Raw genomic sequence first — 114987 nt, 5'->3', positions numbered from 1 at the left:
AACGCCGTTCAACCCGGTATCAAAAAACCCACAGGCGCAGGCGACATTTTCAAGCCGACACGGCGACCAATACTGGAGGCCGAAAGGGCAGGGGAGACATCCGATCACTCTGTTTCGACACGGTTTGCTATTTCATGCGCGATCGGTCCACAGTTTCGCGAACGCTCACCCGGCTCGGGGTCGCCTCTTTGCATGTGTCCCCGAAGCCGTTTCGCGCAGATGGATCAACTTCGCATCCGTTCGAAACCGGGGTCATAGGGCGCGGCATCGATGACCTGTGCGGCGATACGGACCCCGCAAAGATCCAGTGTCATTGCCGTTCCGGGATGCGCGGACTCTGGTGCGACGAAAGCGTAGGCGAGGTTCATGCCAACGCGGTGCCCGTACTCTCCGGACGTGACCGTACCGACGACTTTTTCGTCCTGCATCAGCGACGCGCCAGGATGGGCCGGTGCATGTGGCGCATCTATTTTCAAAGTGACCAACCGGGCTGTTGGCCCGTGTGCCTGCCTGTCGCGCAGCGCGGCTTTGCCGACGAACTCCCCCTTGGCCATCTTTACAAAGCGCGTAAGGCCCGTCTCGAACGGATCGAATTCAGTGATCAAATCCGCCTTCCAATGCAAAAAACCCATCTCCATACGCATGGATTCGACCGCCCGCGCTCCGAAAAGCCTGAGCCCGTAGGCATCGCCTGCGGCGCGCAGCGCAAGATAGGCCGCATAGAGCGCGGCATTTGGAACGTGGATTTCATAGGCCAGTTCGCCAGAGAAACTGACACCCAATACTGTCGCTGGTGCAAAACCGATACAGCATTCGCGCACCGACAACCACGGAAACGCCGTCGCGGACCAATCCCCGCGCGCGCAGGCGGACAGAACCTTACGCGCGTTCGGTCCCGCCAGAACCAGAATGGTCTGGTCGTTGGTCAGGCTGCGCAGGCTGACGTCTTCGTCCGGCCTGATATGCGCGGCGAGCCAATCCATGTCGTGGTATTCCGATGCTGCGGCCGAGCCATACCAGACCCGTTCGGGGCCGCGGTCCGTGGCAGGCAGGTTGGCAACCGTTGCCTCGGCCTTCACGCACCCCTGATCGTTCAGCAAGTACCCCAACCCGACCCGACCGGACCGCTTTGTCACGGTCCCGCACATCAGGCGATCGAGGAAAGCATGCCGGTCCTCGCCGGTGATCTCGATCCGGTTAAAGCCGTTGACCTCTGTGAGGCCCACATTGGTGGCGACGTTGCTCACCTCTGCCGCCACCACATCGAACGCTTCGTCGAAATTGAAACTCAGAGAGGGGTGAAAATCGGGCGAGGGCTTGATGTAGTCGACACGTTCCCATCCGTTGACCACGGTGAACGCCGCCCCTTCTGCGGCCAGAACAGGGGTAAGTGGCGTCGTCTTGGCAGGACGTCCTGCCGGACGATGCTCGTTCGGGAAATGGAACCGGAACTCGTTCTGGTAATCCTCGATTGCCTTGCGCGCGGTCAGCTCCACTGTCGCGTGGCCGGTGAACCGGCGCGGATCGATCACCCATGTGTCATAGCAGGCCTCGCCGTGCACAATCTGCTGCGCGAGCAGCCAGCCGTGACCGCCCCCTTCGCCCAGCCCGGCCCGCAGCCCGATGATGCAATATGCGTTGCGTTTGTGGGGGATCGGACCCACCAGGGGGGCACCGTCCATCGTGTAGGTGATCGGCCCGTTGACCACGCGCTTGATACCGACCTCCGCCAGGGCGGGCATCCGTTCGAACGCGCCTTCCAGGACATCCATCACACGGTCTAGATCATCGGGGCACAGATCGTTGGAAAAGGAGGGGCTGATCCCGTCCATCCCCCATGTCTTGCATTCCTGTTCATAGAACCCGACCAGCAGACCACCCTTTTCCTGACGCGCATAATAATCCGAGATCGGACAGCGCAGCAGGGGCATCCGGTGCCCGGCCTCGGCGATTCCCGGAATGTCTTCGGTGATGAAATACTGGTGCTCCATTGACGCGACCGGATGCTGAACCCCCATCATCGCGCCGATCTCGTTCACCCGGTAGCCGCCCGCGTTCACCACGACATCGCAATCAATGTCACCGTGTTCGGTGTGGACGGTCCATGTGTCATCCTTATGCTGCGTCAGGGCTGTTACCGGGGTGTTGCGGTACACCTCGGCCCCGGCTTTGCGGGCGTGAAAGGCGAGCGCCTGACACAGCTGCGCGGGATCGATGTCTCCATCCTCTGCGTCCCACAGCCCACCCAGCAGATTGTCGGTCGAGATCAGCGGATGCCGGCGGGCGCACTCCTGCGCGTCGATAATTTCGTATTCCACGCCCATACCACGCGCCATCGACGCGAAATGGCGATAGCCCTGCATCTGCGCCTCGGTATTCGCCAACCGGATACCACCGTCCCCGTGATGGTATCCTACAGGATATTCAGGATCGTCGCGTAATTTCTTGTAGAGCGCGATCGAGTGGGATTTGAGCCCCACCATGGTCTGCGTCATTCCGAAATTCGTGACCTGCGCGGCGGAGTGCCAGGTGGTGCCGGAGGTCAGTTCGTCCCGTTCGACCAGAACCACATCGGACCAGCCTTCCTGCGTCAGATGATAGAGGGTCGAGCAGCCCGCGATGCCGCCGCCGATGACGACGGCTCTGGTTCTGGATTTCATTGCTGGCTCCCTTGCTGCGGCGAAAGAAAGACTTGCAAATATCATATCCTTTGGAAAACACTTTTAAGTGAGATTATATATCTGAAATTCCGAGGTTGCGGCATGGCCCTTACCCTTCGCGCGATGCGCTACGTTCAGGCCGCGCTGCGCTACAAGAGCATCACAGGGGCCGCCGCCGCCATGAACGTCGCCCCGTCCGCCATTGCCGCGGCACTGGACCAAGCCGAGGCGACTTTCGGAATGGCGCTTGTTACCCGCGCGCGGGCAAAGGGGGTTTTTCCCACTCTTGCGGGCCGGGATGCTGGACGCCGCATCGACGATCTTCTTGAAAGATACGATGCCCTGCTAACCGGCGTGTCTGATCTGCAATCGACACTCTCGGGGAATTTGGCCATCGGTTACAACGCGCCCGTCGCGCCGGGGTTTCTCCCGGCGATTGCCGCACAGATGCGCAAGGCACATCCCGACGTCACCTTTACCCTGACCGAAGGCGATAACATCTCAGTTCAGAAGGGGCTGCTGGACGGAAAGTTCGATGTGATCATCTTTGTCGAAGAGCTGCCAAATCCGCGGATCGAAACACGCTCTCTTGTCTTTGCGCCGACCTACTGTCTTTTCCCGGCGGATCATCCGCTTGCAAGGTTGGACAGTGTGACCGTTTCGCAAATCACAGGCGAGCCATTGGTCCTGTTGGACCGTCCGGCCGCGCGGGGATACTATCTCGAAGTTCTCGAACGAGGGGGCGAGGATCTTCGTATTGTGGCAACCACAAATTCGACCGAAATGGTCCGCTCGCTCGTGGCCTCCGGGATCGGGATATCGCTATTGAACATGAAGCCGCCAGGAGTCCAGACCTACGCGGGGGGCAGTGTGCGGTGCGTGCCGATCGCAGACAGCACCAGCGGCGTGATCCTGTCGCTCGGCTTTGCTCCGGGGGCAAAACGTCGCGCGGTGCAGATGTTCATCGAAAGCTGCGCCGCATTCTTTGAAGGACCCTCAGGCTCACTTCTGGTCGTACGCGATACGTAGGATTATCAAACCGAAGATACGGTGCCCTCGCTACGCGTGCCCGAAACCAATGTCGAGACCGACATGCATTGGGGCGCCGGGAACGGACAGGTACCCAAAGCCATCCCGGCTGGACGAGGACGCGCTGAAAAAGATGCGAGGCGCAGTCGATCCTGCATAGAAAACCAGTGATTAGCCGCCCGTTGTCTGGTCTCCCAGCTCACTCTCGCAGGACAACTTTGAAATAGGGGAATCTCAGCGCGGCACGTCTGCCCCAGACGATAGGAATTTCAAGTAAATGGCCCGGCCAGTATTCCGACTAATTTAGTCAGGTTGACAATTCCGACTAAATCAATCAGATAAGAGCCCAGTCAAGCCACCCCGAGTCGATCAAGGGGAAGCCCGACATGCTTGAAATGTAAGGACTTCCATATGTTGTTTTCGCCCGAAGCGCCCCGCGAAGCTGACCGTCAACCACACCACTTCCGCAGGGACAGACTTGAGGAGTTGCTAAGCACTCCCGAGCCTCCAGAAGTTGTCTGTGTAGAGTGGATGTTGGACTATGTCCGATCAAACGATTGTGCGCGCCCATGAGCTTTCACACCCCTCCGCCCGAAAAACTGCAAGCGTCCAGCTTGCCTACATACGCCGCCAGTGATCTCACGGACGGAGGTGATCTAGCACAGATCGCACTGGGCGGTCAGATTTATACGCTTCGCATAACGCGGGCCAACAAACTGATCCTCACGAAATGAGCGCGCCTCTCAACAAAAGGGGTGCCACTCCTGTCGGGTTCATTACCGAGTTGGACAGGATAGAGGCGGCCAGTGTCATTTATCTACGCCTGTGGTCAGACGGCACAGATGCACAGGCGCAAGTGCGCAACGACTTTGTCACGGCACTCGGGCATCATCGCGGTGCGCGAGCCATTCAATCGTTCGAACAGATATGCAGCCTCTGCTCCGCCCATGGCCGCCGCCCACTGATGCGCCATTCGGTGCAGTGCAAATGCCTTGGGGCCGACGAGTCCTGCTTCGCCAATTTCATCGCAACGGCGTCTGAGGGCGCGCAGGAAGACGCGATGCTGATCGCGACTTTGCTTGTGCGCGCAGACGTGGCTCCGCTGCTTGCGTCCTGCGCCTTTGATTTCGGCCTTGCCCTCAAACGGATGCGTCTTGGGGCGCCCCGCGATTACGCCGCTGTGCGTCCCCAGTCCACAATTATTCACTGAAGGAAACCTCCATGAAACGTACCACTCTTTTGGTAACAGTCGCTGCGGCCTCTTTTGCACTACCGGCCTTTGCGGTCGAAAAGACCGACGTGCTGGCGACCTACGCCAATATCGCAGCTGCGACATACGGCGATAGCCTGATCACGGCGCAGCGTTTGCAGGCGGCAGTGAATGCATTGGTTGCCGATCCTTCAGCACAGAACCTGACCGCAGCGCGGCACGCCTGGATAGCGGCCCGCGTGCCTTATCAACAGACCGAGGTGTATCGCTTTGGAAATGCGATCGTCGATGACTGGGAAGGCAAAGTGAATGCATGGCCTTTGGATGAAGGTCTGATCGATTATGTCGATGCGTCTTATGGTGGTCCGTCCGATGAGAACGACTTTGCAGCGTTGAATGTCGTGGCCAACCCGACGTTCAGCTTATCCGGCACGAACATTGATGCCTCCGCGATCACGCCCGAATTCCTGTCCGAGACGTTGCATGAAGCAGACGGGGTGGAGGCAAATGTTGCCACGGGCTACCACGCGATCGAGTTTTTGCTTTGGGGTCAGGACCTCAACGGTCATGGCGCAGGTGCGGGAAGCCGCCCGTGGACGGATTATGCGATGGCTGCCGACTGCACCAACGGAAACTGTGACCGTCGGGGCGAATACCTGATTGCCGCGACTGACCTGCTGGTGTCCGATCTCGAATGGATGACGGCGCAATGGGCCGAAGGCGGCGCTGCGCGCACTGAGCTGACGACTGATGCGGATACAGGCCTTGCGGCGATTCTTACGGGCATGGGCTCACTGTCTTACGGCGAACAGGCAGGCGAGAGGATGCGCCTTGGTCTGATGCTCAATGATCCCGAAGAAGAGCATGACTGCTTTTCGGACAACACGCACAACAGCCACTATTACGACGGGCTTGGCATACAGAATGTTTATTTGGGAGAGTATGTCCGCGTCGACGGCACGTTGGTTTCCGGTGCGTCCCTTTCGGACATGGTAGCCGCGACAGACACAGATCTAGATGCCGAAATGCAGGACAAACTCAGCACAACGATGATGGCACTGGGACGGATCAAGAAGACGGCCGAGGCTGGCTTTGCCTATGACCAGATGCTGGAGCGCGGCAATGCCGGCGGAGAGGCTTTGATCATGGGTGGTGTGAACGGGCTGATCGACCAGACCCGGTCCATCGAGCGTATAGTGACCACACTTGGTCTGGACGGCATCGCGTTTGAAGGCTCCGACAGCCTCGATGATCCGAACGCCGTATTTCAGTAAACATCTTACCCAGCCAGTAATACGCCAGCCACATGGGTCCACCACATTCGGAACAGAACATGAAGACAACAACACTCACGACCGGACTTTTCGGTCTCGCTTTGGCTGGCGGCACCTCTCTGGCCGCGCAGGAAGCTGCATTCATATGGGAAGGCAACGTCGAAATCGGTGTGGACAGCACCGTGCGTGCCGATGATCCAGATGCCGAACTGACCGACGCATACATTTCTGCCGAGGTTGCCTTCGAGGCGGCCATCACAGATCGCATCACAGCGTTCGGTGGCCTGACGCTGGAATCAGTGACGGATGCACAGGACGACCGCGCATTCGAAGACATGGGCCTCTATGTCAGCGAGCTTGGACTACGCTTTGCTTTCGCCGAAACGCTCGTGTCCGTCGGTAAGATCAGCCCGGTCTTTGCCGCTGCATGGAATGAGGCGCCGGGGCTTTACGGCACCTCGCTGGCTGAGGACTATGAACTGAGCGAGATGATCGGTGTCAATGTCGATACACCGGTGGGCACATCGGGCGGTACCCTGTCGTTTGCTGCGTTTTATGCAGACGATACCGCGCTCAGCGACAGTATCGGTAACAAGCGCGGTCGCAACTCCGTCGGGGCAGGCGGTGTGGGAAACACAGGAAAGCTGAATAACATAGCCGTGCAATACACCCAGGAGTTTTCCGACACGACCGCATGGATCGGTGCGCGGTATCTGTCCGCAGGTGTCGGCGACAAGTCCGACGAGACAGGCATCGTCGCAGGTGCGTCGCACGATTTCGGCAACGGGTTCAACATGATCGGTGAAGTGGCGCATTTCGACGACGCGGGTGGCGCGCAAGGCAATGCGACCTATGCCACACTGGGCGGCGCGTACGCGCTGGACGATTGGACGGTTTCGGCCTCTGCAACACTGGTCGACACGCCGGAGAATACCGACAGCATGATCGCGCTGGGCATCGACCGCGCCGTGACCGAGATCATCGAAGTCAATTTCGGCGTCGCGCGGTTTGACGTAGGGGGTGAGAAATCTACCGCTGTCGGTCTTGCCGCTGTCGTTTCATTCTAAGGGGATCAGGATAATTGTCTGTCACTGCCAAGACATTTCTGATGAAGGTATCTGCTCGGCAGTCAATTGGATGCCTGCGGCATATGCCCAGACAATCATCACCCACCGGAAAACCCGAATGAATAGCGACAAGAAAGTGGTCGATAACCGCGATAATCTTCTGCGCAGCGACTTATCCGCAGTCAGCCGGCATCGGCTGCGCGACCCCTCGCATGAAGATTGCCGCCGTGGTCGTATGACCGTGAAAATCCGAGAGGAATGCGCTGACGAAATAGACAATACGAAAAAAATCATCGCACGCACCCCTTTCACTGGCCGTCATCCTTACCAGAAACAGCCTGAGCCACTGCGCACCACTCCAACACCGATAGAAACGCGGGAATGTGATCTGGCGTCCGAACCCGGTCCGCGAGATCTTCTGCGGTGATCCGCATCCACGACAAAGAAGCCGACGATTTTGACACTTAAAACACCTTTGAGGAATTGCTGACCGACGAAGAAGATCATATCGGATTTCTGGAAACCTGGTGAGGAACAATATGCACTTCTCAACGGATCAAGACTGGCTGAAGCGGAGTAGTCTCCTTGTGCTGGCGGCGGTTCTTGCAACCACTGCCATGGCGCAGGATGCTGTTCCCGCCATGGACGATCCACATCTGAAAGTGATCCCGCGCACTGCCTCTGAGGCGGCGCGGATCGCTGCGGTGACCGCACCGACAACTGATTTTACCACCGCGCAGAAATTCGAGGAAAATTCGGCCGGGGCGGCGACCGTTCGTGCGCGCAGCGATGCCGATGCTTTCTCGCAACCCTCCGGAAACATCACCTTCGAGGACGAGCTTGATTTCAAGGTCGGCAACGGGCTGTTCCGCAAGCTCTGGGTGTCCTCGCCGTCCTCCACGCTTGCCTCTGACGGTCTGGGGCCGCTCTATAATGCCCGCTCGTGCCAGCGATGCCACATCAAGGACGGTCGCGGCCATCCGCCTGAGAACGCGGACGACAATTCTATCTCGATGTTCCTGCGCGTCTCGATTCCAGGCACTGACGCTGATGCTATAGAGCAGATCGAGGGATATATCGCGACGCGCGCTGAACCGAACTACGGCACACAGTTGCAGGATTTCGCCGTACAGGGCCATCTATCGGAATACCGTCTGGGGATCGAATACGCCGATGAAGTGGTTGCCCTTGCTGACGGGACCACGGTTTCGCTCAGGCATCCCACTTACACCGCATCCGATCTTGGCTATGGTCCATTGCACCAGAACGCCATGTTAAGCCCGCGTGTCGCACCGCAGATGATCGGGTTGGGTCTGTTGGAGGCCATATCGGCCACAGATATCCTTGCGAACGCGGATCCGGATGATGCGGACTCGGACGGCATTTCTGGCCGCCCGAATATCGTATGGTCGCATGTACACGACCGCCCCATGCTTGGGCGTTTCGGTCTAAAGGCTGGCAATCCAACTATTCTGGAGCAGTCGGCCTCGGCATTCGTCGGCGACATCGGCATATCGAACCCGATCTTTCAGGCCGGCGAAGGGGATTGCACCGATCTGCAGGCGGACTGTCGGGCTGCCATTCACGGTGACGGCGACGATCGCGTCTTCGAGATTGATCAGACGGGGCTTGATCTTGTGACCTTCTATAGCCGCAATCTTGGCGTACCGGCACGGCGCAACGTCGATGCCCCGCAAGTTCTGCGGGGCAAGCAGGTCTTTTATGAAACAGGATGCACATCGTGCCACACGCCGTCCTTCGTTACCCAGCGGCTCGAAGACCGGCCCGAGCAAAGTTTTGAACTGATCTGGCCCTACACAGATATGCTATTGCACGATATGGGTCCGGCCCTGGCTGACAACCGACCCGAGGCGCGCGCAACGGGGCGCGAGTGGCGCACACCGCCGCTCTGGGGGATCGGTTTGACAACGCAGGTCAGCGGGCACAGCTATTTCCTGCACGATGGCCGGGCGCGATCTTTGTTGGAAGCGGTCTTGTGGCACGGTGGTGAAGCGGCTGCGCAACGTGATACTGTCATTGAATTGCCGATATCCGAGCGTGAAGCCCTGATCGCCTATCTGGAGAGCTTATGAGACGTCTAGTATTAAGTGCCGCATTTATTCTCGTGGCGGGTGTGTCCCATGCGCAAAGCCCGAAAGAGATCATCGCAAACGTCGTGACAGATCACGCCCTGTCGGGTTTCGACACCCTTGCCACCCAGTCCGCGAAATTTGCGCAAACGGCGCAATCCGACTGTGATCCTGTTTCTGAAGCGTTGCGCAGCAGTTATGCCGAAGCCTTTGATGCATGGCTCGCGGTAAGTCACCTGCGCTTTGGTCCGACAGAAGTGGGCGACCGTGCCTTTGCACTGGCATTCTGGCCTGACAGTCGGGGCGCTACGCCGCGTGCGCTGGCCTCGCTGATCTCCGAGCAAGACCCCGTTGCAAAAAATCCCGACACCTATGCGCAGGTCTCAATTGCCGCGCGCGGGTTCTACGCGATGGAGTTCTTGCTGTTTGACGAGACGGTGTTTTCAGGCGCTGATCCTGAATACCTTTGCACGCTTGTGCAGACGGTGGCTGCGGATATCGCCAAAAACAGCGCCGCAATAGCGCAGGACTGGCGCTCGGACTATGCAGCTGTGCTGCTCGATCCAACAGCACAGGGTCCTTACCGTACGGACGAGGAAGTCCTGCAAGAGCTGTTCAAAGCCCTGACAACAGGTCTGCAGTTTACCTCGGAAACGCGGCTGGGCCGTCCCCTTGGCACATATGACCGCCCTCGGCCGACCCGCGCTGAAGCGTGGCGTGCTGGCCGCTCGGCGCGGAATGCCGCACTGAGCCTCGATGCTCTTCGCGACCTTGCACGCCACCTGTCAGCACATGACGCAGACCTGAGCGCACGGATTGATGATCGTTTCGAAAAAGCGTTGATGCAGTTGGACGATTTGGACGATCCGGTCTTTGCAGGCGTGGCCGAGCCTCAAACCCGCCTGAAGATTGAAGTTGTGCAACAGTCCGTTGATGCGATCCGTGCAGTGGTGACTGAAGAGCTCGGCCCCACACTGGGGGTCGCTGCGGGGTTCAATTCGCTCGATGGTGATTGAGATGAAGATGCAGAAACCTGATAGGCGTGGGTTCATGGCTGGCCTGCTGGCGATTGGTGTTGTGCCGGTCCCGACATGGGCCGATGCTGGCACGCCTGCCTACCTCTCGGCGGCTGCAACCTCCGACGGCTCATATATTCTGTGCGGTCTGAGTGGCACTCTGGATATCTTGTTTCGTATTCCGCTCCCTGCACGGGGTCACGCTGCTGCCGCTCATCCAATCCGTCCCGAAGCCGTCGCTTTTGCCCGCCGGCCCGGCACCTTCGCCATCGTGATCGACTGTGTTTCGGGCAAGGAAAAAGCGCGACTGAATGCCCCGCAGGGCCGCCATTTCTATGGCCACGGTGCATTTTCCTTGCGCGGGAACTGGCTCTTTACGACCGAGAACGACTATGAGGCGGGGCGCGGTCGTGTGGGCGTCTGGGACGTTGTCGCAGGCTACAGGCGTGTGGCCGAGTTCGACAGTGGCGGTATCGGGCCGCACGATATCAAACGTCTGCCGAATTCGGAAACCCTCGTCATCGCAAACGGCGGAATTGATACCCACCCCGATACCGGCCGGACCAAGCTGAACCTTGCGACGATGCAATCGAACCTGACCTATATCGAGGATGGCACTTGCATGGAGACGGCTGTCTTGACCGCTGACCATCAGAAGAACTCCATGCGTCACTTGGCGGTGAACACGGCAGGCGATGTGGCTATCGGAATGCAGTGGCAAGGTGATGGCTCCGCGCCCGCGCTTGTGGCGTGCCATAGGCGTGGAGGCGATATTGTCCATGCCACCATTCCGGATGACATGCTGCGGGCGCTTGATGGCTACATCGGTAGCATTGCCTACGCGCAAGACGGTGCATCAATCGGTGTGACCTCACCACGGGGAAATATAGTTGATCGGTATCATGCCGACGACATGTCGCTAACTGCAAGGTCAACCATTACCGATGTATGCGGTATCGCGGCAAGTGCGAAGAGCTTTGCAATAACGACAGGCTGGGGTGCACTTGGGTTTTGCAACAACAGCCATCCATCTATGGGAAAGGCAACGGATTTGGCTTGGGATAACCACCTGATCGTCGTGTAGCGCGCCGGCCATCGGTTCGTCCTGTAACACCTACTCGACGTTTCAACTTATTCGCCTGAGTTCGATGATCCAGTTCAACGCGACCCACATGGGGGGTACGGTCGCCGTGAGCGTCCGTATCCGGCTTATTTTGTCGAAGAACTTTTGTTGATTTGAGCGCCAGTCACAGGACCACCTGCTGCGCTCCATCGACCGTTTTGTTGATTTGACCGAAATCCTCACCTACCTTGCTGAGTTCTACAGCCACACGGGGGGTCAGGCCGCTTTAACAATGACGTACCGACCCATCAGCAAGAACGACGCTGTGCATCGGAATATCCCACGGCATCGGAAATACTGTCGGCATGACACAATCGGGAAACCCGACGCCGATCACCTTCGGCAAAGGATCCAACCGCGCCAGTGTCCGGTCATAGTATCCACCACCGTTGCCGAGCCGAAAGCAGGCTTCATCCACGCCCAACAGGGGCGAAATCACCACGTCTGGCTGCGTTTCTCGGCCGTCAACCGGCACTGGTATGTTCCAGAGGCCACGCGCCATTTCACAGTCGGGTGACCAGACACGAAAGATCAAAGGCGCATTCTTTTCGACGACAACGGGTAATAGAACGGTCGCCCCGGCGCTGTGCGCACGCGCCATCCAGCCCCGCAGATCAGGTTCGCCGCGAATGGGCCAATAGACGGCGACCCGCATGTTCTCTCTCGGCGCGACAAGGGTATCAAGCGTTGCTGTCAGTTTGGCAGTCATCGCTGCGCGCTCCGGCGTTGATAATCGCCGCCGCAGTTCCATCAGGCGGGCACGCTCGGACACGCGAAAGCGGCTGACATCCTTCATGGTTTGCGGATCAACAGGTTGCCCGTCAATAAGAAGATGCGCCATGCAAGGGTCCGAACCACCGGTTTCATCATGTTCCATTCGCGATCTTCCACTGTGGTTGAATTGGTCAAATTCTACTGGACGGCTGTATTGAGACTGCTCCTAGCGAGGGCGCTGATCAAGTCCGTGCGTGTCACGATCCCTATAATACGACCATCATCCAATATTGGAACGGCATCGACGTTTCCATCCGCCATCAAGGGAAGTAGAGCGGCAACCGGCGTTAAGGGTGTTGCACAGGGGCCTTCAGAGGTCATGATGTCGATAGCATGTAGTGCCGCGCGCGTCTTCCCGACCATAAGGTGCCGCATAGCCGACTGGAACGTGCTGTGCGTTTGGTTGGCAACTTGGGCCACGCATTCGATCAGATGCAACTGAAAGATTACCCCAAGAAAACGGTCGCCTGTCCCGATCACCGGCAAACAGGTAAATCTATGGTAACGGAACATATCCGCAATTTCGGTGGCAGGCGCATCCTCGCGGATTGTGATGAGATTGCGTGACATAATGTCAGCTGCGACCATCGGGTCCGTCTTATGAGCGGCGGCCTGTATCTCAGCGGCCCCGATCAGCCGTGCCAGATCTTCTACACCCAGGTTGAACGACTGCCGATACCTATCAAGAATATCAACCAATTCCACCTCCGACAGTCCAAGACGTTCCATCGGTTCCGGGTCCGTGGTGCCATGCGAATTGGGGTCATCGAATTGCCGGAATGGATAATGCCGCCCCGTCAACCGACCGTAGGCCATCGCAACCAGGACCAGCAGAACGGTCCCGACAGCGATTGGCGTCAGCGCGAACATGAACCCCAGTTCTTCAACTGCGTCGGGGCTCAGTGCTGCGGTCATCGCCACGGCGCCGGCAGGGGGGTGCAACGCACGGCACAGGATCGTAGCGGCAACGGCAAACCCAACGGACAGGGCAATGCGCAGTAAAGGGTCCGACACCGCCAAACAGACCGCGACAGCGACGATGGCCGCAACGGTGTTGCCGACAATCGCGGACCAAGGTTGTGCCAGTGGGCTGTTGGGCACCGCAAAAAGCAAAACCGAACTCGCACCGAAGGGTGCCACGAGATACAGACCAAACCTAAGGTCAATGGAGGATGAAAGGACGAACAATCCAGCGAGCGCGAGGCCGACAAACGCGCCGATACCAGCCCGTGCAGCCTCAATCGGAGAAACTCTCGCAACCGCAGGGCCAAAAGAACCAAGTTTTGACAGAGTCGCGCCCCCCTAGAACAACGCGGCAAAGAAGGACCATCCGCGAATGCCAAAGAATACCAGTTTCGCTTGCCCGGATATTTCTGTAAGAGAGATGAATGTAAAGATCGAAGTCAAATTGCCACAACGCTGACGTAGATCACGTCTGTATCCTTGTTGCGTATGGGAATAGTGGCTTCTCGATAGCGCGGTCTAGCATCACGACCTCGGTTTTTTACAGTGCGTTCGCCCGGTTGCCGATCCTACGCGGCGTTTGCGAGCCGCAGAAATTGCGATATCGCGGGTTACGAAGACGGCACTTGATGCAGGACGACCAACGCCGCGCGCAGAAAACCACAGCATTGCAGTGTTTTGTATCACCTGCGAAAAATCTCCGCGAGTTTCCGTTTCTTCCATTTCCTTGCCATAGAGAGTTTCGAAAACGTTTTTGCGAAGCTGAAGCTTTGGCCACCGACGGACTTGCGGATCTGCACACGATATGCGTGTCCTTCTACTTCGCCTGAGATCTCTTTAATATTTGGCTCGATACTGTGAGATTTGCTACCTTTCTTGCGGTGGCCATCTGACGTGCCACGAGTTTCGCTGTGCGAGGATTGATTATTTAGGCCATTGGTGGTTTTAGGGACTTGATCGGGCACCTTAGGGGCCACAGGCTTTGAATCTACAGTGTTGGCGGATCGCGGGAAATTTATGATATTGTTGGACATGTGCAGGGTTCCTTCATGAATGTTATCCGGAAAATTGGATCGAACGCCGATGCGCGGAAATCGCGGCTTCGCGACCACTTCGGTGGTCCCCTGTTCCGTGCGAGAGGTTCACGGCGTGAATTGCTACCCCGTAACAACTCCGGTCGCAGAACCTGGCAAAACCCGGCAGAACCCGGCAAAATCGGATGATTTTGTTGGGGGTGGGTAGAGCGATAAAAGATGAATAATGATGATAAATCAGATATTTGCAGGGCGTCACGGCTTTCCGTGGCACCCATGATGGACTGGACCGACAGTTCGAAAAGTCTGTGAAATTTCAATTTTTTACGGTCATGTTGTAGCCCGTGTTGTAAATCATGTTGTAAGTCCGTCCCGGTCGTGCGCACAAAAAGTAGGCAGAAAATCTGATAGGCCATCGTCGAGCGGCCCCGTTTGTGAATTTAATTTCAAAGGGTTGTGGCCGGGCTGGAAAGGTTTTGCCCAGTTTTTCACCGGCGAAGCTTTAGCCAGCTGGATTGGACGGATCGATGCGGTGACAAAACCCCTCGCCAGATCACTTCCAGCGGGTATTTTGGGCCACAGGACGAGCCTCCTCTGAGGCGCCGAAGGTCACTACTTGAAGGCGTCCCGTTCATACAGCGCGACCTCGCGACGCTTGTCGAGATAGGTGGCGAGATCCGAGAGGTGGACGCCCTTCGCGCTCTTCTGGCTGCGCTCCGATCGCACCAGCGGCAGATCGATTTCACCGGAACTGACCTTCCTGAGGAACTTCGGCAAGGTCAGATGGGAAAAGTAGTCTTTGCAGACCGCATCGACCGGCACGACCGCACGGCCATCATACTGAGCCATAAGAAGGAAAAGCGTGTTCATCGATCAGTCTCGGTGGTTTTTCTGCTCAGCATCCTGACCTCAGCCGCGTTGTCCATCAATGCGAGCGGGCGGCGGCGTTTGGCGGCATCAGGAACTTTGATCGTAAAAAGGGCGGCAATCGGAGGCGAAAGGTGGCGAACAAATAGGACAGAATGTGATCAAAACGGCAGACGTCCTGCGGACGTTCACCGGGTTTCAGAGGGTCAGAGGCGGGCAGGGAGGGCCGTGACGGGTTGAGGGCTGGAGGAGAGGCCTCCGGCGCCCGTCGCGGGAGAAAACCCATGAATACCGAAATTACCGATGCCGGGCGTGATATCAGCGGCGGCTACAAGGTGGATGTGTCGCGCGGAACGAATGTGGACCGCGTGTCGTCCGAATGGTTCTCGCGGCCGGATGACGAGCGGTATCTGTCCCTCAACGATCTCTTTTCATCCGTAAAAGGCCGGGCGGAGCGGAGCCGGACGCGCACGGTGGAAAGTGCTGCGATCCGGGTCGAGGCGCATCGCGACAACCCGGAGAAGTTGGGGCTGGTCCTGCCGGGCACGGATGAGCCCATCGCGCCGACGCATTGGTCCTTCGGCCAGATCTCGAGTCTCGTCGGCGCGCCCGCGGCATATCTTCGGCAACTTCCCGCGCCGCTGGCGGGCATTAACCTGCAGTACGGGCTGACCAACCACCGGGCTGAGCAGATCAAGACGATGGAAGTTGCGGATGGCCGTACGGAACTCCGTGCCGTGACCGGCCCCGACTATGGCCGCATTTACGACCACGAACTGGTCTCTGCGGTGCAGCGCATCGCGGGCAACGGCACGGGCGACACGCGCTGGAAGGTGCCGGGCGTGCTGGACTGGTCCACCGGCATCTACAATCCGCGCGTGGACGTGACGAAGGAGACGACAACGCTCTACGCCTCGGACCGCGACGTGTTCCTGTTCCTCGTCGATGACCTCAACCCGATCGAGGCGGGGCTGCTGCCCGACGGCTCGCCCGACCTCTATTTCCGGGGGTTCTATTGCTGGAACTCGGAGGTGGGGGCCAAGACGCTCGGCATCGCCAGCTTCTACCTGCGGGCGGTCTGCCAGAACCGCAACCTCTGGGGCGTCGAGGACTTCCAGGAGATCACGATCCGGCACTCGAAGTACGCCGCCTCGCGCTTCGCTCACGAGGCCGCCCCGGCGCTGAGCCGCTTCGCCGAGTCCTCGCCCGCGCCCTTCATCGACGGCATCCGCGCGGCGCGGGAGAAGATCGTCGCGCGGTCGGACGAGGACCGTCAGGACTTCCTGCGCAAGCGCGGGTTCTCGAAGGCGGAGACGGGGCGGATTGTCGAGACGGTTCTGGCCGAGGAAGGCCGCCCGCCCGAGAGCGTCTTCGACTTCGTGCAGGGCATCACGGCGGTCGCCCGGTCGAAGCCGCAGCAGGATGCGCGTTTGGTGATGGAGGGGAAGGCGAAGGCGTTGCTGGAGAAGGCCGGTTGAGAATCTTTCGGCGACGGCTTGCTGCTAAGCCGTCGCCATGCATTGAAAATTGCAAAGGGGTACGGACCACGGGGCCTTGACTGGAGCGCCACCCGTGCTTTCGACTGCGCTTAAGCGTTGCCGGCTCGGAGGACACCGGCCTTTCCAGGATACTGTGCTTTTGGATTTTGGCGCCAGACGAACTCCACAGTAACGGGAATGCGATGCTTATTGGCAAGTCGATCGACCTCTTTCCATGCATCCGCGGCTGACTGACCCTGAATCGAGATCCCAAGCTCCGGATAGTACCGGTAGCCCTCTTCCTCATAGCTGGAAGCCTTTGCCGGAATACCCAGTTCCCGAACCAGCTTCTCACCTTCGAACCCTTTGGACTTCAATCCTGCAATCATCGAGTTCAGGATTGAGGCCCATTTCGGATTCTGGATCAGCTCTCCGTCGATGGATGCTTTCATCGGCTTCGTGAATGTAAGGCTTGGTGCAATGTCAAATGTCAGTACGCCATCATCCGAAGTCTCGGATGTTTCCAGCACTTCATAATCACGTTCCATACCAAGCTGTTCCATCGCCTCTTGGACGATGCGATCGATCGTTTCACTTGGCGACTTGGTTCCGAACCAGACTTTGAGCGTGCTGATATCGGCAAACGTTGCGTCATTGATCCTAACTACGGGCATCATGGCCATCTCCTTTGGCTCCGGTATAGGGAATATGTAACATTGATTCTGCCGCGCATTCAAGAGAATATGTTACATATTGCTAGAAGGGGCGATTGAGAGTGAGAGAGGTGCCGGGTTTTCCATGACGGGTTTGGAGGTCGGGAGAGAGGCTCCCGGCTGGCCCGTCCGGAGATATCCCGATGACCAAGCAACAGAAAATCACCCTCAGCGCCTCGCGCGACATTCCCTTCAACAAGCTGATGCTCAGCCAGTCGAACGTGCGCCACGTCAAGGCGGGCGTGTCGATCGAGGAGCTAGCCGAGGACATCGCGCGGCGGACGCTGCTCAGTTCCATCACCGTGCGGCCCGTGCTGGACGACAGCGGCGCCGAGACCGGCATGTACACGATCCCCGCCGGTGGGCGGCGTTTCCGGGCGCTCGAACTGCTCGTGAAGCAAAAGCGCATGAACAAGACAGCACTTGTGCCCTGCATCGTGCGCACCGATGGCCTCGCCGAGGAGGACAGCCTCGCCGAGAACGTCCAGCGCGCGCCGCTGCATCCGCTCGACCAGTTCCGTGCCTTCCAGGCGATGCGCGAGAAGGGCCGCACCGAGGAGGAGATCGCCGCGGCCTTCTTCGTCTCGGCCAGCGTGGTCAAGCAGCGGCTGAAGCTCGCCGCCGTCGCGCCCTCGCTTCACGATGCCTATGCCGAGGAGGAAATGACGCTCGACCAGCTCATGGCCTTCACGGTCAACCCCGATCACGCACGGCAGGAACAGGTCTGGGAGGCGCTGCAGCGGCACTATTCGCGGCAGCCCTACGAGATCCGCCGCATGCTGACCGAAGGTGCCGTGCGGGCCTCGGACAAGCGGGCGCAGTTCGTGGGGCTGGACAACTATGTCGAGGCCGGGGGCGATATCCTGCGCGACCTGTTTCAGCAGGACGATGGCGGCTGGCTGCAGGATGCCGCCCTTCTCGACGTCATGGTGCACGAGAAGCTCGCCGAAGAGGCCGAGGCAGTCTGTGCCGAGGGCTGGAAATGGGTCGAGGTCGACACTGAGTTCCCCTACGGCCACACCTTCGGGATGCGCCGCGTCCATGGCGAGGCGGTGCCGATGAGCGACGCGGAGGCTGCCAGCTACCAGACGCTGAAGGCCGAATACGACGTGCTCGAGTCCGAGCACGCAGAGGCCGACGAGCTGCCCGACGACGTCGATGCCCGGTTGGGCCAGATCGAGGAGGCCATGGAGGCGTTTGAGGCCCGTCCAATTCGGTTCGAGGCGGAAGACCTCGCGCTGGCCGGAGCCTTCGTCAGCATCGACAGTTCCGGGAGGCTGCGGGTCGAGCGCGGCTATGTGCGGCCCGAGGAGGAGCCAGTCGAGGAGGTGGAGGACACCGGCGAGGTCGCACCGCAAGCGGCGCCGGTCGAGGACACCGACGACACCGTCACGCCAGCAACGGACGAAGAGGAAGAGGACGACGGCCTCAAGCCGCTTTCCGACCGCCTCGTCATGGAACTGACGGCCCATCGCACGCTGGCGCTGCGCAATGCGCTGGCCCAGGATCCGCAGGTCGCCTTCCTCGCGGCGCTGCACGCGATGGTCCTGCGGCTCTTCTATCGCTACGCCGTCGACAGCTGCATCGAGATCGAACCGCGCAACGCGGGGTTCGGATCGCAGGTGCCGGGCCTCGGCGATACCACCTATGCGCAGGCCATCGACCAGCGCCACGAGACCTGGGCGCGCAACCTGCCGAAGGCACCCGAGGACCTCTGGGAGGTCCTGACCGAGTTCGACAGCTGCAGCCGCGAGGCGCTCTTTGCCCATTGCGTGGCGATGACCGTCAATGCCGTCCACGATCCCTACCAGCGCCGCCCGCGCGCCATCGCGCATGCGGATGTGCTGGCCGGAACCGTCGGGCTCGACATGGCCAAGGCGGGCTGGACGGCGACGGGTGACAGCTATCTCGGCCGCGTGACCAAGGCGCGCATCCTCGAGGCGGTGCGCGAGGCGAAAGGTGAGGACGCTGCGGACCGGATCGTCGGGCTGAAAAAGGCGGAGATGGTGACGGCAGCAGAGGACCTGCTCGTCGGTACCGGCTGGCTGCCGGACCCGCTGCGCACGCCGCCGCTGCCGGAAGAGGACGCACCGGAGATCGAGTTGATCGATGATGCGGACACCGCGGATGAAGAGCCCTCGGACAACGATGCAGACACCGGCGAAGCGCAATCGGCGGAAGACGGCGGCGAACCGGCTATCGGAGATTCCGAGCCCTCGGGAGAAGATGATCCCGTCGCCGGTGACGCCTTCGCCCGGACAGCAGCCGAGTGACCTTCGAGCAGGTCGGGACCTTCCACCCAGGTTCCTAACACAGGGGCCCTTCAATCATGGCGGGCCCCTGATTTCGTCCAAACCTCTTGGAGACTGCCATGACGAGCCCCGCCGCCGAGCTATCGCACCTGCTTGCCCGGAATGCCGAGGCGGTGTGCAGACACTATCTGTCGAATGGCCGGAAGCAGGGTCACTATTGGCTGGTTGGTGATGTTCGGAACACCGCTGGGCGGTCCATGTTCGTACGCTTGTCCGGGCCAGCCACCGGCACCCGTGCTGCCGGAAAATGGACTGATGCAGCCACCTCCGAGCATGGGGACCTGCTCGATGTCATCCGCGAAAGCTGCGGATTGGTCGACTTCAAGGACGTCGCCGACGAGGCCCGACGCTTCTTGAGCCTGCCGTTGCCCGACCCGGATCGACAGCAGTCTACACGGTCACAGCGACCAGCTTCCATAGGATCTCAGGACGCGGCGCGGCGTCTGTTCGCAATGGGAGTGCGGCTGCGCGGGACACTAGCTGAAACCTATCTGCGCGGGCGGGAAATCAGCGGTTTCGACCAGATGCCAAGCCTGCGGTTCCATCCCGCCTGCTACTATCGGCCCGAGGGTGGCGGGTCGGTTGCGCGGCTTCCGGCCATGCTTGCTGCCATCACCGATCTCGAGGGCCACCAGACCGGGACCCACCGCACCTGGCTGCGCCCGGACGGGAGCGCCAAGGCCGATATCGAAACACCGCGGCGCGCGATGGGGGCGCTGCTTGGGAACGGGGTGCGGTTCGGTGCGCCCGGTGACGTGCTCATCGCGGGCGAGGGGATCGAGACAGTCCTTTCCGTGCGCTCGGCCCTGCCAGACATGCCCGCCCTCGCGGCGCTGTCGTCGGGCCACCTGGCCGCCATCCGGTTCCCCGCTGGTCTGCGGCGACTGTACGTGTTGCGCGACCGTGATCCCGCAGGCGCGGCGGCAAGGGATCGACTACAGGCGCGCGCAGCTGCGGTCGGCATCAAATCGCTGACCCTCACGCCGCGACTGGGCGACTTCAACGATGATCTCCGGCGCCACGGTCTGGCAGCCTTGCAAGCGCGGTTGCGGTTTCATCTCGACGCCGAGGACGCCGCGCGGTTCGTGCCGATGTGACAGGGCGGCAATCGGGCTGGCGCTGCACGGCTCACAGCATCGCTTTCGGAGGGTTTTCCCGCGCGGGTCCAGTCCACGGGAAAGGCCGGCGCGCACGGCCTTCTCAGAGGGCAGGGGGCCCACAATCGGGACGGCCCGGCAATGGCCGCGCTCCGGCTATTTTCCGCCGCGCCCAATGGGGCGCTTTGCATCGCGAGGCAAAATAGCCGGGCTTGGCCATCAAGGCCCTCGCGAAGGGCTCGGTCTGCCCGACCGTCCCGCCCGTGGGCGCGTTCCTGCCACGAAGGCCGCGTGTGGCGCGCGGCCCCCCCGAGGAAGGAACCCGCAGATGACTCTCGATCCCGAAACCGATGCCCATGAACCGGAGCACAGCACGTCCCCGACCGCCCACGTCCTGACCGAACTCCAGCTCTACGGCTGGCGCCCCTACGAGGATGAACCCGATCCACGCTCCTTGCCCGAGGGCATCCAGATCGCCGGTGCCGTGGCCGATATCGTCGACGCCCTCGTCGCGACGCTGGGTGAAACGCGCCTAGAGCCCGATCTCGACGAACTGCTCTGGGGCGCGGTCAACCTCTTCCACCGCGCGCTGGTTAGGGCCGAGCGGCAGCTCGACGACAACGAACAGGCGCAGCGCCGCCTGCAGCGGGAACAGGACGGCTCCGAGGTCAAATCCCTCGAACTCGAACGCCTCGTGGCCGAGGGGCAGAGCATGGTCGAACGGCGCACAGCGCTGGAACTCTTCCGCGACCTCGCGGCCGAGGGCTTCGAGCATCACCTCGGCAAGCCCTGGCATCCCCGGACCGGCTCGCGCGTCAGCCATCGCAACCTGAACGCCGCGATGATCGACAGCCGGGATTTCCTCGCCGCCCGCCGCCGGGCCGAGGCGCAGCTGCTTCTGCCTGAAGGCCCCAAGGTGGCCGTGACCGGCGGGGCGGATTTCAACGATCACCGCCTGATCTGGGCGCGGCTCGACCGTGTCCATGCCAAGCACCCGGACATGGTGCTGCTCCACGGCGGTTCACCCAAGGGCGCGGAACTCATCGCCTCCCGCTGGGCCGATCACCGCAAGGTGCCGCAGGTCGCCTTCCGTCCCGACTGGAGCAAGCACGGCCGCTCGGCTCCGTTCAAGCGCAACGACGCAATGCTGGACGTCTTGCCGATCGGCGTGCTGGTGTTTCCCGGCACCGGGATTCAGGAGAACCTCGCGGACAAGGCTCGCAAGCTGGGGATCCCGGTCGTGAAGCATGAGGGCGGCGCGTGAGCGCCACCCACAATCCGTCTGTAGCGAAGCTTGAAAAAACTGCTATGAAACAATCCTTGTCTAGCGATATCTGGATCTTCTCTGCAATGCCCTCTCAGTCCCAAGAGCAATTCGCTGGCCAGCTCGAGTTGGTAAACCAGTTAATCAGCGTCCACGGCCAAGTTCAGCAAGGGCGAGGACGCAGGCACCAGCAAGATGCCATCCATCGGGCAGGCGTCGTGATGACCGTTGCCGCATGGCAGGCTTACTTGGAAAAAATTTCTCTAGAATTCATAGAAGTTGTTGAGAATTCCCTCGATCATCCAGCAGATGGAATTGCGCCACCGGACTGGGCAAAACTAATACTACAAACAAGGAAGACCGCAGCCAAACAGGAGATTGGGCGGTTCAATACACCCAACTGCCAAAATGCTAGATCGCTATTGAAAAATATCACTGGATTCGACCCATGGCCTATATGGGAATGGCATCAGGGCCCGAGGCAGTGGAACGGTCATGACACGCGCATTAGAACGGACGCTTGGGTGAGGATCCGGCACACAATTGCACATGGATACGAACTACCAGCAGACCTTGATTTTCTCTTGGGGCAAAACGGCCAGCCGCGGCTTACACTTAATCTCCTTCAGGAATGCGTTAAGCACTTCAAGCACTTAGTCAGGTTGAGCGATCAGGGTGTATCGACCTTCTTAGCAGATACGCACGCAATCGACACCGGTTGGTAGTAAGAAAGCGTTGAGGCGCACTCGGTGATCCGCAAGATCTTGCTAACAGTTTGCCCCGAGCTTTGCCCGACACGAACCTGCTGGTATGCTTCCACTCGTAGAACCGGCGAAGCAGCATAGTCGCAGGCGGTGCGCACCTACGGGCAGCCTGTCGTGATCCCCACAGTCAAAGACCCATGGAGGCGTCCATGTCGCTTGTTCTTCTTGCCATCTCTCTGTCCATCGCCCTCGGCTTGCTGGCTTTCCGCTTCGCGGTATTCGCGCTGCCGGTCATGGCCGGGATTGCCGCGTTCTTACAGGTGCATGAGGGTGGGGCTGCTTTCGGCCTGTCCTTCCTCGCCGGGCTGGCGGGGGCTGCTGCATCCGTCGCGCTGGTGATCGGCATTCTCGGCTTCGCTCGCAACCCCTTCCTCCGCATCGGGGCGCTCGGCCTCTTTGCGGTGCCCGCCGCCGTGGCAGGTTACGCACTGGCCCATGGCGTCGCGAAACATGCGCTCGAGCCGGGTGTCATGCTGACGTTGATCTGCAGCGGCTGCGGCGTGGTCGTCGCGGTTGTGGCGATGGTCAACCTCAATGCCTTGGGGCAGGGGCTTCTCGACCCGTAGAGCTTGGTTGCAGTCGAACCTCGCCATGTCTTCGCAGTGGCAGTTCTGACCTATGCTGCGGCGGCCCTTGGGTGTGTGCAGGCCCAACCCTGCATCATCCCTCTCGTGGCGGGACCTCCGACGCATCGAACCATTGCAGCATGTGATACGGCGACCGGTGCCGGATGCGTTTGGGTCTGCCCGCGGTCCCTGACCTTCGGATACGCGCAATGGTGGCAGGTATCAGGATATGCGAGAGGTTCATCGCCTTTGGATGCGTGATCTGGGGGCTGTGGTTGCCCTGAACGACGATGATGGTCTTGCACCAGGTCTCCGTTCCCGCTCCCCCGAGATGACCTGTCCCTCCTTCTGATTGATCCCCTAAGCCCGTCCGTCCGAGGCCGGCAACCCCGCGCGGCGGGACCCGTGTTGGCGTGTGCCACGCCTGCCCGCGCCACGTCCCGCCTTGGGGGTCAAGCGGACGCCGGGGCGTCCGTGCAGGCCACGTCCCGCGGTCTTTGACGGGCCTCATCGGAGGGACGGTCCCTCCGGATGAAGCAACGGAGATAACCCATGCAGAACATCGTCATCCTCGCCGGCAACATCGGCCAGACCCCCGAGACCCGCACCACCCAGGGCGGCACCTCGATCACCTCCTTCACCCTTGCCACCTCCCGCCCGCGCTATTCCGAAGGCCGGGTCGTCCGCGACGAGAACGGCTACCGCGTGCAGGACACCGAATGGCACCGCATCACCTGCTTCAACGGCCTCGGCAAGACGGTCCAGCAGTATTGCGAGAAGGGGATGAAGCTCCTGGTCCGCGGCCGCATCCACTACACCAAGTGGACCGATGCCGCGGGCGTCGACCGCTACGGCTGCGAGATCATCGCCGAGACGGTCGACTTCCTGACCAAGGCCAAGCAGGCCGAGGACGAAGACCCGTCCTTCATCGACGATGAGGACGACCAGTCCTGAGCCAGCGACGAAGCCCGGCGGCGCAAGTCGCCGGGTTTCTCCTGTGCGGCCGTTTCGCGCCGATCACATTTGGTATCATTCGGCGAAAACCTGCCGCGCAAGTGACCCGTCACCGATGCGATTCGGACCAGGTCGGGCATGGCGGCGGATCACCGCAAAACAGTGCCGGCACATCGATGAATTCTGGCAAGCCCCCGAATATGCGACTAAATTAGTCGTAGTTCTGGCATGTGTGACTGGCCGGGTGGGAGGTGATCATCATGATCACCGCCCGACAATCACGGGCCGCGCGCGCTTTGCTGGGATGGACGCAGCAGACGCTTGCCGATAAGGCCCTGGTATCACTGACCGCACTCAAAAGGCTCGAGTCCGAGAGGGACCTTCAAGTCTACGAGTCGACAGAGGACCAAGTGCGCCGGGTGTTCGAGGATGCTGGGATCACCTTTGTGCATTTGGAAAAGGGTGAAGGCGTCTTGCTTGACTTGACCAAGGCGAAAAACGCGATGTCATTGTAAAGAGTTGTCTTGGCCCGGAACGAAGGGCCTATACAAAACGATAACTACAGGAGGGGGGTCGGTTCTGCGATCCTGTAGGCATATGGCACAGAGCGAGACGACATTTCTGGATGCGCCGCCGGACAGCGACACGCTGACCGACTACGACCATGCTCATATGGTTCTCTACTTCCGCATTTTCGACGCTGCCGAGGAAGGCGCCGACTGGCGGGAGGTGGTCGAAATCCTCTTCGGCCTCGATCCCAAGGCAGACCCCGAGCGCTGCAGAAGCGTCTATGATAGTCACCTTGCCCGAGCGCGCTGGATGACCGAACACGGCTATCGTGAACTGCTCAAGAGCGGTGGTGACGGCCCGACCGGCTAAGTCACGCCGAAACCCGCCGATACCGACTGGGCCGGACTCCTGAAAATCAATCAGTACGTGTATAGTTTCCAACGTTTCAAAGATGTTGGCGAACGGGATATGTCATGCCGTCGGATGAGTCCGGCTGGCGTTCCACGGCCGGATACGACTACGTCGAGCGCCTCGGTGCATCTGATCTGGCATGGGAATGGCTGCGCCGCAACAAGCACTATGCACAGGACTACGCGACCCTCTCCAAGGCCGCGCCGGACGATGTTGCCCTGAAGACAGCTCTCCTCGACAAATGGGGGTTACGATTTCGCAGCCGATCCGACATTGCCAGCACCAAAGACCAGCGCGCTCTGGGATCCCCGGATCGATCCGGGCGTCATCCTCTTGCGCGAGGTACCAGAGGCACTCAGCGACGCGGCCCTGCCGACGATCCTTCCCAAGGGAACGACCATACCCGCCCAGGACGGCCTCCATCATCTTCATGACGGCGGCGGCGATCGCCGCCTTCAGGTTTTGCAGTTGGATCCCGATGCCACCGCATTAGTGGCCATCGTGCCGCTCGATCAAGACGGGTTCGTCCGCCTCGATGCCGTCTATCGACTTCTTGCCATGATCCATGGACGGGCTGTTCCTGCCGATAAGCGCCTGACGGGTCAGAAGCGCCTGCGCGCCAAACGCATGCTCCAAGCCCATGATGGGCGGCAGGCCGGGGCGACCCACCGCCAGATCGCCGAGGTGATCTTTCAGATGCCGCAGGTGAGCCGGGACGAGTGGCAAAGCGCCTCGGAGCGCTTCGCCGTCATGGCGCTGCTGCGCGATGCGCGGAAGATGGTCGATGGTGGTTATCTAGGATTGCTGCGGCCGAAAGAGCGTGCGTAGTGCCCCAGTCTTGCGCAGCCGCCGGGGCCCACCCCCGGCAGCGCCAACCAATCTGACCTTGAAATCGCAGCCGTGTCGTCGGTTCAGGGCGCGCTTTACCCAAGCAAAACAATTGGAAAGCACTCCGTGCATATTGGCGACGCCGTTCCAGATGTGTAAGGTTCGACTTGAACCAAGACGAGGCCTGCCAATGGAACCTGAACCGAATCTGGTCATCTCGAGCGCTTCACAACGGGTCGTTGTCGAAAACGTACCGTTCAAGGTGGACATCTACAAGCTGGAAGGCGGCGAAGGCTGGTCGCTCGAAGTGGTGACCGAGGACGGAACTTCCATCGTGTGGGACGATCTGTTCGACGATGACAGCGCTGCATTTGACGAAGCACTGGCGACCATCAAGAAGGAAGGCCCTGTCGCCTTTGTCATGGGTGGCGAAAACGTCGTTCCTTTTCGGCGGTAGGTTCAGCTGATCGGGCCAAAACCGTTTTTCGGCCAACTCCAATCAATTCTCTGATTCACGCTCAATATTGGTCGCTTCGGGGAATATTGACAACAATAAGGCTTCATACGGTCGCGCGACTTCCTTAAGTATTGTGAGAGGAGTTCGACTTTGCCCTTGCATGATTGCCCACCACCGAAAGCTGCGCTGGCACGTTGGCTTACGGCGTATCCGAGCGAAGACGGTAGCTACGGGCACTTGTTGCTCGAGCAAGATTGCGACTGCGACGACGATCTGATTTCAGATTTGGTCGCCTATTTCGAATCCGCTCATGCTGACGCCCGCGCGTTTTTCCATGAGCAGATGGGTATCGAGCTTCACCCAGATGCTGATGCGCCTGAACCACATATCACCTATCCGACCTGCTTGCCTTCGATCACGCGACGTGGACTGTTTGGAGAAGTCATGGCTGGTCTGCTTACCGAAGGATACGACTATATCGGCAAGCATGAGTGGACGATCCCGGTGTTCTTGTTCCGTTTTCATGAAGATGCGGAGGCTTATCTGTTCGCGCTCGCCCGGGATGAAGAACGCAAACGCGAGGTCTATGGAAGGCGCGGCTCGGATTTCATTGCTCTCGCACTCGATGACGATGGCGATATAGAGCGCTTCATTGCTGGTGAGGCCAAATGGAGAAAGAAACTTCAGCCAGCTATCGTCGCCGATCTGATGTACGGCGAGAAGAAAAAAAACCCTGACACAGGCGAACGCGAGCATGATGGAAAAGGGATCTGGTTCCAAATCAATCGCGATATTCCAGCACCGCACGGGCTTCGGCAGTTGCAGCGTCTGTTGCGAGAAATCGATCCCGACGGCTATTCCGCAGCGATTGCGAGACTGGATCGAGTGTTGGTGGTCAAGAATGCCGAGCCATTGCCTCGCACCAACCTCATCATGATTTCAGGCGGTGATGTGCCGAGTCGGAAGTCCAAGCATTCGCTCATCCCTTGGGAGGAAGTTCCCGAAGATTATACTGCGCCTCACGAACTGCAGGTGGTCGAACTCATTCTGAATGACGGTGAAATCCTGATCGACGGCGTCTATGACGCACTCTGGGCCACCTGATGCCGGAAAACGACCCGCAGAGGCTCGAGATCGCCAATGGCGCCCGCACCAGGCTCGCGCTGGAGAACGAATTATCCGCCACTCAGGCACGCTCCTATGTTCGTTGTCTACAGATCGGCTGGCAGGTCGCCACGATCGGCTGGAACCGCAACGATTCCGAAGGTCAGCTGGCGGATGCGCGAAGCCTGTTGCAGGCAGCCGAGATCTTCGCAGAGATCGAGGGGCATCAATCGCGTCGCGCCGTTGATTGCTACCGGCGGGCCGGTGAGATTCTCGAATGGCTGGCGCGCTCGGCAGACGACATGCGAACGATCGCGCCCATCGAATTACTTGCCGGCGCCGCCTTCCAGCTTGGTGGTCTACCCGCGATGGCATCTGGCCTTCTCGGCCAGTTGGATCTCGAGGAAGACGGCCCGAAGCTTTTCGCCGCGTTTTTCCAAGCCGATTTCGATGCAGTACTCGTCCATGCCATGGCCTTCTGGGATCAAAATGGCGACCTTAGGGAACCTGGCTCTTCCCGCCGGATCCTCGAAGAGGACAAGGATGACCGGCTTAGCTGGTATTTCACGGTCGAGCTCATTCGCGCGCTCGGCCTTTTCGCCGATTCGATCCGGCGTGGCGCCGGTGACCGCCTCGCCAAGGCCACTGCGAAGCTTAAGGCGCTCGACTCTATGGCCTTGCGCACTTTCAGCGATGATGTTTCGCTGCTCATCAGCCTGTTGCGACAAGTTGCCGAACGGTTTTCCGACGCCAGCATCTATCGTTCGGTCCGGGCCCTTGGGGAACTCAACCCCGGGCGCATGCCGCGCATGCTTGCCTTTGCACGTGATCAGTTCTCGCGCGGTCGCGGCATATTGTGGTCGTCGCAGCGCGCCGGTCTCACCCGCCTTCTCGAGAACTCGTCTTTCGCGCTTTGCACGCCGACCGGTTCGGGCAAGACGCTCGTCGCCAATCTCGGCCTCGTGAAGGAACTACTACTGCGCGATCATGGCGAGGTCGTGCCACTGGCCCTGTACCTCGTCCCTTCCCGTGCGCTCGCTGGTGAGGTCGAGGCGAAACTCACCTCCGAGCTCGGCCGAGATCTCATAGTCACCGGCCTTTATGGCGGCGCCGACTGGGGCATCACCGATTATTGGCTGAACGCCGATCGCCCGACAGTGCTTATCGCCACGGTCGAAAAGGCCGATGCGCTCATGCGATATCTCGCTCCGCTGCTCCTCAGCCGTCTCAAGCTCCTGATCGTCGATGAGGCGCATCAGGTCCTCCCCGAGGATACGGAAAGCGGTCGTAGCGACTTTGCCGATCACAGCAGCCGCTCGCTCAGGCTTGAGAGCTTCGTCGCACGCTTGCTCACCCAGACGCCCGATATCGTTCGTATCGCGCTAACTGCGGTCGCCGGCGGTGCCGCCGGACCTGTAGCGCGGTGGATGGAGGGCACCGCCGACGCAACAGCGATCGGTACGCGCTATCGCAGTACCCGGCAAGTGATCGGTGTACTCGAGACCGCGTCTGAGCGGCGCAGTACGATGCTGCTCGAGCTTATGAATGGGCGGCCGCTCTACGTGCAAGGCCGTGATGATCCGGTTTACCTCAACCTCAACATCCCGCCGATGGCGCAGCTGCCCCCGCAGATGCGGTCCAGTCTATATCGCTTCAACCAGTTGACTGTGCTGTGGACGGCGCTGCACCTCGCTGCGACTGATCGCCGGATTCTGATCTCACTGGCCCAGCAGCCCGAACAGACGATGGGGTGGTATGCGGAATCCTTCGACTTGCCAGCTTGGCAGGGTCTGCCGGCTTTCGTGCCGCCCGAGGGAAGGGACGGTGAGTTGTTCGCCGAAGCCCGGGCGGCCTGCGTTGATTATTGCGGGCCAGATTCCTATGAGGTGAGACTGCTCGATCGCGGGATAGCAACGAGCCATGGTCAGATGCCGCAGCGGCTGCGGCGGCTAATGGTGGCGCTGATTGACCGAAAGATCTGTCCAATCACCGTTGCGACAGCGACTCTCACCGAAGGCGTCAACCTCCCGTTCGACATCATCTTTGTGACCTCGCTCAAGCGCAGCGCCTACAACAACGTGACGCAGCAGCCGGTCATCACGCCCTATACGCCGGCCGAGTTCCGCAACCTTTCCGGTCGTGCTGGCAGGCCAGGCTCGACGCGTGGAATGGAAGGGCTAACGCTGATTGCCTTGCCCAGCACGATCGCCACCACTGCCAACGGACAGAAGCAGAGACAGCGCAACCAGATGGCTGCTCTGCGCGAGGACTATGAAGCGTTGCGCGAGAAGCTCCGGCTCGACGAACTGGCGGGCGATGCGACCCTCAGTCCGCTTGCGATGCTACTCAGCGAACTGCGCGACAAGGCGCGGCTCTATTTCGGACATCTGACCGACGAGGCCTTTCTGAAATGGCTCGAACAGATTGAGCCCGGCGAGGTCAGCGACAATGCAGGGACCGGCGCCACCGGTGGCATTGACCGGCTTGCCGACACGGTCGACGAACTGGATGCCTTCCTCATGACAGCGCTTGAGGAACTCAGCCTGCTCGATGCCGAACTCGATGGGCCGAGGGCCGAAACAAAGCTCGCCGCGCTCTGGCAGAACACCTTCACGGTCGCCGCAGCCGCGCAGGAAGCGTGGCTCGAGGACGCGATCGTGCGCCGCGGGCGCGCGATCGTTGAGGACCTCTACCCCGACGCCGACGAACGGCGGCGGCTCTACCAATATGGCTTCTCGCCCTATGTCGGCAGGAGGTTCGAAGCGATCGCGCCGGCAATCGCCGACTTGCTGGCGGCTGCCGTCGAGTATGGTATCGATACCCCGGCGCAGCGTATGGCGCGGTTCGAGGCCCTCGGCGAACTCCTGAAGGAGGATCGCGGATTTGGCTTCCGCGTTCGCGATACGGTCGGTGATCGCGAGATCCTCGATGCTTGGACCGACGTACTGAGCTGGTGGATGCGCGCCCCGGGCGGCGAAGTGCCCGAAGCTGGCAATCTTCGCGCCCGCCAGCGTTTTGTCGCCGACAACCTGGAGTTTCGCTTGGGGGTCGCGATCGGCGCGGTCGTCGCGCAGAAATGGACCGCCGGTGCGGGTGATCCGCTCGCCGTTCCCTCACTTGCCGAATGGAAGGCCACAACGGGGCTCCCTTGGTTCGGCTTCTGGGCGCGCGAGCTGCTGCGCTGGGGAACGCTCGATCCCATTGTCGCCTTCGCGTTGGCACAGGGACGCGCGAAGACGCGCGAGGAAGCCGAAGCACTTAGGCCTGCATTCGAAGAATGGCTCGGCGAGGAGATTGACGCGCCGACCTCCGAAGACCTGATCGATCCCCAGCAGTTTCTGGACTGGGATCGGAGCCTGCCTGCCCGCGAACGGGAGCGCGCCGAGGCTGTACCGGAGGAAGCCGAGCTGACCGGGACGACTGGCGCCAAGAAACGCTACAGTGTCCTGCCGATGTCCAGTGAATATGGGGTCATCTGGCTCGACGCGTCTGGTTACGAGCTTGCCCGTTCGCCGGACGCGTTTGGACTGTATGATCGCTCCGACCTTGCCAATGATTATGTACTCTATGCTAACGGGCAGGCTAGTGTCCGCCGCGTATTCGCACACTCCCGGCGTCGGTGATCCCTCCGAAGCCACTCCGGAAAGATGGACTTGGACCGATCGGCTGCTGATGGGTAGCTTTTTATAAGTCTTCTTCGCTGAGAGGATAGGCGCACATCAAGGCCAAAAGCGTTCCTTGAACGGTGCGGGAGCGAAGATCCGCAATCCGCCCGACTTGCAGAATTCGCGCGTCAGCGAACCGGCATCATAAGCACCTGACGAAGGACGGCACGAGGCCTTCCACCGTTCAAGTCTCATGCAGCGTTGCGCTCCAGCATATCGGTCGTCGCCTGTAGCATAGCTCGTGGTGTGCGATTTCCGCACCCCCATCTTCGCACTCCATCCCACCCGTCGCACTTCGCCATCGTGGCCCCAATCAGCCGCCACTGTCCGGCGGCCTCACGGACCCCACGGAGGCTTTCCATGCGACCCGATCACGCTCCCCTGCCGCCGCGCTATTTGCGCACCAAGGAGGCCGCGCAGTTTCTCAGCCTGTCGGCGCGTACGCTCGAAAAGCACCGCACCTATGGCACCGGTCCGGCCTATCACAAGCTCGGCGGTCGCGTCGTGTATTCGATTGATGACCTCGAAGCCTGGGTCCAGCGCGGTGCCGTCACCTCGACATCCGACCCGCGCGGGGGCCGCGTGCTGCCTGCCAAACGCCATGTGCTGACCGCGACCCCGCCTGCCGGCCGGGCCTTCCGCTGATCCGGCCGAGGCATCTCAAATGTCGCGCTACGCATCAGAACGCGGCCAGCTCGGTCTGTTCCACGCCCTCCCGGGAGAATTCGCCGTGCGGGACGCGCAGGATCTCATGTCGTATCCGTTCTTTTCCTTGTCCAAGAGCCATCGCACCCGACCCATCGAGTTCTCGGCGGGCGGTGTCGAAATCCGCGTCGAAGCCGTGGCCGACCATGGCATGGCCACAATCTGGGACGCCGATATCCTGATCTGGGCGGCGAGCCAGATCGTCGAGGCCCGCGATTCCGGGCTGCGCACGTCGCGGCTCATGGCGGCGACGCCTTACCAGATCCTCACCTTCATCGGGCGTGGGACCTCGGCGCGCGATTATCACAGGTTGAAGGCCGCTCTGGACCGGTTGCAATCGACGACGGTTTGCACCTCGATCCGCCAGCCGGCCGAAGGACGCCGCCACCGGTTTTCCTGGATCAATGAGTGGACGGAGCGGACCGATGCCACCGGTCGCCCCGACGGGATCGAGTTGATCGTGCCGGACTGGTTCTACCGGGCGGTCCTCGATGATGCGCTGATCCTCACCATCGACCGGGCCTATTTCGACCTGACGGGAGGCCTTGATCGCTGGCTCTATCGGCTCGTGCGCAAGCATGGCGGCCGCCAAAGGGCAGGGTGGCGGTTCGAGTTCCGACATCTCCACGTCAAATCCGGCAGCCTGTCACCCTTCAAACGTTTTGCCTTCGAGCTGCGGGACATCATCCGCCGCCAGCCATTGCCGGGCTATCGCCTGGCGCTCGAGATCGAGGCGCGGGGGCGGCGACTGCTCGCATTCGAGCCCTGTGGACAAGCTGTGGATGGGCTCGTGCTATCGGGAACCCCCGGTATCGTGCCATCAGGAACCGGACCCTCGTGCTATCGGGAACCCGAACCGGGTCCATCCTTTTCAAAAGACGGCAGAATTCGCGGCCTTAACTTTGAGTCTAACAAAGAATCTAACTCTTGTTGCGCGCAGCTCGCTGGGGGCAAGTCCGCGGGCGCACGCTTTCAACCCCTCAAAACCGGCCCATGCGAGGACGTGCCTGAGCTGCCTCTCGGCGTGCCGAGGGGGGCGAAGACATGAGCTCGATCCGCTCCGAACTGCGCCAGGTTGGTGCACAGAAAATCGGTAGTGAAGGCGACCTGACCTTCGTCGAGCTGACCTGGAAAAAGGGCCAGATCGAACAGTGGATTCGGTTCGGTGATCCGGTCTGCGAAGAACGCCTTGATCCTCACCGCCGCCGCTTCGGCTTCGCGCCGGGTGCCATCTTCGGGGTCAATCGCTGGGCGGCAAACACCTATGGCACAGTGTTGTCGCGCTTCGACATCCTGCGGGATGCAAGGCCCGGAACCCCGATGCAAACGCTGCCTTATCTGCGGCCCGGAGGGAACTTGCTGCTCTCCACCCATGGCTGGCCCAAGGTCGAGCGTGTGTTGCAGGCCGTCGACGCCATCGAGGCGCTCGGTATCGATCCGGCAGATGCCTCGCCGGACTACTGGCGACACCTGCACAATCGCCTGGCCACCGCGCAATCAGCCCATCTCTATACGCCCTTGCAGCACCGGGCCTGGCTCAAGCGGCGGAGCCTCTGGCTATGAATGCGCGGCGCATCACCGTCTGGGTGACGGTCATGTCGGTCATCCTGATCGTCCTGCCTACCGCTGCCACCTGGTCTCCGCGCGTGCTGTGGAATGCCAGCGCAAGCGTTCCCATAGGGCTCTATCGCTTGCGTGCTGCCGATCACGTTGCCATCGGTGATCTGGTCGCCGTTCAGCCGCCCGCGGCGCTCTCGGATTTTCTCGATGCGCGCGGTTACCTGCCGCGCGGCGTGCCGCTGCTCAAGCATGTCGTTGCGCTCGAAGGAGCGTTGGTCTGCCGGTCCGGCGACAGGATCACCGTTGACCACCGCCAACTCGGCCAAGCCCATGCGCAGGACCGCAACGGCCGCGTTCTACCCATCTGGGAGGGCTGCCACCGGCTCGGCGCTGGCGAAGTCTTCCTCATGAATCCGGATGCGCCCGACAGTCTGGACGGGCGATATTTCGGGCTTTTGCCACGCATCGCGATTACCGCCCGGCTAACGCCGCTTTGGATCGTATCCGACGGTGCCATCGCAGGGTCGGCGCATCCGGATCCCACACCGCACAACAACAGAAAGGAGGCCTTCCATGCCCCAGATCGGTGAATTCACCCGCACGAAATCCGGCTTTGCCGGCTACGTCCGAACGTTGACGCTTGACCTCGAGGTGTCGCTGACCAAGGCCGAGGCGACCGAGGCCGAGAACGGCCCAGACTACCGTCTTTTTCACGGCGATGGGGACCTTGCCCGCGAAATCGGGGCCGCCTGGGCGCGCACCGGGGAGAAGGCCGGCGCGTTTTTCTCGGTGCTGATCGATGACCCGATGCTGGCGCAACCGATCCGCGCCAACCTCTTCCGAAATGGGGAAAGTTCGGTCTGGTCGCTGCAGTGGACCCGCCCGCCGAAGCGCAACGGGAAAGAGTGAGCCATGGCGCTGATCAGACCGAAATGCAGCAGTCGAGACACGGTAGAGCGCCCCCGCATCGCCCGGCTCTGCGCTGTCTTCCTTCTTTCCGGCCTTGCCGCGGCGGGACCAGTCAGCGGTCAGGCACTCGCCGAAGCACCGACCGTCCCGCGCGATCCGATGCGCGATCCCTATACGGCCGCCATTGCCGAAGCCTCTGCGCGCTTCGCGATCCCGGAGCACTGGATCCGTGCCGTAATGCAGGTCGAAAGCGCAGGCGATCCGGGCGCAGTCAGCCGGGCCGGGGCCATGGGGCTGATGCAGGTCATGCCCGGAACATGGACCGTCTTGCGGCAGGACCACGGTCTCGGAACCGACCCGTTCGAGGCTCGCGACAACATCCTCGCGGGCACGGCCTATCTGCGCGCCATGCTTGATCGCTATGGCTCCGTTGGCGGCATGCTCGCGGCCTACAATGCCGGGCCGGGGCGGTACGATGCATACCTCTCGGAGGGCCGTCCGCTGCCCGCCGAAACCCGCGCCTATGTCGCGATGTTGGCCCCGCGCCTGGACGGCCCGGCGCCGCTGCAGAACCGCGCAAACGTCCCCGATTGGCGCGAGGCGGAGCTGTTCACCGACAGTTCGGCGGCGCATCCACCGCAAAATGGCGGCAGCCCGGATGCAGGTCGACTGTCCCGCGAAACGGGTCCAGCCACACCCAATCCCGGCATTTTCGTTGTCCGGCCCGACGTGGAGACACGGCCATGAGCGTGATCGCGGTTTTTCGGGCTCCGGCGGGCCGTGTCGTAGAGACGGTGGAAGGGCGGGCTCGGACAACGGGCGGGAAGGGAGATGGGCAAGATAAAAGCGTGTGCCACGAATGCCGCAAGTCCCTGACGGGACTGGCGTTTTCGCGTGCATGGCGGTCGGTCGTGTGCAGGTTTCCGGGATTTTTCCTGCGATTTCAATACTCCGGCATGCACAGGGGCGTTCCGAACAACGGGAGGGTCTTCGCATGACCGAATCCGAACACGATTTCCGCATCAGGCCCGGAAAGCCCCGCAGCACGCGTGCCCCGCGTCCGAAAGCTTTCGTCGACCAGGTGCTGAGGGCAGCCAACAAAGCAGGTCACGTTTCGACGCGGCCAAGCGGCAAGCAGCGAAGCCATTCCAACTTCGGGCGCGGGCAAAGCCGATTTGGTAGATCGCGGCTTTTTTCGTCATCGCGCCGGGTCATGGTGGCTGCACGCATTGCGCGCCACAAGGGCCGGGCCTATCGCGCGGCCCCGCTCTCGACCCATCTTGCCTATCTGCGCCGCGACGGGGTCAGCCGGGACGGGGAGAGGGGTCTGCTCTTCGATGCCAAAACCGACGGTCTGGACGGTTCCGATTTCGCTGCGCGCTGCGACGAGGATCGCCACCATTTCCGCTTCATCATCTCGCCCGAGGATGCCGCTGATATCGAAGACCTGCGCGGGTTCACCCGCGACCTTGCGCGCCGGATGGAAGCCGATCTCAGCACGCGGCTCGACTGGGTGGCGGTCGATCACTGGAACACCGACAATCCGCATGTGCATCTGATCGTCCGTGGCGTGGACGATCGTGGTGGCGATCTGGTCATCGCGCGCGACTACATCAGCAGTGGGCTGCGGTCCCGTGCCGAGGACCTGGTCGCGCTGGAACTCGGGCCCAAGCCGGAGCACGAAATCCGGCATGCCCTCGAACGGGAGGTCACGGCTGAACGCTGGACGCGCCTCGACCGGGAGCTGCGCCAGCATGCCGACGATCTCGGCTTCATTGATTTGCGCCCCTCAGCAGCCGGACCCGAGGACCCGCAAATTCGCCGGTTGATGATCGGCCGATTGCAGCATCTTCGGAAACTCGGCCTGGCCTCGGAAGGCCGCCCCGGTGAATGGATGCTCGGGCTCGAGGCGGAACGCACGCTCCGCGATCTGGGTGAGCGCGGCGACATCATCAAGACGATGCACCGCGCCTTCGCCGAGCGCGGGCAGGACCGCGGCTTCACAGACTTCGCCATCGACGGGGGTGGGGCAGGGCACCAGATCATCGGGCGGCTGGTCACAACCGGATTGCATGATGAGCAGGCCGGCTCAGCCTATGCCGTGATCGACGGCACGGACGGACGCGCGCATCATGTCCGGTTTCGGGGCCTCGACGCGTTCGACCACGCGCCTGCGCCGGGCGGCATCGTCGAGGTGCGGCGCTTCGGTGGTCCGGACGATCCGCGGCCGACGCTTGTCCTGGCCAATCGCTCCGATCTCGACCTACAAAGCCAGGTCACCGCGCCCGGCGCTACCTGGCTCGATCACAGGTTGGTCGAACGCTCCCGCATGCCGCTTTCAATGGGCGGGTTCGGAGCGGAGGTGCGGGACGCCCTCGATGCCCGCGCCGAGCATTTGGCGGACGCGGGGCTGGCCCAAAGGCAGGGACAGCGGATCATCCTTCAACGAAATCTTCTCGCCACCCTGCGGCGCCGCGAACTCGATATGGTGAGCAAGGTGCTTGAGGCCGAAACAAGCCTCCAGCATCGCCTGGCGAAATCCGGAGAGCATGTGTCCGGCACCTACACCCGCCAGCTGCGCCTGTCCTCCGGCCGCTATGCGATGATCGAGGGCATCGGTCCGGACGGGGGGCGCAGTTTCCAGCTCGTTCCTTGGTCCCGCGAAATCGAGCCCCGCCTCGGCCAGCACATCACGGGGATCGCGCGCAGTGGGGGCGGGATCGAATGGAGCCTTGGGCGCAAGCGCGGGCTCGGCATCTGACGAAAGGAACCTGAACATGACTGCCACGAAAATCCTCTGGGGCCAGATCGTCGCCGTCTTCCTGATCGTCCTCACCACGACCTGGGGCGCGACGCAATGGGTCGCCTGGCGGCTGGGGTTTCAGGCGCAGCTGGGCAGCCCGTGGTTCGAGGCCTTCGGCATGCCCATCTATCCACCGCCCGCCTTCTTCTGGTGGTGGTATTTCTACGACGCCTATGCGCGAACGGTGTTCTGGGAGGGCGGCGCGATCGCGGCCTCGGGTGGGTTCATCTCCATCGCCGTGGCCATCACCATGTCCGTCATCCGCGCCCGCGAGGCCGCCGATGTCGACACTTATGGCTCAGCCCGCTGGGCGAACAGGTCCGAGGTTGAGGCTGCCGGGCTGCTCGGCTCCGATGGTGTCGTGCTGGGCAAGTTGGATCACGATTACCTGCGACATGATGGGCCAGAGCATGTGCTCTGCTTCGCGCCGACCCGGTCAGGCAAGGGGGTGGGGCTCGTGGTTCCGTCGCTCCTGACCTGGCCAGGCTCCGCCATCGTCCACGACATCAAGGGCGAGAACTGGGACCTGACGGCCGGGTTCCGCGCAAGCCATGGACGGGTGCTGCGCTTCGATCCGACCAGCATGACCTCGGCGGCCTACAACCCGCTGCTCGAAGTCCGCCGGGGTGAGTGGGAGGTCCGAGACGTACAGAACGTGGCCGACGTGCTGGTAGACCCCGAAGGCTCGCTCGAAAAACGCAACCATTGGGAAAAAACTTCGCACTCGCTGCTGGTGGGCGCGATCCTGCATGTGCTCTACGCCGAACGAGACAAGACCCTCGCAGGCGTCGCTGCCTTCCTGTCCGACCCGCGCCGCCCGATCGAGGCGACGCTCGAGGCCATGATGGCAGCGCGCCATCTGGGAGAGGCCGGCCCGCATCCCGTAATTGCCTCCACCGCGCGGGAGCTTCTGAACAAGTCTGATAACGAACGCTCGGGCGTTCTGTCGACGGCGATGTCCTTCCTTGGGCTTTACCGCGACCCAGTCGTCGCCCATGTGACCCGGCGCGGTGACTGGCGGATCGACGACCTTATCGGTGCAGAACACCCGACGACCCTCTACCTCGTCGTGCCGCCTTCGGACATCTCCCGCACCAAGCCATTGGTCCGGCTCGTGCTGAACCAGATCGGTCGACGCCTGACCGAGGATTTGAAGGACACGCGCCGTCGTCATCGCGTGCTCATGATGCTCGACGAATTCCCCGCACTCGGGCGGCTCGATTTCTTCGAAAGCGCACTGGCCTTCATGGCGGGATACGGGATCAAGAGCTTCCTGATCGCGCAGTCTCTCAATCAGATCGAGAAGGCCTATGGCCAGAACAACGCCATCCTCGACAATTGCCACGTCCGGGTGAGCTTCGCGACCAATGATGAACGGACTGCCAAGCGTGTCTCGGATGCCCTTGGCACGGCAACCGAGATGAAGGCGATGAGGAACTACGCCGGCCACCGGTTGGCGCCCTGGCTGGGTCACCTCATGGTCTCGCGCTCCGAGACTGCGCGCCAACTCATGACGCCCGGCGAGATCATGCAGCTGCCGCCCGACGATGAAATCGTCATGGTCGCAGGAGCGCCGCCGATCCGCGCAAAGAAAGCACGGTATTTCGAAGACAAGCGGTTCGTCGATCGTGTGGTGCCGCCCCCAAAACCGGAGCAAGGCACGGTGACGATGCAGGATGATCCATGGTCATTCCTCCCGGTCATCAAAGCCGATTCACCCTCGCGCGCGTCGGCGCCGTCGGGTGAAGCTGATGAGGCGAATGCAGGCCTGCGTCGGGATCCCGACTTGGCTGAGCATGTGGCCGTAGCCCCAGAAAAGACGGCCGAACCGGCGCGTGAGTTCGAGATGATGCTCGAGGACGAACCGGAGGAGGCCGCGCGGCAAAGGCAAGCCCTGCGCAAGCAGATGGGGCAGGTGGCCCGTCAGGCCTCGATGGACCGCAATGACGGAATCGATCTTTAAGGACTGACCCATGCGCGACCGCCTCAACCTTTCTCTGCCAGCCGAACTCATCGGCCGGATCAACGAAATCGCTGACCGGAAACGCGTGACCCGCTCGGCAGTCGTCGAGGCAGCGGTGGAGTCATTCCTATCGCCAGATCATGCCGACATGCAGGAGGCCGCTTTGACGCGGCGCCTTGACCGCCTCTCGCGCCAGATCGCGCGGCTCGAACGAGACCAGCGGATCACCACCGAGACTTTGGCGTTGTTCGTCCGGTTTTGGCTCACTATCACGCCGCCGGTCGCGCCGGAGCAGCAGGCTGCTGCACAGGCCAAAGGGCGCGAACGGTTTGATGGCTTCGTCGAGACGCTGGGCAAGCGGGTGCAGAAGGGGCGTTGGTTCACGGATGAGGTGGTTGGGGACCAGGATAAGGGACATGGGAACACATAAAGCGACCGCATGTGCTTTTGCCAAAAGGCCTTTAAGTCATTAAAATTCCGCAATATGTTTTCTTTTCAGCGCAAGCTTTCGTTGCGTTCCTCAGGAATCACACCTACAAAAAAAGACAGCACAAAAAATGGGTGCGTATGATTTTCGTGCGCGCCGACACTTACGGGGAACGTGGTGGAAAGCGGCAAGTCAGATCTTCGATGGGGAGTTGCACAGCGCCTCGAGTTCATCGAGTTTCGGTTGTTTTGGGAGGGGCATGTGAACCGCAGCGATTTGATGGAGCAGTTCGGGCTATCGGTGAACCAAGCGTCCGCCGACCTGAACCGCTACATCGGCTTCGCTCCGGACAACATGGTCTATGACAAGAGCGCGCGGACCTATGTCCGTGGTCCCGACTATGCTGCGCAGTTCCTGAAACCCGACGCCAGCCGCTACCTCGCACAGCTACGGTCTTTGGCCGATGGCATCATGGACAGCGACGATACCTGGATCGCTGAACTGCCATCCTATGATGCTGCGCCAACCCCGGCCCGTGGTGTGGATCCTGTCACCCTGCGATCTGTTGTCGGTGCCATCCGCCGATCCGAGGCCATCGAGGTGAAGTATCAGTCCCTGTCGCGTCCCGAACCAAGCTGGCGGTGGATCGCACCACACGCAATTGGGTTCGATGGCTTCCGATGGCACACACGGGCATTCTGTCAGGCGGATGAAGTCTTCAAAGACTTCCTGCTCTCTCGCATCCTCGATACTCGAGGTGTTGAATCCAGCGTCGTCACGGATGTCGCCGATGCCGACTGGCAAGAGCATGTCACGCTTGAGATCGGCCCCCATCCTGAACTCTCAGAGAACCAGAAGAGCGTGATCGCGCTGGACTATGGGATGCGCGGCGGCAAGGCTCGGATAAAGGTTCGTCGCGCGCTACTCTACTACGCTCTCAAGCGTCTCGGGCTGGATACTGACCCCTCAGCGCGTAAACCACACGAACAGCAAATTGTTCTGATCAATCGAGACATCGTCCTTGGCGAGCACCACGCCGGTCAGGTTTTGTAGGAATTTTCATGAAAGCGTTTGAATTCGACCATCATCTTATCAGCTCTTACGAACGGTTTTCCCGGTCGTTCAGTTCAATTCGCTCTGACGATCTTCGGGCTGAAATTGATGCGCAATACGATGCCGGGCGCTTTTGGCCTGATGCTTTGCTTTCTCTTAATCCTCGATTCCTTTCAGGGCCAACGGTGGACGATCTGGTTACCTCCGGCGATCTGGATGAAGCCACGGGACAGGTCTTTCGGTTTGGAGAAACCCCGCTCCGCTTTCACCGCCATCAGGCTGAAGCAATTGCAAAGGCAAAGACTGCCAAAAGCTTTGTCGTAACCACTGGGACAGGTTCCGGTAAATCTCTTTGCTTCTTTGTACCCATCGTCGACGCGATCATTCGCGCGCTCAGAGCGGGCAAACCGCGCAAGACCCGCGCAATAATCGTCTACCCAATGAACGCACTTGCCAACAGCCAGCTCAAGGAAATTGACAAGTTCATCGGCCAATCTGGGCTGCCAGATGCTCTGAAGCCGATCGTCAAACGCTATACGGGTCAGGAGAGCCGCGAAGAACGCTTGAAGATCGCAGCCAATCCGCCAGACATTCTGCTGACCAACTACATGATGGCTGAGCTGCTTCTTACCCGGCAGGATGAACTCGACTCCCAGGTTATCAACAACGCTTCCGGCCTAGAATTCATCATCCTTGACGAGCTTCACACGTACCGGGGCCGCCAAGGCGCCGACGTTGCCGTACTTGTTCGCAGGCTGCGCGACCGCTGCGCGCCAGACAAGGCCCCGATCTGCATCGGCACATCCGCGACCATGGCATCCGAAGGCTCCGATGAAAGCAGAGCGCTGGCTGTGGCCAAGGTGGCAACCCGCCTGTTCGGTTCGGATATCGGGCCGGACGCTGTCATCGATGAATCCCTGCAGCGTGCAACAGATGATTCCATTGATATCGCTCAAGCCAAGGCTGGCCTCGCAGCGGTCCTGAACCAACCGTTACCGGACAATTTGAGTGATGAAGTTTTAAAGCGGCACCCGTTGGCAGTTTGGGCGGAGCTTGCGCTCGGACTTGATGACGGTTTGGAACTCAAGAGGAAAAAACCTATCCCCTTCGAGGACGCGGTCATCCGCCTCGCCGAAGATAGCGGCGTTGAGACAGGTCAGTGTAGAACCGCGCTTGAGGGTTTCCTGACCCGCGTCAGCCTTCCCGAACAGGAACGTGGAGGACCAGGCGAGGTCGCGTTTCTCGCGTTCAAGTTACACAGGTTCATTTCTGGAGCAGGTGAGGTTTTTACGACTTTGGCTTTGCGGCCTCGAACTGTTCTATTCGAAGGCCAACTCGAGGATCCGGATTCGCCCGGAGACCGCCTTTACCCAACACGTTTTTGCCGGAGCTGTGGGCACGAGTATCATGTTGTCACCAAAAGCGACAACGACGGTCAAATCAAATTCTTGCCCCGAAACATTGATGACACGCCGCTCGAAGCTGATGAAGACGATGACGTCGCAGGATATCTTTGTCCGATCCCGGAAACTGATCCGGAGTTTGCTTTCAACGGTGATCTGGACAGTTACCCAGAGAGTTGGAGGGAAGAACGCAATGGCATTGAACGCCTTAGATCTTACCGAAAAAAGCGGGCTCCAGTGTCCTATGTCGTCGGCTCGGATGGTCGGCACGGCGCGGGAGGAAAGGATTTCTGGTTCATACCGGGAAAGTTTGCGTTTTGCCTATGTTGCCAAGATGAACCGAACCAAGGCATGCGGGAACGAAGCAAGCTGGCGGGCCTGTCTGGCGAGGGACGCAGTTCGGCAACGACCCTGCTGATTTCGAGTGCACTTGAATGGATGAACCATCCTGAAAGTGGCGTTCCAGAAACGAAGAGAAAGCTTCTTGGATTCACCGATAATCGCCAAGACGCGGCGCTACAGTCTGGAAACTTCAATGACTTCCTTTTCGTTAGCTTACTGCGTGGAGCAATTCTCCGCGCGATTATTGCTGCCGGAGCCGAAGGGCTCACTGAGGATGAATTTGGCCTGAGGGTCGTCAAGGCTCTTGGTTTTACCTCCGCCAATAAAGACGCACGTGCCCACTGGATGCTCGATCCTTCCTCAGGTGCCGTCATTCGTGAAGATGCACAACGAGCGCTCGCAAAGGTTCTGGCGCACCGGGTCTGGACGGATCTTCGGCGCGGTTGGCGATATACCAATCCGAGCTTGTTCGTCTTGAACCTGTTGGATGTTGAGTTCGTTGGCCTCAGAGACATTGCTTCGGACCGCGAACGCCTGATGACCGTGCTGCCAGAGATGGGCGAACTTGACGAGGAACAACGAGCCGAAGTGTTGAAAAGAGTCCTCGGCGCAATGCTGGAGGGTCTCGCGGTCAACACTGAAGCGCTGGACCTGACCGTTCTTGACGGTGTCGCTCAGAAATCGCGATCTCTGCTGCGGTCGCCTTGGGCTATTGATGCGAAAGAAAATCCACGTGGGCGCTCATCCTTGCTTTTGCGGGCTCCCGGGAAGGGTGTCATCGGCCTACGTGAAGAGCAGACTCTTTTGCGTGCGGGCCACAACTCGCGCATCGCTCGATTGATCAACAAAAAGAGCGTCATCGGCACAAAACTCGGGAAAGAAGACTATCTCGAGTTCTTCTCGCGTCTTCTCGAGCTGCTTGCAGACGAAGGCGTGGTCGCCCCAGTCGAACTGGATGCGGATCTGGTCGGATGGCGGTTGACACCATCGGCTGTCAGGCTCGTTCCAGGCGCGGCTCTTTCGGAAGAAGGCAAGCGTGGAAACCGCTATTTCCACGATCTGTACTCTTCCATCGCAAACGATCTTGCTTCCGGCCAGAGCGCATACTGGGGGTTGGAGGGCCGCGAACACACCGCGCAGGTATCCCAAAAGCAACGCGAGTGGCGGGAGTGGCGCTTCAGGTTCGAAGACGATGACCGCGCCAACCTCAGCACGTCAGAATATCGGGCCGAGATACGCGCTTCAGGTGAGTCCGACCAATTTCTGCCCGCATTGTTCTGCTCGCCTACCATGGAACTCGGCGTTGATATCTCGGCTCTGAACGCCGTCTATCTCCGCAACGTCCCACCGACTCCAGCAAATTATGCACAACGCGCTGGTCGCGCAGGACGCTCGGGTCAGGCGGCAGTGGTCGTAACTTACTGCGCATCCGGCTCACCACACGACCAGTATTTCTTTGATCGCCGCAACGATATGGTGGCAGGCGTTGTCCGCCCTCCAGCCTTGGACATTACCAACGAAGAATTGGTGCGCTCGCATCTGCATGCTGTTTGGCTCGCCGAGGCAAAACTGGCCCTTAAGCCAGATATTCCAGATATCCTTGATCTCACAGGAGCAGGCTATCCGCTCAAAGAGGAGGTTCTGTCCGTAATCTCAAAGTCTGATCTGGTCGCACGGGCCCGTTCTCCGATGAAGCGGGTGCTGGATCAGATCTTGGCGGCGGACGACGGTTCAGCGCCAGTTTGGATGGGCGAACCTGAAGAATTTGTACTTCATGTCGCAATGAACGCGCCGAAGGAGTTCGATCGCGCGTTCGATCGCTGGCGCGAACTTTACAACTCTGCGCGCACGCAACTCGCAGAGGCTAACGCGCGATCCGAAATCACGGGGCTGTCCGGTTCCGATCGTCGCAAGATCAAGGCTGCGCAAATGCAGGCGAGCGACCAGTTGGCGATCCTTGAACAGGGCAAAGCGTCAAACGGCTCGGACTTTTACTCCTACCGATACTTGGCCACAGAAGGTTTTCTTCCGGGGTATAACTTTCCGCGTCTGCCACTTTATGCATTTGTGCCAGGGGAAGGGAAAAGCGGCTCGTTTCTGTCGCGCGCACGCTTCTTGGCGATCTCCGAATTCGGACCTCGGAGCCTCATCTACCATGAGGGCCGCGCATACCGTGTCATGAAAGCCAAGCTTCCCCCCGAAGCGCGCGAAGGCGACGGGTCGGAACTGGCTACGAAAGACATCTACATCTGCCCGAACTGCGGCGCATGTCATGAAGGCGAGGTCGAACGCTGCCACGGCTGTAACACTCACATGGCTGGAGAAGTGCCAGTCAAACGCACGCTTCGTATCGACAATGTCGAGGCAGCGCCAATCGAGCGAATTACTGCCAACGATGAAGAGCGGGTACGCCAAGGCTTCGATATTCAGACTGTTTTCGCTTGGCCCACGAAAGACGGGCAACTTCAGGTCACGAACGCCGAGTTCAAGTGCAGCGATACCTCGTTACTCGCGCTTCAATATGCCAACAGCGCAGAGATCAGCCGCCTCAACAAAGGCCTGAAGCGCCGGAAGGATCAGACTGTCTTTGGCTTCAACATCGATCCTCGAACCGGGTATTGGGCAAAAGCGGAAGATGAAGACGCAGACACCGACACGCCGCCCGATGTTGTAAGACCTGTAAAAATCGTTCCAATCGTCCGGGATAGGAAGAACGCGCTTCTCTTCCGCTTCAAGAAGCCAGAAAGCTTTGATCCTGAAACGATCACCACTGTTCAGCATGCACTTATGCGGGGCATTGAAGTGGTTTATCAGCTTGAGGAAGGAGAAATCCTAGGTGAACCCCTTCCGGCGCGCGACAATCGCAGAGCAATTCTTGCCTACGAGGCGACTGAGGGCGGAGCCGGGGTCCTGAACCGCCTGGTCGATGACCCGAAGGCGATCAGTGAAGTTGCGCGGACAGCACTCGAACTGATGCACTACGAGAACATTGAAGCTTCAATCGAAGCGGGTGACGCGCGGCTTCTGACTGAGAAGGCCGACGATGCATGTGTGCGTGGCTGTTATCGTTGTCTCCTTTCCTACTTCAACCAACCTGATCACGAACAGATAGATCGAAGCAGCACAGAAGTAGCGCAGCTTCTGATTGATCTGGCGCGGGGACAGACGCTTTTGGAGGCACGCGCGTCCTTCGACGGCTCCGCCTCACCCTGGGTAAAGGCTTTCGAAGAAGCGGGGCTTCCACATGTTGATACCATGCCGGTCAAATTTGGCGGAACCGACGTAGAGTTCGCGTGGCGAGGTCACGGCGTGGCCGCAACAGCCAACTCCGTGTCGTCTGAAATGTCTCAAGATGCTTCGAGCAAAGGTTGGGAGCTGGTCTCGCTGCCAAGTCGTCCGGACGCCGGTGTGCCCGAACAACTCACCGATCTACTCAAAGGATAGGCCATGATGCTTAGCTTTTCTCCTGGCGATCTTGTCCTTGCCCGCGGTCGAGAGTGGGTTGCTCTTCCAGCGCCGCGGCCGGGCATTCTTGCGCTTCGCCCACTCTCGGGAAACGAGAACGACGTAGTCATCCTAGATCCTGAGCTGGAAATCGGGAGCGTCGCGGCGGCGAGATTTGACCTGCCTGACGACGCGCGATCCACAGTACAAGCCAAAGCGGCACTCCTTGCCGATGCGCTTAGACTGACCTTGCGTCGCGGTGCGGGGCCATTCAGGTCTGCCGCCCAGCTTGCCTTTGAGCCGCGATCCTATCAGCTTGTCCCGCTACTGATGGCCCTTCGACTGCAGGTGCCCCGCCTGCTGATCGCTGACGACGTAGGGATCGGCAAGACCATCGAAGCAGGTCTTATCCTTCGTGAAATGATGGATCGAGGTGAAATCGATGCCTTTTCAGTCCTCTGCCCGCCTCACCTCGTGGATCAGTGGATTATCGAGCTCAAGGATCGTTTCGGCATTGATGCCGTTCCGGTGACGTCTGGCACTGCGGCCCGCCTTGAACGCAACCTACCACTCGCCCAAACGCTATTTGATGCCTACCCGTTTACGGTCGTCAGCCTTGACTACATCAAGGCTGAGAAACGCCGGGAGGGGTTTGCGCGTGCCTGTCCCGACTTTGTCATCGTTGACGAAGCGCATGCTTGCGTCGGAACACACAAAGGCAAGCAGCAACGTTTCGACTTGCTTCAGGGGCTCGCAAAGGATCCGGAACGCAGGATCGTCATGCTCACGGCCACACCGCACTCCGGAGACGAAGAAGCGTTCGCGCGCTTGCTCTCGCTGATTGATCAAGAGTTCGCCTCAGTAGACTTCGACAATGCGCGTTACCGCGAGCGCCTGGCGCGGCACTTGGTTCAGCGGCGCCGGGTCGATCTCATCGAAGGGGACTGGGACGAAGATCGCTCTTTCCCGAAGCACGAAACAACCGAGTTCCCGTATCGTCTTTCAGCCGACCATTTGGCCTTTCAAGAGTCCGCCATCGACTACTGCCTTGAAGTCGTCTCGAAAGCCGGTGATCAGAAGAAGGATCAGCGGCTCGCTTTCTGGGGCACCCTCGCCTTGATGCGATGCGTGGGCTCTTCTCCAGCGGCGGCGCTAAGCGCTCTTAGAAATCGTGCCTCGAACGACGCAGAACGTTTGGAGCCACAAATCTACGACGAAGATGGCGACGATGAAGACGCTGTTGATGTCGAGCCCAATACAATCTTCGCGAACGATCCGGCACTCCAAGGTCTCCTGGATCAAGCGTCCAGTCTTTCGGTCGCAAAGGATCCCAAACTTGACGCGCTTGTCAGTGCGCTGAAGCCGCTGATCAAAGCAGGAGCCAATCCGGTCGTGTTTTGTCGATACCTGGCAACGGCGGAACACGTGAAGGAAGGCCTCCGAAAGGCTTTTCCAAAACTGACCATTGAGGCCGTCACCGGTGAACTCACGCCCGACGAGAGACGAGATCGTGTTTCAGAGATGACGATTGAAGATGGCGAAAAGGATACTCAGCGGATCTTGGTCGCGACGGATTGCCTGTCTGAAGGGATTAACCTTCAGCAGCTTTTTGACACTGTCGTGCACTACGACCTCTCGTGGAACCCGACCCGACACCAACAACGCGAGGGCCGGGTAGACCGTTTTGGTCAACCCGCCGAACTGGTTCGATCCATCATGATGTTTTCGCCAGACAGCGCTATCGATGGCGCCGTCCTCGACGTCATCTTACGCAAAGCGGAGGAAATCCGGAAAGCAACAGGTGTAACCGTTCCGCTGCCCGATGAACGCGGCCCCGTCACCGATGCACTCATGGCCGCGATGATGCTTCGTCGCGGTGGTCATAAACAGCTGACACTTGACTTGCGTCTGGACGACGGCACGCACGCGATGGATGCCCGTTGGCGTGATGCAAGCGAGAACGAGAAGAAATCCCGTGCGCGCTTTGCACAGAATGCAATGAAACCGGCCGAGGTTGCACCGGAATGGAACAAGGTCAAAGACCTGCTCGGTTCGCCGGATGATGCGCGGCAGTTTGTCGAACGCGCGATGTCTCGCTTTGGCGTACCTCTAGAGAAGAAGCGGTCACTCTACATTGCGCATGTTCATGCACTGCAGGAGAGCCTGAGAGAAAAGCTGGGGCAAAGAGGAGTCGAGAAATCCGTTAAGCTTGCCACTGCGGAACCCGCGCCGTCGGGCACGTCTCTATTGACGCGCACCCATCCTCTGACAGCCGCTCTGGCAGAAAGCCTTGTGGAGGCTTCCCTGGACCACGAAGCCCTACCAGATCTCGGCATCGGGCGCGTTGGCGCTTGGCCTACACCGGCAGTCTCAGCAATGACCCGTCTCGTGCTTCTACGTATCCGCTACAAGCTCACCATCCATTCTCGCAAGGAAAGACTGCTACTCGCGGAAGAGGCCGCACTGGTTGCCCTTCAAGGGAACAGCATTGTAGCGATCGCAGACACCGCACGTGAAATGCTTAACACGCCAGCAACTGCTGATCTTGCGCAAATTGCGCGAGACCGGCTGGTGAACAACGCAAAATCGGAGTTGCCCACGCTCATTGAAGGACCGCTGGCGGCATTCGTGAAAAAGCGGGCGGAGGAGCTCGTCGAAGATCATGCACGACTGCGTGCTGCGGCTGGATCGGCCTCGCGTGTCAGCGTGGAGGCTGTGCTTCCACCTGACGTCATTGGAATGTTCGTTCTGATGCCGGGCGAGGTTTAAGCATGGCCCGCAAGCCCATTACCGATATGTCGGCATGGCCCTCGCTTAGCCTCGAGGGCAATCTCATCGCACCCGCCATGATTACAAAGATCGATCAGCGGGCCGCGCCGGAACAGGCCCCGGAGGACTATTCCGTTCGAAAGGGCCTGACGATCCGCGAAGAAATCTCGACGGCTTTCCGCGTCGGGCAGTCTCATTTCGATGCATTCGCCAAGATCGAGACACCAACTCAGGATGCCACAAGTCGCTTTGTTTCTGGCCTCTTCAAGGAAACCTTCGGTTACGATGATCTTGCGGCTGCTGAGGCACCCATCGCATTGATCGCAAGTGGGCGCGTTCCGTTCGTCGTGGTGCCCACGTCCGAGACGCTTGACCGTCGCAGTCCGACCTTGTCAATCGACCGGTCGCGCTCACCAGCATTCGCCCTTCAGGACTACCTCAATGACAAGGACGAGGCGCTTTGGGGCATTGTCACCAACGGCACCCATTTGCGCCTCATGCGAGACAACGCCTCGCTGACCCGCCCGGCCTATATCGAGGCTGACCTCGCCCAGATGTTCTCGAACGAGGACATCGCCTCCTTCGCCGTCCTCTGGCTGCTGATCCACCGGTCCCGTTTCGGCAATGAAGGCGCTCCCGCCACGGACTGCCCGCTTGAGCGGTGGAGAGAGACCGGCTCAAAGGAAGGTGAAGTTGCCCGGGATCGCCTGGCCGATCAGGTACAGATCGCGCTCAAGGTGCTCGGCTCCGGCTTCCTCGAAGCCAACCCAGACCTTTCGACAAAACTGAAATCGGGTGAAGTGAACCTCACCGAGTGGTTCAACGAACTCCTGCGCCTCGTCTACCGCCTGATCTTCCTCATGGTGGCCGAGGATCGGAACCTTCTGCACCCCACCAACGCCAAGACCGACGCTCGCGCTCTTTACGCCCAAGGTTACTCCCTCGCAGCGCTGCGCAAGCAGTGCTACCGCGCCGCGACCTGGGACAAGCACCATGACCGCTACGAGGGCGTCAAGATCGTCTTCAAGGCACTCGCCCACGGCCAGCCAGCACTCGCTCTCCCGGCGCTCGGCGGCCTCTTTGCGGACGACCGTCTGCCGCACCTCGAAACTGCCCGCCTGCGCAACAAGGCCTTCATGGAGGCGCTCTACCGCCTCTCCTGGCTGTCGGACAAAACCGGCATGGTCCCCGTCAACTGGCGCGCGATGGAGACGGAGGAGCTGGGCTCGGTCTATGAATCCCTCCTCGAACTGCAGCCACAGTTGGGCGACGACGGCAAGACCCTTGTCTTCGCCTCCGAGGCGGCCGAGCAGAAGGGCAACCAGCGCAAGACCACCGGCTCCTACTACACGCCCGACAGCCTCGTTCAGGCGCTGCTCGACACAGCGCTCGACCCGGTGCTCGACAAGACCGAGCCGGACAAGCTGCTCAAGCTGACCGTGATCGACCCTGCCTGCGGCTCGGGCCACTTCCTCCTGGCCGCCGCCCGCCGCATCGCCACGCGCCTTGCCCGTCACCGGGCCGAGGGCACGCCCGCGCTGTCCGACTTCCGCCATGCCCTGCGCGATGTTGCGCGGTCCTGCCTGCACGGGGTGGACCGCAACCCGATGGCGGTGGAACTGACCAAGGTCGCGCTCTGGATCGAGACGGTGGACCCCGGCCTTCCGCTTGGCTTCTTCGACGCGCAGATCCGCTGCGGCGATGCGCTGCTGGGGGTGTTCGACCTGAAGGTGCTGGAGGATGGCATCCCCGATGCCGCTTACAAGCCGCTGACCGGCGACGACAAAGACATCGCCAGCATCTACAAGAAGATCAACGCAGCGACGCTGAAAGGCCAAGGCGGGTTCGATTTTGGATCGGGAACAAACAAGCTCCCGGAAACCAAGCCATTGGCGCTGGACTTCTCTGGGTTCCGCGATCTGCCCGAGGACACACTCGAGGAGATTGGAGCAAAGGCCGCGCGGTTTAAGCAGCTGCGCAAGCGGCAGGAATTCGTGCGGGCCAAGGCCGCTTGTGACCTCTTTATTGCGGCCTTCCTTATGCCAAAGGTTGGAAGCGCGCCGACCGGTCCTTCTGAGCGGTCTATCCCGACCACTGAAGAGCTATGGATGGCGCTCAATCAAGGCAAAATGCGCCAGGCGATGGTGGACGCGCCCAAGGCGGCCCGAAGCGCCCATGCATTTCATTGGCCGCTGGAATTTCCCGATATCATGCAGCAAGGCGGATTTGACATCGTTCTTGGCAACCCCCCGTGGGAACGAGTGAAACTTCAGGAACAGGAGTTCTTCGCGCTAAAGGATACAGAGATTGCCACTGCAAAGAACGCCGCTGCGCGTAAAAAGCTTATCGCAGAGTTGAGCGAGAGCAACCCTCATCTTGCGAAGGAGTGGTTAGACGCGCAGAGGATTGCCGCCACTGAAAGCCATTTCATGCGGGAGTCCGGGCGCTTTCCAAGAGGCGGGGTCGGCGATGTGAATACTTTTGCCGTCTTCACCGACCACTTTTGGCAGCTAACTAAGCCGACGGGATATGCGGGGGTCATAATCCCAACTGGACTAGTCAGCGGCTTCACCTATCGGGCCTTCCTTGCCGAGTTGCTTAGCACCAAATCTCTTGCAGCATTTTACGGGTTCGAGAACGAAGATCTGATTTTCCCGCATATCACCAACAAGGTGAAATTCGGCCTGCTGACTATGGCCGGAAGGGATGTCCGGATCGAGAAGCCTTGGTTCACAGCACATATTAGGCAACCCACCGAAATTGTGGATCCTGAGAAAAGGTACTCGCTGACAGTTGATGAAATTAGGGCAATCAATCCGAACACCCTAAATCTTCCTGCTTTCCGTTGGACCAAGGATGCGAAGGTAACCGCGACCATTCACACGTCAGCGCCAATTCTGATCGAGAAGCAAGACAACGCGATCATACGGAACGACTGGAAGGCCAAGTTCATACGCATGTTCGACATGGCAAACGATTCCGGCCTTTTCATTGATCACGACGATGTCGAACCGCTAATCAAAAAACGCGACTGCGCTCTCGCCGTGCTCAACGATAGCCGCCGAGTCTACCCTCTCTACGAGGGCAAGATGTTCTGGCACTTCGATCACCGCTACGGCACGTACGAAAACCAAACCGTGAAACAGGCGAACAAGGGCGTTCTTCCACGCGTCACGGAAGACCAACATTCAAATTCGAAGTATCAAATCCAACCGCGGTACTGGATCGACGCAAATCTGACCGAAGCTGCTTTGTCGGAAGCCGCTTCGCACAATTGGTTTTTCGCGTGGCGAGACCTTGGGCCGTCCGAGCGCAGCTTGGTCGGCACCATCATTCCGAAGTCTGCAGCAGGCCACAAAGCACCGCTCATGATCTGCGATCACCCTGCAGAGGCCCGAGTTATCCTTGCGACCGTATTGAGCAGCCTCGTGACGGACTACGGGGTTCGCCAAAAAACTAATGCAATGACATTCTTTGTGATGGAGCAAGCGGCCGTCTTGTCACTTTCTTCATTGAGTGAGTACGTGGATTGGCTTGGAGAAACCGCCAGTGCTTGGCTCCTGCCTCGCGCCTTTGAGCTCTTTTACACGAACAACGAACTTTCGGCCTTGTGTGAAGACCTCGGACAGAATCACCCGCCATTCATATGGAACACTGAAAGACGCTCCCATGTTAAAGCTGAAATTGATGCAGCAATGCTGCATCTTTACGGGTTGGACAGAGAGCAAGCGGAATGGATTTTGGACTCGTTCACAGTCCTGCGGAAATACGAAGAGCGTGACCATCAGGAATTCCGCACCAAACGGCTCGTCCTGGCCGCATTCGATGCCATGGCCGACGCCAAGAAGCTGGGCGCCGCCTACCAGACACCCTTGAAACCATCCCCCGCAGATCCCAGCCTGTGTCATCCGGCGACGACCATCGAGGCGGCCCAATGATGATCGGCCACTCAAACGGCCACTTCACGGCGATGGGGATGTAGGGGATGCACCCGTACCTCAAGATCGCGCTGTGGATCGGGATTGTCGTGACGATGTTCATGATCTTCCCGGCCTTGCTTGTCATCGCAGTGCTGATCCTGTTGTGGTGGTTGATTTCAAACCTGACCGAGCATGGCCCGAAGTGGATCTTGTGGCAACGGGATGCTCTGTTGCTGTGGATGGGCAGGTTCTGGTGGTTCGGCAAATTGCCTTGGGTGTCGGGAGTCCTGCGCCGCGTCCAAGCGGAAGACGAGCGCCGCAAGGAAGACGCACGTCGCAAGAAGGCTGAGGCCGACGCCCGAGAACAGGCCGAACGCGACCGGGCCCAGAAGGAACATGATGCGCTGGTGGAGCGTCCGATCCCCCCGGACATCAAACGGGATATGCAGGCGTTTCTTGATGGCAGTTTCGTGGGAGAGGACCAGTCCCCCCTCGCTTATGTCGGATACCGCGTCGGCAAAACCCGAGGGCTAGTCAGCCGCGAAAGACAGCGACGGCTGGATGCCTGTTTCCGCATCGAGATTCCGTCAGACCTCGACCCGAAGTACCGGGGATGGGGCGCGCCCGCGACATTCCAGAGGTTCCATTCAATCGAGAAGCACCTGAAGATGCTTGCCGATATGCGCGGCGGTCGCAGCAACCAGAGATTTGCCGTCGCGGATTGGGAAGCGGACCGGGCGTGGTTCCAGGGCGAGTACCGAGAACTGGCCGGGTTGCTTCAGCGCCACCCCCCACGGCGCTATTGGTGAGATGTACCGATGCCAGTGATCCATCCGCAAACCTACGCCAAGTTCAAGCCGATCTTCCTTGATGCTCTGAAGACCCGCACAGAGCCCGGCGCAGATCGCACCGCCATGATGCATGCGATCATCCATCAGCTGAAGGACGCATCCTACACGCGGGATGATGCCGAGGATATCAGGCCATACATAGAGCTTTTTCTGGAAGAGGTCCAGAACGGGACGATCGAGCCCTTTCCCAAGGGGCCCTATCTGGCTGGTTTGGAACCAACGCCGAACCCGGTTTTTGCACCTTTTCAGAAAGACCTGTTCACACCCAAGCTTCAGGAAAAAGCCCCGGCGGAACAAGCACTCATCGACCAGCTGATCGCCGCAACAAAGCTCTATGACTCGAGCGAGGCAATCGAGGCGCTGTTCTCCTTCACGATCAACTTGCGAGAGTTCGCCCCGTTCAATGCGATGCTACTTCACATCCAGAAGCCGGGCCTAACCCATGCCGCGACTGCGCATGACTGGTGGCACCGCTTTGGACGTGTCCCGAAGAAGGGCACGCGTCCCTTGCTGGTCTTGCGCACCAAAGGTCCAGTCGATTTCGTCTTTGATATTCTCGATACGGAAGGCCGCGATGTGCCAGTTGATGCGTTCGCGTTCCCGACTTTTGGAGACCTGAGTGACAACCGGTTTTCCGAGTTCATGCGCGCAGTCGCCAAGGAGCGGATCGATCTCGTCGTCTTGGATTCCGGCGATGGACAAGCAGGTTGGATACGTCTTCTGGCTGAATCCAAGGCCAAGACCGGCAAGAACGTTTATCAACTCGCCTACAATCGAAACCACGCCGCACCGACGCGCTTTGTAACCGTGGCACACGAGCTGGCACACCTCTATCTCGGACACCTCGGGTCTGATGCTGGACGACGGGTTCCTGATCGGCGGGATACACCGCATGCGTTGATGGAAGTGGAGGCCGAGATGGTTGCCTATCTTGTTGCCATGCGAAATGGGTTAAAGCCAAGGAGCGAGAGCTACCTCGCGAATTACAAAGGCGCGTTTGAGGACCTGAATCTGTATGCTGTGACGCGGGCCGCCAATGCTGTTGAAACTGCCATGGGAATTGCCTCGCACAAGCTGTGGAACGAGAAGTCATGATCGAAGCGCCCCAGCCCTTCGTCATTCGGCAGGAATGCGACAAGATCGCGTTCCAGAACGGATTTCGCCGGACTCATGGCGAAACAGACGGCTGGCGGCGATACAGCTCGACCACAGCGCAAGGCTCGATCTGGTTGGCTGCCGAGCACACCGGCACATGGCTTCTTTCAATCGATCATGCTGGCGTGTTGGCAGAAATCGGGCTTGAGGTTTCTGATGTCGACGGCCCGGGCCTCGCGCGGTTTCGCTTCACATCCCTGACCTCGCTCTATGCCGTCATGCCACGCCTGTACGAACTCGCGGTCAGTCTCCCCGACGCCCCCCTGCAAGAGTTCCTGCACCGAACGAAGGGGATGCCAAAGGCGACCGAAGCGGAGCGTCTGGTGGTTCAGCGCGTTGGACAGGGCATATTCCGCGACCGTCTGATCACCTACTGGCAGGGCAGTTGCCCGCTGACGGGCATTTCCGACCACGCCTTGCTGCGGGCCTCCCACATCAAGCCTTGGAAGGATTGCGAAAGCGACGAGGATCGACTGGACGTGCACAACGGCTTGCTTCTGTCGGCGCTCTGGGATGCCGCGTTCGACCGCGGCCTCGTTACGTTCGATGAAGGCGGCCACCCGCAGTTTTCAACTCAGCTGAGTGAAACGGCTGCTACCGAATTGAGATGGCAGGCGCCAATTCGCCTGACAGACAAGCACCGTGCCCACTTGGAATGGCACCGCAGCGAAGTGTTCGAAAAAGGATGCGGCGGCTAAGTAATAGGCCAACAAAGATTTCTGCTGAACTCAGAAAACATAGGGGCTTGCGCGGGGGCACCCAATTCTGCGCAAGGTCTTGGCCTTCGCCGGATTTCTGGAAGGTCCGGTATGCGTCGAACGGTCATCCCATCGGACTTCGGTTTCCAACGTCACAAGACTCGCAACACCTCCCCATTATCCAGCCGCTTCACGTAATCGACTGCCGTGCCGTTCCAGTGATACGCAAAATGGGCCCCTTGGATCGGGATCGGGACAACGTCGGGCCAGAAGATGGCGATGCACTGGCCCTCGGGAAAGCGCACGCTGGGCCAGGTAATGCCGTTCGAGCCAGCCGCACGGCGCTCGGCCCCGAAGAGTTGCGAGGGGCGGTAGTCGTCGGGGTCCAGCAAATCGGCGTGGCCCGTGACGTCGTCGAGATCGGTGTCGACCGAACCGATCAGCTCGCGGAACTGCGAGGTCCAGCCCGGCGCCTCCTCCGTGGCGCGCATGAAGCGGGCGTGGTGGTGGATGGTCTCGGCGATCGCCACCTCGGTGCGGTCGCCCGCGTAGTAGAGGCCGAAGCTGCCATCCGAGAACCGCCCCGGACGGAGCGGCGAGCAATGCACGAAGGGCGCCATCAACCAGCTGGCGCCGGGGCCGGTCACGCGCCGGGCGACGGGCACCTTGTACAGATCGCCGATGCTCTCGCGGATGCGCGGGTTGAACTTGGCCTCCGCCGAGGCCAGCGCCTCCCAGTCGGCCGGATCGGCGATGTCCTCGAAGAGGTCGATCGGCGGGTGGATCGTGCGGATGATGCGGACCGTGCGCGGCCAGGTCACGCGGCGGACAGGCACATTCACCAGGCGCCCCGTTCGGCATCGAGATAGGCGCGCAGATCGATCAGGTCGGTGATCTCACCCCGCAGCATGATATCCAGCGCGCTTCGGCCCGCGAAGGCGGCATTCGGCTTGCGGATCCAGGCATAGCCCCGGGCAGGGTCGGTAAAGAGATAGCGCAGCGCCTTGTGGATCCCCATCAAGATCGCCATGCGCGCGCGCAGGTCGCGGTCGATCCGGCCGATGTCACCGGTCTTCCACCGCGCCCAAGTGCGCTGCGCCATGTCGCCCAGCAACGTGCGGGCTTCCGCATCCGTCAGCTCCCAGGCCCGGAACAGGTTGACCGTTGTGCGCGCCAGCGCCGCGGCCTCCTCGTCGGTGATCACGGGAAGGTCGGTGCGGGCGATGATTGGCTGGACCGTGGCGAACTGCATTGCTGTCTCCTTTGGCACCAATATAAGCATTATGTGCCAAAAGGCAAGATGGGACGTGCGGTGCCAGTTTGACCACCTCCAGCCTTTTCTCCTGTCTTTGCACGCCAGAGCCCTACGCCCCTTGAACACCTGTTGAGCCAAGCCGGTTTCCGGTTTTCTTGATGGACCCGATCCAGGGCCGCCCGTCGGCGACCACTCACAGCACGGGGACAGCATGGCAGAGGCAGCTCGGAAACCGGAAGCGATGGCGCGCGGCGCGCGGATGCTGCGCACGGCGCTTGGGCCCGCCATCGCCGGGTTTCTGGAAGACCCGATGATTGTCGAGGTCATGCTCAATCCCGACGGGCGGCTCTGGATTGACCGGCTCTCGGAAGGGCTCTCTGATACAGACGCCATGCTGTCTCCCGCCGATGGCGAGCGGATCGTGCGGCTGGTCGCCCATCATGTCGGGGCCGAGGTGCATGCCGCGCGCCCGCGTATCTCGGCCGAACTGCCCGAGACTGGCGAACGTTTCGAGGGGCTCCTGCCGCCCGTGGTCACCGCGCCCTGTTTCGCGATCCGCAAACCTGCCGTCGCGGTCTTCACGCTGGCCGATTACGTCGCGGCCGGGATCATGACCGAGACCCAGGCGCAGTTGTTACGCGAGGGCGTTGCTGCGCGCGCCAATATCCTCGTGGCGGGCGGCACCTCGACCGGCAAGACGACGCTGACCAATGCGCTCCTGGCGGAAGTGGCCGGCTCGTCGGACCGCGTGGTGATCATCGAGGACACGCGCGAGCTGCAATGCGCCGCCCCGAACCTCGTGGCCCTGCGCACCAAGGACGGCGTCGCCTCGCTCTCCGATCTCGTCCGCTCCTCGCTCCGCCTGCGCCCCGACCGCATTCCGATCGGCGAGGTACGCGGGGCCGAGGCGCTGGACCTGTTGAAGGCCTGGGGCACCGGCCATCCGGGCGGGATCGGCACCATCCATGCCGGCTCGGCCCTCGGCGCCCTGCGCCGCATGGAACAGCTCATCCAGGAGGCCGTGGTGACCGTGCCGCGCGCCCTCATCGCCGAGACCATCGATCTCATCGCCGTCCTCTCCGGGCGCGGGGCCAGCCGGCACCTCGCCGAACTCGCCCGCGTCGACGGGCTGGGACCGGACGGCGATTACCGCATCAACCCGGCGGCGCGGCCGACCGGGACGGAAACTGACACAGGAGACTCTTCATGACCCGATCCCTTCACCGGCTGCGCGCGCAGGCAGCACATGCCGTTACTTTTGCCACCGTGACCCTGATGCTGGCGGGACCTGCCCGGGCGGCGGGCTCCTCCATGCCCTGGGAGGCACCACTGCAATCGATCCTCGAGTCGATCGAGGGGCCGGTCGCCAAGATCATCGCGGTGATCATCATCATCGTCACCGGCCTGACGCTGGCCTTCGGCGACACTTCCGGGGGCTTCCGTCGCCTGATCCAGATCGTCTTCGGCATCTCCATCGCCTTCGCGGCCAGTTCCTTCTTCCTGAGCTTTTTCAGCTTCGGCGGCGGGGCGCTGATCTGATGGACACCACGTTCGAGCAGCTGGCGGATGTGCCGGGCTTCACCGTCCCGGTCCACAGGGCGCTGACCGAGCCGATCCTGCTGGCCGGTGCGCCGCGGGCCTTCGCGATCCTGAACGGCACGCTGGCCGGGGCTATCGGGCTCGGGCTGCAGCTCTGGGTCGCGGGCATTGTCATCGGACTTCTGGGCCATGTGGTGGCGGTCTGGGCCGCGCGGCGCGATCCGCTCTTCGTCGAGGTCGGGCGCCGACATCTGCGTCTGCCCGGACATCTCGAGGTCTGAGTCAGCGCCATGATGAACCTCGCGGAATATCGCCGGAAAGGAACGCGGCTGGCGGATTACCTGCCCTGGGCGGCGCTGGTGGCCTCCGGCGTGGTGCTGAACAAGGATGGCAGCCTGCAGCGCTCGGCCCGGTTCCGGGGCCCTGATCTCGACAGTGCCGTCGCGGCGGAGCTCGTGGCCGTGGCGGGGCGCACCAACAACGCCTTTCGCCGCCTCGGGTCCGGCTGGGCGATCTTCGTCGAGGCGCAGCGCGTGGCAGCAGCGGACTATCCCGACAGCCACTTCCCCGATCCGGCCTCGGCGCTGCTCGATGCCGAACGCCGCGCGGGGTTCGCCGAGCAGGGGGCGCATTTCCAGTCGGAGTATCTCCTGACCTTCCTCTACCTGCCGCCCGCCGAAGAGGCCGCCCGGGCCGAGACCTGGCTCTACGAAGGGCGGGAGACGGCAGGGGTCGATGCGGGCGAGGTTCTGCGCGGCTTCATCGACCGCACCGACCGTGTGCTGGCGCTTTTCGACGGCATCATGCCCGAATGCCGCTGGATGGGTGACAGCGAAACGCTGACCTATCTGCACTCCACCATCTCGACGCAGGCCCACCGCGTCCGTGTGCCGGAAACCCCGGCCTATCTCGATGCGCTCCTCGCCGATCAGCCGCTGACCGGCGGGCTCGAACCCCGGTTGGGGGACGCCCATCTGCGCGTCCTGACCCTCTCGGGGTTCCCGACTGCCACCACGCCGGGGATCCTCGACGAGCTCAACCGGCTGGCCTTTCCCTATCGCTGGGCGACCCGCGCGATCCTGATGGACAAGGGGGAGGCCGCGCGGATGGTTGCGCGCATCCGCCGCCAGTGGTTCGCCAAACGCAAATCCATCGCCGCGATCCTGAAGGAGGTAATGACGAACGAGCAATCGGCGCTGGTCGACACGGACGCCGCCAACAAGGCCGCCGATGCGGACATGGCCCTGCAGGAGCTCGGCGCCGATATCGCGGGCGAGGCCTATGTCACGGCGACGCTCATCGTCTGGGACGAGGACCCGCGCCGCGCCGACGAGAAACTCCGCCTGGTCGAGAAGGTGGTACAGGGCCGGGACTTCACCGCCATGGTCGAGACGGTCAATGCCGTCGATGCCTGGCTCGGGTCGCTGCCGGGGCAGGCTTACGCCAATGTCCGCCAGCCGCCGATCTCCACCCTGAACCTCGCCCATATGATCCCGCTCTCCGCCGTCTGGGCCGGGGAAGAGCGGGACACGCATTTCGACGGCCCGCCGCTGCTCTACGGCAAGACCGAGGGCGCGACGCCGTTCCGGCTGTCTCTCCATGTGGGCGATGTCGGCCATACGCTGGTCGTGGGTCCCACCGGGGCGGGCAAGTCCGTGCTGCTCGCGCTCATGGCGCTGCAGTTCCGCCGCTATCCGGGTGCCCAACTCTTCGCCTTCGATTTCGGGGGCTCGATCCGGGCCGCCACCCTCGCCATGGGCGGCGACTGGCATGATCTGGGCGGTGAATTGACCGAAGGTGCGGAGGCGACGGTCTTCCTCCAGCCGCTCGCGCGTATCGTCGATCCCGTCGAGCGGAGCTGGGCCGCGGGCTGGATCGGTGCGATCCTCGCCCGCGAAGGCATCGCCATCACGCCCGAGATGAAGGAGCATCTCTGGTCCGCCCTGACCTCGCTGGCCTCAGCCCCGGTCGGCGAACGCACGATCACCGGTCTTGCGGTCCTGCTGCAATCCTCCGATCTGAAACAGGCCCTGCGGCCCTATTGCCTCGGCGGCGCCCTTGGCCGACTGCTCGATGCCGAGACTGAAGAGCTGGGCGCGGCCTCCGTCCAGGCCTTCGAGATCGAGGGGCTGGTCGGCACCACCGCGGCGCCTGCGGTCCTGTCCTATCTCTTCCACCGCATCGGCGACCGGCTCGATGGCCGGCCGACGCTTCTGATCATCGACGAGGGGTGGCTGGCGCTCGATGATGAGGGCTTCGCGGGCCAACTCCGCGAATGGCTGAAGACCCTGCGCAAGAAGAACGCCTCGGTGATCTTCGCGACCCAGTCGCTCTCGGACATCGACGGCTCGGCCATCGCGCCCGCGATCATCGAAAGCTGTCCGACAAGGCTGCTGCTGCCCAACGAACGGGCCATCGAGCCCCAGATCACCGCGATCTATCGCCGCTTCGGTCTGAACGACCGGCAGATCGAGATCCTCGCCCGCTCCACCCCAAAGCGCGACTACTATTGCCAGTCACGCCGCGGCAACCGGCTTTTCGAGCTGGGCCTGTCCGAGGTGGGCCTCGCGCTCTGTGCGGCCTCGTCCAAATCCGACCAGACCCTGATTTCGGACATCCTCGCAGAGCATGGGCGCGACGGGTTTCTGGCCGCCTGGCTCGAGGCCCGCGGGGTCGGCTGGGCTGCCGAGCTGATCCCGGAACTCACGAATCTCGCGCCGGAGCCCGAGCTAGCCGATGCCCCGATCCCCCAAGCCCCTGAATCCGAAAAGGAGACCACCCCATGACCCATGCCGCCCATCGCCTGTCCCGTCTCGCCAGCGCCTCCGCCTTGGCTCTGGCGCTCGCAGCCCCCATGGGCCTTTCGCCGATCTTCGCGACGCCCGCGCAGGCCTTTCTCTTCGGCGGAGGCGGGCGCATCGTCTACGACCCGCGCAACCACGCCGAGAACATCCTCTCTGCCGCCCGGGCGCTGGAGCAGATCAACAACCAGATCACCCAGCTGCAGAACGAGGCGCAGATGCTGATGAACCAGGCCCGCAACCTCGCGAGCCTGCCCTATTCCTCGCTGCAGGCGCTGCAGCAGAACGTGGACCGGACCCGGCAGCTCCTGTCCCAGGCGCAGAACATCGCCTTCGATGTCGCCCAGATCGACCAGGTTTTCCAGCAGGACTATGCCAACATCCCCATGGCCGCGCCCGAGGCGCAGCTTCTGGCCGATGCGCGCTCCCGATGGGAAAACACCGTCGGCGGGCTGCAGGATGCGCTGCGCGTGCAGGCGGGCGTCGTCGGCAATCTCGATGGCCAGCGCGCCGAACTCTCCGCCCTTGTCGGAGAAAGCCAATCCGCCGTCGGCGCCTTGCAGGCGACCCAGGCGGGCAACCAGCTTCTGGCGCTGCAGTCCCAGCAGATCGCCGACCTGATCGCGGTCGTGGCTGCCAATGGCCGCGCCACCGCTTTGGTCGAGGCCGAGCGATCCGCGGCGGCCGAACAGGGCCGGGTTCAGCGCGAACGCTTCCTCACCCCGGGCGCGGGCTACCAGCCCGGCAATGCCCGGATGTTCAACAACTGAGGAGGGCAGGCCCATGGAGGGATCGGTCCTCGCCCGCATCGCGGCCATCGTTTTCGTCGCCATCGCGATCACCGCGGCACTGGTGGAGATGGGCCGGGACGAGGCGGGGCAGGCGGTGCGCCCGGCGGCCCTGCCAATGCCCGAGGTCGATCCGCTGCGGGCCGAACAACGACGCTGCCAGGAATTGGGTGAGGCCGCGGCCTCGGATTCCGACTGCCTCGCCGTCTGGGCCGAAACCCGCGACCGCTTTCTCGGGCGTGACCGCGACCGGACCGGGGGCGAGTGAGCCATGGGCGGCACCGGCGTCATCGACACCTTCCTCGGGGTCTTCACCTCTTACATCGACAGCGGCTTCGGGCTTCTGGGCGGCGAGGTGGCCTTCATCGCCAGCACGCTGATCGTGATCGACGTGACGCTTGCCGCCCTCTTCTGGGCCTGGGGCGCGGATGACGACATCATCGCTCGCCTCGTGAAAAAGACCCTCTTCGTCGGCGTCTTCGCCTGGCTGATCTCGAACTGGAACAGCCTTGCCGCCATCGTCTTCGACAGTTTCGCGGGGCTGGGATTGCTCGCCTCCGGCACCGGGTTTTCGCCCGCCGATCTCTTGCGCCCCGGCCGGGTGGCGCAGACCGGGCTCGATGCCGGGCGCCCGCTTCTGGAGTCCACGGCCGATCTCATGGGCTTCGTCGCCTTCTTCGAGAACTTCATCCAGATCGCCTGCCTGCTCTTCGCCTGGGCGCTGGTGCTTCTGGCCTTCTTCCTCCTCGCGGTGCAGCTTTTCGTGACGCTGATCGAGTTCAAGCTGACGACGCTCGCGGGCTTCGTGCTGATCCCCTTCGGCCTTTTCGGCAAGACCGCCTTCATGGCCGAGCGGGTACTGGGCAACGTCGTCTCTTCCGGCATCAAGGTGCTGGTGCTGGCCGTGATCATCGGCATCGGCTCGACGCTCTTCGGCCAGTTCACCGCCGGTTTCGGTGGCGTGACGCCCACCATCGACGAGGCCATGGCGATCGTGCTGGCCGCGCTCTCGCTCCTCGGTCTCGGCATCTTCGGCCCCGGCATCGCCACCGGCCTTGTCTCTGGCGGGCCGCAACTGGGCGCGGGGGCCGCCGTCGGCACCGGGCTTGCCGTGGGCGGAGCGGCCGTCGCGGCGGGTGGCGGGGCCATGCTCGGCGCTCGCGGGGCCGGGGCGCTGGCCTCGGGTGGGGCCGCCGCCACGCGCGGGGCAGCAGCGGCGACCGGGGCTGCCTCCGCCGCCTACACTCTCGGATCGATGGGCCAGACAGGAGCCGTAAGCGTCGCCTCCGGACTCGGCGGCTTGGCGCGGGCAGGGGGCGCGGCAGCGATTTCACCCCTGCGCCGGGCCGCCGCCGCGGCCTCCGAGGCTGTCAAGACAAGCCATGCCGGCGGCGCCCGATCCGGGTTTGCCGCTACCGGGGGCTCCTCATCCATGGGCAGCGTTGCAGGTGCGTCGGCCGCCATACCCGCATCAACTGGCAGCCCACCGGCCTGGGCGCGCTCCATCCGCCGCAGCCAGGCCATGAGCCATGGCGTTTCCGCCGCCACCCATGCGCTGCGGGCCGGTGACAGCCCCGGCTCAGGCACCTCCGTTTCCCTTTCCGAAAGTGACCGCCCATGAGCCTCTTCAAACGCGCCGCCGCGCATTACGGCAAGACCCCTGTGCCCGAGACCCCGTATCAGAAGGCCGCCCAGGTCTGGGACGAGCGCATCGGCGCGGCCCGCGTGCAGGCGAAGAACTGGCGCCTCATGGCCTTCGGCTGCCTGATCCTCGCGGGCGGCTTCGCGACAGCGCTGGTCTGGCAATCGGCGCGCGGCACCGTCGTGCCTTACGTCGTCGAGATCGATCGCCACGGCGAGGCCCGCGCCGTCGAGGCGGCCAGCGCCGGCTATCGCCCGAGCGATCCGCAAATCGCCTGGCATCTCGCCCGGTTCATCGAGGAGGTCCGAGGCCTGCCCGCCGATCCCATCGTGGTCCGGCAGAACTGGCTCCGCGCCTATGAGTTCACCACCGATCGCGGCGCGCTGGCGCTGAACGACCATGCCCGCGCCAACGACCCCTTCACGCGGGTCGGCGAGGACCAGGTCTCGGTCGAGGTCTCGAGCGTGATCCGCGCCTCGCCAGACAGTTTCCGGGTGGCCTGGTCCGAGCGGCACTACGAGAACGGCCAGCTCGCCCGCACCGAACGCTGGACCGCGATCCTGACCCTCGTGATCGACCCGCCGCGCACGGTGGAGCGCCTGCGCGCCAACCCTCTCGGAATCTATGTGAACGCGATCAACTGGTCGCGGGAGATGAGCCAATGACCCGACCGATCCTGACCGCCGTTCTCCTGGCCACCACATTCCTCGCCGGTTGTGCCAGCGACCGCCCGCCCGCATTCGCCTATGACGAGGCGGTCCCGCCCTTGCCGACACCGCCTGTCTCGGCACCCGAGGACCGGCCGCGCCCGCTCCATGTCCCGCCTAACTGGACCCCGAGCCGGGGCGGGGAGGCGGCCGCCACACCCGTCGCCCAGGTCGGCAATGCCAATGCGGCCGCCCGCGTCGAACCGCGACAGGCGGGGTATTTCAACGCGATCCAGATCTATCCCTGGTCCGAGGGCGCGCTCTATCAGGTCTACGCCGCGCCGGGCCAGATCACGACCATCGCCCTCGAACCGGGCGAACGCCTGGCGGGCACCGGTCCGATTGCCGCGGGCGACACCGCGCGCTGGATCATCGGCGACACCGAAAGCGGCGCGGGTCGCGACACCCGCGTCCTCGTTCTCGTGAAGCCCACGCGGCCCGATATCCGCACGAACCTCGTGATCTCGACCGACCGGCGCACCTATCTGATCGAGCTCAATGCCAGCGAAGAGACCTGGATGCCAGCCATATCCTGGGCCTATCCACGCGCGCCCGAGAGCCCGCGCGTCGCGCCGGCCACGCCGCGCATCCCGCCGGTTCATGCGCGCAATCACCGCTACGGGCTTCAGGGTGGCAGCCCGCCCTGGCGACCGGTCTCGGTCTTCGATGACGGGCGCCGAGTCTATGTCGTCTTCCCGCGCGGCATCGCCCAGGGCGAGATGCCGCCGCTCTTCGTGCTCGGCGCCGATGGCGAGTTGCAAATCGTCAACTCTCGCATCCACAGCAATGTGCTGATCGTCGACCGGCTCTTCGGTGCGGCCGAGCTGCGCCTCGGACGCGGGCCCCGGCAGGAGGTGGTCCGCATTGTAAGGATCGAACCCCAGACCGCGGCGGCCGCAGTGCGGCAGGATGCGGGGCAGGGGACATGAACCAGACACCGACCGAGACCGCCGCCGCCATGCGCCTGCGCGCCGATCCGCCGCGCGTCACGCGGATTTCGCGCAAGGTCATCATCGGGCTTGGCGTGGTCGCGGGCATCGGGATCGGCGCAGCGCTGATCTATGGACTCCAGCGACCCGATCGCAGCGCTGCACCGGAAGAGCTGATCACCACGGACCGCCGTCAGCCAGCCGATGGCCTCCGCGATCTGCCGGGCAGTTATGACGCGATCCCGCGGCTGGGTCCGCCCCTGCCTGGCGACCTCGGTGGTGGTATCCTCGACGCGCAACAACGCGGCCAACCCATCGCCGCCCCGAGCCTCGCGACGCCGACCATGGACCCGGCGGAACAGCAGCGGCTTGCCGAATTGGAGGCCGCCCGGGTCAGTGATCTCTTTTTCCAGACGCGCCCAGGGCCGCCTGCGTCCACCGGGTTCCAGATACCACCTGCGGCACCGGGGGGCGGTTTGGCCGCTACCCCGGAGACCGATCCTCGTCAGGCTTTCCTGACCGCGCCGGTCGATCGCCGAACGGTCGCACCCGACCGCGTCCAGCCTCCGGCCTCGCCCTGGCTGCTGCAGGCCGGCTCCGTCATCCCGGCGGCGCTGATCACCGGCATCCGTTCCGATCTCCCGGGCCAGATCACCGCGCAGGTCACCCAGAACGTCTATGACAGCCCCACCGGCAGCCTGCTCCTGATCCCGCAGGGCACCCGCCTGATCGGGGCCTATGACGACAGCATCACCGTCGGCCAGCGCCGCGTGCTCCTGGTCTGGACGCGGCTGATCTTCCCCGATGGACGCTCCCTCGTGCTCGAACGCCAGCCCGGCGCCGATGCCGCGGGTTATGCCGGTCTGGAGGACCGCGTCGACAACCACTGGGCCAGCATCCTGCGCGCCGCGGGCCTCTCGACCTTGCTGGCCGTCGGCGCGGAACTCTCCCTCGACGAGGAAGACCGCCTCGCCCGTGCCTTCCGCGACGGGGCCTTGGATACAATCAACGAGGCCGGCCAGCGGATCGTGCAGCGCCAGCTGGAGGTCCCGCCGACCCTCACCATCCGCCCGGGCTTCCCCGTCCGCGTGATCGTCACGCGCGATCTTGTCTTCGCGCCAGCCGGAGGCTGACATGACCAAGCTGAAACTCGGACCGATCCCGGACGACAAGCCGGTGAAGCTGACCGTGGAACTGCCAGCTGATCTCCATCGCGACCTGATCGCCTATGGGGAGATCCTCGGGCGCGAAGCTGGGCAGGGACCAATCGAGCCGAAGAAGCTGGTGGTTCCCATGCTTGAACGGTTCATCGCGACGGACCGAGGGTTTGCGAAAGCGCGGCGCGGGGGAGGTCAGGACCGAAATCGAGCCAAGGAACAGCCTCCTTGATTGCTTCGGCCGCAATTGGAGAAAGAGCGATTTTGCAATGTTAAGCGCTTATGGCCCTCTTCGGTTGTCCTCTTGCAATTAAAAGGCGGGCACATCCTCTAAACGGTCTTGATGCCAATGTATCCGAGGGGACTCAAGAAATTCTACGGGCTACAGCCCGAGTGCCGCATCCATCCGTTCATGTTCGAAGGCCGGAGCGCAGGCATTCAACCCCGCGCCAGCAAGCCCCTGGTGGCGCAATTCGTCCCGCCAAGTGTTGCCGATAACTTGTGCCATATCCCGGGCCAGGGCTCGGGCTTCCGGCGCACTGATATCGAAAAACTCAGCCGCGTCGATTGCGGCAGCAATGTCCGGCTCATGCCCATGGATCGGGCTGATCCCGGTTTCCATCTGGGCATGCCGCCGGGGCTGCGGATTGACATCGAAGAGCGGTGAAAGACGCCACAGGTTCTGACCCGCATAGATGAAACCTTGGTTCTTCAGGTGGTCATCCGTGTTGGTGACAAGGATCCCGAACACCATGCGGCGCCAGATTTCCCGCAGATCATCGCCGGGCCGGGCGGAAATGGTGCGGATGATATCGGCAATATCTGTGTAGAAGCCGCTCGCATGTCCAAGCTTGCCCAAGGCGGTGCGCGCGGAGATATAGGGGACCCGACCGCCGCCTCGGCGATCAAAACGGCTGAAGAGCCCGATGGGGTGCGCGCTGCCGGGCAACTCGAGCCTGCATTCCGGTGTACGCAGACCAAGACGCCCGGCGAGCTTCATCGTCGCCACCTCGAGACGTTCCACTGGCCAAGTGTCGTTGATGGAGGTGAACTTGGCGAGCCAGAGCCGCTCCCCATCCCTCACGTTGGCTTTCGGTCGCGCCCCGCCCGGCGTACCGGCGGCGCCTACGAGATCCAGCGCATCCTGCTCCGCGCCTGCCGGGTCTCGTTCGAACCTTTGCGCGATCTTGAGCAGGTCCTCGATATCAGCCAGGCGCGGGACGGCTCTTCCGATCCGCGGGAATGGCTCACCGTTTTCCTGTAACAGGCGCAGCGCGCCCTGGCGGGCGGTATCGTCGCATGCCGTCAGGAAGTCGAACTCGGTTGCTGCCTCGCCCAGAACCCGACGCATCAATTTGCGGCCCCAGCTGTCCGGGGACGTATCCGCAAAGGGCCCGGCGATAACATCACGCTTCCGGCTGTCGCGCCCGCCGGAACTAGCGTGATAGGGTGTGTTGACCCTCGGCATTTGCAGGCAGAGGTCGAAGCCGCGCGGGTTATCGATCCAGTCCTGATCATAGAGGAAAGTGGAATGCGCGCGCCGCCCATCTGTCTCGAAGATCAGACGGCCGACCGGAACCAGCCCTTCCCCGAGAGCGACACGCGCCACGGCCATCAGAAAGCGCTCCCTTCGTCATCGATCTCATCCGACCTCTCTTGCGTGGTGTCCGATCTGCCGGAGGACGGTCTGCGGCGATTGACGATCCGTTCTGGCAGGCGGGCTTGATCGAGGACCAGGCCGGTATCGTCTTTCGCCGGATCCAGAATTTCGCCGAGTCGGTGGAGCTCGCCAAGGACCATGAGTGCCATGGCCATTGTCTCGAGCCGCACACCGCCATCGCCCATTTCGAGTTTGGCAAGCGTCTTGTCGGTCACACCCAGGCGCTCACAGAAATCTGCGACGGACATGCGCCGCTTCTTCCTGGCCACACGGATGTCATGGCCAAGTCGTTTCAGGGCGGTCTGAACCTGGTATGAAGACATGCTTGACCGGAGAAAACTCCGCCTTGTGTTGCTGTATCCGTACTTTTGTCCGTGTTAGGTCGTTTTACATGGGAAGTCAACAAAATGCACCACAAGGCGGAATATAATCCGGTTTAATAGGCGCAAAGCGGACTTTCGTCCGATTTAACGTGAAAGGTCTGGTGGCCCTGATGATCTCCGGCGGTGGGTCGGGCAGGTCGCACCGGACGTCTCTGCCGCGCGTATATCTTGCCTGAGAAGCGCTCAGGCTGCGACCGCGGCAGGCAAGGTCCGCGCTAACAGGTGTTTCAGGGCTTCGATATGCGCATGTGCAGGGCCGGTGACATCCAGGGTCGCAACCTGGAGGGTCTCTTCGGCACCGTCGCTGGCGATTGCGTAGCGGGTACAAATCGGCTCGGGCGGCAAATCACCGTGGTGTGGATAGAGCAGCATGACCTCCGGGCAGCGGTAGAGCTGGCTATAGGCCATCAATTGATACACATCAGCCTGGCTGACACCCTGCTTCGGGTCGTCGATGCGCGGCGCCATCCGTTTCCATTTCGTGTCGATGACGAGGACGGTTCGATCCCCCTGCCGGATGATGAGGTCCGGCTTGGTCCTAAACCGCCCCGCACCCGCTTCGAACAGGCAGTCACGGTGCCCGCCTTGCGCTGCGACACGGTATCCGCTTCCGGCCAAAGCACGGGTGACCAGTCTGGCAACGTATTGCTCGAACAAGGCATTCATCTCGAACAAGAGAGCATGACCATCTGTAGCCCCGGCACTGGTCTGCTGATGTCGATCCCCAAGCAGGAGCCGCGCGAAGGAAAGAAGCTCGCGCCACCGCTGATTCGTCCGATCCAGTATGATTTGGTCCCATCGCAGCGCAGGGATAGGAACCTCGGTCACGTCCGCATAGGCGAAGCCCAACTCGCGCAGGATACGCTGATTGTCGGGGGCCTGAGCCACACGCTGCAAACGGGTCACGGCGGCGCGCATCACTTGGTTGAGCGCAATGTCACAGGACAAGTCATCATAGCGACAGGCCAGCTTTTGCGGCGCCACTGCATGGCGTGAAAACTGCCGGGTGACATCGAGCCTGCCGCGCAGGGCAGGGAGGTCGTCTGCGTGATCCACATACCGGCGCGGCAGTCCCATGCGCACCGCTTCCATGAGGCGCGCACAAAACAGCCGGATCAACAATTCCAGAATGGTGTCCTTCTGCCATCCGAGCTGGGCCAACGATCCTGCATCGATCCGCAGATCGTGAACAACCGCGAGCATGTGGATCAGGCGGCGGCGAAGGGCTTCGTTTGTGGTCTCGTGTTCTCCCAGGCCCTCGATCTTCGGGAGGATCTCCAGCTGACAGCCCGGCGCGGCAATCACGCCGACCACGCCGCGCGCCCGCAACCCTTTGCGGCCGTGTTCGAGCACGCCTTCGCCGCCACGACCCGCGAAGCTCGAGCGCGCCGCAAGGGCGGCAATGCGATCAGCCTCGGCGGGCGGGATGGTGGTGTCGTCATCACCGTAGCCGATGCGCTGCCATTCGCGGAGCGTGCGGCGGATCATGAACCGAGCAGCCGCGCGTAATTGAAGCTGTCTTCGCGCACGTCCCACCGGAAGCGCGGCATCGCTTCGCCATTGTCGAGTTCCGGCGGTGCCTTCAGGACGGACCTGTTCAGAAAGCCGCCCTCTATCGGCCCGTCATGCGTATCCAGATCGCCGAGCACCGCAGCGATCTTGCCCCAGTCTTCAAAGAAGTACTCGGCGAGCAGCGGGATCACCTTGTGCCGCATGACCTCGTCCACATCCGCTCGGGTGTCGCAGCCGGTGAAATAGGCATGGCCGATTTGGTGGTCACGGTCATAGAGGTACTCGATCCGTTCATTGATGATCGTCAGAAGGGTCGGCAGATCGATCCCCGTGCGGGCCGCAGCCTCCTTCAGAACGGCCGGATTGGGCATGATTTCGCGGAATGTGAACCGCCGCCGCAGCGCCGTATCGAGCAGCGCGATGGAGCGGTCTGCCGTGTTCATTGTCCCGACAATATGCAGGTTCGACGGAACACCAAACTCGTCCCCGGAATAGGGAAGGCGCACCTTCAGCTGGTTCGCCTGACCGAGACGCTTGTCCGATTCCAAGAGCGTGATCAGCTCGCCGAAAACCTTGGAGATATTGGCGCGGTTGATCTCGTCGATGATCAGGACGAAAGGTTCAGGATCAGATGGCCCCTCGTTCCGCTGGCTGTTCATGTAGCGTTCAAGGGCCGGCACGTTGAGCGAGGACTTGTCGATTTCATAGATCGTTCGCTGAACGAGGCCTACTTTGGCAACATCGCTCGCTTCTATGCCATCCCGATCAACCCAAAGCCAATTCACGGCGCGGCGATGGGCATAGTCCCCAGCACGCCCCTCTATCGGACTAAACTCGTAGTCTCCTTCGACGATACCGATTGCGCGGACAAGCAGATTCCCCTTGGTCACGATTAGTACGTCGCCGACTTTCAGGCTGTTCCGAAAAAGGTTGGTCATCATTGAGGCTGGCTGAGAAACAAAGGCCTCTGGGTCTTCGTTACGCCGGGCCTCCGCAGCAGCGTGGATTGCCTCTCGTGTGTCAAATCGGGGATCCGAAAGATCAAAATCGTAGAACCCAAAGATCGCGCAATTCTTCTCGATTGCTTCCTCAAAGAGAGGTGCGTCTTCGGGCAGATACTTTGCGCCTATCGACATCTTGAAAACACGTCGGCCTTCGAGCGAAAGCTTTGTTTCAGAACTGACCGTTCCTCTGCTCACCTCCGCACGTCGTGCGATGCGACGGAAAATGCCCGGCACGGTTTCCAACCGGAACCCACCCGAGGATGCGTCCTCGCCATCGTCCGCGCCGGTCATCGGCTGTCGGCCTTCGACGAACTCTTCATAAGCCATCGACTGGTGAAACGTGACGAACTCGATCCGCCCTGCGGCGAGCAGTCCCTGATAGACCGCCATCAGATCGTCGCGGTCCTCTGGCACCTCCTCCCCACACAACTTGACAGCCTCAGTCGCTGTGCTGAACGTCTTCCCTGTGCCTGGCGGACCATAGAGAATAAGATTGGTAGCTGTGGGACGCTCATCCTGTTGGGCAATGGCCATACTATTCTCTACCTGCTTTGTCGGTTCTTGAACGCTGCCACTGGCAGGCACACCAATTTTTTTCGCTATGTCGGGATCAAGTTGGTATCGAACGAGCTTTTCGCCACCGTAGGTCAAATAGTTGACCGTGCCGCCAGCAATGGCTTTGACTCTCGAAGCAAGCCCGTCCACGAGCATTGCCCGCGCGACGTCGACCAGGTCTTCGGTTGCGATCGCTTCGTCCGCTTTGTTGCCCGCACCCTTGGGCTTGATCCGATAGGCTGAAACTCCGTTGGACCGATTGAAATTCTTCACTGGTTGGTACGGATTTCCAGCGCTATCAAATAGCGTGAATGGTCGTTCGTTCTGTGACGCCATCGACTCGTCGAGTCCAAAGCGAAACACAGTGGCCGAGCTTTGGTCAGCGCCAATCCGCTCCGGAGCGCTGACCTGTGCGAGGTCCTGGAAAATCCTTCCCGCCAAAGCCTGGCAAATGTTTGGCCAGGCTTCATTCAGATTGAGCGCCGTGTTTACGTCACGAACGAGCACGTCGACATGTGATGTACCTTCTTCACGTGCCGGCTCGATATACTCTTCCAGCACGTGTTGGCGAATGCGATCCGCATCCTTTGCGGCGCCCGGCGGCTCGCCCGCAATAAACCGACCGTATTGCGCCAACCAGCTGCTCCAATTCGACAGACGGTTGAGCGGCTTTTCGGAATCCGGCATCAGGACTCGATAGTCTTCACCTCCTGACCGAGCGTCGTCACGCATCGCTTTGAGACGTTCCCTGAGTCCCGCAAATTGATCGGCCTTCCAAGCTTCCTCAAGGTTCTCATAGGGCATGCCAAGTGCGGCAAGGTTTCGCTCTATGGTTCGAACGGCGTAGGTCCTCGAGTTTCGCCCCGCTTCGGTTTGTGCGCCCCCCTGTTCTAACCAGGCCTTGAATTCGTTCTCATCCTTCAAATTAGGGCCCTTCATTATTTATCTGTGTGCAGCATCCTACGGGGCTGTGCTGGTCGGCAAAATTCCCAACATTCAGGGACTGAAGAAAACGCTCGAAGCCCTCAGTCTTGACCTTGCCACCTCTCCGCGATCCGCAAGGCTACGGGCTATGGGAACGGCCAAGCTAGGTAAGCTTGCACTGTTGCGGGCAAGATCCTCCTTGAGGCCGTCCGGCAAGGCACGTCGCAGGTCTGCGGCCTTGGCGCGGCGCGAGAGTGCCTGATCGACCGCAGCCCGGCCGCCAAGATCAGGGAAGTCTCGGGCAGCGCACACCCATTTTCCACGACCCAGTGCGCGGATGCGCCTCATGATTTTGTCTGCGATCGTGATCATTATGTTTCGCGTCTTGAGCTTCGGATATCGGAATTATAGACGGTATTTCAGACAGATGTAACCTGAGTTGGCGGCACCGTATGGGGCTGATTAGCGAACGTCCCATTGGGCCGAATTTACGAGAATAAAGAGTTGCCCGACGACACCACCACCACTGTGTCCCGCTCCAGACAAGTCACGAGAGAAGAACTTTACCAAAAGGTCTGGTCGACACCCATCAGCCACCTGGCGGCCGGGTATGGTGTATCTGGTTCCTATCTCGCCCGGGTCTGTACGTCTCTGGCTGTGCCTCGGCCTCCCGCTGGCTATTGGCAGAAGAAGGCGGTCGGAAAGGCCGCTCCACGACCTCCACTCCCGCCTGTAAAGCCAGGCGATCATCTTGTCTGGTCGGCGGATACGCCGCTCGCGCGTCCTGTGACGCCGGCCGCCAGATCTTCGGTGTCGTCACCTAGTCGTGACAGGCAACGCAAGGATGCCCGGCATCCGATCCTTCGCGGCGTCGAGCCGCATTATCGCAAGACGCGCAAGATTGACGACTACGAGTTTCTTCGACCCTACAAGCTCCTTCTGCCGGACATCGTTACGTCCGAGGCGCAGCTGCTACGCGCATTGGACCTCGCGAATGGGCTCTACGATGCGTTCGAGCGGAAAGGGTATCGCGTGACCTTCGCGCCGCCCGATCAACCATTGTTTCGGGCGCAGATCGAAGAGCGGGAGGTTCCGGAGAAGGATCGCAAATACGGGCGCTATTCCTGCGGACGGATTTGGGCACCGCACCGCCCAACCGTCGCCTATATCCGCGAGGTTCCCATCGGTCTTGCGCTCGTGGAAATGTCTGAACGTGTCACGCTCAGATACTTTAAGGGCAAGTATGTGCGGGACGACAGTGCGGTCGTGAAGGCCGCCAGACCACACCAGCTGGTCCACTCCTGGACGACCGAGAACGATGTTCCGTCCGGGCGCTTCCGGCTTGTCGCCTACGCGCCGCGCCGGGACGTGGAGTGGTCGGCGATATGGCAAGAGACGCCAAAGCGAAACTTGTCGTCCATGTTCCCAAGGATCGTGAAGGAGCTGGAAGCCGTCGTGCCGGACCTCAAGTCCAAGACTGCAGAAGCCGAGGCGGCGGCCATCCGCAAGCAACGCGAATGGGCGGAACAGCAGGAACGCTGGAAGCGCGAAGAGGATCGACGCAACGCGGACAAGGCCTTTGCCCAAAGCCGCGAACAACTTTCCGAAGTGATCCAGAAATGGTCCGCCGCGATGTCGATCGAAAGCTTCTTTCGCGAGGCGGAAGAGCGACTTGCCGACGTCGAAACCAACAGACGCCAGGCCTTGTCCTCTCGGCTTGATCTTGCGCGGTCCATGATGGGAACGCTCGATCCGCTGGAATTCCTGGAGCTGTGGGTCGCGCCGGATGAGCGCTACACGCGGCAATATCCCGAAGACTAATTGTATTTTTTTACATAATTTTAAGGGACGATGCTCATGTATCTTCTCCGGGGCGTCGAACCGGTCTTGTCCGAAGTTTGGCTGTAGAACCCGGCCGCGCGGGGTTTCTCTTGCGCTGCCTTGGATCCCGCGTGGTAACTTCCGCATTCCAGGCCCAGTCTGCGAACTTGTCGCCGGTTTGGCGCAAGTGGGTGTAGCGCTTGAGCGACGTCCATGACCGGTGGCCGGAAACAGCAGCCGCGTGTGGAACGTTGTAGCCGATCTCGAACAGCCGCGAGACGCCCTCGTGCCTCAGGTCATGGAAGCGCAGATCCTCGATCCCCAGAAATTGCGTTGCCCGAGTGAACGCAGCGCTGATCGCGTCGGTGGAATACGGGAAGATCTGGCTCGCGTGTTTGGGCATCGCCTCGATGATCGCCAGTGCCGGATCGGGCAGGTCGCACCAGACGTCGTTGCCAATCTTCTCTCCGGGGTTCTTCATGTCGCGCACGAGGACGCGTTTGCCCTCCTTGTCGAGATCCGCCCATTTGATCCGGGTGATCTCTTCCTGCCGCCGGGTCGAGAAGATCGCGAAAGCGATGATGCGATGCATCGGGACGGAGGAGGGGCGACGGATCGAGCGGTCGAGGAAATGCGCCATCAACTGCTCGAGTTCGTCCAGCGTCGGACGCCGGTCGCGGTGGCGGCTCTTCTGGGTCAGCCCCAGCTTCTTCGCGACAATCATCGCATTGCGCATCGCGCGCTCGTCCAGAGGATAGTTCCAGGCCGGACCGGCCACCGTGAAGACCGCGCTCAGATGAGAGAGGTAATTCGACACGGTTTGCGGCGAGACACCGGTATTCAGCTTCTCCTTGGCGAAGGCCACGATGTCGGCGCTGTCGATCTGGGCACAGAGCTTGTTCGCGATGTCGAACTCCTTGATGCTTTTCAGCACCTGCGCTTTGGTCCGACCGATTGCCTTCGCGCTGTCTTCCACATATTTGTCGATGGCGTCGCCGAGGGTCACTTCGCGGCGGCGGGTCTCTCCGATGGGCAGGTTTTCGAGGGCCCCGGGCTTGGCGAGGTCCTTCTCGCGCTTCTCGATCCAAGCCGCGGCGGTCGAGCGCAGCTCGAAGGTCCGGTTCTCGCGCCAGACGGTTTTTCCAGCCCGCCGAACGGCGATCTGGGCGAGCCAGGCTACAGTGCCGTCTTTGCGCTTTCGCTTGATGATGGTACCCATGGGGTTACAACATTTGGCCCAAGTTACAACATTTGTTGTAAATCCTACCCGAAATGGGCGCGATTTACAACAAATGAGACAGGAACGGGCTTGAGGATTGAGCGATAAATGGCTGATAAAAATAAAAAATACAATAATTTCAATATGCCCCTTTTGGCGGTCGCGCCGATGATGGACTGGACGGACCGGCACTGCCGGTATCTGCATCGGCAAATGAGCGTGCGGGCGTTGCTTTATACAGAAATGGTGACAGCGCCTGCGCTGGTGCGCGGGGGCGCTTTGCATCTGCTCGATCATGATCCCGTCGAGCATCCGGTCGCCCTGCAATTGGGCGGCTCAGATCCGGCCGAATTGGCCGAGGCTGCACGCTTGGGGGCCGAGGCGGGGTATGACGAGATCAATCTTAACGTCGGTTGTCCGTCGGACCGCGTGCAGTCAGGCGCATTCGGGGCCGTGTTGATGAAGGATCCAGCTCTTGTCGCCCGCTGCGTGGGAGCAATGATGCGCGCTGTCGACGTCGAGGTCACTGTGAAATGCCGTATCGGGGTCGACGATCAGGATCCCGAAGTGGTGCTGCCCGAGTTTCTCAGTCGGATGGTCGGCACCGGGATCGCGCGTGTGAGTATTCATGCGCGCAAGGCGTGGCTTGACGGTCTGAGCCCGAAGGAGAACCGGGATATTCCGCCGCTCGATTACGATCTTGTTCACCGGATGAAAGGTATGTTTCCGAACCTGCATATTTCCGTGAACGGCGGTATCGCGACACTCGATGCTGCCGAGGCGTTTCTGGATGCGGGACTGGACGGGGTGATGATCGGACGGGCTGCTTACCACCAGCCGTCAGAGATCCTGTGTCAGACGGACAGGCGCATCTTTGGTACTGGCGCGGATACGACGCCGGAGGACGTCGTCCGTGCCATGCTGCCTTATATCGAGGCGCACCTTGCATCGGGAGGCAAACTTGCCCAGGTCACGCGGCACATGCTGGGTCTGTTTGCCGGACGCCCGGGCGCGCGGCTGTGGCGGCGGATCCTGTCCGAAGGGGCGCAACGCGACGGGGCGGGCAGCGGCCTGGTTCTCGAGGCGCTTGAACAGGTCGAGGCGCAAACCGCGCTGGCACAGGCCGCGCGGGCGGTGTAGCACAGCGGCACCATTCCCCCGATGCCGAGGACCATGCACATGCCCGAAACGATGCTTCTGATCCAAATGGCCCTGCTTCTCCTCGTTATCGGGGCGTTTGCGGGCCTGCTTGCAGGACTGCTGGGTGTGGGTGGCGGGATCGTTCTGGTTCCGGCATTCTTTTACGCATTCCAGACGCTGGACTACGGCGGGGCGGAACTGATGCAGATGTGCTTGGCGACATCGCTTGCGACGATCATCGTCACCTCGGTCCGGTCCGTGCTGTCCCACAACAAGAAGGGCGCAGTCGACTGGCAGATCCTGCGTACCTGGGCACCGGGAATCGTTATTGGCGCGGTCATCGGGATGCTGACGGTATCGAGCCTGCGGTCGAACACCTTACAGGCGATTTTTGGGGTTCTCGCGCTGGTCATCGGTCTTTACATGGGGTTTGGCCGGTCGGAATGGCGGTTGGGACAGGCAATGCCCAAAGGGGCGATCCGCGCCGCCTTGTCGCCTGTCGTCGGGTTTCTGTCGGTTCTGATGGGGATCGGAGGCGGCAGTTTCGGTGTGCCGTTGATGACCCTCTATAACACGCCGATTCACCGGGCCGTAGCCACGGCAGCAGGCTTCGGGGTTCTGATTGCGGTGCCATCGGTCATTGGCTTCCTTTTTGTCGGGATGGATCCTGCGACGCGACCACCACTGACCATCGGGTCCGTCAATCTGGTAGCGTTCATTCTGGTAATCGCGATGACGTTGATCACCGCACCACTGGGGGCGAAACTGGCACATGCGATGGACCCCAAGCCGCTGAAACGGGTGTTCGCGGTGTTTCTGGTGCTTGTGGCGCTGAACATGCTGCGCAAGGCGTTGATGGGGTGAGGGCCGCGCTGGCGCAGGATGGATTTGCGGTATTCAAGTCAGATACCCGCGTCCGGCGTTGGGCGGAGGCGGCGTATCGGGTTGCGGCCGGTATCGCGCGAGATCCTGCGTGGCGCGGACCGGAAAACCTGCGCCATCAGCGCACTTGGTTTGTCGGTATCGATGCCTTGCCAAACGAAACCTCCGGCGCCACCGCCGGTGTGCCGCTTGTCGGGCCCTGGCAGACCAGCGTTCCGAACCTGGCATTGCACCGCGCGCAGGTGTCGATCATCTATCCCGGATATCCACGGCAGGATCCGTCGCAGAGTGATGCCAATCACCGGTTTCGGCGCGATCGGGCGGCGGCGCATGTAGACGGCATTTTGCCGATCGGGCCGAACAAGCGTCGCTTCGCGCGCGAATACCACGCCTACATCCTGTCGGTGCCGCTTAATGACTGTACGGTCGCGCCCACGGTCGTGTGGCGCGGCAGTCACCTGATCATGCGAGATGCGCTGCGCCGTGCCATAACCGACCGCCCGCCCGCGCAAACCGATGTGACCGAGGCCTACCAGGACGCGCGGCGCCGCGTCTTCGACATGTGCGAAAAGGTGCCGCTGTGTGTCGGACCGGGGCAGGCGGCGCTGATCCACCGCTTTGCCCTGCACGGTACCGATCCATGGCCGGACGGTCTGAGCGATCCCACCGGGGACGGACGTATGGTTGCTTTCTTTCGTCCCGAATTTCCGACCGGCGCCGGTGCGTGGCTCGCCGATCCCTGAGGCAGAGCTGCGCAAAACCGTTTCGCCGGGGCTTACAATGGACCAAGCTTTGCCACATTGTCGCCTAATGCCGTTGTCATCTTCGCGCTCAAGGTCCCCCCACACGCGGGGCGGATTCGCACGCGAGAGAGGTATGAGATGACACGGATTATGACGGGGCCGATGGGACGTATGGCCTATTTCGATGTGCGCTGCACGCGGATGACCGAATATCCCGCCCTTAACCTGCCATCGACAGCCTTTGCGCGCGCGACCGACGCGGTCGCGTCGAACTGTGCGCGAGCCCCCGGTGTCGTGCAGTTCCCGCGCCACCAGCGGCGGGGCGCTGCGGTGGCGCTGCTCGGAGAGCCTTCACGGAGGACACCGTTACTGAGCGAGCACTGATCCCTAGCGGTCGCGTGCGGCCAGCCGCGCCGCACGTCCGCCGCGCCGCTTTGAAAATGTCTCCGCACGCGCGGGCAGGGCGTCCATGACGGCCCGCCGGGCGTCCGGCGTCATCCGCGACCAAGCGCCGATCTCGTCTATCGACCGCAGGCATCCGGTGCACAACCGGCTTTCGGGATGCACTACGCAGATCTTGATACAAGGGCTTTCCACTTCATCGCGCTTCCAGATGTCGTCGCTCATTCCGGTTCCCCTTCCGTACGGTCCCCGACCGCCGATTTCTGTTCAGGTATTGCGCAAGATCCGCAGCCTGTCCAATACACCCTGCAGGATATAGGCTGCCGCAACGTGGTCGATCACCTGCGCGCGACGTTTGCGGGTCGTATCCGCCTCCAGCAGCGCGCGTTCCGCAGCAACCGTCGACAATCGTTCATCCCAATACCCGATAGGCAGATCCGGATGCAGCCGCGCAAAATTGCGCGCGAACGCGCGGGTGGACTGGCAGCGCGGACCCTCTGAGCCGTCCATGTTGAACGGCAGACCAAGAACCAGGCCACCGATGGCACGGCCCGCAATGATCTCGGTCAGCCGCGCGGCGTCGAGCCCGAACTTCTTTCGGCGTACTGTCTCAAGCGGTGTGGCCACGGACAAAAAGCTGTCAGTAACCGCCACGCCAATCGTCTTTTCCCCCAGATCGAGGCCGATTAGTGCCTGCATCGGCGGCAGGTTTGCGGCGAATTCTTCCGTTGTTTCGTGGATCAATCGATCACTCCCGCACGGCGGCCCGCTTCGTTGATGAGATCGAGCGCGCCCGCGTCGGTTGCGAAAACCTCCACGGCATTGGCGTGGATCGCGGCGGCGCGCTGGCGTTCGCCCAACACACCCAGCGAGGCGATCAGCCGCGCCCAGTCGGTCGCCGGTCCGCCCTCGGTCGCCAACCGGTCCGACAGTCCCGCGACCATCGACCCGATCATCTCCATCCGTTCGGCGGGTGTCATGTTCTCGGCATCTGCCACCTGCTCGGCGCTGGGGCCGGGAGCGGTGCCGCCACCGATTGCAGGGATGGAATAGCGCACACCGGCAAGCCGGGCGAGTTCCTCGATCTGGGTAAGGATTGGCGCGATCCATGGGGCGTCTTCGGGGCCTGCCCGCAGCAATGCGCCCCAGATACGGAACGCCTGATCCGGCCTGCCGGTCTGCAACAGCATCAGCCCTAAATAATACCGCGCCGTTCCGTTTTTACGATCCTGAACCAGGGCGGCGCGCAGGCTCATTTCGGCCTCGGGCGAGACATACCCGCCCGCCGCCAGAACCTGCAACTCACCAAAGGACGCCAGATCTTCCGCCGTGACCGCATCCGCCTTCAGCCGAAGCACCTCGCCCTGCGCTTCTTTCGCAGCCCTGTAATTGCCAAGCCGCCGCTCCTGCTGTGCCAGAAGCACATGACCTTGCAAATCGTCAGGGCGCTCCGAAACCGTTTCGCGCAGTCGCTCCATCAACTCGGCATAGCGCGGTTCGATGTTCCCGGGCAGGGCTGCATCTGGCAGCGAGGCTTCCGCCGCCGCCTGATCGGGGCGCGATTGGCGCAACTCCTCGGCATAGGCGATCCGGTCTTTCAGCGCCATGTCGCCATAGCCGGGCGCGCCGATCCACCAGTAGGCACCGACACTGCCCACGACGCCGAGCACGATGAGCGCGAGCGCCGCGACGACCGGCGCACGGCCCGACGCCGCTTTTTCCTGTGCAAGCGCCTTGTCAGCACTCAGCAACCGGCGTGCGATTTCCGCATGGACCCGCTCCGCGTCCGCCGGATCGATCACACCGCGCGCGACGTCGCGTTCGATCTCGTCGATCTGGGCGCGGTAGACCTCCACATCGGACGCCGCACGCGACCCCGGGGCACGGTCGCGCCCACGCACGACCGCCTGTACGAGAACGCCCGCAACCATCAAAGTCATCACCGTCGCGGCGGCCCAGAAACTCAGCATGAAATCACCTTTATAGTCTGCGCCCCCTTTACCGTGCCGGCGGGGTTAGCAAAAGGGTTCAAAGCTGCCTGCGCGACGAATAGCCCCGATGTGATGTCGGTGATTGCGGCGGATGTCGTAAACCTGATACGTAATGCCGCGCGGAGTATCCTCATTTCTGGCGGCTCCCCCATGAAGAAGCCACAGCGCCGGCGCGCGCCCGAATCCATCCCACAGCCACACCGGGGACACCTGCGATGAAGAAATATTCCGTATTTGCCGTGGCGCGCGAAGCGATGCGCCACCACACCGGCTGGACCCGTGCATGGCGCGATGCGGCACCGAAGAAACGCTATGACGTTGTGATCGTCGGGGCAGGCGGGCACGGCCTTGCCACGGCATATTACCTTGGCAAGAATTTCGGCATCACCAATGTCGCGGTGATCGAAAAGGGCTGGCTTGGCGGTGGCAACACCGGGCGCAACACCACCATCATCCGCTCGAACTACCTTCAGGATCCGTCGGCGGCGATCTACGAGAAATCCCTCTCGCTCTACGAGACGATGAGCCAGGATCTGAATTACAACGTCATGTTCAGCCCGCGCGGCGTAATCATGCTGGCGCAGACTGAACACGAGGTGCGCGGATACAAGCGCACGGCCCATGCCAACATGCTGCAAGGCGTCACCACGGAGTTCATCGGCCCCGAAAAGGTCAAGGAGCTGGTGCCGATCATCAATCTGTCGGGGCCGCGCTATCCGGTGCTGGGCGGGCTGTGGCAGGCGCGCGGCGGCACGGCGCGTCACGATGCGGTCGCGTGGGGGTACGCCCGGGCGTGCTCGGACATGGGTATGGATATCATCCAGAAATGCGAAGTCACCGGCGTGCAGACGTCTGGCGGCAAGGTCACCGGCGTGCAGACCACGCGCGGCGACATCGCCTGTGACAAGGTCGGCATGGTCGTGGCGGGGCATTCGGGGCATCTGGCCGATCTGGCGGGCTTTCGTCTGCCGATCGAATCCGTGGCGCTTCAGGCGCTGGTGTCAGAGCCGATCAAGCCCTGCATGGACGTGGTCGTGATGGCCAACACAGTCCACGGGTACATGAGCCAGTCTGACAAGGGCGAGATGGTCATCGGCGGTGGCACCGACGGCTACAACAACTACACCCAGCGCGGCAGTTTCCACCACATCGAGGAAACCGTGCGCGCGCTGATCGAGACATTCCCGATGGTGTCGCGGCTCAAGATGCTGCGCCAATGGGGCGGCATCGTGGACGTCACCGGCGACCGCTCCCCGATCCTCAGCAAGACACCCGTCGACGGTATCTTCATTAACTGCGGCTGGGGCACAGGCGGGTTCAAGGCGATTCCCGGATCCGGCTGGGCGATGGCCGAACTGATGGCCAAGGGCCGCTCACCGCTGATAGACGCGTTCGGATTGGAGCGGTTCACCGAAGGGCGGTTTATTGATGAGTCGGTTGCGGCGGGGGTGGCACACTGATGGACTCGGCGACAGTCTGGCCAATTCTCCTAGGAGGCGGAATATCCTTAGTAAGCTCAGTATCGGTGTTTTCTCTCGCAACATGGACTGCTAGCCATCAACGGACGAAGGAAATCCGTAAAGCTGAAGCCAATCGAGCTTATCACGCATTCTATAAATTGCTGTCTACATATAACTTCATAGAAAAAAATGCGCAGGTGCTTGATTCCGCATTCAATGAGTTCGGCGGACCAAATCCGTCGCTTGAACCCGCCGCTTTTGTGAGGCCGATCGTGAGCGCAGGGACCCTCTTCGAACTAGTTACAAGCGAAGACCTCAAGTTTCTACTAGATTCCGATGGTGGACTTGCATCAAGGATTTACGAGTTGCAGTTTAGAGCTCTGCATGCGGATGTTGCCCTTACGCGTTTCAATAGAGCACGGGAAGAGTACGATGTCTTTTTAGAAAGCCATATCACGTCGGTCGATGGAGGAGGATTTACTTTCAACCTTGAGGGCACTGATAAGCTATTAGACGAAGTAAAGGCAGGTAGCGTTAATCAAATTATTGGCTCACTAGTAGAGTATTTTGAAAAAGATAGGAAAGAGGCGAAGCTTTTGCTTCAAGAATTCAACTCTGCTGCTCGTTCTCATTTCGGGAGTGATTTCCCTAGTCTTGAGTTTTAACTGAGGAAACCCTAATGCTGATCGTATCCTGTCCCTGCTGCGGCGTCACCGCCGAGGAAACCGAATTCCACGCCCACGGCGAGGCGCATATCACGCGTCATACCGTCGGTTCCTCGGATGACGACATGGAAACCTATCTGTTCATGCGCAAGAACCCCAAGGGGGTGCATTTTGAACGTTGGCGGCACCAGTACGGTTGCGGTAAGTGGTTCCTCATGGCGCGCGATACCGTGACGCTGGAGGTGTTCGGCACCTATCCTGCGCAAACCACCGAGCCGCCCGCAGACCTGTTGGAGCTGATCGACGCCAAACGCCCCGGCTGGCGCGAGGGCGCCTGATCGTGCGCGCGCCCTTCCTTTCCTCCTATTCTTCACCGGAGACCCGCATATGAGCACCCGTCTCGCCACAGGCGGCCGCCTGTTGAACAAATCCAACGCCCTGTCGTTCCGTTTCAACGGCACAGAGATGCGCGGCTACGAGGGCGATACGCTGGCCTCCGCGCTGCTGGCGAATGACCAGATGCTGGTGGGCCGGTCGTTCAAATACCACCGCCCGCGCGGCGTGGTGGCGGCTGGCCCCGAAGAGCCGAACGGGCTGGTCAATCTAGGGCGCGGCGACCGCTTTGAGCCGAACGCGCGTGTCACCACCACGGAGCTTTTCGAGGATCTTTACGCCGAAAGCCAGAACCACTGGCCCAGCCTTGAATTCGACGTGGGCGCGATCAACAAATACCTCAGCCGCTTCCTGCCGGCGGGCTTTTATTACAAGATGTTCATCCATCCGCGCCCGCTGTGGAAGCATGTCTACGAGCCGTTCATCCGGCACTCGGCGGGCCTTGGCAAAGCGCCCAAAGAGCGTGACGGCGACACCTACGAGCACGTTCACGCGTTCTGCGACGTTCTGGTCATCGGCGGCGGTGTCGCGGGACTGGAGGCAGCGCGCGCGGCGGCGCTGACCGGCGCGCGTGTCATCGTGATGGAACAATACGCCCACTGGGGCGGTCGCACGCCCGTCGACCGCGGTGAGATTGACGGCGCGCCCGCGCAGGACTGGATCGATGCGACCCTGACGGAGCTTGCAGGGATGGAGAACGTGACCTTGCGCACCCGCACGATGGGCGCGGGGGTCTATGACCACGGCTATGTGCTGGGGTACGAGCGGCTGACCGATCACGCGCCGGATCTGGATGGACCGCGCCACCGGCTCTGGCGGGTGCGCGCGCGCCACATCATCACGGCGACGGGCGCGCTTGAACGACCGCTGAGCTTTGCCGGAAACGACATTCCGGGCGTGATGCTGGCCGCGGCGATGCGCGATTATGTGGTTAACTGGGGCGTGTCGGTCGGCGACCGGACCGTCGTTGTCACCAACAACGATGATGCCTATCTGACCGCCATAGCCCTGAAACATGCGGGTCTCGACGTGCCCGCGATCCTTGATGCGCGCGTGTTGCCCCAAGACAGCGAACTCATGGCCCAGGCGAAGGCGTTGGGCATTCGCGTGCTGATGGGGCATGCGATCTCGTCGGTGAAGGGCGTCAAGCGCGTGACCGGCGTTGCCGTGTGCAGTCAGGCGGGCGCGGGGGCCGTGCTTGAAGAGATTGCATGCGACGCGGTTGCGATGTCGGGCGGTTGGTCGCCGGTAGTGCACCTGTGGTCTCACTGCGGTGGCAAGCTGCGCTGGGACACCGGCAACGCCTGTTTCAGCCCGCACCCCGATCATCCGCCGCTGGGGGCGGACGGGGCTCAGTTCGTAACCACCGCCGGTGCGGCGTCGGGCATGTTCCAGCTCGACGATGTGCTCAACGATGCCTTTGCAGCAGCCGACGGGGTGACGCGCACGCTGGGGTTGAAGCTGCCGCGCGCGGTGGCGGCGCCCAAGGGCGAGCGCCGCGAAGAGGCTCCGATGGCGCCGGTGTGGCTGATGCCGCAGGGGGCCAGCGTGAAGCTGCGCGAGAAGGCTTGGCTGGATTACCAGAACGACGTCAAGGTGTCGGATGTGCGGCTTGCCGCGCAAGAGGGCTTCGTCTCGGTCGAGCACGCAAAGCGGTATACCACGTTGGGTATGGCCACGGATCAGGGAAAATTGAGCAACATTAATGGTTTGGCGGTACTCGCTGGTGCTTTGAACGAGGATATTCCTGCGGTCGGCACCACCACTTTCCGACCGCCGTACCACCCGATTTCGATGGGCGCGATCGCGGGCGAGGCGCGCGATGCGGTGTTCCAGCCCGTGCGCCGGACACCGCTGCACGACTGGCACGACGCAAACGGCGCGCAGTGGGAGCCGGTCGGCCAGTGGCGTCGTCCCTATGCGTACAAGCGCGAGGGCGAAAGCACCCGTGACGCGGTGATGCGCGAAGTGACCAACACGCGGCAGAAATTGGGCTTGCTTGATGCGTCCACGCTGGGCAAGATCATCGTCAAGGGGCCGGACGCGGGCAAGTTTCTCGACATGCTCTACACCAACATGATGAGCACGCTGAAGCCCGGCAAGTGCCGCTATGGGCTGATGTGCAACGACAACGGGTTCCTGATCGACGACGGCGTCGTGGCGCGCATCGACGACGACACCTGGCTGTGCCACACCACCACCGGCGGCGCCGAACGGATTCACGCCCATATGGAGGAATGGCTCCAGACCGAGTGGTGGGACTGGCAAGTCTACGTCGCCAACGTGACGGAACAATACGCCCAGATCGCAGTGGTTGGTCCGAACGCGCGGAAAGCACTTGAGCGTCTGGGCGGGGTGGATGTCTCGAAAGAGGCGCTTGGGTTCATGGAATGGGCGGAAGGCACGCTTGGCGGTTATGCCGTGCGGATCTACCGGATCTCTTTCTCGGGCGAACTGTCGTACGAGATTGCGGTTGACGCGAGCCACGGACAGGCGTTGTGGGATACGCTGCTGGCGGTGGGCGCGGATTTGGGGGCCGCGCCCTACGGCACCGAGGCGTTGCACATCCTGCGCGCCGAGAAGGGGTTCATCATGATCGGCGACGAGACTGACGGCACCGTGATCCCACAGGATCTTGGGCTGCACTGGGCGTTGTCGAAGAAAAAGGACGATTATCTGGGCAAACGCGCACAGGAACGGTCGCATATGGCAGATCCCGACCGTTGGAAGCTGGTGGGCCTCGAAACCGTCGATGGATCGACACTGCCCGATGGCGCCTATGCCGTGGGTGAAGGCAAGAACGAGAACGGCCAGCGCAATATGATCGGTCGCGTGACGTCCAGCTATCATTCTCCGACGCTGGACAAGGGCATCGCGATGGGCCTCGTGTTGCACGGTCCCGACCGGATGGGCGAGGTGCTTGATTTCCCCGGAACGGACGGCAAGACCTATCAGGCGAAAATCGTCGATCCGGTGTTCTACGACAAAGAAGGGACCAAGCAAGATGTCTGACCCTGTTTCCGCCCTGCACCACGCGACCAACTCCGAAGGTCTGGTTTCGATCTGCGAAATCGGGCCGGTTGGCATGATCACCCTGCGCGGCGATCTGTCGGCCAAGCCGTTCCAGAAGGCCGCGATTGCCGCGGGCGGCGTCAATATTCCGAACCAAGGCCGATGCCTGATGGAACTGGACCGCGGCATTGCGTGGATGTCCCCGGATGAGTTGTTGATCCTGTGCCGATACGACGATGTCGCCGGCAAGCTGGGCGATCTTAATGGCAAGCTGGCAAAACATCACGCGCTGGCGGTCAATGTCTCCGACGCGCGGGCCGTATTCGAGCTGCGCGGCGCACGGGTACGCGAGGTGATGGCAAAACTGGCGCCCGTCGATCTGCACCCCGAGGTGTTCACACCGGGCATGTTCCGCCGCACGCGCCTTGGCCAAGTGGCCGCGGCTTTCTGGATGCCCGAAGAAGATGTCGTGCGTCTGATCTGTTTCCGTTCGAGCGCGCAATATGTCTTTGATCTGCTCGGTGTCGCGTCGCAAAAGGGATCGGAAGTCGACCTGTTCTGATCTGATGGTTTGATAGTACACGGACCAGAAGGCGGGGTGTGCCGCCGAGGCCCGCTCTTGACATGAAACAGCGTGAGGCGTGCGGTCATGCGCCCGGTCTGCCGTTATCCGCGCCGTCGCGCGCTCTTGCTGGCCTAGGGGCGTAAGGGGGTATCGCGGTATGCAACTGCGCCCGTGATAGGGCGATCCCAGTTTGCTCGGATTCGCTTGGCAGGGCGATGGGCCCGGTTCGCGCCTGCGCGCGGCGACAGCCTCCGCAGCGCCGGTCGGCGGGACACGCTTGCAAATGCCGCATCAGCCTGGCCAATCCGATGCATTCCCGGTCCTGAGCCGTTACCGTAGGCCGGTCGTGCGCGACCAAGTTTGATGCGCTGCCCCCTTGACGCGGGGCCGTTGCGCGCTTCATTTGAAGCAGACCTTAAATAAACAGAAGGAGTCTCCGAAATGGCTTTTGAACTTCCCGATCTTCCCTATGCCCACGACGCACTTGCATCCAAAGGTATGAGCGCAGAGACGCTGGAATATCACCATGACAAGCACCACAACGCCTATGTCACCAATGGCAACAAGGCGATCGAAGGCACTGAGTGGGAAGGCAAATCCCTCGAAGAGATCATCAAAGGAACCTACGATCCGAACGCGGTGGCCCAAAGCGGTATTTTCAACAACATCTCGCAGCTGTGGAATCACAACCAGTTCTGGGAGATGATGGCGCCGGGCAGCAATCCGATGCCGTCCGAGCTTGAAAAGACGCTCGTTGACAGCTTTGGGTCGGTCGACAAATTCAAGGACGAGTTCAAATCGGCAGGCGGCGGCCAGTTCGGCTCCGGCTGGGCGTGGCTGGTCAAGGACAAGGACGGCAGCCTGAAGGTGACAAACACCGAGAACGGCGTGAATCCGGTCTGCTTCGACCAGACTGCCTTGTTGGGATGCGATGTCTGGGAGCACTCCTACTACATCGATTTCCGCAACGCGCGCCCCGACTATCTGTCGAATTTCCTCGACAACCTTGTAAACTGGGAGAACGTCGCCTCGCGCATGTAAACGCGCCGCGTCTGGATTGACAGAAGACCCCTTTACCCCCGCAGGCCGACGCTTGCGGGGGTTTCTTTGTGGAACCGTCAATTGGTTCACGCGTTTCCTTCTCGACAAACCTAATTGGAGGAACCGTGTACAATGGCCGAGAGAAAGCGATCGAACGACGGAAGCCGCGACACCGAAAAGGTACTGGGCGACAAGACCAGCGTATCCCAGCAAGGAAGATCCGGTGGCGATCTGCAACGCGATGTCGCAACCCAGGATGAGGAGAAGCGCGCGACGGAACGCCCCGGCGGCGCGACACGCGTGACGGGTGAAGACAAACGCAACCACGGAGAAAGCGAATGACCAAGCTGACCAATGGTACATGGGTGCTGATCGCGGACAGCGAGAAGGCACTGTTTCTCGAAAACGAAACTGACGGAGACGATCCCTATCTCAAGGTCGTCAAGAAAGAGGAACAGGAAAATCCACCGAACCGCGAGCAGGCAGCGAATCGGCGCGGACGGTTCAATGACGGACCATCCGCGCACAGGTCTGCTGTAGATGACACCGACTGGCACCAGCTTGCAAAAGAACGCTTTGCTTCCGATCTTGCCGACATCCTCTACAAGCAAGCGCACCAGGGCCAATTCGACCGGCTGGTGATTGTCGCTGATCCACGTACTCTAGGAGAACTGCGGTCAGAACTGCATCAGGAAGTCACCGACAAGGTGATCGGCGAGATCGACAAGAACCTGACAAATCACCCGATTGACGAAATCGAACAGATGCTGAAAAAAGAGCTTGAATCAGCTTGATTTGTATAATCATTTCGGAAGCCGCCGCAGAGTTGCGGCGGCCTTTCTCATTCTTCAGGCTTGCCCGGATCGGTCGAGCGCCGCCATCGCCGCTGGTGCGTCCGGCACCCATTCAAGGTAGTCAAGAAGGCTTGGTTCCGCAAAACCGCGCTGCACAACCCCGTTAAGAAGTTGCTTTAAATCATCCCAGTAACCGTTTGAATTTATGATGATAATAGGCTTGCTGTGCAGCCTCAATTGGCGCCAGGTCAGCACTTCAAAAAGCTCGTCCAGCGATCCCGCACCCCCCGGTAGCACTACGACTGCATTACAGTTCATGAACATCACCTTCTTGCGTTCGTGCATGGTCTCGGTGACGATGTAACGGCGCAAATCGGTCTTGCCGACTTCCCAATCCACCAGATGTTTCGGGATCACGCCAAAGGTATCGCCGCCCGCCCGCTGCGCCGCATTTGCCACGCTTCCCATCAGCCCGATGTCACCCGCACCATAGACAAGCCGCCACCCCTTGTCGGCGATGCCCGTGCCGAGCGTCTCGGCATCCGCGATAAATGCCGGATCGTCACCTGCGCGGGACCCGCAGAAGACGCAGACGGAGGTGATGGGCATGGAGCGGCCTCTCTTTAGCTGTATAAGACGATTGCGGTTTTGACCGGTGATAGCCTCTGGGCTACAAAGGCTCAATGCTGTGTCACAGCCGCCGCGACCGGGAAATATTGAAATGCTGAACAAAACCGATTTTTTGGGTGGCTTTGCGGGCGCCGTCACGGCGGGGCTCTGCATGGTGTTGCTTTTGGGTCTTGGGGCCTTTCTGGGGCTGCGCGGGTCGGATGCGCCGGCCTCGGATGACGCACCTCGCAAGGCGGTCGCATCTGCTGGGGATACATCCCTCGGTGCCGGAGATGCGGCGCACATCGATGACCCATCCGCCAAGGTTGAAGCGGTGGGCGACGATCCGAGCCGCGCGCAGGTTCCACGGTTCGACGAATTGCGCCGCGAAACGGATGGCACCACGGTTATCGCGGGACGCGCGGCGCCGCTGAGCGACGTGCGGGTTCTGGTCGATGGCACGGAGGTGGCTCGCGCGAAGGCCGACGATGCGGGCGGCTTTGCTGCCTTCGCAAACCTGCCCGCGATGCCGCAGCCACAGATCGTCACGCTCTCTGCCCGCGCCGGAACGGACGAGACGGTGTCCGCCGATCAGATCATTCTGGCCCCGTCGATGCAGACAGCCACTGCCCAGGCGTCTTTGCCGACCGATGCGCCTTCCGATGCCGTGCCCGCGACGCCGGGTCCTGACCCCGAAGAGATTGCGGTCGCAGACATCGGTCCGACCACCACCAGCCCTGCAGCAGGGGCTCTGGACCGCGCGCAGATCACCACCGCATCACCGACAGCAGACACCGCAGCCGCGCCGCGCGTCGCCGTTCTGCAATCGGACGCGGAAGGGGTGCGATTGCTGCAACCTGCGGCACCGCAGACCGCGGCTGGGGTGGCGTTGGACACCATCGGGTATTCGGCTGACGGCGCTGTACAACTTTCGGGGCGTGCGCAGGCACGGACCGCTCAGGTGCGCGTTTATCTCGACAACCGTGCGGTCATCAGCTTGCCGGTAGACAGCGCCGGGAGGTGGGAAGGCGACTTGCCGGATGTCGACGAAGGCATCTATACGCTGCGTGTCGATGAGGTAAGTGCGCAGGGCAAGGTGAGCAGCCGTGTCGAAACCCCTTTCAAACGCGAATCCGGGCAGGCGCTCGAAGCTGCGACCGCAGCGGGCAGCGGTGCCGTGAGGGCGATTACGGTGCAGAAGGGCGCAACACTTTGGGCGATCGCGCGCGCGCGGTACGGCGACGGATTGCTTTATGTGCGGGTGTTCGATGCAAACGCCGACAGCATCCGCGATCCCGATCTGATCTATCCCGGACAGGTATTCGATCTGCCGCAATGAAACGCGGCATCATCGGATGACTTCCAGTGTCGGCTGAAGCCGGGGTACCAGTTTCTTCCGTATTTTCAGTGTAGCTGGTGGCAGGACCCCGCGATCCGCCCTATGTAGCGCAGGACTGCATAGGAAATTACATGTCTGCTGATCCCGCTTCCACCTCTCCGTCCAATGCCGCCGCATCCGCAGGCACCGACAAGCCGCCGCAAACCGAAGAGGAAATCGCAACCGCCGCCGAGCGGCAGTCCTCGGTACGCGTTCTGCGCAAGGTGGCCCCCTATCTGTGGCCCAAGGACATGCCCTGGGTGCGCAAGCGGGTCGTATGGGCAATGATCGCCTTGGTCGTGTCAAAGCTGGTAACGGTCGCGACACCGTTTTTCTATCGCGATGCTGTGGATGCACTGGCGGGCGAGGGGGCGCCCATGCTCGCGCTTGGCGCGATCAGCCTGACGGTCGCCTATGGTATGGTCCGCCTGATGGGTGTCGGGTTTCAACAGCTGCGCGATGCAATATTCGCGCGCGTGGCGCAGCGCGCGCTGCGGATGCTCGCACTTGAGACTTTCAACCACATCCACCGCCTGTCCATGCGCTATCACATCACGCGCAAGACCGGCGGTCTGAGCCGGATCATCGAGCGCGGCGTCAAAGGTGTCGAATTTCTGCTGCGCTTCCTGCTGTTCAGCATCGGACCACTGATCCTGGAGCTCTTGCTTGTCGGGATCATCCTGACCGTCCTTTTCGACGTGACCTATCTTCTGGTCGTGGCAGTGACGATTGCCATCTACGTCTGGTTCACCTTCGCGGTGACGGAATGGCGCGTGAAGCTGCGCCGCCAGATGAACGATCAGGACACGGACGCCAATCAAAAAGCCATCGATAGCTTGCTGAACTATGAAACGGTAAAGTACTTCGGCGCGGAACAGCGCGAAGCTGCCCGGTATGACAGTGCGATGGCGGGGTACGAGGAAGCCGCGATCAAGACCAATTATTCGCTGGCCTTTTTGAATTTCGGGCAGTCGCTGGTGATAACCGCCGGGCTGGTGGGCGTGATGGTGATGGCGGCGATTGGCGTGCAGAACGGCACGTTGACGGTCGGCGATTTCGTGATGGTCAATGCCTACATGATCCAGATCACAGTCCCACTGAATTTTCTGGGCACCGTCTACCGCGAAATCCGTCAGGCGCTGGTCGACATGGGGCAGATGTTCGATCTGCTTGAGCAGCCCCCGGAGATCGAGGACAAGCCGGATGCGAAGCCGCTCGATGTGACGGGCGGACGGATCGCGCTGAAGGATGTGAAGTTCGGCTATAACCCCGACCGCGAGATCCTGAAAGGTGTGAGCATTGTCGCCGAACCGGGTGAGATGGTCGCGATCGTCGGGTCGACGGGATCGGGCAAATCCACCATCGGGCGGCTCCTGTTCCGGTTTTACGACGTGCAGGCGGGAAATCTGAGCATCGACGGGCAGGATGTGCGCGACGTGACGCAGCATTCATTGCACCGTCAGATCGGCGTGGTACCTCAGGATACGGTGCTGTTCAACGACACGATCGGGTACAATATCGGCTACGGCCGCGATGGTGCGACGCAGGAGGAGATCGAGGCTGCGGCGCGGGCCGCGCAAATCCACGATTTCATCAAGGCGCTGCCGGAGGGATACGATACGGCGGTGGGTGAGCGGGGGCTGAAGCTGTCGGGGGGTGAAAAGCAACGTGTCGGCATCGCACGCACGTTATTGAAAGACCCGCCGATCCTGCTTTTGGACGAGGCGACGAGTGCGCTCGACAGCGAGACGGAACAAGAGATCCAGGACGCGTTGCGGCAGGCGGGCAAAGGGCGCACCGTTGTGACCATCGCCCATCGGTTGAGCACCATCGCGGAGGCGGACCGAATTGTGGTTCTGGAGAAGGGTGTTGTCGTTGAGCAAGGCACTCACGAGGCGCTGCTCGCGCGCGATGGCCGGTATGCGCAGCTTTGGTTCCGACAGCAATCCGAAGAATAGTGGCGTAGCCCCTGATCCAGCGGACAAAGCCGCCCTTCCGGGCGGCTTTGAAGACATGCTTTGGCGCGCTCACTGTTTTGGCGCGCCTGCTCCGGACGCTGCGGCGCATACGTGTGTGCGTCGGATGCGCGGATCGTCGTTCAGTCTTCTGCGATGGCTTTCGACGTGAGTTTGTCGAGAGCGCCGGTCATCTTCGTTAGGTAGGGGGCTTCCGCAGGCAATCCATGCCCTTCGGCAAGGTCGGCGGGGTCGTGATAGACCAGATGCACAACGCCTTCGCTATCGGCGTAGGCGAGCACGCGCAACGGCAGATCAAGTCCCGCTGTCTGGGCGTCCTGCATCGCCGGCGTGCCAAGCATCGGGTTTCCGAAGATCAGTAGGGCGGTTGGACGCAGATCCATGTCGACATTCGTCGCGCCGGCGGCATGGTCGACCCGTGCGAAAACGGTCGCTCCGGCGCCGTTTACGGCGTCTTCGAGACGGTCGAGTGTTGCATCGACGCTGTGGGGGCTGGTTTTGCTGATCATGTCGGCCTGCGCCGACGTCGCGATCATTGCGGTGAGCAGGGCGGGAAGGAAGGATCGAAACATCAAGAACTCCTGTTTTTTTGTTTGATGACAACAACAGTAGAGCCTCCCGCCCGTTTTGCGAGAGGCGCACGCTTAACTCACGGTTTCGTGGGAACGTCACCCTGCCGGTTTCAATGGCGGATCCGCGCGCGCAGGCTCTGTCACCCGGTCGGTCCAGATCAATTCTTCCGGTACCAAGCGGCGGGCATCGCGCTGCAACGCCCAGTCGCGGGCCGCGCGGCTTGCTCGGCTGATCGAAATGCGTGCGAGCAGGCGCGCGATCCAGTTGGCGCAGGGCGAGGTCCAGACCCGGATCGCCAGCAGCGACGGGGTGATGACGAGGGTCAGAACGGTTGCCACGCCAAGTCCGAAGACAACCGCCGTCGCCAGTTGTTTCCACCACAGAGCCGCGGGGCTGTCGCCGGTAGCTCGTCAGAAGCACCGTGCGGAGCCGGGCCTGCGCGGTGCGGATGATCGCTTCGATGCGGGGCATGTACTGGCTGAACTCCTGATAGGTATCGATCAGGATGATGTTGTTGTTCACCACGATCCCGGCCAGTGCGACGATTCCCGTGCCCGTCATGATGATCGAGATTGTCTCACCCATCACCAGCATGCCGATCAGCACGCCCCTGGTGGACAGGGGCCACCGCAACGAGCACCAGAACCGAGTTGTAGATCGAATTGAACTGCGGCAGAAGGATGATGAACACCAATCCCAGCGCCGCGGTGAAGACCGATCCGAGGAACGCCTGGCTTTCGGCTTGTTGTACCTGATCTCCGGCCCAGACAACGATGATGCCGTCCGGTAGATCGGCGGTATCGAGCCACTTCGAAAGCTCGGCAATCCGCTCGTCCGAGGAATCAACCCGCATCGTGTCGAGCAACAGGCCGCGCGTCACGAGCTGCACCATCGCGCCCACACTGAGCACGTCCGCCCCATACTGGCCCGCCTTTTAGACATCGACGCCGATCTGCCAGTCAGTGCCGGGTAGGGGCCAGGTGTCTTCGATCAGAACCAGACCCGGTACCTGTTCAAAATACGCACATGCCTGCGCGGTCGCGGCGACCAGGGTGTCGAACCGATTCCCATGAAACGCAGATGCATCGGTTTCCCCGATGCGGGCCCCAGATTCAGCGGCAGGACTTCGCTCTGGATGCCGGGAAACGCGGACAGCTGTTTAGTGAGTTCCGCGATCACGGTATCGCCGTCCAGATCGGCACGCAGCGCGCGGTCTTCCCAAGGGATCGTTTCGAACTGGATTTGCCCGATCAGATCCTTTTGTGCTTGGCTGCCGCCGGTCGTGCTGTTCAGCCCGCCTTCGCCGGCAAAGGCAAATGTGGTAGCGATGCCGGGGTGGCTCAGAATGACGTTTTCCGCTTCGCGCAGCAGATCATCCTTTTCCGAAAGCGACAGGTTACCGCGTGCCAGCACAAAGACGATAGCCTGTTCCGGCTCTGAATCGGCAATGAACTCTACCCCTTTCGAATTGTTCGAATAATAGACCAGTGTCGTAATCACAAAGATGAATACGAGCCCGGACGTCACCAGAGGCATCACAGGATTGCCCGCGATCACTGCAATTATCTTCCCGAAAGGTGAGCGACGATAACCTGTCTTCACACCTTGGCGGCTGGCGGGTGTCAGCGGGGCAAGCAACCAGGTGCCGATCCGCCCGAGGCGGGTCAAGCGGCGCAGAGCTGTCCGCCGGTGCCGCACCGGCGATTCCGGATGCGGCGAAATAGCCACCCAGTGTGCCGATCAGAAAAATGAAAATGCCTGCCAGAACAGCGGCCCACATCGCGATGCCCGGAACAGCCAGCGGTAGCTGCAGATAGCACGACAAGCTGGCAAAGCGTGCCATAAGCCGAGAGATTATCTGTTCCAACGTCCGGTGACACCGCACATGACGCGCACGTAAACCAGCGCCACTACCAGCGATGCCGACAGGACGAAAATAAGTGTGACCGTCAGCATTCCCAAGAATTCACCCGGCACATCCGGCCACAATATCCGTTTTGCCGCCTCGACCTAGGCGCGCATCGGGCCTTCATCTTGCGGCTGACGGGCATCGGTGTATTCGACGACCACGATCGCGCTGTCGACACGCATCCCCACTGTGAGGATCAGGCCGCGCAGGGTCGGCGCGACCTCGACGCCATCGACGACATATGCCTGGCCGACGACGATCAGGTTCGCCACCTGTGGCAGGCTGGTCACCCAGACGCCCTCGGTCGTGTCGCGCACAATTTCGATCTTGTGAAACTTCACGATGTTGTCTGTGCCAATTAGACGAACACCTAGCGTGCCAGCGTCGTTCTGAGGCAGCGCGCTTTGCGGGATAAGTTAAACCTTGGCCCTATCGGAAGCGATAAGGGTTTCCACCGTTTGGCCCTCGCGGATCGCTAAATAGCAATTGGGTACTTCGATTTCGGTGCTGAATGTGCGGGTTTCGGGGTCGGCTGAACGGGACAGGAACGTGACGCGGCCAGATACCACAGCGCCAACGGCGGCGAGACGCGCCTGCGCCATCGCGCCCAACTTTACCCAGTTCACACGCGTTTCGGGCACAAAGCCCACCAGCTTGATCGGATCCAAATGGATGATCGTGCCGCACAACGATCCGGACAGCATCAGCGCATCAAACTCGGCGGTGTCGCTTTCGAGCAGCCCGGCGAAAGGCGCTCTGATCATAAGGCGGTCCAGTTCAGCTTCGGCACCTGCCACGGCGGCGCGCGCGGCTTCGAAGCCGGCGACTGCGGTGCGCAAGCCGGCCTGTGCTGAACTGACGCAAGACTGCGCTCCGTCCTAGTTGAGCCGCGATGAGGCGTTTTGATCGATCCGGACCTCTTCAAGCCGCGCTCTGGCTTCCTCCACGCCTGCTTCGGCTTCGGGAACGCGCGACTGCGCCTCGTCCAGTTGCGCACGCACCTGCTCCAGCGCCGCAAGGCTGATTGCCGCCAGAGTGGGGAGAAGGCGCATGTTGCGGCCTCAAGTTTGGCCGGTCCCGCTGTTACCGGTGCCGTCGGGGAAGCGCGGTTCGTCCGTATGTTTTGCATTGCGAGTGAACGGACCAGTTTAGTCTGCTTTTTCGTCGTCCAAAGCCCTCATGCCCCTCTGACGGGCCGCTGGGTCTTGGCTTGGCCCCGCAGCTTCGCTAAGAGGGGCGAAACGTAGCCAACGGAGGTTTGGTCCGAATGAGCGATACCGACGGGTTTATTGACGAGGTCAATGATGAATTGCGGCGTGACCGTCTGGCGGCGACGTTCAAGCGGTACGGCTGGATCGCGGTTCTTGCCGTCCTCGTGATCGTGGGTGGCGCCGCATTTTCGGAGTACCGCAAGGCACAGGTCCGCGCACAGGCCGAAGCCTTGGGCGATGCCATGTTGAGCGCGCTTGAGCGCGAAGACGGTGCCGCACGCGCCGCGGCATTACAGCAGGTCGAGGCGGAAAACGCCCGTGCACGCGCAGTCGTGAGCCTTCTCGCGGCGTCCGAACAGATCGAGGCGGAAGACCGCGCGGCAGCAATTACCGAACTCGATGCGGTGGCGGTCTCCGCCGATATTCCGCAAATCTACCGTCAGATCGCCGTGTTCAAGGCGCTGACCCTGCAATCCGAAACCCTGCCTGCGGCTGAGCGGCGTCAGGGATTCGAGGCGCTTGCATCGGCGGGGGGCGCGCTGCGCCTGCTGGCGCACGAACAACTGGCCCTGATCGACATCGAAGAGGGCAACACCGCCGCCGCGATCACGGGCTATCAATCCATTCTGACCGACGCGCAGGTGACACCGGACTTGCAACAGCGCGCGTTGCAGGTGATTGTGGCGCTGGGAGGCGAGCCGGAGCTTGGCGGTGCCCCCCTGTCCGACAACGCCGATGCCCCGCAGATCGACGGCAACGGCTAAAACCAAACCGGAGGCACCCCCGGGTGCTGCCAAACCGGATGCAGACCAGAGTGAGCAGGCGATGACATATTTCAGCTTTCCTTCGTGCAAGGCACCGCACCTGTGGCTCTGGGCGGCACTGGGTACGGCAACGCTCGTTTCCGGCTGCTCCGAGCCGGAGCTGGTCTTGCCCGGACAGCGCGAAGACATAAGGTCTGTGCTGGAGAACCAGGGTGATCTGGCCGAGGAACAGATGCCTTTTGCCGGCAATCAATCCCGCGCGATCGCGCTACCGGCGCAGCGGGTCAATGCCGATTGGTCACAAACCATCGGCAGCCCCGCCACACGCGTCGCCCATCCGGCCTTCGGCTCATCGCCGCAGCTGCTTTGGGCGTCTGACATCGGCGCAGGCGACAGCCGCAAACTGCGCATTACCGCAGATCCGGTCGTTGCAGACGGGCGCATCTTTACACTCGACGCACAATCGACTGTTACCGCGACATCCACGTCGGGAACCCCCCTGTGGCAGGTCAATCTGAAACCGGCCCGCGATCAGCCGGGCGACGCGACGGGTGGCGGTCTGATCGTAGCGGGCGACACGGTTTACGTCTCCATCGGCTACGGTGTTCTTGCAGCACTTGATGCGGGCACCGGGGGCGTGCGGTGGACCCAACAGCTGGATGCCAGCGGATCGGGCACGCCTGCGGTTTCCGGCGATCTGGTCTATCTCACGGCAGGTGATACCACCGGTTGGGCCGTGAACCGCAACGACGGGCGGATCGAGTGGCAGATCGGTGCCACAGCCGACACCAACAACGTGCTTGGCGCACCGGCCCCTGCGCTGACCGATGATCTGGCGATTTTTGCCTTCGGTTCCGGCGAAGTACAGGCGGTGTTCAGGCAAGGCGGGTTGAACCGTTGGAACGCCTCCGTGCTGGGTAAGCGGGGCGGGCGCGCACTCAGCAACGTGTCCGACGTCACCTCGGCACCTGTCGTATCGGGATCGACGGTGTACGTCGGCAACCAGGCGGGCCGCATCGCGGCGCTTGATCTGGGGTCGGGCGACCGCATCTGGTCGGCGCGCGAAGGTGCGATCGGACCGGTCTGGCCCGCAGGTGACAGTGTTTTCGCAATCAGCGACCTGAATGAGCTGATCCGCCTGGACGCGGGCACCGGCGCGCGCATCTGGGGCGTCGAACTGCCTAACTTCGTCGCGCGCAAGCCTCGCAAGCAAAGCCGTGTCTTCGCGCATCACGGCCCCGTCATCGCCGGTGGACGGGTGATCATCGCATCGAATGACGGTGCGTTGCGCAGCTATGATCCGGCGAACGGTGCCCTGCTGGGATCCGTCGAGATCCCGGGCGGCGCCACATCTGCACCCGTCGTCGCGAACCGCACGTTGTACGTCGTCACCACAGACGGCCAACTGCTCGCGTACCGCTAGGTCCCGGGGATACTCTACGCGTGGCACTCGCGGGGCTTTCGCATCGCAACGGATTAGGGTATGGCCCGCATCTAACGCTTTCGGAGCCTGTTCATGTCCTTCACCCTCGCCATCGTGGGTCGTCCCAATGTGGGCAAATCCACGCTGTTCAATCGTCTTGTCGGAAAGCGCCTTGCGCTTGTCGATGACCAACCCGGCGTTACCCGCGATCTGCGCGAGGGGGCCGCACGGCTGGCCGATCTGCGCTTTACCGTGATCGACACGGCCGGCCTTGAGGAAGTGACCGACGACAGCCTGCAGGGACGGATGCGCCGGTTGACCGAGCGCGCAGTGGATATGGCCGACATCTGCCTGTTCATGATCGACGCGCGTGTAGGCGTTACCTCGACGGATCTGGTCTTTGCCGAGATCCTGCGCAAGCGGTCCGCCCATGTGATCCTTGCCGCGAACAAGGCCGAGGGTGCCGCCGCGGATGCGGGCGTGATCGAGGCCTACAGCCTCGGATTGGGCGAGCCGATCCGGCTTTCGGCGGAACACGGCGAGGGGTTGAACGATCTCTATACCCACCTCATGCCGCTTGCAGATGCCTTTGCCGAACGCGCGATCGAAGACGCGCCGGAGATTGACGTCGATCTCGGCGAAGACGATGATGGCGAAGAGATACAGATACGCGTACCAACCAAGGCGCGCCCCTTGCAGGTCGCCGTTGTGGGGCGTCCCAACGCGGGCAAGTCAACGCTGATCAACCAGATCCTCAAGGAGGACCGGCTGCTGACCGGGCCAGAGGCGGGCATCACCCGCGATGCCATTTCACTGATGACGGACTGGGTTGGACCGGACGGGGATGCGGTGCCGATGCGCATTTTCGATACCGCCGGGATGCGCAAAAAGGCCAAGGTTCAGGAAAAGCTGGAAAAACTCAGTGTCAGCGACGGTCTGCGCGCGGTCAAGTTCGCCGAAGTCGTCGTGGTTCTGCTGGACGCGGAAATCCCGTTCGAACAGCAGGATCTGCGGATCGCCGATCTCGCGGAGCGTGAGGGCCGCGCTGTGGTGGTGGCTGTCAACAAATGGGACATCGAGGAAGACCGGCAGGGCAAGCTCAAGGCGCTCAAGGAAAGTTTCGAGCGGCTGCTGCCGCAGTTGCGTGGCGCGCCGCTGATTACCGTATCGGCGAAGACGGGCAGGGGGCTGGACCGGTTACACCAGGCGATCATGCGCGCCTACGAGGTCTGGAACAGCCGCATCACCACCGCACAGCTTAACCGTTGGCTGTCGGGCATGATGGAGGCGCATCCCCCCCCCGCGCCCCAGGGCAAGCGGATCAAGATGCGCTATATGACACAGGCCAAAACGCGGCCTCCCGGGTTCGTGGTGATGTGCAGCCACCCCGACAAGGTGCCCGACAGCTACAGCCGCTATCTGGTGAACGGCCTGCGTGTGGATTTCGACATGCCCGGCACGCCGATCCGTCTGTGGATGCGGGGGCAATCCGATGCGAACCCCTACAAGGGGCGCAAGAAGGCGGCGCCGTCGAAGCTGCGCAAACACACCGCAGGTCGGCGTAAGGAGTGATGCCGCTCAAACAGAGCGTCCCGCGCGCCAGGCTTTGAACGTCGGGATCAGCATCGCAACACCGCCCCCCGCTGCCAGGGCCGCGACCGTCGCGTTCTGGCCTAGGTTGGCGATAACCACAGCTAGCAGCGCCCAGATCACCGCGATCCCGTAGCTTGGTGCGCGCTTAAGCTGGGTCTGGACACCCGAGGCGATCACCAGTGCCAGCAGGGTCGCCGCAATCGCCGCCGTAGTCTGATCCACCAGCCCGTATCCCGCCGCCAACAGCCCGAGCGATACGCAGGACGCCGCCGTCAACCAGCCCGCGTAAAGGCCGACAGGCAATGCGGCAAACCACTTGTCCTGCACGGGGCTGCGGAACAGGGCTGCCAACGCCGTGATCAGCATTGCCCAGATCAGTACGCTGGCCCAGACCGGGCTTGCGGTTGCAACGGCAAGCCAGATCGCTCCGATGGCAAGCGACGGGGCCAGCGCGACGCGCATCGGATGCCATGTCGTGTCGTCGCGCCGTTTCCATAGGCCGAAGGCCAGCCCGACCACCAGCCAAAGGTAGATAAGCCCCCAGATCGCAAAGGCGTAGCCCGCGGGTTGCACCGGCGGATGGTTTTGCGGCACGGGAAATTGATCGGGGTCAAAACCACCGAAATCGGGTACGAGAAGCGGTGCGGCGGCGAACAGGATTGCGAGGACAAAAGTTGCGATGGCGGTTGCGGTGCGTGGCATCATAGGCTTTCTATTCAAGACTGGCAGGTGCTGTGCGTCTGCGCCGACTTACCTGATGTATGATAAAAAGGACATTCGCCAATGGCCCGCATAGCGATTTTTTGCGATGGTACCTGGAGCAGTCCGACCATGGACCAGCCGACACATGTGGCGCGTCTGTTCGACAAGACCCCGCAAACCAACGCTCAGCGGACGCATTATTTCGAAGGGGTGGGCGTGGAGGCGGAAGACGCGGGTTTCTTCAAACGCGCCGTGATGAAGCTTGGCGGCGGGGCCTTTGGGTGGGGGCTCGACGCGACCATCAAGAAAGCCTATGCCGCCCTGTGCGAGGCGTATGAGCCGGGCGATGAAATCTTCATCTTCGGATTTTCGCGCGGCGCATATACGGCGCGTTCGCTGGCGGGGATGGTACGCAAATGCGGGATCGTCGCGGATCCGGACACTGAACAGATCGACAGGGCGTTCCGTCTGTACCGTCGGGCCGGCCCCGAGAACCATCCTGATGCGCTGCACATCCTTGCCGCGCGGCGCCGCCTTTCTCCCCGTTTTGCGACGTCCCAAGCGGACATGACCTGGCGCGCGGTAACGCCTTGGGCGGCCGATACGCGCGATATGCACCGCGTCCAGATCGCGTATCTGGGAATATGGGATACCGTCGGCGCGCTCGGTGTGCCAGCACCTCTGCTGGGGCCGGTGGCCTCGTTGTGGAATGCCAAATACCGGTTTCACGATCTCAAGCTCAGTTCGCTTGTCAAATCCGCCCGCCATGCTGTCGGGCTGGACGAGCGCCGCGTTTTCTACCGGCCCGCGCTGTGGGAGAATCTGGAGGCCTCGCGCGACGATCCGGGGCTAAACAAGGGCGACAGAAGCGAGAACCGACCCTACAAGCAGGTGTGGTTCACCGGAAACCATGCGATTGTCGGCGGGTCTGCGGTCAAAGCTCGCAAGCTGACGGGGCAGACACTGGCCTGGATTGCAGAAGGGGCGGCTGAGGCGGGATTGCAGATCTCGGAGGATGACCTGCTTGATGTCGCGCCCGATCCATTGGCGGACAGTCACACGCTCAACACGCCGCCGTGGTACTATACGGTTGCGGGCAATCTGTTGCGCTGGCGCGAGGGTCCGGGGCATCCGATCGATCTGCACCCAAGCGCGCAGAGCAGGGTGGAAAAGCGGCGCGACTACCGGCCGCGCTCGCTCAGGAACCTGCAGCCCGATCTGTTCGGCGAACCGCCCATCGGCGTGCAGGTCAAGCCCGCCGAGGCGGGGCGCTGAGCCTCAGACCAGCGTCCCGTCCGCGCTCAGCGAGGTCTTGCCGCCCAGATACGGGGCCAGAACCTCCGGCAGGCGCACCGATCCGTCTGCCCGCTGTCCGTTTTCCAGGACCGCGATCAGGCAGCGCCCGACCGCAAGGCCTGAGCCGTTCAGCGTGTGCACGAACTGCGGCTTGCCGCCGCCTTCGGGCTTGAACCGCGCGTTCATCCGGCGCGCCTGAAAATCACCGGTGGTCGAGACCGAGCTGATCTCGCGGAACGCGTTCTGACCGGGAAGCCAAGCCTCGATGTCGTAGGTACGGCGCGCGCCGAATCCCATATCGCCCGTGCACAGCATCACGGTGCGATAGGGGATGCCCAGTTTTTCCAGTATCCCTTCGGCACAGCCCAGCATCCGCTTTTGTTCGCCGTCCGATTCGTCCGGAAGGGTGATGGATACCATTTCGACCTTCTCGAACTGGTGTTGCCGCAACATGCCGGACGTGTCGCGCCCCGCCGATCCGGCTTCGGAGCGGAAGCACAGCGTGTGCGCTGTCATCCGGCGCGGCAGGTCCGCTGCGTCCAGCGTTTCACCGGCAACCGTATAGGTCAGCGGCACCTCGGAGGTCGGCACCAGCCACATGCCGTCTTCGGTGCGGTAGCTGTCGTCACCGAATTTCGGCAACTTGTCGGTCCCATACATCGCCTCGTCGCGCACCAGAACGGGGCAGTTGACCTCTGTCAGTCCGTTCTCGTTGACGTGGGTGTCGACCATGAATTGCGACAGCGCGCGGTGGATGCGCGCGACGCCGCGTTTGAGCATGACAAACCGCGCGCCGGATGTTTTCGCCGCAGTTTCAAAGTCCATCGACGCGGCCACGCCTTCGATGTCGTAATGCTCGCGCGCGGCAAAGTCGAATGTCGGCACATCGCCCCAGCGTTTCACCTCGACATTATCCGCCTCATCGGCACCGTCCGGCACGTCATCGGCGGGGGTATTCGGAATGCGCGCCAACATGTCGGTCAGTTGCGCATCCAGATCCTTGGCCTGCGCCTGCATGGCGGCCACTTCCGCCTTTTTTTCCGACACCAGCGCGCGCAAACGCTCGAATTCGGCCTCGTCGCCTGCGGCTTTCGCGGCACCCACTTGTTTGGACGCGGCATTCTGATCTGCCTGCGCGGCCTCGGCGGACTGAATTTTTGCGCGCCGCGCGCTGTCGAGTTCAAGGATCGCGGCGGACAGGGGCGCATCCCCGCGCCGGGCAAGGGCGGCGTCAAGAGCTTGGGGCGTGTCGCGGATGGCGCGGATGTCATGCATGGCGGGGGTCCTTCGTCGGATGAATCGTCTGTGCCGCCTTATCGCCGATATCGACCGGTGAGAACAGTAGGGACCGTGAAAACCGCGTGTTCCGGGCTTCCGGGCGCCCGCGTTCGACTGTCGCTGCGAAACCGGCCTTTGCACCTTGCGCCTGCGCAATGCCGCGCATAGGTTCTGCCACAATTGCGGGGCCGCCGGTCGCCGCCCGGAAAAACACACGAAAAAGGACCCGCCCATGTCTGGTATTGAGCAATTCATTCCTCTGATCCTGATCTTCGTGATCATGTATTTTCTGCTGATCCGTCCGCAGCAGAAAAAGCTCAAGGATCATCAGGCGATGGTCAAGGCGCTGCGCCGCGGCGATCAGGTGATCACGCAAGGCGGGATCGTAGGCAAGGTCGTCAAAGTCAAGGACGACGGCGAACTCGAGGTCGAAATCGCGGACGGCGTCAAGGTCCGTGTGGTGCAAAGCACCATTGCGACCGTCGTGAGCAAGACAGAGCCAGCGAAATAACCGCGTAAGCGGGGCCAGGAAGAAAAAGGCGGGCGCTATGCTCCAGATTGATACATGGAAACGCGTCGTCATCCTGCTGACCTGTGCGGTCGGTTTGCTGTTGGCGATGCCGAACGCGTTTTACGGCCCCGTCGAGAGCCATAACGATGCGGTCAAGGCGATCGAGTTGGCGGGTGCCACGCCCGAACTGGAGGAACAGCGCGCACTGTGGCCGGAATTCCTGCCGAGTGGTCTGGTCAATCTGGGCCTCGATCTGCGGGGCGGCGCGCATCTGCTTGCCGAAGTCAGGGTCGAGGACGTCTATGCCGCGCGCATCGAGGCCACGTGGCCCGAAGTACGCGATGCCCTGCGCGGCCTGACTCCCGTGCGCCGCGAGGATGCGGCACCGGGCGCGTTGCAAGTCCGCCTGAGCGATCCCGACAAGATGGCGCCGGCGATGGAAATCGTCCGGGGACTGGCCCGCCCGGTCCAGACCATCAGCGGCACCGGGGCCAGTGATCTGGAAGTCTCCGGCAACGATGGTGTGATCACGGTCGTCCTGTCGGACGCGGAGAAAACCGCAACCGACGAACGTACGATGCAGCAATCGCTGGAAATCATCCGCCGCCGCATCGACGAGGTCGGCACACGCGAGCCGACGATCCAGCGGCAGGGGTCCGACCGGATCCTTATCCAGGTGCCCGGCATCGGATCCGCCGCCGAGTTGAAGGAAATCATCGGAACCACTGCGCAATTGACGTTCAATCCCGTGGTCAGCCAGACGGCGGACGGATCAGCCAACGCGGGCATTGGCAACAGCACCGTGCCCTCGCTTGATGAACCGGGGATCTTCTACGTCATCGAGACGGCACCCGTTGTCACAGGCGAGGAATTGGTCGATGCGCAACCGTCCTTCGATCAGAACGGCGGGCCGGCGGTCAGCTTCCGCTTCAACACCTCCGGCGCGCGCAAGTTCGGCGACTATACCGCCGAGAACATCGGCTCGCCCTTTGCCATCGTTCTGGACGACGAAGTGATCAGCGCGCCGCGCATCCAAAGCCATATCCCCGGCGGCTCCGGGATCATCACCGGCAATTTCTCGGTGGAGGAATCGACACGGCTGGCGGTTCTGCTGCGGGCGGGTGCCCTTCCGGCAAAGCTCGATTTTCTTGAAGAGCGTACCATCGGTCCCGAGTTGGGACAGGACAGTATCGACGCGGGCAAGGTGGCAACCATCGTGGCCTTCGCCGCAGTGTTGTTCTTCATGTGGGCCAGCTATGGCTTGTTCGGGATTTTCGCCAACATCGCGCTGATCATCAACGTCGGTTTGCTGTTCGGGCTGCTCAGCCTGATCGGCGCGACCCTCACGCTCCCGGGCATCGCTGGTATCGTTCTGACCGTCGGTATGGCCGTCGATGCGAATGTTCTGATTTTCGAGCGGATCCGCGAGGAACTGTTGACGGCAAAAGGCCCCGCGCGGGCCATTGCACTGGGGTACGAAAAGGCCCTGAGCGCCATTCTGGACGCCAACATCACGACATTCATCACCGCCGTCATCCTGTTTGCGATGGGGTCGGGGCCAGTGCGCGGATTCGCGATCACCCTTGGCATCGGCATCATTACGTCTGTCTTTACGGCGATTTTTGTAACACGTCTGATTGTGGTGATCTGGTACGAACGCCGCCGTCCGAAAACGATTGAGATCTGATATGCGTCTGAGACTGGTCAAACAGAACACGAATTTCGATTTCTTCAGCCGCTGGAAGATGTGGCTTGGCATCTCGGCGGTGATGATGGTGGTGGCATTCGGGTCGTTCATGCTGCAGGGGTTGAACTTCGGTATCGACTTCAGGGGCGGGACGACCATCCGCACAGAAAGCCCGCGCCCTGTAGGCATCGCCGAGTATCGCGGCGCGATCGACACGCTGGGCCTGGGAGACATCACCATCACCGAGGTGTTCGATCCGACGTTCGGTGACGACCAGAACGTCGCCATGATCCGCATCCAAGCGCAGGACGATCAGGAAGCCGTGACAGTAGAGACGGTCGAAGCGGTAGAGGCGGCCCTGCAAACGGTGCGACCTGACATCCGGTTCATCTCCGTCGAATCTGTCGGACCAAAAGTGTCCGGCGAGTTGATCAATACGGCGATCCTGGCTGTGGCCCTGGCGATCGGCGCGGTGCTGATCTACATCTGGCTGCGCTTCGAATGGCAGTTCGCCGCCGGTGCAGTGATTGCGTTGGTGCACGATGTGCTGCTTACCATCGGCATCTTTTCCGAGCTTCAGATCCGCTTCGATCTGGCGATTATCGCGGCACTATTGACCATCGTCGGCTACTCGCTCAACGACACCGTCGTTGTGTTCGACCGGGTGCGCGAGAACCTTCGCAAATACAAGCAGCGGCCTTTGAAAGAAGTGCTGAACATGTCCATCAACGAAACGCTGAGCCGGACGTTCATGACCTCCATCACCACGCTTCTGGCGCTGATCGCGCTGTTCGTCCTGGGGGGCGATGTGATCCGGGGCTTTGTCTTCGCGATGATCTGGGGCGTGATCGTCGGCACCTATTCGTCGATCTTCGTGGCCAGCGCGATCCTGCTGTATTTCGGGGTCAAGCGGGATTGGTCGAAGCCCGATGCGACCACCGGAAACCAGTTCGCCAACATCGACAGTTAAGCTCTTGGGTGCGGTGATAACCGCGCCAGAGCTGATCTGGCTCATCAGCGCCGTTCTGGTCGCCGGACTGGTGCGCGGCTTTGCTGGGTTCGGATCGGCGATGATCATCATGCCGGTGGCAAGTTCCGTCTTGCCCCCGGTCGAAGCGGTCATATTCCTCATTTTTACCGAAATAGTCGGCCCGCTTCCCAACGCGCGGGCGGCGTGGCGCGATGGGGCACCTCGGGATGTCGGGTTGCTGGTGGCCGGTGCGGTGCTTGCCTTGCCGTTTGGCATCTGGGCGTTGAGCAGCATGGATCAGACGCTTTTCGGCTGGACCGTTTCGATCAGCGTCATCGTTCTTTTGGTGATGACGGCATCCGGGATGCGTCTCAGGACCGCGCTCACCGCGCCGATCACGCTGGCGGCAGGGGCCGTGGGCGGGTTCATGACCGGCTTTGCAGGTCTCCCCGGACCACCCGTCATCATGCTCTACATGGCCAGTCGCCTGCCGGTGGCCGTGATCCGCGCGAATTTCCTGCTGTATCTACTGGCGTTGGACGTTTTGCTGGCGCTGCTGCTGTGGATTTACGGCCTGATGGTGTGGCTGGTTGGACTGCTCGGTCTGCTGGTCGGCTTGCCCAATCTGGCGGCCAATATCATCGGCGCGCGGCTGTTTGATCCATCCGCCGAGCGGTTTTTTCGCACCGTGGCCTATATCGTCATTGCGGCATCGGCTATCATCGGCCTGCCGATATGGAAAGGATGACCCATGCGCCTCAACGAGATCGTTTTCAATGATGCCAAACCTGTCGAGGGCTATGGGCCGGGGTTTTTCCGCATCGGCGGGCAGGTCATCAACGGGCCGGTGATCGCCGCGCCCACCGGTACCCGTACATGGGGCGGGTTCGACGACCTTGAGCCGCTGCTTGAGCTTGCGGGCCACACGGATGTGATCTTTATCGGGACCGGGGCCGAAATTTCCCATCTTCCCGACGGGCTGCGTACAAAGCTTGAATCGGCGGGGGTGGGGGTTGAACCTATGGCCTCTCCCGCAGCGGCGCGCACCTATAACATCTTGCTCAGCGAAGGGCGGCGGATCGCCCTCGCGATGTTGCCGATCTGACATGCGCCTGACCCTTGCAGACGTGGCCGTCGCACGCGGGGGCGTGCCGGTGCTGAGCGGTGTGAGTTTCGCACTGAATCCGGGCGAAGCGATGATCCTGCGCGGTCCCAACGGCGCCGGTAAGACGACGCTGTTGCGCACGGTGGCTGGTCTGCAGCCCGCGCTCAGCGGCAGCATCGACGGCGCGACTGATGCGGTGGCCTATGCGGGGCATGCGGACGGGCTCAAGGCAATGCTGAGCGTGGCTGAAAACCTGTCGTTCTGGGCGCGGGTCTATGGTCGGTCCGATATCGCGGGCGGCCTTGATGCCTACGCGCTGGGACCGCTGCGCGACCGGCTGGCCGGTACATTGTCGGCAGGGCAAAAGCGGCGTGCGGGTCTGGCGCGGTTGCTGGTGACGGGACGGCCCATCTGGATTTTGGATGAACCTACCGTATCTCTCGACAGCCATGCCGTGACCCTGTTTGCCGCTGCGGTCCGCGCGCATCTGGCGCAGGGTGGCATGGCACTGCTGGCGACGCACATCGATCTGGGGCTGGACGCGCGGGTCTGCGACATATCGAGCTGGGCGTCGTTACCCGACGATCTGCTGGGTGCCAGCGATGAGGCGTTCCTGTGATCGCCTTGCTGATCCGCGATCTGCGGCTGGCACTGCGCGCGGGGGGCGGTTTTGGACTTGGGCTTGCGTTTTTCCTGATCATCACGCTTCTGGTGCCGTTCAGCGTGGGGCCGCAATCGCAGCTCTTGTCGACGATTGCGCCGGGGGTGTTGTGGATGGGCGCCTTGCTGGCGTGCCTGCTGTCACTTGACCGCCTGCTGGCGCTCGATTTCGAGGACGGTACACTTGACGTGCTTGCCACGGCACCGCTACCGCTTGAGGCGGCTCTGGCGGTGAAGGGGCTTGCCCACTGGATTACCACGGGCCTGCCTTTGGTGATCGCGGCGCCGTTCCTTGCCGTCTTGCTGAACATGCCGCCGCAGGGGTTCGCGTGGCTGGTGATCTCGCTGGCGCTTGGCACACCGGCGCTGTCGATGATTGGCACCTTCGGCGCGGCGCTGACCGTCGGGATCAAGCGGGGCGGGCTGCTGCTGTCCTTGCTGGTCCTGCCGCTTTACGTGCCAACGCTCATTTTCGGGGCCGAGGCCGCCCGGCGCGGGGCGGCGGGCATGGCCGTCGAGACACCGTTGTTCGTGCTTGCGGGGATGAGCCTTGCCTGCATCGCCCTGCTGCCTTTTGCTGCCGCCGCCGCACTCAGGATGACATTGCGGTGAGTGTCCGGTTTGCGATTGTGGCCGCCCGAGGGGAGGGTTAGAAGCGACATATGTCGATTTGGGAATATGCAAACCCGGTCAGGTTTCTGGCCCTGAGCGCCAAGGTGCAGCCCTTTGCATGGGCGGCGGCGGCGATCGGCATTCTCGTCGGTCTGCTCTGGGGGTTCTTCGGCACGCCGGATGACTTCCGGCAAGGTTCGACCGTCAAGATCATCTATCTGCATGTGCCTGCCGCATGGATCGCGATCAATGCGTGGATCATGATGCTGCTCGCGTCGCTGGTCTGGCTCGTGCGGCGTCATCACGTCAGCGCGCTTGCCGCCAAGGCCGCAGCCCCCGTCGGCTTGGTGATGACGGTAATCGGCCTGCTGACCGGTGCGATCTGGGGGCAGCCGATGTGGGGCACATGGTGGGCGTGGGACCCACGGCTGACATCGTTCCTGATCTTGTTCCTGTTCTATCTCGGCTATATCGCACTTTGGGAGGCGGTTGAGGACCCCGATACCGCCGCTGATCTTACATCGGTGCTGTGCCTCGTGGGATCGGTGTTCGCGCTTCTGTCGCGGTATGCCGTTCTGTTCTGGAGCCAGGGATTGCACCAAGGCGCGTCGCTCAGCCTCGACAAGGAAGAGAATATCTCGAACGTGTTCTGGCTGCCGCTTATCATTTCGATCGCCGGTTTCACACTGCTGTTTCTCGCGCTGGTGCTCTACCGCACCGGCACCGAGATTTCGCTGCGCCGCGCGCGCGCGATCAGCGCCCGGCTGGAGCCGCGCGGATGATGCCGGAGTTGGGGAAATACGCGTTCGAGGTGCTCAGCGCCTACGGCCTTTCGCTGTTGCTGATCGTGGCACTGCTGGCGGTTACGCTGCGGCGCGGGCGGCGCGCGCGGGCGGCACTCAGACAGATCGAGGCGGAGGCGAGACCCGATGGCAAGAGTTAATCCGCTGATGATTGCACCGCCGCTGATCTTTGCGGCCTTCGTGGGGCTTGCCGCTGTGGGCATGTTTCGTGAAGACCCAGAGGGGCTGCCGTCGACGCTGATCGGGCAACCCGCACCCGGCGTGCCCGAAAAGCAGCTGAGCAGCTTTCCCCCGGCGACCGATGCGATGCTTGCAACCGGCGATGTGACGCTGGTGAACTTCTGGGCGAGCTGGTGCCCACCGTGCCGCGCGGAGCATCCGACGCTGCTGCAGCTGGAAGCGGCCGGTACCCAGATCGTCGGCATCAATTTCAAAGACACTGAATCCGCCGCGACGAAATATCTGCGCGACGATGACAATCCTTTTGCCGGCGTCGGCTTTGACCCGCAGGGCCGCACGGCGATTGACTGGGGTGTGACTGCACCGCCGGAGACCTTTATTCTAGGGGCCGACGGCACCGTTCTGTACCGCTTTGCCGGGCCGTTGGTCGGCAGCGATTATGCGCAGCGCTTCCTGCCCGCGTTGGAAAAGGCGCGCGAGGATCTCGCCACCCGCTAAAGCCGGTAACCGCCCGACACGCCGATCGTCTCGCCGGTGATCCACCCTGCGGCGGGCGAGGCGAGGAAATGCACCACCGGTGCGATATCCTCGGGCGTGGCGACCCGGCCCAGCGACGTCATTGCGGTGAATGCCTTGATCAGCTCAGCCGGGCGCGGACTCTCGCGGCGCTCCACTGCTCCGGGCGCCACGCCGTTCACGCGGATACCGCGCGGGCCCAGTTCGCGTGCCATTGCGCGGGTCCAGGTGTCCAGCGCGCCCTTGCTCGCGGAATAGGACGCAGCCCCGAGAGCCGGGAACCGGGCGTTGACCGACGAGATGTTGACTACGCTGCTGCCCGACCGCAGATGCCCAAGCGCCGCGCGAAGCAGTGCCATCGGCGCGGCGACGTTCACCGCATGGTTGAGAGCGGTGTCGCCATCGTCCATCTCGATGGCGCCGGCATTGTTCACGATCACGTCGAGCCGACCGAAATGCGCGATGACCTGCGCGACGACGGGGGCAGCAAACGCGTCTGATCCCAGATTTGCCTGAACTGCCAGAATGTCGGGATGGTCTGCCAGCAGGGCGTCCGGTCTGGTGCTGTGCCAGGTGATCGCGACGTCGTGATCGGAGGCGAAATGGCTGGCAATCGCGCGTCCGATGCCGCGCGCACCGCCAGTAATCAGGGCGACAGGTTGCATGGCCTTCTCCTTTGCCCATGAGCTTAACGCAAAAGGCCCCCGCTGCGAGGTGCGGCGGGGGCCTTTGAATTGGTCGACCGGTCGTGGTTATTCGGCAGCGACTTTATCGTTGTGCGCCAGATCGCGCAGGACGTAGTGCAGAACGCCACCGTGTTCAATGTACTCAATCTCGATCGCCGTATCGATACGGCATTTGATCAAGATCTCCTTCACCGTACCGTCCGCCATCGTGATCTTGCACGGCACTTCCTGCAACGGTTTGATCGTATCCAGACCGGAGATCGACACAGTCTCTTCGCCTGTCAGGCCCAGTGTCTTGCGTGTGTCGCCCTTTGTGAACTCGAACGGGATAACCCCCATGCCGACAAGGTTTGAGCGGTGAATCCGCTCGAAGTTCTCGGCAATTACTGCCTTGACCCCCAACAGTGCGGTGCCCTTGGCCGCCCAGTCGCGCGAGGAGCCCGCGCCGTATTGCTCGCCGCCGAAGATCACCAGCGGTGTGTTGTTTTCCTGATGCTTCATCGCCGCATCGAAGATCGACATCTGTTCGCCGTCGGGTCCTTTGGTATAGCCGCCTTCAACGCCATCCAGCATCTCGTTCTTGATGCGGATGTTGGCGAAGGTGCCGCGCATCATGACCTCGTGGTTGCCGCGGCGCGAGCCGTAGGAGTTGAATTCGCGCACCGGCACCTGACGCTCCACCAGATACTGACCGGCAGGTGTGCTTTCCTTGAACGATCCGGCCGGCGAGATGTGATCGGTCGTGATCATGTCGCCCAGCACTGCCAGAACCTTGGCACCCTCGATGTTGTGGATCGTGCCCGGTTCGGGCGACATGTTCTGGAAATAGGGAGGGTTCTGGACATAGGTGGACTGTGGCGGCCAGTCGTAGGTCTTGGCATCCGTGGTTTCGACGGCTTGCCATTTCTCATCGCCCTTGAACACGTCTGCGTATTTCTCCTGAAAGCTCTCACGCGTCACTGTCTTTTCGACCAGCTCCGCGATTTCCTGGGTCGAAGGCCAGATGTCCTTGAGATAAACGTCGTTGCCATTCTTGTCCTGGCCCAACACGCCGTTCGCCAGATCAACGTTCATGTCACCCACCAAGGCATAGGCCACGACCAGCGGTGGCGAAGCCAGATAGTTGGCACGCACATCGGGCGAGATGCGGCCTTCGAAGTTGCGGTTGCCGGACAGAACCGAAGTGCCGATCAGATCGTAGTCGTTGATCGCCTTGCTGATTTCGGGCTCCAGCGGTCCCGAGTTGCCGATGCAGGTGGTGCAGCCGTAGCCGACGAGATTGAAACCGATCGCATCAAGATCGTCCTGCAGCCCTGCCGCTTCGAGATAGGCGCTCACCACCTGACTGCCGGGTGCCAAAGACGTCTTGACCCAAGGCTTGCGCGTCAAGCCCAGCTCGCGTGCCTTGCGCGCCACAAGACCCGCGCCGATCATGACATAGGGGTTGGATGTGTTGGTGCACGACGTGATCGAGGCGATCACGATGGAGCCGTCATGCAACTGGTAGTGGCCGTCATCCGTCGCCACGTAACCGCGTTTGTGGTTACCTTCGTCGCCGGGGATATCTTGTGGTTCGGGTTGTCCGCCTTCGCCTTCCCACCGAATTTCCTGGTTGGCCGACGCATCCTTGCCCGCACGCACGCCTTTGACGTATTCGGCAAAAGCGGTGTGCGCGGATGTCAGCGCAATATAGTCTTGTGGACGTTTAGGCCCGGAAATCGCCGGAACGATGGTGCCCATATCGAGCGACAGCGTGTCGGTATAAATAGGTGCGTAATCCGCGTCGCGCCACATGCCGTTTTCCTTGGCATAGGCTTCGACCAATGCGATGCGGTCTTCGTCGCGGCCCGTGGTGCGCATGTAGCGCAGGGTTTCATTGTCAATTGGGAAAAAGCCGCAGGTGGCACCGTATTCGGGCGCCATGTTGGCGATGGTCGCGCGGTCCGCAAGGGGCAGCTTGTCCAGACCCTTGCCGTAGAATTCGACGAATTTGTTGACCACGCCTTTTTCGCGCAGCATCTCGACCACTTTAAGCACCAGATCGGTGCCGGTGGTGCCTTCCATCATCTGGCCGGTCAGCTCAAAACCGACGACTTCGGGGATTAGCATCGAGATCGGCTGGCCCAGCATCGCGGCTTCGGCCTCGATCCCGCCGACGCCCCAGCCCAGTACCGCCATGCCATTGACCATGGTGGTGTGGCTGTCGGTGCCGACCAGCGTGTCGGGGTAGGCGACTTCATCACCGTTCTGGTCTGTGTCGGTCCAGACGGTCTGTGCAAGGTATTCCAGGTTGACCTGGTGGCAAATGCCGGTGCCGGGGGGCACGACGCGGAAGTTGTTAAATGCCTTCTGGCCCCACTTGAGGAAGGTATAGCGTTCGATGTTGCGCTCGTATTCGCGGTCCACGTTCATCTGGAAGGCACGCGGATTGCCGAACTCGTCGATCATGACCGAGTGGTCGATGACCAGATCGACGGGGTTGAGCGGATTGATCTTGTCGGCGTCGCCCCCGAGTGCCACCAGCCCGTCGCGCATGGCCGCCAAGTCAACCACGGCAGGCACGCCGGTGAAATCCTGCATCAGCACGCGGGCAGGGCGGTAGGCGATCTCGCGCGGGTTCTTGCCGCCCTTGGCACCCCATTCGGCAAATGCCTTGATGTCGTCGACCGTCACGGTCTTGCCGTCCTCAAAGCGCAGCATGTTCTCCAGCACGACCTTGAGCGCCGCAGGCAGATTCGAGAAATCGCCCAATCCCGCTTCCTGCGCCGCAGGGATCGAGTAATAAGCAACGGACTGGTCGCCCGCGGTTAAGGTCTTGCGGGTCTTCGAAGTGTCTTGACCGACGATGATTGTCATATGTGGCTCCGGATGTGGGATTTGCTACAGGACGATATTAGCGCCTAGATGACGCATAGCGAGCATCTTTTCAACCTACATACCTATAATTGTATACCATTGTACACTGAAAGTCCCTCATTTCCGTCACAGATCCGCGCCATTCGCGGGCTCTCTCGAAACCTTGATTGGTCATTACATCGCGTCCTCCTTAGGTAGGGTATGTGCACAGTTTGCGATAGGAATCAGATGCGCCGGAAATTGATCGCCCTTGCCACCACTGCGTGCTGTATGGTTGCCGTTTTCACGGTGCCCGTCTCCGCCGAACAGCGTCCCGTGGTTGTCGAGCTATTCACTTCTCAAGGCTGTTCAAGCTGCCCACCCGCCGATGCGATGCTGGCACAGTTGCAAGAACGCGACGATGTGATCTGCATCGCACTGCATGTCGATTACTGGGATTACATTGGCTGGAAGGACAAATTCGGCGATCCCGCCCATGCGGTCCGGCAACGTGCCTATGCGCACAAGGCCGGGCGCCGGTCCGTCTATACCCCCGAGATGATCGTCAACGGACAGACCGATATCGTGGGTTCCAAGCCAATGAAGCTGTCCAAGGCGATCGCCGAGCACAAGATGCAGCCCGTAGAGGTCGATCTTGATATCACCCGCACGGACCGTACGCTGGTGATCGACGCGAAAAACCTGACGGACGGGCTGGGCGAGATGAGCGTTCAGATGCTGCGTCTGATCCCGGAGGAAACCACGGAGATTACCCGTGGCGAGAACACCGGCAAGACGATCGCCTATCGCAATATTGCGAAAGACTGGACCGTCTTGGGAACGTGGGACGGCACCGCACCTTTGCGCCTTGAGACGCCGATCAGCGGTTCGTCGCCCGTCGTGGTGTTGATCCAGTCGGGAACGGCGGGCCGAATCGTCGCTGCCGCGCAACTCGACTGATCAGGCGTCCGGCTGCGGCCGCCAGCGACGGTGAACCCAGAACCACTGCTCCGGCGTGTCGCGCACGCGCGCGGCAAGGCTGTCTGTGATCGCCTGCGTCATCTGCATCGCATCGGAATGGGGCACGGGTGCTTCGAGCACCGTCTCGAACGTCAGCCCGTCGGCCTGACGCACACCATAGAATGGGATCAGCAGAGCATCATAGCGCAATGCGAGTTCGGCGGCGGAGAGGGCCGTGTGCGCAGGTTTGCCCAGAAAGTCGAACACAGGCGCGCGGAAAACATGCTGGTCAAAAAGCAGAACAAGCTGCCCGCCGTCTTTGAGGTGCCGGACAAAACCAGCGGTTCCTTTGCGCCCCTGCGGAAAGACCGGCCCGCCGAAAGCCTCCATCGTCTTGACGTAATGCGCGTTGAAATAGGGGTTCTTCATGTCGCGGTACAGACCGCCGATGTTATAGCCGCGCGCGACAAGCGCCGCGCGCGTCGCCTCGTAGTTGCCGAAATGACCGGTAACCAGCACCACCGGCTGCCCTTG

The 114987-nt window shown here is 61.5% G+C and carries 104 protein-coding genes and 2 pseudogenes (1 of these 106 running past the window's edge); 80 read left to right on the top strand and 26 right to left on the bottom strand.

Annotated elements, in window-relative coordinates:
* Positions 1–224: 224 nt before the first annotated feature.
* Positions 225–2660 carry an FAD-dependent oxidoreductase gene (locus tag Q1A06_RS06405; protein WP_299560267.1) on the bottom strand — a complete coding sequence of 812 codons (2436 nt, stop codon included), beginning with the start codon at positions 2658–2660 and terminating at the stop codon, positions 225–227.
* A 102-nt stretch (positions 2661–2762) separates the two neighbouring features.
* On the opposite strand from Q1A06_RS06405, the gene Q1A06_RS06400 reads away from it, so the two are divergent.
* The 9 genes from Q1A06_RS06400 (at position 2763) to Q1A06_RS06360 (ending at position 11430) form a co-directional block, all read left to right on the top strand.
* Positions 2763–3689 carry a LysR family transcriptional regulator gene (locus Q1A06_RS06400; RefSeq protein WP_299560264.1) on the top strand — a complete coding sequence of 309 codons (927 nt, stop codon included), beginning with the start codon at positions 2763–2765 and terminating at the stop codon, positions 3687–3689.
* Between the two features lie 569 nt (positions 3690–4258).
* A complete protein-coding gene (locus Q1A06_RS06395; RefSeq protein WP_299560260.1) occupies positions 4259–4423 on the top strand; it encodes a hemin uptake protein HemP in 165 nt (54 codons plus the stop codon).
* Positions 4420–4899: a hypothetical protein gene (locus tag Q1A06_RS06390; RefSeq protein ID WP_299560257.1), complete on the top strand. Its 480-nt coding sequence runs from the start codon at positions 4420–4422 to the stop codon at positions 4897–4899. The genes Q1A06_RS06395 and Q1A06_RS06390 overlap by 4 nt, the downstream gene beginning before the upstream one ends.
* Before the next feature lie 11 nt (positions 4900–4910).
* On the top strand, positions 4911–6173 hold the full coding sequence (locus tag Q1A06_RS06385) for an imelysin family protein (RefSeq protein ID WP_299560254.1): 1263 nt from the start codon (positions 4911–4913) through the stop codon (positions 6171–6173).
* 59 nt (positions 6174–6232) lie between these two features.
* Positions 6233–7240, top strand: coding sequence for a hypothetical protein (locus tag Q1A06_RS06380; protein WP_299560251.1), 1008 nt, complete (start codon positions 6233–6235; stop codon positions 7238–7240).
* Between the two features lie 118 nt (positions 7241–7358).
* Entirely contained in the window at positions 7359–7667 is a 309-nt protein-coding gene (locus Q1A06_RS06375; protein ID WP_299560248.1) for a hypothetical protein, read from the top strand.
* Between the two features lie 190 nt (positions 7668–7857).
* Entirely contained in the window at positions 7858–9333 is a 1476-nt protein-coding gene (locus Q1A06_RS06370) for a di-heme oxidoredictase family protein (RefSeq protein WP_299560245.1), read from the top strand.
* Positions 9330–10346 carry an imelysin family protein gene (locus tag Q1A06_RS06365; protein WP_299560242.1) on the top strand — a complete coding sequence of 339 codons (1017 nt, stop codon included), beginning with the start codon at positions 9330–9332 and terminating at the stop codon, positions 10344–10346. Before Q1A06_RS06370 ends, Q1A06_RS06365 begins: the two co-directional genes overlap by 4 nt.
* Positions 10347–10380: 34 nt before the next feature.
* Entirely contained in the window at positions 10381–11430 is a 1050-nt protein-coding gene (locus Q1A06_RS06360; RefSeq protein ID WP_299560239.1) for a DUF1513 domain-containing protein, read from the top strand.
* Positions 11431–11695: 265 nt separating this feature from the next.
* Here the strand turns inward: Q1A06_RS06360 and Q1A06_RS06355 are convergent, their stop codons facing one another.
* The 4 genes from Q1A06_RS06355 to Q1A06_RS06340 form a co-directional block, all read right to left on the bottom strand.
* Entirely contained in the window at positions 11696–12310 is a 615-nt protein-coding gene (locus Q1A06_RS06355) for a 5-formyltetrahydrofolate cyclo-ligase (RefSeq protein ID WP_299560236.1), read from the bottom strand.
* A 71-nt stretch (positions 12311–12381) separates the two neighbouring features.
* Positions 12382–13533 (bottom strand): HPP family protein, encoded by a 1152-nt coding sequence (locus Q1A06_RS06350; RefSeq protein ID WP_299560582.1) that lies wholly within the window; start codon positions 13531–13533, stop codon positions 12382–12384.
* 356 nt (positions 13534–13889) lie between these two features.
* Positions 13890–14240 carry a hypothetical protein gene (locus Q1A06_RS06345; RefSeq protein ID WP_299560233.1) on the bottom strand — a complete coding sequence of 117 codons (351 nt, stop codon included), beginning with the start codon at positions 14238–14240 and terminating at the stop codon, positions 13890–13892.
* Between the two features lie 612 nt (positions 14241–14852).
* Positions 14853–15110, bottom strand: coding sequence for a pyocin activator PrtN family protein (locus Q1A06_RS06340; protein ID WP_054538582.1), 258 nt, complete (start codon positions 15108–15110; stop codon positions 14853–14855).
* Positions 15111–15391: 281 nt separating this feature from the next.
* Here Q1A06_RS06340 and Q1A06_RS06335 point away from each other — a divergent pair, with 281 nt between their 5' ends.
* The gene (locus tag Q1A06_RS06335; RefSeq protein ID WP_299560224.1) at positions 15392–16585 is read left to right on the top strand and encodes a DUF932 domain-containing protein; all 1194 of its coding nucleotides are present in this window, start codon (positions 15392–15394) and stop codon (positions 16583–16585) included.
* A 110-nt stretch (positions 16586–16695) separates the two neighbouring features.
* Here the strand turns inward: Q1A06_RS06335 and Q1A06_RS06330 are convergent, their stop codons facing one another.
* A complete protein-coding gene (locus tag Q1A06_RS06330) occupies positions 16696–17262 on the bottom strand; it encodes a hypothetical protein (RefSeq protein ID WP_299560217.1) in 567 nt (188 codons plus the stop codon).
* 179 nt (positions 17263–17441) lie between these two features.
* Between Q1A06_RS06330 and Q1A06_RS06325 the strand changes: the two genes are divergently transcribed.
* The 29 genes and pseudogenes from Q1A06_RS06325 to Q1A06_RS06185 all read left to right on the top strand — a co-directional run bounded on the left by Q1A06_RS06325 (position 17442) and on the right by Q1A06_RS06185 (position 55232).
* Positions 17442–19571, top strand: a complete 2130-nt coding sequence (locus Q1A06_RS06325; RefSeq protein ID WP_299560214.1) for a ParB N-terminal domain-containing protein — start codon at positions 17442–17444, stop codon at positions 19569–19571.
* A 98-nt stretch (positions 19572–19669) separates the two neighbouring features.
* Complete coding sequence (locus Q1A06_RS06320; RefSeq protein ID WP_299560211.1) at positions 19670–20707, top strand: toprim domain-containing protein; 1038 nt, start codon at positions 19670–19672, stop codon at positions 20705–20707.
* A gap of 328 nt (positions 20708–21035) precedes the next feature.
* Positions 21036–21971 carry a DUF2493 domain-containing protein gene (locus tag Q1A06_RS06315; RefSeq protein WP_299560208.1) on the top strand — a complete coding sequence of 312 codons (936 nt, stop codon included), beginning with the start codon at positions 21036–21038 and terminating at the stop codon, positions 21969–21971.
* A 44-nt stretch (positions 21972–22015) separates the two neighbouring features.
* Positions 22016–22696: a hypothetical protein gene (locus tag Q1A06_RS06310; RefSeq protein WP_299560205.1), complete on the top strand. Its 681-nt coding sequence runs from the start codon at positions 22016–22018 to the stop codon at positions 22694–22696.
* A 188-nt stretch (positions 22697–22884) separates the two neighbouring features.
* Entirely contained in the window at positions 22885–23301 is a 417-nt protein-coding gene (locus Q1A06_RS06305) for a hypothetical protein (RefSeq protein ID WP_299560202.1), read from the top strand.
* Positions 23302–23853: 552 nt separating this feature from the next.
* Positions 23854–24255, top strand: coding sequence for a single-stranded DNA-binding protein (locus Q1A06_RS06300; RefSeq protein WP_038076328.1), 402 nt, complete (start codon positions 23854–23856; stop codon positions 24253–24255).
* A gap of 260 nt (positions 24256–24515) precedes the next feature.
* Positions 24516–24770 (top strand): hypothetical protein, encoded by a 255-nt coding sequence (locus Q1A06_RS06295; RefSeq protein ID WP_299560137.1) that lies wholly within the window; start codon positions 24516–24518, stop codon positions 24768–24770.
* A gap of 82 nt (positions 24771–24852) precedes the next feature.
* Entirely contained in the window at positions 24853–25134 is a 282-nt protein-coding gene (locus tag Q1A06_RS06290; protein ID WP_299560134.1) for a DUF2285 domain-containing protein, read from the top strand.
* A 104-nt stretch (positions 25135–25238) separates the two neighbouring features.
* A pseudogene (locus Q1A06_RS06285) lies at positions 25239–25433 on the top strand (DUF6499 domain-containing protein); the annotation flags it as partial.
* A gap of 16 nt (positions 25434–25449) precedes the next feature.
* On the top strand, positions 25450–26004 hold the full coding sequence (locus Q1A06_RS06280) for a DUF2285 domain-containing protein (RefSeq protein ID WP_299560132.1): 555 nt from the start codon (positions 25450–25452) through the stop codon (positions 26002–26004).
* Between the two features lie 190 nt (positions 26005–26194).
* Complete coding sequence (locus tag Q1A06_RS06275; RefSeq protein ID WP_299560130.1) at positions 26195–26461, top strand: hypothetical protein; 267 nt, start codon at positions 26195–26197, stop codon at positions 26459–26461.
* A gap of 150 nt (positions 26462–26611) precedes the next feature.
* Positions 26612–27565, top strand: a complete 954-nt coding sequence (locus Q1A06_RS06270) for a hypothetical protein (RefSeq protein WP_299560128.1) — start codon at positions 26612–26614, stop codon at positions 27563–27565.
* Entirely contained in the window at positions 27565–31188 is a 3624-nt protein-coding gene (locus tag Q1A06_RS06265) for a DEAD/DEAH box helicase (protein WP_299560127.1), read from the top strand. Before Q1A06_RS06270 ends, Q1A06_RS06265 begins: the two co-directional genes overlap by 1 nt.
* A 402-nt stretch (positions 31189–31590) precedes the next feature.
* The gene (locus Q1A06_RS06260) at positions 31591–31875 is read left to right on the top strand and encodes a helix-turn-helix domain-containing protein (protein ID WP_299560126.1); all 285 of its coding nucleotides are present in this window, start codon (positions 31591–31593) and stop codon (positions 31873–31875) included.
* 19 nt (positions 31876–31894) lie between these two features.
* Positions 31895–32983, top strand: coding sequence for a replication initiator protein A (locus Q1A06_RS06255; protein ID WP_299560125.1), 1089 nt, complete (start codon positions 31895–31897; stop codon positions 32981–32983).
* Positions 32980–33498, top strand: coding sequence for a DUF2840 domain-containing protein (locus tag Q1A06_RS06250; protein ID WP_299560123.1), 519 nt, complete (start codon positions 32980–32982; stop codon positions 33496–33498). The genes Q1A06_RS06255 and Q1A06_RS06250 overlap by 4 nt, the downstream gene beginning before the upstream one ends.
* Entirely contained in the window at positions 33495–34085 is a 591-nt protein-coding gene (locus tag Q1A06_RS06245) for a S26 family signal peptidase (RefSeq protein ID WP_299560120.1), read from the top strand. The genes Q1A06_RS06250 and Q1A06_RS06245 overlap by 4 nt, the downstream gene beginning before the upstream one ends.
* Complete coding sequence (locus tag Q1A06_RS06240; protein ID WP_299560118.1) at positions 34069–34404, top strand: DUF736 domain-containing protein; 336 nt, start codon at positions 34069–34071, stop codon at positions 34402–34404. The genes Q1A06_RS06245 and Q1A06_RS06240 overlap by 17 nt, the downstream gene beginning before the upstream one ends.
* A gap of 3 nt (positions 34405–34407) precedes the next feature.
* The gene (locus Q1A06_RS06235) at positions 34408–35151 is read left to right on the top strand and encodes a lytic transglycosylase domain-containing protein (protein WP_299560115.1); all 744 of its coding nucleotides are present in this window, start codon (positions 34408–34410) and stop codon (positions 35149–35151) included.
* A gap of 247 nt (positions 35152–35398) precedes the next feature.
* A complete protein-coding gene (locus tag Q1A06_RS06230; RefSeq protein WP_299560112.1) occupies positions 35399–37165 on the top strand; it encodes a DUF3363 domain-containing protein in 1767 nt (588 codons plus the stop codon).
* A 16-nt stretch (positions 37166–37181) separates the two neighbouring features.
* A complete protein-coding gene (locus Q1A06_RS06225; protein ID WP_299560109.1) occupies positions 37182–39170 on the top strand; it encodes a conjugal transfer protein TraG in 1989 nt (662 codons plus the stop codon).
* A 10-nt stretch (positions 39171–39180) separates the two neighbouring features.
* Positions 39181–39600 (top strand): ribbon-helix-helix protein, CopG family, encoded by a 420-nt coding sequence (locus Q1A06_RS06220; RefSeq protein WP_299560106.1) that lies wholly within the window; start codon positions 39181–39183, stop codon positions 39598–39600.
* Positions 39601–39774: 174 nt separating this feature from the next.
* Complete coding sequence (locus Q1A06_RS06215) at positions 39775–40650, top strand: WYL domain-containing protein (protein ID WP_299560103.1); 876 nt, start codon at positions 39775–39777, stop codon at positions 40648–40650.
* An 8-nt stretch (positions 40651–40658) separates the two neighbouring features.
* Positions 40659–45839, top strand: a complete 5181-nt coding sequence (locus Q1A06_RS06210) for a DEAD/DEAH box helicase (RefSeq protein WP_299560101.1) — start codon at positions 40659–40661, stop codon at positions 45837–45839.
* 3 nt (positions 45840–45842) lie between these two features.
* Entirely contained in the window at positions 45843–48608 is a 2766-nt protein-coding gene (locus Q1A06_RS06205; RefSeq protein ID WP_299560099.1) for a DEAD/DEAH box helicase, read from the top strand.
* A gap of 2 nt (positions 48609–48610) precedes the next feature.
* Positions 48611–52546, top strand: coding sequence for an N-6 DNA methylase (locus tag Q1A06_RS06200; RefSeq protein ID WP_299560097.1), 3936 nt, complete (start codon positions 48611–48613; stop codon positions 52544–52546).
* 47 nt (positions 52547–52593) lie between these two features.
* Complete coding sequence (locus Q1A06_RS06195) at positions 52594–53337, top strand: hypothetical protein (protein WP_299560095.1); 744 nt, start codon at positions 52594–52596, stop codon at positions 53335–53337.
* A gap of 9 nt (positions 53338–53346) precedes the next feature.
* Positions 53347–54474 carry an ImmA/IrrE family metallo-endopeptidase gene (locus tag Q1A06_RS06190; RefSeq protein WP_299560092.1) on the top strand — a complete coding sequence of 376 codons (1128 nt, stop codon included), beginning with the start codon at positions 53347–53349 and terminating at the stop codon, positions 54472–54474.
* Entirely contained in the window at positions 54471–55232 is a 762-nt protein-coding gene (locus Q1A06_RS06185) for an HNH endonuclease (RefSeq protein ID WP_299560089.1), read from the top strand. The genes Q1A06_RS06190 and Q1A06_RS06185 overlap by 4 nt, the downstream gene beginning before the upstream one ends.
* 152 nt (positions 55233–55384) lie before the next feature.
* Here Q1A06_RS06185 and Q1A06_RS06180 read toward each other — a convergent pair whose 3' ends face one another.
* Both Q1A06_RS06180 and Q1A06_RS06175 read right to left on the bottom strand, forming a co-directional pair.
* Positions 55385–56068, bottom strand: a complete 684-nt coding sequence (locus Q1A06_RS06180; RefSeq protein ID WP_299560579.1) for an RES family NAD+ phosphorylase — start codon at positions 56066–56068, stop codon at positions 55385–55387.
* Between the two features lie 2 nt (positions 56069–56070).
* Positions 56071–56484, bottom strand: a complete 414-nt coding sequence (locus Q1A06_RS06175; RefSeq protein ID WP_299560086.1) for an MbcA/ParS/Xre antitoxin family protein — start codon at positions 56482–56484, stop codon at positions 56071–56073.
* 214 nt (positions 56485–56698) lie between these two features.
* Here Q1A06_RS06175 and trbB point away from each other — a divergent pair, with 214 nt between their 5' ends.
* Genes trbB through Q1A06_RS06120 form a run of 11 tightly spaced genes read left to right on the top strand, consistent with a single transcriptional unit; the run spans position 56699 to position 66282 of the window.
* Positions 56699–57697 carry a P-type conjugative transfer ATPase TrbB gene (trbB, locus tag Q1A06_RS06170; RefSeq protein WP_299560083.1) on the top strand — a complete coding sequence of 333 codons (999 nt, stop codon included), beginning with the start codon at positions 56699–56701 and terminating at the stop codon, positions 57695–57697.
* Positions 57694–58026: a TrbC/VirB2 family protein gene (locus Q1A06_RS06165; RefSeq protein ID WP_299560080.1), complete on the top strand. Its 333-nt coding sequence runs from the start codon at positions 57694–57696 to the stop codon at positions 58024–58026. Before trbB ends, Q1A06_RS06165 begins: the two co-directional genes overlap by 4 nt.
* A complete protein-coding gene (locus Q1A06_RS06160; RefSeq protein WP_299560077.1) occupies positions 58026–58307 on the top strand; it encodes a VirB3 family type IV secretion system protein in 282 nt (93 codons plus the stop codon). Before Q1A06_RS06165 ends, Q1A06_RS06160 begins: the two co-directional genes overlap by 1 nt.
* Positions 58308–58316: 9 nt before the next feature.
* Positions 58317–60812, top strand: a complete 2496-nt coding sequence (gene trbE / locus Q1A06_RS06155) for a conjugal transfer protein TrbE (protein ID WP_299560074.1) — start codon at positions 58317–58319, stop codon at positions 60810–60812.
* Positions 60809–61597, top strand: a complete 789-nt coding sequence (gene trbJ, locus Q1A06_RS06150) for a P-type conjugative transfer protein TrbJ (protein WP_299560071.1) — start codon at positions 60809–60811, stop codon at positions 61595–61597. The genes trbE and trbJ overlap by 4 nt, the downstream gene beginning before the upstream one ends.
* 13 nt (positions 61598–61610) lie before the next feature.
* Entirely contained in the window at positions 61611–61883 is a 273-nt protein-coding gene (gene trbK-alt, locus Q1A06_RS06145) for a putative entry exclusion protein TrbK-alt (protein ID WP_299560576.1), read from the top strand.
* A 3-nt stretch (positions 61884–61886) separates the two neighbouring features.
* Positions 61887–63236, top strand: coding sequence for a P-type conjugative transfer protein TrbL (gene trbL, locus Q1A06_RS06140; protein ID WP_299560068.1), 1350 nt, complete (start codon positions 61887–61889; stop codon positions 63234–63236).
* A complete protein-coding gene (gene trbF / locus Q1A06_RS06135; RefSeq protein WP_299560064.1) occupies positions 63233–63922 on the top strand; it encodes a conjugal transfer protein TrbF in 690 nt (229 codons plus the stop codon). Before trbL ends, trbF begins: the two co-directional genes overlap by 4 nt.
* Positions 63919–64893, top strand: coding sequence for a P-type conjugative transfer protein TrbG (gene trbG / locus Q1A06_RS06130; RefSeq protein ID WP_299560061.1), 975 nt, complete (start codon positions 63919–63921; stop codon positions 64891–64893). Before trbF ends, trbG begins: the two co-directional genes overlap by 4 nt.
* A complete protein-coding gene (locus Q1A06_RS06125) occupies positions 64890–66026 on the top strand; it encodes a TrbI/VirB10 family protein (RefSeq protein ID WP_299560058.1) in 1137 nt (378 codons plus the stop codon). The genes trbG and Q1A06_RS06125 overlap by 4 nt, the downstream gene beginning before the upstream one ends.
* 1 nt (position 66027) lies before the next feature.
* A complete protein-coding gene (locus tag Q1A06_RS06120; protein WP_299560055.1) occupies positions 66028–66282 on the top strand; it encodes a DUF2274 domain-containing protein in 255 nt (84 codons plus the stop codon).
* 150 nt (positions 66283–66432) lie between these two features.
* Here Q1A06_RS06120 and Q1A06_RS06115 read toward each other — a convergent pair whose 3' ends face one another.
* From Q1A06_RS06115 to Q1A06_RS06100, 4 genes are all read right to left on the bottom strand, one after another.
* Positions 66433–67665 (bottom strand): HipA domain-containing protein, encoded by a 1233-nt coding sequence (locus tag Q1A06_RS06115; RefSeq protein ID WP_299560052.1) that lies wholly within the window; start codon positions 67663–67665, stop codon positions 66433–66435.
* Positions 67665–68033 carry a helix-turn-helix transcriptional regulator gene (locus Q1A06_RS06110; RefSeq protein ID WP_299560049.1) on the bottom strand — a complete coding sequence of 123 codons (369 nt, stop codon included), beginning with the start codon at positions 68031–68033 and terminating at the stop codon, positions 67665–67667. The genes Q1A06_RS06115 and Q1A06_RS06110 overlap by 1 nt, the downstream gene beginning before the upstream one ends.
* Positions 68034–68276: 243 nt before the next feature.
* Positions 68277–69581 carry a restriction endonuclease gene (locus Q1A06_RS06105; protein WP_299560046.1) on the bottom strand — a complete coding sequence of 435 codons (1305 nt, stop codon included), beginning with the start codon at positions 69579–69581 and terminating at the stop codon, positions 68277–68279.
* Entirely contained in the window at positions 69578–72088 is a 2511-nt protein-coding gene (locus Q1A06_RS06100) for an AAA family ATPase (protein WP_299560043.1), read from the bottom strand. The genes Q1A06_RS06105 and Q1A06_RS06100 overlap by 4 nt, the downstream gene beginning before the upstream one ends.
* A gap of 810 nt (positions 72089–72898) precedes the next feature.
* Here Q1A06_RS06100 and Q1A06_RS06095 point away from each other — a divergent pair.
* The gene (locus tag Q1A06_RS06095) at positions 72899–73909 is read left to right on the top strand and encodes a hypothetical protein (protein WP_299560040.1); all 1011 of its coding nucleotides are present in this window, start codon (positions 72899–72901) and stop codon (positions 73907–73909) included.
* A gap of 34 nt (positions 73910–73943) precedes the next feature.
* Here the strand turns inward: Q1A06_RS06095 and Q1A06_RS06090 are convergent, their stop codons facing one another.
* Positions 73944–75128 (bottom strand): site-specific integrase, encoded by a 1185-nt coding sequence (locus Q1A06_RS06090; protein ID WP_299560037.1) that lies wholly within the window; start codon positions 75126–75128, stop codon positions 73944–73946.
* A gap of 108 nt (positions 75129–75236) precedes the next feature.
* Here Q1A06_RS06090 and dusA point away from each other — a divergent pair, with 108 nt between their 5' ends.
* The 4 genes from dusA (at position 75237) to Q1A06_RS06070 (ending at position 78277) form a co-directional block, all read left to right on the top strand.
* On the top strand, positions 75237–76268 hold the full coding sequence (dusA, locus tag Q1A06_RS06085; protein WP_299560034.1) for a tRNA dihydrouridine(20/20a) synthase DusA: 1032 nt from the start codon (positions 75237–75239) through the stop codon (positions 76266–76268).
* Between the two features lie 39 nt (positions 76269–76307).
* The gene (locus Q1A06_RS06080; RefSeq protein WP_299560031.1) at positions 76308–77132 is read left to right on the top strand and encodes a sulfite exporter TauE/SafE family protein; all 825 of its coding nucleotides are present in this window, start codon (positions 76308–76310) and stop codon (positions 77130–77132) included.
* Entirely contained in the window at positions 77129–77893 is a 765-nt protein-coding gene (locus Q1A06_RS06075; protein WP_299560028.1) for a hypothetical protein, read from the top strand. Before Q1A06_RS06080 ends, Q1A06_RS06075 begins: the two co-directional genes overlap by 4 nt.
* Before the next feature lie 138 nt (positions 77894–78031).
* Positions 78032–78277, top strand: coding sequence for a hypothetical protein (locus Q1A06_RS06070; RefSeq protein WP_299560025.1), 246 nt, complete (start codon positions 78032–78034; stop codon positions 78275–78277).
* 3 nt (positions 78278–78280) lie between these two features.
* Here Q1A06_RS06070 and Q1A06_RS06065 read toward each other — a convergent pair whose 3' ends face one another.
* Genes Q1A06_RS06065 through ccmI form a run of 3 tightly spaced genes read right to left on the bottom strand, consistent with a single transcriptional unit; the run spans position 78281 to position 80265 of the window.
* Entirely contained in the window at positions 78281–78520 is a 240-nt protein-coding gene (locus Q1A06_RS06065; protein WP_299560022.1) for a DUF1289 domain-containing protein, read from the bottom strand.
* A gap of 42 nt (positions 78521–78562) precedes the next feature.
* Entirely contained in the window at positions 78563–79039 is a 477-nt protein-coding gene (gene ruvX / locus Q1A06_RS06060) for a Holliday junction resolvase RuvX (RefSeq protein WP_299560019.1), read from the bottom strand.
* Positions 79036–80265 carry a c-type cytochrome biogenesis protein CcmI gene (ccmI, locus tag Q1A06_RS06055; protein ID WP_299560016.1) on the bottom strand — a complete coding sequence of 410 codons (1230 nt, stop codon included), beginning with the start codon at positions 80263–80265 and terminating at the stop codon, positions 79036–79038. The genes ruvX and ccmI overlap by 4 nt, the downstream gene beginning before the upstream one ends.
* Positions 80266–80501: 236 nt before the next feature.
* On the opposite strand from ccmI, the gene Q1A06_RS06050 reads away from it, so the two are divergent.
* From Q1A06_RS06050 to Q1A06_RS06015, 8 genes are all read left to right on the top strand, one after another.
* Positions 80502–81746, top strand: coding sequence for a sarcosine oxidase subunit beta family protein (locus Q1A06_RS06050; protein ID WP_299560013.1), 1245 nt, complete (start codon positions 80502–80504; stop codon positions 81744–81746).
* Positions 81746–82411, top strand: coding sequence for a hypothetical protein (locus Q1A06_RS06045; RefSeq protein WP_299560010.1), 666 nt, complete (start codon positions 81746–81748; stop codon positions 82409–82411). The genes Q1A06_RS06050 and Q1A06_RS06045 overlap by 1 nt, the downstream gene beginning before the upstream one ends.
* A gap of 14 nt (positions 82412–82425) precedes the next feature.
* A complete protein-coding gene (locus tag Q1A06_RS06040) occupies positions 82426–82749 on the top strand; it encodes a sarcosine oxidase subunit delta (RefSeq protein ID WP_299560008.1) in 324 nt (107 codons plus the stop codon).
* A gap of 49 nt (positions 82750–82798) precedes the next feature.
* Positions 82799–85816 (top strand): sarcosine oxidase subunit alpha family protein, encoded by a 3018-nt coding sequence (locus Q1A06_RS06035; RefSeq protein ID WP_299560005.1) that lies wholly within the window; start codon positions 82799–82801, stop codon positions 85814–85816.
* Positions 85809–86378: a sarcosine oxidase subunit gamma family protein gene (locus Q1A06_RS06030; protein ID WP_299560002.1), complete on the top strand. Its 570-nt coding sequence runs from the start codon at positions 85809–85811 to the stop codon at positions 86376–86378. The genes Q1A06_RS06035 and Q1A06_RS06030 overlap by 8 nt, the downstream gene beginning before the upstream one ends.
* 444 nt (positions 86379–86822) lie before the next feature.
* Complete coding sequence (locus Q1A06_RS06025) at positions 86823–87422, top strand: superoxide dismutase (RefSeq protein ID WP_299559999.1); 600 nt, start codon at positions 86823–86825, stop codon at positions 87420–87422.
* Positions 87423–87554: 132 nt separating this feature from the next.
* On the top strand, positions 87555–87764 hold the full coding sequence (locus Q1A06_RS06020) for a hypothetical protein (RefSeq protein ID WP_299559997.1): 210 nt from the start codon (positions 87555–87557) through the stop codon (positions 87762–87764).
* The gene (locus tag Q1A06_RS06015; protein WP_299559994.1) at positions 87761–88216 is read left to right on the top strand and encodes a host attachment family protein; all 456 of its coding nucleotides are present in this window, start codon (positions 87761–87763) and stop codon (positions 88214–88216) included. Before Q1A06_RS06020 ends, Q1A06_RS06015 begins: the two co-directional genes overlap by 4 nt.
* Before the next feature lie 54 nt (positions 88217–88270).
* Here Q1A06_RS06015 and Q1A06_RS06010 read toward each other — a convergent pair whose 3' ends face one another.
* Positions 88271–88825 (bottom strand): TIGR00730 family Rossman fold protein, encoded by a 555-nt coding sequence (locus Q1A06_RS06010; protein WP_299559991.1) that lies wholly within the window; start codon positions 88823–88825, stop codon positions 88271–88273.
* 112 nt (positions 88826–88937) lie between these two features.
* Between Q1A06_RS06010 and Q1A06_RS06005 the strand changes: the two genes are divergently transcribed.
* Together Q1A06_RS06005 and Q1A06_RS06000 are read left to right on the top strand one after the other, a co-directional pair.
* Positions 88938–90164, top strand: coding sequence for a LysM peptidoglycan-binding domain-containing protein (locus Q1A06_RS06005; protein WP_299559988.1), 1227 nt, complete (start codon positions 88938–88940; stop codon positions 90162–90164).
* Positions 90165–90295: 131 nt separating this feature from the next.
* A complete protein-coding gene (locus Q1A06_RS06000) occupies positions 90296–92161 on the top strand; it encodes an ABC transporter ATP-binding protein/permease (protein ID WP_299559985.1) in 1866 nt (621 codons plus the stop codon).
* 140 nt (positions 92162–92301) lie between these two features.
* Here Q1A06_RS06000 and Q1A06_RS05995 read toward each other — a convergent pair whose 3' ends face one another.
* The 4 genes and pseudogenes from Q1A06_RS05995 to Q1A06_RS05980 form a co-directional block, all read right to left on the bottom strand.
* Positions 92302–92751: a DUF302 domain-containing protein gene (locus tag Q1A06_RS05995; protein ID WP_299559982.1), complete on the bottom strand. Its 450-nt coding sequence runs from the start codon at positions 92749–92751 to the stop codon at positions 92302–92304.
* 96 nt (positions 92752–92847) lie between these two features.
* Positions 92848–94870, bottom strand: a pseudogene (locus Q1A06_RS05990) (efflux RND transporter permease subunit); the annotation flags it as partial.
* 207 nt (positions 94871–95077) lie between these two features.
* A complete protein-coding gene (locus Q1A06_RS05985; protein WP_299559979.1) occupies positions 95078–95500 on the bottom strand; it encodes an efflux RND transporter periplasmic adaptor subunit in 423 nt (140 codons plus the stop codon).
* Positions 95501–95539: 39 nt separating this feature from the next.
* Positions 95540–95713, bottom strand: coding sequence for a hypothetical protein (locus tag Q1A06_RS05980; RefSeq protein ID WP_299559976.1), 174 nt, complete (start codon positions 95711–95713; stop codon positions 95540–95542).
* A 215-nt stretch (positions 95714–95928) separates the two neighbouring features.
* Between Q1A06_RS05980 and Q1A06_RS05975 the strand changes: the two genes are divergently transcribed.
* From Q1A06_RS05975 to der, 3 genes are all read left to right on the top strand, one after another.
* The gene (locus tag Q1A06_RS05975; protein ID WP_299559973.1) at positions 95929–96636 is read left to right on the top strand and encodes a hypothetical protein; all 708 of its coding nucleotides are present in this window, start codon (positions 95929–95931) and stop codon (positions 96634–96636) included.
* A 61-nt stretch (positions 96637–96697) separates the two neighbouring features.
* Positions 96698–98059, top strand: coding sequence for a PQQ-like beta-propeller repeat protein (locus Q1A06_RS05970; protein WP_299559970.1), 1362 nt, complete (start codon positions 96698–96700; stop codon positions 98057–98059).
* 93 nt (positions 98060–98152) lie between these two features.
* Positions 98153–99631 (top strand): ribosome biogenesis GTPase Der, encoded by a 1479-nt coding sequence (gene der / locus Q1A06_RS05965; protein ID WP_299559967.1) that lies wholly within the window; start codon positions 98153–98155, stop codon positions 99629–99631.
* Between the two features lie 6 nt (positions 99632–99637).
* On the opposite strand, the gene Q1A06_RS05960 is transcribed toward der, so the two are convergent.
* Positions 99638–100357: a hypothetical protein gene (locus tag Q1A06_RS05960; RefSeq protein ID WP_366523501.1), complete on the bottom strand. Its 720-nt coding sequence runs from the start codon at positions 100355–100357 to the stop codon at positions 99638–99640.
* 78 nt (positions 100358–100435) lie between these two features.
* Between Q1A06_RS05960 and Q1A06_RS05955 the strand changes: the two genes are divergently transcribed.
* Complete coding sequence (locus Q1A06_RS05955; RefSeq protein ID WP_299559964.1) at positions 100436–101629, top strand: DUF2235 domain-containing protein; 1194 nt, start codon at positions 100436–100438, stop codon at positions 101627–101629.
* A gap of 3 nt (positions 101630–101632) precedes the next feature.
* Here the strand turns inward: Q1A06_RS05955 and serS are convergent, their stop codons facing one another.
* Positions 101633–102925, bottom strand: a complete 1293-nt coding sequence (serS, locus tag Q1A06_RS05950) for a serine--tRNA ligase (RefSeq protein WP_299559961.1) — start codon at positions 102923–102925, stop codon at positions 101633–101635.
* A 235-nt stretch (positions 102926–103160) separates the two neighbouring features.
* Between serS and yajC the strand changes: the two genes are divergently transcribed.
* The 10 genes from yajC to Q1A06_RS05900 are packed head-to-tail and all read left to right on the top strand — an operon-like array spanning position 103161 to position 109954.
* Positions 103161–103439 (top strand): preprotein translocase subunit YajC, encoded by a 279-nt coding sequence (gene yajC / locus Q1A06_RS05945; RefSeq protein ID WP_299559958.1) that lies wholly within the window; start codon positions 103161–103163, stop codon positions 103437–103439.
* 37 nt (positions 103440–103476) lie between these two features.
* Complete coding sequence (gene secD, locus Q1A06_RS05940; RefSeq protein WP_299559955.1) at positions 103477–105126, top strand: protein translocase subunit SecD; 1650 nt, start codon at positions 103477–103479, stop codon at positions 105124–105126.
* A gap of 1 nt (position 105127) precedes the next feature.
* On the top strand, positions 105128–106096 hold the full coding sequence (gene secF, locus Q1A06_RS05935) for a protein translocase subunit SecF (protein WP_299559952.1): 969 nt from the start codon (positions 105128–105130) through the stop codon (positions 106094–106096).
* Between the two features lie 13 nt (positions 106097–106109).
* Positions 106110–106844 (top strand): sulfite exporter TauE/SafE family protein, encoded by a 735-nt coding sequence (locus Q1A06_RS05930; protein WP_299560572.1) that lies wholly within the window; start codon positions 106110–106112, stop codon positions 106842–106844.
* A 3-nt stretch (positions 106845–106847) separates the two neighbouring features.
* Positions 106848–107201: an Mth938-like domain-containing protein gene (locus Q1A06_RS05925; protein WP_299559949.1), complete on the top strand. Its 354-nt coding sequence runs from the start codon at positions 106848–106850 to the stop codon at positions 107199–107201.
* Between the two features lies 1 nt (position 107202).
* A complete protein-coding gene (ccmA, locus tag Q1A06_RS05920; RefSeq protein ID WP_299559946.1) occupies positions 107203–107820 on the top strand; it encodes a heme ABC exporter ATP-binding protein CcmA in 618 nt (205 codons plus the stop codon).
* A complete protein-coding gene (ccmB, locus tag Q1A06_RS05915; RefSeq protein WP_299559943.1) occupies positions 107817–108473 on the top strand; it encodes a heme exporter protein CcmB in 657 nt (218 codons plus the stop codon). The genes ccmA and ccmB overlap by 4 nt, the downstream gene beginning before the upstream one ends.
* 50 nt (positions 108474–108523) lie before the next feature.
* Complete coding sequence (locus Q1A06_RS05910; RefSeq protein WP_299559940.1) at positions 108524–109255, top strand: heme ABC transporter permease; 732 nt, start codon at positions 108524–108526, stop codon at positions 109253–109255.
* The gene (gene ccmD / locus Q1A06_RS05905; RefSeq protein WP_299560570.1) at positions 109255–109416 is read left to right on the top strand and encodes a heme exporter protein CcmD; all 162 of its coding nucleotides are present in this window, start codon (positions 109255–109257) and stop codon (positions 109414–109416) included. The genes Q1A06_RS05910 and ccmD overlap by 1 nt, the downstream gene beginning before the upstream one ends.
* Positions 109403–109954 (top strand): DsbE family thiol:disulfide interchange protein, encoded by a 552-nt coding sequence (locus tag Q1A06_RS05900; protein WP_299559937.1) that lies wholly within the window; start codon positions 109403–109405, stop codon positions 109952–109954. The genes ccmD and Q1A06_RS05900 overlap by 14 nt, the downstream gene beginning before the upstream one ends.
* Here the strand turns inward: Q1A06_RS05900 and Q1A06_RS05895 are convergent.
* Positions 109951–110637: an SDR family oxidoreductase gene (locus tag Q1A06_RS05895; RefSeq protein ID WP_299559934.1), complete on the bottom strand. Its 687-nt coding sequence runs from the start codon at positions 110635–110637 to the stop codon at positions 109951–109953. The genes Q1A06_RS05900 and Q1A06_RS05895 overlap by 4 nt on opposite strands.
* Before the next feature lie 87 nt (positions 110638–110724).
* Entirely contained in the window at positions 110725–113514 is a 2790-nt protein-coding gene (gene acnA / locus Q1A06_RS05890) for an aconitate hydratase AcnA (protein ID WP_299559931.1), read from the bottom strand.
* A 228-nt stretch (positions 113515–113742) separates the two neighbouring features.
* On the opposite strand from acnA, the gene Q1A06_RS05885 reads away from it, so the two are divergent.
* Entirely contained in the window at positions 113743–114453 is a 711-nt protein-coding gene (locus tag Q1A06_RS05885) for a thioredoxin family protein (protein ID WP_299559928.1), read from the top strand.
* Here the strand turns inward: Q1A06_RS05885 and Q1A06_RS05880 are convergent, their stop codons facing one another.
* Positions 114454–114987, bottom strand: partial view of a lysophospholipid acyltransferase family protein gene (locus Q1A06_RS05880; RefSeq protein ID WP_299559925.1) — the 3' portion only. 369 nt of this gene lie beyond the right edge of the window; only the last 534 of its 903 coding nucleotides appear in the window; the start codon falls outside the window, past its right edge; the stop codon is at positions 114454–114456. It lies immediately after the preceding gene.

The organism is uncultured Sulfitobacter sp. (assembly GCF_947497275.1).
GTDB lineage: Bacteria > Pseudomonadota > Alphaproteobacteria > Rhodobacterales > Rhodobacteraceae > Sulfitobacter.
Note: the sequence above shows the minus strand (reverse complement) of the source record. Positions and strands in the feature narration are given on the sequence as shown.

What these genes read in the sequence shown, in the direction of transcription:
- Q1A06_RS06405 (WP_299560267.1), bottom strand. Translation starts at nt 2,660, where the DNA reads ATGAAATCCAGAACCAGAGCCGTCGTCATCGGCGGCGGCATCGCGGGC.
- Q1A06_RS06400 (WP_299560264.1), top strand. Translation starts at nt 2,763, where the DNA reads ATGGCCCTTACCCTTCGCGCGATGCGCTACGTTCAGGCCGCGCTGCGC.
- Q1A06_RS06395 (WP_299560260.1), top strand. Translation starts at nt 4,259, where the DNA reads ATGAGCTTTCACACCCCTCCGCCCGAAAAACTGCAAGCGTCCAGCTTG.
- Q1A06_RS06390 (WP_299560257.1), top strand. Translation starts at nt 4,420, where the DNA reads ATGAGCGCGCCTCTCAACAAAAGGGGTGCCACTCCTGTCGGGTTCATT.
- Q1A06_RS06385 (WP_299560254.1), top strand. Translation starts at nt 4,911, where the DNA reads ATGAAACGTACCACTCTTTTGGTAACAGTCGCTGCGGCCTCTTTTGCA.
- Q1A06_RS06380 (WP_299560251.1), top strand. Translation starts at nt 6,233, where the DNA reads ATGAAGACAACAACACTCACGACCGGACTTTTCGGTCTCGCTTTGGCT.
- Q1A06_RS06375 (WP_299560248.1), top strand. Translation starts at nt 7,359, where the DNA reads ATGAATAGCGACAAGAAAGTGGTCGATAACCGCGATAATCTTCTGCGC.
- Q1A06_RS06370 (WP_299560245.1), top strand. Translation starts at nt 7,858, where the DNA reads ATGGCGCAGGATGCTGTTCCCGCCATGGACGATCCACATCTGAAAGTG.
- Q1A06_RS06365 (WP_299560242.1), top strand. Translation starts at nt 9,330, where the DNA reads ATGAGACGTCTAGTATTAAGTGCCGCATTTATTCTCGTGGCGGGTGTG.
- Q1A06_RS06360 (WP_299560239.1), top strand. Translation starts at nt 10,381, where the DNA reads ATGGCTGGCCTGCTGGCGATTGGTGTTGTGCCGGTCCCGACATGGGCC.
- Q1A06_RS06355 (WP_299560236.1), bottom strand. Translation starts at nt 12,310, where the DNA reads ATGGCGCATCTTCTTATTGACGGGCAACCTGTTGATCCGCAAACCATG.
- Q1A06_RS06345 (WP_299560233.1), bottom strand. Translation starts at nt 14,240, where the DNA reads ATGTCCAACAATATCATAAATTTCCCGCGATCCGCCAACACTGTAGAT.
- Q1A06_RS06340 (WP_054538582.1), bottom strand. Translation starts at nt 15,110, where the DNA reads ATGAACACGCTTTTCCTTCTTATGGCTCAGTATGATGGCCGTGCGGTC.
- Q1A06_RS06335 (WP_299560224.1), top strand. Translation starts at nt 15,392, where the DNA reads ATGAATACCGAAATTACCGATGCCGGGCGTGATATCAGCGGCGGCTAC.
- Q1A06_RS06330 (WP_299560217.1), bottom strand. Translation starts at nt 17,262, where the DNA reads ATGATGCCCGTAGTTAGGATCAATGACGCAACGTTTGCCGATATCAGC.
- Q1A06_RS06325 (WP_299560214.1), top strand. Translation starts at nt 17,442, where the DNA reads ATGACCAAGCAACAGAAAATCACCCTCAGCGCCTCGCGCGACATTCCC.
- Q1A06_RS06320 (WP_299560211.1), top strand. Translation starts at nt 19,670, where the DNA reads ATGACGAGCCCCGCCGCCGAGCTATCGCACCTGCTTGCCCGGAATGCC.
- Q1A06_RS06315 (WP_299560208.1), top strand. Translation starts at nt 21,036, where the DNA reads ATGACTCTCGATCCCGAAACCGATGCCCATGAACCGGAGCACAGCACG.
- Q1A06_RS06310 (WP_299560205.1), top strand. Translation starts at nt 22,016, where the DNA reads ATGAAACAATCCTTGTCTAGCGATATCTGGATCTTCTCTGCAATGCCC.
- Q1A06_RS06305 (WP_299560202.1), top strand. Translation starts at nt 22,885, where the DNA reads ATGTCGCTTGTTCTTCTTGCCATCTCTCTGTCCATCGCCCTCGGCTTG.
- Q1A06_RS06300 (WP_038076328.1), top strand. Translation starts at nt 23,854, where the DNA reads ATGCAGAACATCGTCATCCTCGCCGGCAACATCGGCCAGACCCCCGAG.
- Q1A06_RS06295 (WP_299560137.1), top strand. Translation starts at nt 24,516, where the DNA reads ATGATCACCGCCCGACAATCACGGGCCGCGCGCGCTTTGCTGGGATGG.
- Q1A06_RS06290 (WP_299560134.1), top strand. Translation starts at nt 24,853, where the DNA reads ATGGCACAGAGCGAGACGACATTTCTGGATGCGCCGCCGGACAGCGAC.
- Q1A06_RS06275 (WP_299560130.1), top strand. Translation starts at nt 26,195, where the DNA reads ATGGAACCTGAACCGAATCTGGTCATCTCGAGCGCTTCACAACGGGTC.
- Q1A06_RS06265 (WP_299560127.1), top strand. Translation starts at nt 27,565, where the DNA reads ATGCCGGAAAACGACCCGCAGAGGCTCGAGATCGCCAATGGCGCCCGC.
- Q1A06_RS06260 (WP_299560126.1), top strand. Translation starts at nt 31,591, where the DNA reads ATGCGACCCGATCACGCTCCCCTGCCGCCGCGCTATTTGCGCACCAAG.
- Q1A06_RS06255 (WP_299560125.1), top strand. Translation starts at nt 31,895, where the DNA reads ATGTCGCGCTACGCATCAGAACGCGGCCAGCTCGGTCTGTTCCACGCC.
- Q1A06_RS06250 (WP_299560123.1), top strand. Translation starts at nt 32,980, where the DNA reads ATGAGCTCGATCCGCTCCGAACTGCGCCAGGTTGGTGCACAGAAAATC.
- Q1A06_RS06245 (WP_299560120.1), top strand. Translation starts at nt 33,495, where the DNA reads ATGAATGCGCGGCGCATCACCGTCTGGGTGACGGTCATGTCGGTCATC.
- Q1A06_RS06240 (WP_299560118.1), top strand. Translation starts at nt 34,069, where the DNA reads ATGCCCCAGATCGGTGAATTCACCCGCACGAAATCCGGCTTTGCCGGC.
- Q1A06_RS06235 (WP_299560115.1), top strand. Translation starts at nt 34,408, where the DNA reads ATGGCGCTGATCAGACCGAAATGCAGCAGTCGAGACACGGTAGAGCGC.
- Q1A06_RS06230 (WP_299560112.1), top strand. Translation starts at nt 35,399, where the DNA reads ATGACCGAATCCGAACACGATTTCCGCATCAGGCCCGGAAAGCCCCGC.
- Q1A06_RS06225 (WP_299560109.1), top strand. Translation starts at nt 37,182, where the DNA reads ATGACTGCCACGAAAATCCTCTGGGGCCAGATCGTCGCCGTCTTCCTG.
- Q1A06_RS06220 (WP_299560106.1), top strand. Translation starts at nt 39,181, where the DNA reads ATGCGCGACCGCCTCAACCTTTCTCTGCCAGCCGAACTCATCGGCCGG.
- Q1A06_RS06210 (WP_299560101.1), top strand. Translation starts at nt 40,659, where the DNA reads ATGAAAGCGTTTGAATTCGACCATCATCTTATCAGCTCTTACGAACGG.
- Q1A06_RS06205 (WP_299560099.1), top strand. Translation starts at nt 45,843, where the DNA reads ATGATGCTTAGCTTTTCTCCTGGCGATCTTGTCCTTGCCCGCGGTCGA.
- Q1A06_RS06200 (WP_299560097.1), top strand. Translation starts at nt 48,611, where the DNA reads ATGGCCCGCAAGCCCATTACCGATATGTCGGCATGGCCCTCGCTTAGC.
- Q1A06_RS06195 (WP_299560095.1), top strand. Translation starts at nt 52,594, where the DNA reads ATGCACCCGTACCTCAAGATCGCGCTGTGGATCGGGATTGTCGTGACG.
- Q1A06_RS06190 (WP_299560092.1), top strand. Translation starts at nt 53,347, where the DNA reads ATGCCAGTGATCCATCCGCAAACCTACGCCAAGTTCAAGCCGATCTTC.
- Q1A06_RS06185 (WP_299560089.1), top strand. Translation starts at nt 54,471, where the DNA reads ATGATCGAAGCGCCCCAGCCCTTCGTCATTCGGCAGGAATGCGACAAG.
- Q1A06_RS06175 (WP_299560086.1), bottom strand. Translation starts at nt 56,484, where the DNA reads ATGCAGTTCGCCACGGTCCAGCCAATCATCGCCCGCACCGACCTTCCC.
- trbB (WP_299560083.1), top strand. Translation starts at nt 56,699, where the DNA reads ATGGCAGAGGCAGCTCGGAAACCGGAAGCGATGGCGCGCGGCGCGCGG.
- Q1A06_RS06165 (WP_299560080.1), top strand. Translation starts at nt 57,694, where the DNA reads ATGACCCGATCCCTTCACCGGCTGCGCGCGCAGGCAGCACATGCCGTT.
- Q1A06_RS06160 (WP_299560077.1), top strand. Translation starts at nt 58,026, where the DNA reads ATGGACACCACGTTCGAGCAGCTGGCGGATGTGCCGGGCTTCACCGTC.
- trbE (WP_299560074.1), top strand. Translation starts at nt 58,317, where the DNA reads ATGATGAACCTCGCGGAATATCGCCGGAAAGGAACGCGGCTGGCGGAT.
- trbJ (WP_299560071.1), top strand. Translation starts at nt 60,809, where the DNA reads ATGACCCATGCCGCCCATCGCCTGTCCCGTCTCGCCAGCGCCTCCGCC.
- trbK-alt (WP_299560576.1), top strand. Translation starts at nt 61,611, where the DNA reads ATGGAGGGATCGGTCCTCGCCCGCATCGCGGCCATCGTTTTCGTCGCC.
- trbL (WP_299560068.1), top strand. Translation starts at nt 61,887, where the DNA reads ATGGGCGGCACCGGCGTCATCGACACCTTCCTCGGGGTCTTCACCTCT.
- trbF (WP_299560064.1), top strand. Translation starts at nt 63,233, where the DNA reads ATGAGCCTCTTCAAACGCGCCGCCGCGCATTACGGCAAGACCCCTGTG.
- trbG (WP_299560061.1), top strand. Translation starts at nt 63,919, where the DNA reads ATGACCCGACCGATCCTGACCGCCGTTCTCCTGGCCACCACATTCCTC.
- Q1A06_RS06125 (WP_299560058.1), top strand. Translation starts at nt 64,890, where the DNA reads ATGAACCAGACACCGACCGAGACCGCCGCCGCCATGCGCCTGCGCGCC.
- Q1A06_RS06120 (WP_299560055.1), top strand. Translation starts at nt 66,028, where the DNA reads ATGACCAAGCTGAAACTCGGACCGATCCCGGACGACAAGCCGGTGAAG.
- Q1A06_RS06115 (WP_299560052.1), bottom strand. Translation starts at nt 67,665, where the DNA reads ATGGCCGTGGCGCGTGTCGCTCTCGGGGAAGGGCTGGTTCCGGTCGGC.
- Q1A06_RS06110 (WP_299560049.1), bottom strand. Translation starts at nt 68,033, where the DNA reads ATGTCTTCATACCAGGTTCAGACCGCCCTGAAACGACTTGGCCATGAC.
- Q1A06_RS06105 (WP_299560046.1), bottom strand. Translation starts at nt 69,581, where the DNA reads ATGATCCGCCGCACGCTCCGCGAATGGCAGCGCATCGGCTACGGTGAT.
- Q1A06_RS06090 (WP_299560037.1), bottom strand. Translation starts at nt 75,128, where the DNA reads ATGGGTACCATCATCAAGCGAAAGCGCAAAGACGGCACTGTAGCCTGG.
- dusA (WP_299560034.1), top strand. Translation starts at nt 75,237, where the DNA reads ATGGCTGATAAAAATAAAAAATACAATAATTTCAATATGCCCCTTTTG.
- Q1A06_RS06080 (WP_299560031.1), top strand. Translation starts at nt 76,308, where the DNA reads ATGCCCGAAACGATGCTTCTGATCCAAATGGCCCTGCTTCTCCTCGTT.
- Q1A06_RS06070 (WP_299560025.1), top strand. Translation starts at nt 78,032, where the DNA reads ATGACACGGATTATGACGGGGCCGATGGGACGTATGGCCTATTTCGAT.
- Q1A06_RS06065 (WP_299560022.1), bottom strand. Translation starts at nt 78,520, where the DNA reads ATGAGCGACGACATCTGGAAGCGCGATGAAGTGGAAAGCCCTTGTATC.
- ccmI (WP_299560016.1), bottom strand. Translation starts at nt 80,265, where the DNA reads ATGCTGAGTTTCTGGGCCGCCGCGACGGTGATGACTTTGATGGTTGCG.
- Q1A06_RS06050 (WP_299560013.1), top strand. Translation starts at nt 80,502, where the DNA reads ATGAAGAAATATTCCGTATTTGCCGTGGCGCGCGAAGCGATGCGCCAC.
- Q1A06_RS06045 (WP_299560010.1), top strand. Translation starts at nt 81,746, where the DNA reads ATGGACTCGGCGACAGTCTGGCCAATTCTCCTAGGAGGCGGAATATCC.
- Q1A06_RS06040 (WP_299560008.1), top strand. Translation starts at nt 82,426, where the DNA reads ATGCTGATCGTATCCTGTCCCTGCTGCGGCGTCACCGCCGAGGAAACC.
- Q1A06_RS06035 (WP_299560005.1), top strand. Translation starts at nt 82,799, where the DNA reads ATGAGCACCCGTCTCGCCACAGGCGGCCGCCTGTTGAACAAATCCAAC.
- Q1A06_RS06030 (WP_299560002.1), top strand. Translation starts at nt 85,809, where the DNA reads ATGTCTGACCCTGTTTCCGCCCTGCACCACGCGACCAACTCCGAAGGT.
- Q1A06_RS06025 (WP_299559999.1), top strand. Translation starts at nt 86,823, where the DNA reads ATGGCTTTTGAACTTCCCGATCTTCCCTATGCCCACGACGCACTTGCA.
- Q1A06_RS06020 (WP_299559997.1), top strand. Translation starts at nt 87,555, where the DNA reads ATGGCCGAGAGAAAGCGATCGAACGACGGAAGCCGCGACACCGAAAAG.
- Q1A06_RS06015 (WP_299559994.1), top strand. Translation starts at nt 87,761, where the DNA reads ATGACCAAGCTGACCAATGGTACATGGGTGCTGATCGCGGACAGCGAG.
- Q1A06_RS06010 (WP_299559991.1), bottom strand. Translation starts at nt 88,825, where the DNA reads ATGCCCATCACCTCCGTCTGCGTCTTCTGCGGGTCCCGCGCAGGTGAC.
- Q1A06_RS06005 (WP_299559988.1), top strand. Translation starts at nt 88,938, where the DNA reads ATGCTGAACAAAACCGATTTTTTGGGTGGCTTTGCGGGCGCCGTCACG.
- Q1A06_RS06000 (WP_299559985.1), top strand. Translation starts at nt 90,296, where the DNA reads ATGTCTGCTGATCCCGCTTCCACCTCTCCGTCCAATGCCGCCGCATCC.
- Q1A06_RS05995 (WP_299559982.1), bottom strand. Translation starts at nt 92,751, where the DNA reads ATGTTTCGATCCTTCCTTCCCGCCCTGCTCACCGCAATGATCGCGACG.
- Q1A06_RS05980 (WP_299559976.1), bottom strand. Translation starts at nt 95,713, where the DNA reads ATGCGCCTTCTCCCCACTCTGGCGGCAATCAGCCTTGCGGCGCTGGAG.
- Q1A06_RS05975 (WP_299559973.1), top strand. Translation starts at nt 95,929, where the DNA reads ATGAGCGATACCGACGGGTTTATTGACGAGGTCAATGATGAATTGCGG.
- Q1A06_RS05970 (WP_299559970.1), top strand. Translation starts at nt 96,698, where the DNA reads ATGACATATTTCAGCTTTCCTTCGTGCAAGGCACCGCACCTGTGGCTC.
- der (WP_299559967.1), top strand. Translation starts at nt 98,153, where the DNA reads ATGTCCTTCACCCTCGCCATCGTGGGTCGTCCCAATGTGGGCAAATCC.
- Q1A06_RS05960 (WP_366523501.1), bottom strand. Translation starts at nt 100,357, where the DNA reads ATGATGCCACGCACCGCAACCGCCATCGCAACTTTTGTCCTCGCAATC.
- Q1A06_RS05955 (WP_299559964.1), top strand. Translation starts at nt 100,436, where the DNA reads ATGGCCCGCATAGCGATTTTTTGCGATGGTACCTGGAGCAGTCCGACC.
- serS (WP_299559961.1), bottom strand. Translation starts at nt 102,925, where the DNA reads ATGCATGACATCCGCGCCATCCGCGACACGCCCCAAGCTCTTGACGCC.
- yajC (WP_299559958.1), top strand. Translation starts at nt 103,161, where the DNA reads ATGTCTGGTATTGAGCAATTCATTCCTCTGATCCTGATCTTCGTGATC.
- secD (WP_299559955.1), top strand. Translation starts at nt 103,477, where the DNA reads ATGCTCCAGATTGATACATGGAAACGCGTCGTCATCCTGCTGACCTGT.
- secF (WP_299559952.1), top strand. Translation starts at nt 105,128, where the DNA reads ATGCGTCTGAGACTGGTCAAACAGAACACGAATTTCGATTTCTTCAGC.
- Q1A06_RS05925 (WP_299559949.1), top strand. Translation starts at nt 106,848, where the DNA reads ATGCGCCTCAACGAGATCGTTTTCAATGATGCCAAACCTGTCGAGGGC.
- ccmA (WP_299559946.1), top strand. Translation starts at nt 107,203, where the DNA reads ATGCGCCTGACCCTTGCAGACGTGGCCGTCGCACGCGGGGGCGTGCCG.
- Q1A06_RS05910 (WP_299559940.1), top strand. Translation starts at nt 108,524, where the DNA reads ATGTCGATTTGGGAATATGCAAACCCGGTCAGGTTTCTGGCCCTGAGC.
- ccmD (WP_299560570.1), top strand. Translation starts at nt 109,255, where the DNA reads ATGCCGGAGTTGGGGAAATACGCGTTCGAGGTGCTCAGCGCCTACGGC.
- Q1A06_RS05900 (WP_299559937.1), top strand. Translation starts at nt 109,403, where the DNA reads ATGGCAAGAGTTAATCCGCTGATGATTGCACCGCCGCTGATCTTTGCG.
- Q1A06_RS05895 (WP_299559934.1), bottom strand. Translation starts at nt 110,637, where the DNA reads ATGCAACCTGTCGCCCTGATTACTGGCGGTGCGCGCGGCATCGGACGC.
- acnA (WP_299559931.1), bottom strand. Translation starts at nt 113,514, where the DNA reads ATGACAATCATCGTCGGTCAAGACACTTCGAAGACCCGCAAGACCTTA.
- Q1A06_RS05885 (WP_299559928.1), top strand. Translation starts at nt 113,743, where the DNA reads ATGCGCCGGAAATTGATCGCCCTTGCCACCACTGCGTGCTGTATGGTT.